Annotated in this window: 70 protein-coding genes and 2 pseudogenes; 45 read left to right on the top strand and 27 right to left on the bottom strand. The window is 61.1% G+C overall.

Annotated features, from left to right (window positions below; genetic code table 11):
- Positions 1 to 158 precede the first annotated feature (158 nt).
- Complete coding sequence (locus CRO75_RS24685) at positions 159 to 560, bottom strand: lysozyme inhibitor LprI family protein (protein WP_097138827.1); 402 nt, start codon at positions 558 to 560, stop codon at positions 159 to 161.
- Positions 561 to 638: 78 nt separating this feature from the next.
- Positions 639 to 1286, bottom strand: coding sequence for a hypothetical protein (locus CRO75_RS24680; RefSeq protein WP_097138826.1), 648 nt, complete (start codon positions 1284 to 1286; stop codon positions 639 to 641).
- Positions 1287 to 1494: 208 nt separating this feature from the next.
- Between CRO75_RS24680 and CRO75_RS24675 the strand changes: the two genes are divergently transcribed.
- Genes CRO75_RS24675 through CRO75_RS24665 form a run of 3 tightly spaced genes read left to right on the top strand, consistent with a single transcriptional unit; the run spans position 1495 to position 3121 of the window.
- The gene (locus tag CRO75_RS24675; RefSeq protein ID WP_097138824.1) at positions 1495 to 1950 is read left to right on the top strand and encodes an SRPBCC family protein; all 456 of its coding nucleotides are present in this window, start codon (positions 1495 to 1497) and stop codon (positions 1948 to 1950) included.
- Complete coding sequence (locus CRO75_RS24670) at positions 1940 to 2299, top strand: metalloregulator ArsR/SmtB family transcription factor (RefSeq protein WP_097138822.1); 360 nt, start codon at positions 1940 to 1942, stop codon at positions 2297 to 2299. The genes CRO75_RS24675 and CRO75_RS24670 overlap by 11 nt, the downstream gene beginning before the upstream one ends.
- A gap of 15 nt (positions 2300 to 2314) precedes the next feature.
- Entirely contained in the window at positions 2315 to 3121 is an 807-nt protein-coding gene (locus tag CRO75_RS24665; protein ID WP_097138821.1) for an aminoglycoside phosphotransferase family protein, read from the top strand.
- Positions 3122 to 3343: 222 nt separating this feature from the next.
- Here CRO75_RS24665 and CRO75_RS24660 read toward each other — a convergent pair whose 3' ends face one another.
- Complete coding sequence (locus tag CRO75_RS24660; protein WP_009044831.1) at positions 3344 to 3748, bottom strand: GFA family protein; 405 nt, start codon at positions 3746 to 3748, stop codon at positions 3344 to 3346.
- A 508-nt stretch (positions 3749 to 4256) separates the two neighbouring features.
- Between CRO75_RS24660 and darA the strand changes: the two genes are divergently transcribed.
- The 3 genes from darA (at position 4257) to darC (ending at position 6695) form a co-directional block, all read left to right on the top strand.
- A complete protein-coding gene (gene darA / locus CRO75_RS24655) occupies positions 4257 to 5198 on the top strand; it encodes a 2-hexyl, 5-propylresorcinol biosynthesis aromatase DarA (RefSeq protein WP_097138819.1) in 942 nt (313 codons plus the stop codon).
- Between the two features lie 7 nt (positions 5199 to 5205).
- On the top strand, positions 5206 to 6357 hold the full coding sequence (gene darB / locus CRO75_RS24650; protein WP_085533857.1) for a beta-ketoacyl synthase DarB: 1152 nt from the start codon (positions 5206 to 5208) through the stop codon (positions 6355 to 6357).
- Between the two features lie 80 nt (positions 6358 to 6437).
- Positions 6438 to 6695 carry a 2-hexyl-5-propylresorcinol biosynthesis acyl carrier protein DarC gene (gene darC / locus CRO75_RS24645; RefSeq protein ID WP_110402621.1) on the top strand — a complete coding sequence of 86 codons (258 nt, stop codon included), beginning with the start codon at positions 6438 to 6440 and terminating at the stop codon, positions 6693 to 6695.
- 89 nt (positions 6696 to 6784) lie between these two features.
- On the opposite strand, the gene inhA is transcribed toward darC, so the two are convergent.
- Positions 6785 to 7471, bottom strand: coding sequence for an isonitrile hydratase (gene inhA / locus CRO75_RS24640; protein ID WP_097138817.1), 687 nt, complete (start codon positions 7469 to 7471; stop codon positions 6785 to 6787).
- A 114-nt stretch (positions 7472 to 7585) separates the two neighbouring features.
- Between inhA and CRO75_RS24635 the strand changes: the two genes are divergently transcribed.
- On the top strand, positions 7586 to 8578 hold the full coding sequence (locus CRO75_RS24635; RefSeq protein ID WP_097138815.1) for a GlxA family transcriptional regulator: 993 nt from the start codon (positions 7586 to 7588) through the stop codon (positions 8576 to 8578).
- On the opposite strand, the gene CRO75_RS24630 is transcribed toward CRO75_RS24635, so the two are convergent.
- The 6 genes and pseudogenes from CRO75_RS24630 to CRO75_RS24605 form a co-directional block, all read right to left on the bottom strand.
- A complete protein-coding gene (locus CRO75_RS24630) occupies positions 8564 to 9466 on the bottom strand; it encodes an alpha/beta hydrolase (RefSeq protein WP_097138813.1) in 903 nt (300 codons plus the stop codon). The two genes, CRO75_RS24635 and CRO75_RS24630, sit on opposite strands and share 15 nt — an antisense overlap.
- A gap of 50 nt (positions 9467 to 9516) precedes the next feature.
- Positions 9517 to 10281 carry a hypothetical protein gene (locus tag CRO75_RS24625; RefSeq protein ID WP_085533865.1) on the bottom strand — a complete coding sequence of 255 codons (765 nt, stop codon included), beginning with the start codon at positions 10279 to 10281 and terminating at the stop codon, positions 9517 to 9519.
- 105 nt (positions 10282 to 10386) lie between these two features.
- A pseudogene (locus CRO75_RS24620) lies at positions 10387 to 10665 on the bottom strand (cysteine hydrolase family protein); the annotation flags it as partial.
- Between the two features lie 110 nt (positions 10666 to 10775).
- Entirely contained in the window at positions 10776 to 12596 is a 1821-nt protein-coding gene (locus tag CRO75_RS24615) for a glycoside hydrolase family 15 protein (RefSeq protein WP_097138812.1), read from the bottom strand.
- Positions 12589 to 13389, bottom strand: a complete 801-nt coding sequence (locus CRO75_RS24610; RefSeq protein WP_097138810.1) for a glucose 1-dehydrogenase — start codon at positions 13387 to 13389, stop codon at positions 12589 to 12591. Before CRO75_RS24610 ends, CRO75_RS24615 begins: the two co-directional genes overlap by 8 nt.
- Before the next feature lie 118 nt (positions 13390 to 13507).
- Positions 13508 to 14095, bottom strand: a complete 588-nt coding sequence (locus CRO75_RS24605; protein WP_097138809.1) for a TetR/AcrR family transcriptional regulator — start codon at positions 14093 to 14095, stop codon at positions 13508 to 13510.
- A 132-nt stretch (positions 14096 to 14227) separates the two neighbouring features.
- Here CRO75_RS24605 and CRO75_RS24600 point away from each other — a divergent pair, with 132 nt between their 5' ends.
- Positions 14228 to 15421, top strand: a complete 1194-nt coding sequence (locus tag CRO75_RS24600) for an MFS transporter (protein WP_009044819.1) — start codon at positions 14228 to 14230, stop codon at positions 15419 to 15421.
- Between the two features lie 3 nt (positions 15422 to 15424).
- Here the strand turns inward: CRO75_RS24600 and CRO75_RS24595 are convergent, their stop codons facing one another.
- The gene (locus CRO75_RS24595) at positions 15425 to 16561 is read right to left on the bottom strand and encodes a cupin-like domain-containing protein (RefSeq protein ID WP_097138807.1); all 1137 of its coding nucleotides are present in this window, start codon (positions 16559 to 16561) and stop codon (positions 15425 to 15427) included.
- Positions 16562 to 16755: 194 nt separating this feature from the next.
- On the opposite strand from CRO75_RS24595, the gene CRO75_RS24590 reads away from it, so the two are divergent.
- Positions 16756 to 17496, top strand: coding sequence for an alpha/beta fold hydrolase (locus CRO75_RS24590; protein ID WP_097138833.1), 741 nt, complete (start codon positions 16756 to 16758; stop codon positions 17494 to 17496).
- Between the two features lie 77 nt (positions 17497 to 17573).
- On the opposite strand, the gene CRO75_RS24585 is transcribed toward CRO75_RS24590, so the two are convergent.
- Positions 17574 to 18557: a siderophore-interacting protein gene (locus CRO75_RS24585; protein WP_097138805.1), complete on the bottom strand. Its 984-nt coding sequence runs from the start codon at positions 18555 to 18557 to the stop codon at positions 17574 to 17576.
- A gap of 175 nt (positions 18558 to 18732) precedes the next feature.
- Here CRO75_RS24585 and CRO75_RS24580 point away from each other — a divergent pair, with 175 nt between their 5' ends.
- The gene (locus CRO75_RS24580) at positions 18733 to 38283 is read left to right on the top strand and encodes a non-ribosomal peptide synthase/polyketide synthase (RefSeq protein ID WP_097138803.1); all 19551 of its coding nucleotides are present in this window, start codon (positions 18733 to 18735) and stop codon (positions 38281 to 38283) included.
- A 597-nt stretch (positions 38284 to 38880) separates the two neighbouring features.
- On the opposite strand, the gene CRO75_RS24575 is transcribed toward CRO75_RS24580, so the two are convergent.
- Positions 38881 to 41280, bottom strand: a complete 2400-nt coding sequence (locus CRO75_RS24575; RefSeq protein WP_097138801.1) for a TonB-dependent siderophore receptor — start codon at positions 41278 to 41280, stop codon at positions 38881 to 38883.
- A 151-nt stretch (positions 41281 to 41431) separates the two neighbouring features.
- Positions 41432 to 43084, bottom strand: a complete 1653-nt coding sequence (locus CRO75_RS24570) for a cyclic peptide export ABC transporter (protein WP_097138799.1) — start codon at positions 43082 to 43084, stop codon at positions 41432 to 41434.
- A gap of 186 nt (positions 43085 to 43270) precedes the next feature.
- Here CRO75_RS24570 and CRO75_RS24565 point away from each other — a divergent pair, with 186 nt between their 5' ends.
- The gene (locus CRO75_RS24565) at positions 43271 to 44098 is read left to right on the top strand and encodes a N(5)-hydroxyornithine transformylase PvdF (RefSeq protein ID WP_097138797.1); all 828 of its coding nucleotides are present in this window, start codon (positions 43271 to 43273) and stop codon (positions 44096 to 44098) included.
- Between the two features lie 275 nt (positions 44099 to 44373).
- Here CRO75_RS24565 and CRO75_RS24560 read toward each other — a convergent pair whose 3' ends face one another.
- Genes CRO75_RS24560 through pvdM form a run of 3 tightly spaced genes read right to left on the bottom strand, consistent with a single transcriptional unit; the run spans position 44374 to position 47989 of the window.
- Positions 44374 to 45264, bottom strand: a complete 891-nt coding sequence (locus CRO75_RS24560) for a formylglycine-generating enzyme family protein (RefSeq protein WP_097138795.1) — start codon at positions 45262 to 45264, stop codon at positions 44374 to 44376.
- 51 nt (positions 45265 to 45315) lie between these two features.
- Complete coding sequence (locus tag CRO75_RS24555; protein ID WP_097138793.1) at positions 45316 to 46608, bottom strand: aminotransferase class V-fold PLP-dependent enzyme; 1293 nt, start codon at positions 46606 to 46608, stop codon at positions 45316 to 45318.
- Positions 46609 to 46639: 31 nt separating this feature from the next.
- Positions 46640 to 47989, bottom strand: a complete 1350-nt coding sequence (gene pvdM, locus CRO75_RS24550) for a pyoverdine-tailoring dipeptidase-like protein PvdM (RefSeq protein ID WP_097138791.1) — start codon at positions 47987 to 47989, stop codon at positions 46640 to 46642.
- 218 nt (positions 47990 to 48207) lie between these two features.
- Between pvdM and CRO75_RS24545 the strand changes: the two genes are divergently transcribed.
- Entirely contained in the window at positions 48208 to 49833 is a 1626-nt protein-coding gene (locus tag CRO75_RS24545; protein WP_097138789.1) for a PvdJ/PvdD/PvdP-like protein, read from the top strand.
- Between the two features lie 404 nt (positions 49834 to 50237).
- On the opposite strand, the gene CRO75_RS24540 is transcribed toward CRO75_RS24545, so the two are convergent.
- Genes CRO75_RS24540 through CRO75_RS24530 form a run of 3 tightly spaced genes read right to left on the bottom strand, consistent with a single transcriptional unit; the run spans position 50238 to position 54786 of the window.
- On the bottom strand, positions 50238 to 51632 hold the full coding sequence (locus CRO75_RS24540; protein ID WP_097138788.1) for an efflux transporter outer membrane subunit: 1395 nt from the start codon (positions 51630 to 51632) through the stop codon (positions 50238 to 50240).
- A gap of 7 nt (positions 51633 to 51639) precedes the next feature.
- The gene (locus CRO75_RS24535) at positions 51640 to 53613 is read right to left on the bottom strand and encodes a MacB family efflux pump subunit (RefSeq protein ID WP_097138787.1); all 1974 of its coding nucleotides are present in this window, start codon (positions 53611 to 53613) and stop codon (positions 51640 to 51642) included.
- Positions 53614 to 54786 (bottom strand): efflux RND transporter periplasmic adaptor subunit, encoded by a 1173-nt coding sequence (locus CRO75_RS24530; protein WP_097138786.1) that lies wholly within the window; start codon positions 54784 to 54786, stop codon positions 53614 to 53616.
- A gap of 334 nt (positions 54787 to 55120) precedes the next feature.
- Between CRO75_RS24530 and CRO75_RS24525 the strand changes: the two genes are divergently transcribed.
- The 6 genes from CRO75_RS24525 to CRO75_RS24500 all read left to right on the top strand — a co-directional run bounded on the left by CRO75_RS24525 (position 55121) and on the right by CRO75_RS24500 (position 62847).
- Complete coding sequence (locus CRO75_RS24525) at positions 55121 to 55603, top strand: sigma-70 family RNA polymerase sigma factor (RefSeq protein ID WP_037004888.1); 483 nt, start codon at positions 55121 to 55123, stop codon at positions 55601 to 55603.
- A gap of 131 nt (positions 55604 to 55734) precedes the next feature.
- On the top strand, positions 55735 to 57069 hold the full coding sequence (locus CRO75_RS24520) for a SidA/IucD/PvdA family monooxygenase (RefSeq protein ID WP_062825188.1): 1335 nt from the start codon (positions 55735 to 55737) through the stop codon (positions 57067 to 57069).
- A 590-nt stretch (positions 57070 to 57659) separates the two neighbouring features.
- Positions 57660 to 60425, top strand: coding sequence for a magnesium-translocating P-type ATPase (mgtA, locus tag CRO75_RS24515; protein ID WP_097138784.1), 2766 nt, complete (start codon positions 57660 to 57662; stop codon positions 60423 to 60425).
- Positions 60426 to 60737: 312 nt separating this feature from the next.
- Positions 60738 to 61454 carry an MgtC/SapB family protein gene (locus tag CRO75_RS24510; RefSeq protein ID WP_007927856.1) on the top strand — a complete coding sequence of 239 codons (717 nt, stop codon included), beginning with the start codon at positions 60738 to 60740 and terminating at the stop codon, positions 61452 to 61454.
- A gap of 134 nt (positions 61455 to 61588) precedes the next feature.
- Positions 61589 to 62005 carry a hypothetical protein gene (locus CRO75_RS24505; protein ID WP_097138782.1) on the top strand — a complete coding sequence of 139 codons (417 nt, stop codon included), beginning with the start codon at positions 61589 to 61591 and terminating at the stop codon, positions 62003 to 62005.
- 362 nt (positions 62006 to 62367) lie between these two features.
- Entirely contained in the window at positions 62368 to 62847 is a 480-nt protein-coding gene (locus tag CRO75_RS24500; protein WP_097138831.1) for a hypothetical protein, read from the top strand.
- Positions 62848 to 62851: 4 nt separating this feature from the next.
- Here CRO75_RS24500 and dkgB read toward each other — a convergent pair whose 3' ends face one another.
- The 3 genes from dkgB to CRO75_RS24485 all read right to left on the bottom strand — a co-directional run bounded on the left by dkgB (position 62852) and on the right by CRO75_RS24485 (position 65453).
- The gene (dkgB, locus tag CRO75_RS24495; RefSeq protein WP_097138780.1) at positions 62852 to 63655 is read right to left on the bottom strand and encodes a 2,5-didehydrogluconate reductase DkgB; all 804 of its coding nucleotides are present in this window, start codon (positions 63653 to 63655) and stop codon (positions 62852 to 62854) included.
- Between the two features lie 225 nt (positions 63656 to 63880).
- The gene (locus tag CRO75_RS24490) at positions 63881 to 64420 is read right to left on the bottom strand and encodes a PaaI family thioesterase (protein WP_097138778.1); all 540 of its coding nucleotides are present in this window, start codon (positions 64418 to 64420) and stop codon (positions 63881 to 63883) included.
- 124 nt (positions 64421 to 64544) lie between these two features.
- Entirely contained in the window at positions 64545 to 65453 is a 909-nt protein-coding gene (locus tag CRO75_RS24485; RefSeq protein WP_009044791.1) for a LysR family transcriptional regulator, read from the bottom strand.
- 108 nt (positions 65454 to 65561) lie between these two features.
- Here CRO75_RS24485 and CRO75_RS24480 point away from each other — a divergent pair, with 108 nt between their 5' ends.
- The 5 genes from CRO75_RS24480 to CRO75_RS24460 all read left to right on the top strand — a co-directional run bounded on the left by CRO75_RS24480 (position 65562) and on the right by CRO75_RS24460 (position 70272).
- Positions 65562 to 66428 (top strand): pirin family protein, encoded by an 867-nt coding sequence (locus CRO75_RS24480; RefSeq protein ID WP_097138777.1) that lies wholly within the window; start codon positions 65562 to 65564, stop codon positions 66426 to 66428.
- A 96-nt stretch (positions 66429 to 66524) separates the two neighbouring features.
- Positions 66525 to 67208, top strand: coding sequence for an isochorismatase family protein (locus CRO75_RS24475; RefSeq protein WP_009044789.1), 684 nt, complete (start codon positions 66525 to 66527; stop codon positions 67206 to 67208).
- A 56-nt stretch (positions 67209 to 67264) separates the two neighbouring features.
- The gene (ycaC, locus tag CRO75_RS24470; RefSeq protein WP_007927871.1) at positions 67265 to 67891 is read left to right on the top strand and encodes an isochorismate family cysteine hydrolase YcaC; all 627 of its coding nucleotides are present in this window, start codon (positions 67265 to 67267) and stop codon (positions 67889 to 67891) included.
- Positions 67892 to 68186: 295 nt separating this feature from the next.
- Positions 68187 to 69626: a mechanosensitive ion channel family protein gene (locus CRO75_RS24465; protein WP_097138775.1), complete on the top strand. Its 1440-nt coding sequence runs from the start codon at positions 68187 to 68189 to the stop codon at positions 69624 to 69626.
- 205 nt (positions 69627 to 69831) lie between these two features.
- Positions 69832 to 70272 (top strand): carboxymuconolactone decarboxylase family protein, encoded by a 441-nt coding sequence (locus tag CRO75_RS24460; RefSeq protein WP_097138773.1) that lies wholly within the window; start codon positions 69832 to 69834, stop codon positions 70270 to 70272.
- Positions 70273 to 70283: 11 nt separating this feature from the next.
- Here CRO75_RS24460 and CRO75_RS24455 read toward each other — a convergent pair whose 3' ends face one another.
- Positions 70284 to 71876 (bottom strand): DHA2 family efflux MFS transporter permease subunit, encoded by a 1593-nt coding sequence (locus CRO75_RS24455; RefSeq protein WP_097138771.1) that lies wholly within the window; start codon positions 71874 to 71876, stop codon positions 70284 to 70286.
- Positions 71873 to 73003, bottom strand: coding sequence for an HlyD family secretion protein (locus CRO75_RS24450; protein ID WP_097138769.1), 1131 nt, complete (start codon positions 73001 to 73003; stop codon positions 71873 to 71875). The genes CRO75_RS24455 and CRO75_RS24450 overlap by 4 nt, the downstream gene beginning before the upstream one ends.
- A gap of 219 nt (positions 73004 to 73222) precedes the next feature.
- On the opposite strand from CRO75_RS24450, the gene CRO75_RS24445 reads away from it, so the two are divergent.
- From CRO75_RS24445 to CRO75_RS24435, 3 genes are all read left to right on the top strand, one after another.
- Entirely contained in the window at positions 73223 to 73993 is a 771-nt protein-coding gene (locus tag CRO75_RS24445; protein ID WP_097138767.1) for a DUF533 domain-containing protein, read from the top strand.
- Positions 73994 to 74215: 222 nt separating this feature from the next.
- On the top strand, positions 74216 to 74749 hold the full coding sequence (locus tag CRO75_RS24440) for a DUF3087 family protein (RefSeq protein WP_097138765.1): 534 nt from the start codon (positions 74216 to 74218) through the stop codon (positions 74747 to 74749).
- A 218-nt stretch (positions 74750 to 74967) separates the two neighbouring features.
- Entirely contained in the window at positions 74968 to 75753 is a 786-nt protein-coding gene (locus CRO75_RS24435) for a sulfite exporter TauE/SafE family protein (protein ID WP_037004885.1), read from the top strand.
- Between the two features lie 283 nt (positions 75754 to 76036).
- Here the strand turns inward: CRO75_RS24435 and CRO75_RS24430 are convergent.
- Both CRO75_RS24430 and CRO75_RS24425 read right to left on the bottom strand, forming a co-directional pair.
- Positions 76037 to 77374: pseudogene (locus CRO75_RS24430) on the bottom strand (DUF1254 domain-containing protein).
- A complete protein-coding gene (locus CRO75_RS24425) occupies positions 77346 to 78470 on the bottom strand; it encodes an IS630 family transposase (protein ID WP_239990635.1) in 1125 nt (374 codons plus the stop codon). Before CRO75_RS24425 ends, CRO75_RS24430 begins: the two are co-directional and overlap by 29 nt.
- Positions 78471 to 78801: 331 nt before the next feature.
- Between CRO75_RS24425 and CRO75_RS24420 the strand changes: the two genes are divergently transcribed.
- From CRO75_RS24420 to CRO75_RS24340, 19 genes are all read left to right on the top strand, one after another.
- Positions 78802 to 79251 (top strand): phage tail protein, encoded by a 450-nt coding sequence (locus CRO75_RS24420; protein ID WP_097138763.1) that lies wholly within the window; start codon positions 78802 to 78804, stop codon positions 79249 to 79251.
- A gap of 56 nt (positions 79252 to 79307) precedes the next feature.
- Positions 79308 to 80387: a phage tail sheath C-terminal domain-containing protein gene (locus CRO75_RS24415; protein WP_097138761.1), complete on the top strand. Its 1080-nt coding sequence runs from the start codon at positions 79308 to 79310 to the stop codon at positions 80385 to 80387.
- 67 nt (positions 80388 to 80454) lie between these two features.
- A complete protein-coding gene (locus tag CRO75_RS24410) occupies positions 80455 to 81648 on the top strand; it encodes a phage tail sheath subtilisin-like domain-containing protein (RefSeq protein WP_097138759.1) in 1194 nt (397 codons plus the stop codon).
- A gap of 26 nt (positions 81649 to 81674) precedes the next feature.
- Positions 81675 to 82136 carry a phage tail protein gene (locus tag CRO75_RS24405; RefSeq protein ID WP_097138757.1) on the top strand — a complete coding sequence of 154 codons (462 nt, stop codon included), beginning with the start codon at positions 81675 to 81677 and terminating at the stop codon, positions 82134 to 82136.
- Positions 82133 to 82312 carry a DUF5908 family protein gene (locus CRO75_RS24400; protein WP_097138755.1) on the top strand — a complete coding sequence of 60 codons (180 nt, stop codon included), beginning with the start codon at positions 82133 to 82135 and terminating at the stop codon, positions 82310 to 82312. The genes CRO75_RS24405 and CRO75_RS24400 overlap by 4 nt, the downstream gene beginning before the upstream one ends.
- Positions 82300 to 83016: a hypothetical protein gene (locus tag CRO75_RS32660; RefSeq protein WP_143504047.1), complete on the top strand. Its 717-nt coding sequence runs from the start codon at positions 82300 to 82302 to the stop codon at positions 83014 to 83016. The genes CRO75_RS24400 and CRO75_RS32660 overlap by 13 nt, the downstream gene beginning before the upstream one ends.
- Entirely contained in the window at positions 83016 to 84512 is a 1497-nt protein-coding gene (locus CRO75_RS24395; protein WP_097138754.1) for a phage baseplate assembly protein V, read from the top strand. Before CRO75_RS32660 ends, CRO75_RS24395 begins: the two co-directional genes overlap by 1 nt.
- 30 nt (positions 84513 to 84542) lie before the next feature.
- The gene (locus tag CRO75_RS24390; RefSeq protein WP_097138752.1) at positions 84543 to 84959 is read left to right on the top strand and encodes a GPW/gp25 family protein; all 417 of its coding nucleotides are present in this window, start codon (positions 84543 to 84545) and stop codon (positions 84957 to 84959) included.
- Positions 84956 to 85384, top strand: coding sequence for a hypothetical protein (locus tag CRO75_RS24385; RefSeq protein WP_097138749.1), 429 nt, complete (start codon positions 84956 to 84958; stop codon positions 85382 to 85384). Before CRO75_RS24390 ends, CRO75_RS24385 begins: the two co-directional genes overlap by 4 nt.
- Before the next feature lie 191 nt (positions 85385 to 85575).
- The gene (locus CRO75_RS24380; RefSeq protein WP_097138747.1) at positions 85576 to 87777 is read left to right on the top strand and encodes a hypothetical protein; all 2202 of its coding nucleotides are present in this window, start codon (positions 85576 to 85578) and stop codon (positions 87775 to 87777) included.
- Complete coding sequence (locus CRO75_RS24375) at positions 87770 to 90583, top strand: hypothetical protein (protein ID WP_097138745.1); 2814 nt, start codon at positions 87770 to 87772, stop codon at positions 90581 to 90583. Before CRO75_RS24380 ends, CRO75_RS24375 begins: the two co-directional genes overlap by 8 nt.
- A 105-nt stretch (positions 90584 to 90688) precedes the next feature.
- Positions 90689 to 91690 carry a tail fiber protein gene (locus tag CRO75_RS33150; RefSeq protein ID WP_204856413.1) on the top strand — a complete coding sequence of 334 codons (1002 nt, stop codon included), beginning with the start codon at positions 90689 to 90691 and terminating at the stop codon, positions 91688 to 91690.
- Positions 91691 to 91816: 126 nt separating this feature from the next.
- The gene (locus tag CRO75_RS32650) at positions 91817 to 93262 is read left to right on the top strand and encodes a contractile injection system tape measure protein (protein ID WP_143504044.1); all 1446 of its coding nucleotides are present in this window, start codon (positions 91817 to 91819) and stop codon (positions 93260 to 93262) included.
- A gap of 150 nt (positions 93263 to 93412) precedes the next feature.
- The gene (locus CRO75_RS24365; RefSeq protein ID WP_097138742.1) at positions 93413 to 95530 is read left to right on the top strand and encodes an AAA family ATPase; all 2118 of its coding nucleotides are present in this window, start codon (positions 93413 to 93415) and stop codon (positions 95528 to 95530) included.
- 15 nt (positions 95531 to 95545) lie between these two features.
- Positions 95546 to 96130 (top strand): Pvc16 family protein, encoded by a 585-nt coding sequence (locus CRO75_RS24360; RefSeq protein ID WP_204856412.1) that lies wholly within the window; start codon positions 95546 to 95548, stop codon positions 96128 to 96130.
- Positions 96131 to 96204: 74 nt separating this feature from the next.
- Positions 96205 to 96960 carry a hypothetical protein gene (locus CRO75_RS24355; RefSeq protein WP_143504041.1) on the top strand — a complete coding sequence of 252 codons (756 nt, stop codon included), beginning with the start codon at positions 96205 to 96207 and terminating at the stop codon, positions 96958 to 96960.
- A gap of 22 nt (positions 96961 to 96982) precedes the next feature.
- The gene (locus tag CRO75_RS32645) at positions 96983 to 97267 is read left to right on the top strand and encodes a hypothetical protein (RefSeq protein ID WP_143504037.1); all 285 of its coding nucleotides are present in this window, start codon (positions 96983 to 96985) and stop codon (positions 97265 to 97267) included.
- 49 nt (positions 97268 to 97316) lie between these two features.
- Complete coding sequence (locus CRO75_RS24350; protein ID WP_097138737.1) at positions 97317 to 105092, top strand: phosphotransferase; 7776 nt, start codon at positions 97317 to 97319, stop codon at positions 105090 to 105092.
- Between the two features lie 369 nt (positions 105093 to 105461).
- On the top strand, positions 105462 to 105698 hold a 237-nt coding region (locus CRO75_RS24340; RefSeq protein ID WP_143504032.1), incomplete at its 3' end, for a transposase.

The following is a 105698-nucleotide window of genomic DNA, read 5'->3' as shown; positions in this document are numbered from 1 at the left end:
CGATGGATTCCTTATCGGCGCTTGTGATGAACGCGAGAGTGGGGGAATTCTCCTACCGTCTGGCTTGCAGAAGCGAGTTAAGTCCCTCCACCCCGACAGGCCCACCTTAAGACATGCAAGCGAGCTTGCTCGCGAAAAATCTAAAGATCGCCGCCGATTCAATTCCCCGGCACTGGGCAGCCGAGGTCGCCTTCCTGGCACTTGAGGTAGGTCTTGAATGCCTCGACCCGGGCCTTGGTCAGGTCGGTGGTGCAGTTGCTGTAGATCAACGGATAGACGCTGCCACCGGCCACCCCGGAGGCGGCGAACCCGCATTCCGCATCCCGAAAAGCCACCCAGGCGCGCTGGGCGCCGACCAGCAGCTTCTTGCCGTCCGGGTTGTCCTTCAGGCGCTGGGTGATGCGCTGGTAGAGCGTATTCAGTTCCTTGTCCGCGGCCTTGTGCTGCTCGGCGGCGCACTGGTTCATGGCGGCCTGGGTGCTGGCATTGGCACAGTCGGCGGCCTGGGCCAGCGGGGTCAGTAGCAGCGGCGCCAGGGCCAGAAAAATGCGTGGGTTCATGGGGATTCTCACAGTGAAGGGTGACACGCCGACAAGGGACATCGCCCGATGTTGGCGTCGCGCGGCAAGGGCCGCCGGTCAATCGTCGTCATAATCGCCGCCGGACAATTCGAAGGCCTCGGCCTCGACCGCGCGGACCGGTGTCAGGCTATAGGGCGCGATCTTCAGCCTGTCGAGGCGCCGGCTGTACGCCTGGTCGAAGTCCTCATGAAATGCGGCGAAACCGGGAGCCGCGATCAGGGTTCTGATGTCCTCGATGTAGGAACGGTAGTTTTCAACCTTGCTCATGTTGGTCGTGGCATCGGTGGTTGCCCAGACTCGCGCGACCTTCGAATCCCAGATCGGATAGAGCTGCGGGCGCAGAAAGTGCAGGAGCTTGGAGGTGCCCACTACCGAGTGCAGGCTGTTGGCCAGATCCTGCATCTGCGCCGTGTCGATCAGAACGTTCGATTGCAGTGCGCAGGCGAGGGCGGCCGAGGCTTTATCGACATGTCTGGCATTCACCCGGGCCACCCTGGGCATCCAGCCGTAGCACATTGCCGATAACTGCAGCAGCAGGTCGCCACTGTCGTGGGAGCTGGCCAGGGTTCTGGAGGCGGCCAAGAGGGCGGGGTAGGAGCGCAGGTAGGTCAGCGACTGAGGCGTCAGTTCGATCAGCGGCTCGTCGATCAGCCTGATCGCCCGGCGCAGTTTTTCAAGGGTGATTCCGGGGGGCGTCTGGGTCATCGGAGGCATTCCATTTTGTTGTCCGGTGTCTTCTCCACCGCGCTGCGCAGTGGCGGGGCAGCCATTGGAGAGTGGCGAGCTTAGCCCTGTTTTTCGGCGGCAGGGTGAAGGATTTCAACCCGTGCTTGGTCGGGCGACAAAAAAATACGCAACTATCAGGTTGCGTTTTTCGCGAGAGCGTCTAGGGTTTGATCACTGGAGGTGACCCATGAACTCATCAGATCGCATCGAAAGAAAGATCCTGCTCAAGGCAACCCGTTCTCGTGTCTGGGCCGCGCTGGCGAATGCCGAGGCGTTCGGCAGCTGGTTCGGCGTGGCGCTCGCGGGCCAGCGTTTTGTCGTCGGGCAACGGACCCGGGGGCAGATTACCTATCCCGGGTATGAACACCTGGTCTGGGATGTGCTGGTGGAGCGGCTGGAGCCCGAACATCTGTTCGCCTTCAGCTGGCACCCTTATGCGGTGGAGCCGGGCGTGGATTATTCCGTCGAGCCCAGCACCCTGGTGCAATTCGAGCTCGAAGACCTGGACGGCGGCACCTTGCTGCGGGTGGTCGAGTCGGGATTCGATGGCATTCCACCCGAGCGGCGGCTCAAGGCGTTTCGCATGAACAGCCGCGGCTGGGACGAGCAGATGAACAATATCGAGACCTACCTTGGCCCCTGATACCTCTTCCACATCTCTGCTGCCGGTGGCGGCATCCCTGGACGGCTCGGCCATGATCTTCGCGGCACTGGGCGACGAGACCCGCCTGCGGCTCGTTGCCATTCTGTGTGGCGGCGGCGCTATGTCGATCACCCAGCTGACCCTCGGCACCGACATCAGCCGCCAGGCGGTGACCAAGCATTTGCAGGTGCTGGCGCAGGCCGGGCTGGTGCGCGACGCCAAGCTGGGGCGCGAGCGCCTGTGGGCATTCGAACCGGGCCGGCTGGCCGAGGCCCGGCGCTCGCTGGAGGTGATCAGCCAGCAATGGGATCATGCCCTGGGTCAATTGCAGGCCTTTGTCGAGTCATAACGGAAAGAGTCACGGATGTTCGAGTTTTACCTGAAACGCTGGAACCTGCAGGTCGATGGCGCGCCCATCGTCACCCCTGGCAGCCACCTGCTGCCGGTGCGCCTGGACGATGCGCCGGCGATGCTGAAGATCGCCCTCGACGACGAGGAGAAATACGGCAACCGCCTGATGGTCTGGTGGGCCGGGGAGGGCGCCGCCCGGGTCTACGCACACCACGGCGATGGCTTGTTGATGGAGCGGGCCATGGGTCGGCGCTCGCTGATGCGGATGGCCCTGGCCGGCGAAGACGACGAGGTCAGCCGGATCGTCTGCGCCAGCCTGGCACGCCTGCATGCGCCACGCGCGACGCCCTTGCCGCCGCTGTTGGGCCTGCAGGAATGGTTCAAGGCCCTGCGCCCGGCCGCCCGGCGCGAGGGTGGGGTTTTCCTGCGCTGCCTGGCCACGGCCGATGAACTGCTGGCTACCCCTCGGGAACAGGTGGTGCTGCACGGCGATATCCATCACGACAATGTGCTGGACTTCGAGGAACGCGGCTGGCTGGTGATCGATCCCAAGCGGGTCATGGGCGAGCGCGGTTTCGATTTCGCCAACCTGATCTGCAACCCGGACCTGGCGACCAGCAGCGATCCGCGGCGCTTCACCCGCCAGGTCGAGGTCATCGCCCAGGCCGCCGGGCTGGAGCGCAAGCGCCTGCTGCAATGGGTGCTGGCCTATACCGGGCTGTCCGCCGCCTGGTTCCTGGAGGACGGCGACGTACCCAGCGCGGAACACCAACTGCAAGTGGCGGAATTGGCCATCCACGCTCTGGAAGGCGCGGCCTAGGGGTTTTGGCAGGTCGATCTATGGCGAAAGGCTTACATGCGCTGGCTGCTATCTCGCCTGTTGCCGATTGGGCGACAGGCTTAATCTTCACCCACCAACTGCAGCGCAGGACGCGCTCAGGGTCATGGATGACCGACCATGTGCAAGGATGCAGCGACAGGATGTCGTAATGGTCTTGAAGAAACCCCGCTTCGGCGGGGTTTTTTTTCGCCCGTGGAAAAGCTAGAGGTGGCGGGTTTCCTCCGGCACGTTGCCCCAGTTGTCATGGCGCCCGTCGGCATAGTGCACCGGGGCCGCAAGCAGTTCCTGCAGGTCGATGTCATCCAGGGTCATCACTTGCACCGCGACATAGTCGCCGCCGATCTCCTGCACATGACCGCGCCCGAAGGGGCGCACGCCGCAATGCTTGCAGAACAGATGATGGGTATTGCCGCTGTTGAACCGATAGTCGCTCAGCGCCTGTTCGCCACTGAGCAGGCGAAAGGCCTTGGGGGCGATGATCGCGTTCCAGTTGCGGGTCTTGCTGCAGATCGAGCAATTGCACTTGTTGGTGCCCTGGCTCAAGTCGATCTCGGCTTCATAGCGCACGGCACCGCAATGACAACTGCCGGTGTAAGTCTTGTGCATGGCAAGGTTCCTGAGGGAAGGCTGGGCCAGAGTGTAGAAGCTGCCCGGACATTAGCGGGAAAACTTTTTGATTAAGGCCAGTAGCCAGTATTGAATGTGCCCTGCTTAAATAAAAAAAGTTCCGATAAGAGCATGTAAGTTCGTCCGTTGGGTAGCGCGAAGGGCCTACCAGAGTTGGTAGGTTTACAAGCGTCCGATTGCAGATACAGTTTCAACCAGAAGACGGGTTCTGTCCCACTACAGGTTCTTTCTGTCAAAAACAGGCAGAAAGTATTTGTCATGCGGGGTGGGCGATTTCCGGTTTCAGTTCGTCACCAGGCCACTGCTCCGGGTGCTGCTGTTTTTATCGTGCATCATGTTTTGTTTTTTAAGTTCGACCAGCCACGAATACAGTGCGCGTCTTTCTCGTCGTGCCCAACTTATAAAAACTGCCTTTTATGCTGAAGTTCACATTCAAGTGAATCTCTGGCGTGTCTGTGTGGTTGAAAAGCCAAAGGTCCCCGCACTTATGAAACATGTTCTTGTGGTTCGTTATTCGCAAAGCGGTCAGTTGAACGACGTGGTCGAAAGCCTGATCTCGCCCCTGCGTTCGACGCGGGAGGTCAAGGTGCATGAGATGGTGCTCAAGCCCCGGGTCGCCTATCCGTTTCCCTGGCCGGTGGGCCGGTTTTTCGACGTGTTTCCCGAGACCGTGCAGCTCAGCCCGCCGGCCATCGAACCGCTGCATACCGATCATCCCGGGTCCTTCGACCTGGTGATCCTGGCGTACCAGGTCTGGTATCTGTCGCCGTCGCCGCTGATCACCGCGTTTCTCAAGAGCGCGCAAGGCAAGCGCCTGCTGGCCGGGCGCCCGGTGGTCACGGTGATCGCCTGCCGCAACATGTGGCTGATGGCCCAGGAGGCGGTCAAGCGCCTGCTGCACGAGGCCGGCGCGCGGTTGCGCGACAACGTGGTGCTGACCGACCGGGCCAATACCTTCGCCACCCTGATTACCACGCCGCGCTGGATGTTCACCGGCAGCCGCGAGTCATTCCTCGGCCTGCCCAAGGCCGGGATCAGCGCCGAGGATATTCAGGGCGCCGCACGTTTCGGGCGGGCATTGAAGGCCGCCCTGCAGGCCAATAAAGAGCAAGCCGACGGGCCGATGCTGGCAGGGCTGGGGGCGGCGACCGTCAACCCCGGGCTGATACTCAGCGAGCGGGCGGCCTATAGAGGCTTCAAGTTCTGGTCGGGAATAATTTGCCGTTTCGGCAAGTATGGGCAATGGCTACGGCGACTCTTGCTGTGCCTGTTCATCGTTTATCTATTGTTGGTCATCTTGACTGTCCTGCCTGTTTCACTGGTGTTACGCCGTTTGCTTCATCCCTTTATCCGGGCGCGTCTCGATAAGTTACAGCGTTATTACGAACAGCCGTCCGGTTCGCAACTAAATCTTGAATCCGAAGGGTGAAATCATCATGAGTGAATTGTTTGTCTATATCACGAAAACATCCACTTATATGCCGGGAGAGGCAGTGGATAACGATACGATGGAGAGCATTCTCGGGTATGTGGGCGGGCGACCTTCACGGTCTCGGCAAGTCGTGCTGCGTAATAACGGAATCAAGCAGCGCTATTATGTGCTGGACCCGCAGACCGGTATTCCCCGTTTCACTAACGCGCAAATAACCGCCGAGGCAATCAAGGGCCTGGTGGGCGACGGCTTTACCCTGGACACCATGGAATGCCTGTCCACCGGCACCACCATGCCGGACCAGTTGATGCCCAACCATGGCGTGATGGTGCATGGCGAACTGGGCAACAAGCCTTGTGAGGTGGTGTCCACCGCCGGCATCTGCCTGGCGGGCCTCACCGCGCTGAAATACGCCTACCTGTCGGTGCTTGCGGGGGCCAGCCGCAATGCCGTGGCCACCGCCTCGGAAGTGCCTTCGCCGGTGCTGCATGCGCGCAATTTCGATGCGGAAAACGAGGCGCTGGTGGCGCAGATGGCAGCCCGCCCGGAAATCGCCTTCGATAAGGATTTCCTGCGCTGGATGCTGTCCGACGGGGCCGGGGCCTTCCTGCTCGAGAACCAGCCACGGGCCGGCGGCCTGTCGCTGCGCATCGACTGGATCGACATCTTCTCCTACGCCAACGAATTGCCGACCTGCATGTACGCCGGCGCGGAAAAGGCCGAGGACGACAGCCTGGTCGGCTGGAAGCTGCTGACCCCGGAGGAGTGGGCCTCGCGCTCGATCTTCGCGATCAAGCAGGACGTGCGGCTGCTGAACGAGAACGTGGTGAAATACACCCTCGGCAAGCCGCTCAAGGAGGTGATGATCAAGCGCAACCTGTCGCCCGAGGCCATCGACTGGTTCCTGCCGCACATGTCATCGGAATACTTCCGCAAGCCGATTGCCGAGTGCCTGGAAAACACCGAGCTGGCGATTCCCCAGGAGCGCTGGTTCACCAACCTGTCCGAGCGCGGCAACACCGGCTCGGCGTCGATCTACATCATGATCCATGAGCTGCTGGAGTCCGGACGCCTGCACAAGGGGCAGCGCGTGCTGTGTTTCGTCCCGGAAAGCGGGCGCTTCTCCGGCGGCTTCATGCACCTGACGGTGGTCTGACGCGCCTCGCCAAGGCGCAAGAACCCGGTGGCCGGCGTGGGTCGGCCACTGTTTCGTGGTACGCATCCAACTGCAAGGGAATGAACATGGAAAACCTCGAACAACGCGTGAAAAGAGTGGTGGCGAGCGAACTGGCCGTCGACCTGGCGCAGATCGGCAACCAGGACTCGTTCGTCGAGAACCTGGGAGCAGACTCGCTGGCCCGGGTGGAACTGGTGTCGGCCCTGGAGGCCGAGTTCGACCTCACGATCCCGGACGACGCAGCCGATGACCTGCAGACCGTGCAGCAGGTGATCGACTACCTCCGACAGGCCAGTGAGCAAGCAGTCCCGGCCTGACGTCGGTTCATCGAAGATGCGGCCAGGGCTCAGCTGGCCGATAAGGTTGCTCTGGTCCGCATCTTTCTTCAGCTTCTGTAAGCGCCGTCTCAGGCCTGCCGCCACTGCGCCACGACCCTGTCGACGATCTCGCCGCGCTGCTGGATGGCGTTCGCCGCGAGCCGCTGGGCTTGCTCCACCACCGCTTTGGGGGCTGTCCGTGGGCTACCGGCCGCGAACGGCGGAGCCGGGGCGTATTCCAGTTGCAGCTGGACCCGCTGCGCCGTTGCCTCGCCGAACAGTTCGCCGGCCAGGGTCAGGGCAAAATCGATCCCGGCGGTAATCCCGCCACCGCTCAACAGGTTGCCATCGCGCACCACGCGTTCCTGTACCGCGATCGCCCCCAGCGCCTCCAGCAAATGGTGGTAGGCCCAATGGGTAGTGGCGCGCCTGCCCCGCAGCAGCCCGGCGGCGCCGAGCACCAGGGAGCCGGTGCACACCGAGGTGACATAACGTGCCTGCGCCGCCTGCTGGCGGATGAAGTCGAGGGTCTGCGGGTCTTCCATCAACGGCCCGACACCGGCGCCACCGGGGATGCAGATCACGTCCAGCGGCGGGCAGTCGGCGAAGCTGGTAGTCGCCTGCAGCACCAGGCCGGTGCTGGCGGTGACCGGCCCGCGCGCCTTCCAGACCAGATGCACCTGCACGTCCGGCAGCGACGCGAGCACATCGTAGGGGCCGGTCAGGTCGAGTTGCTGGACGTTGGGGAACAACAGGAAACCGATCTGCAGCGTCATGGGGTATCTCCCTGGAGAAGTTCGAAGGTGTCCGCGTTTATCTGGCTGGACGGTTCGACTCTAGCGCCCTAGGCTTTGGCGAATACGCCAACCTACCCACGATTTACGCCAATCATGCCCCAGACCGCCAGAACCGTTCATGTACTGACTTTCGCCAACGCCCAGGTACTCGATGTCACGGGCCCGCTGCAGGTGTTTGCTTCGGCCAACGACCTGGCGCGGCATAAAGGCCTGCCGCTGCCCTACGCGGTGAATGTGATCGCCGCGGGCGACGGGCCGGTGACCACCTCGGCCGGGCTGACGCTGCTGGCCGAGCCCTTGCCGGCGCCGGGCACGCCTTGCGACACCCTGGTCATCGCCGGCGGCTGGGGCGTGTACGCTGCGGCGGAAGATCCGGCGCTGGTGGCCTGGGTCCGCCAGCAGGCGGCGCTGGCGCGGCGGGTGGCGTCGGTGTGCACCGGGGCGTTCCTGCTGGCCGCCAGTGGCTGGCTCGATGGGCGCCGGGTGGTCACCCACTGGACCCGCTGCGAGCAACTGGCGCGGCAATATCCGCAGCTGCGGGTGGAAGCCAACCCGATCTTCATCAACGAGGGGCCGGTCTGGACCTCGGCCGGCGTCACCGCCGGTATCGACCTGGCCCTGGCGCTGGTGGAGGCGGACCTGGGGCATGCCATGGCGCTGGACGTGGCCCGGCAACTGGTGGTGTTCCTCAAGCGCCCGGGCGGCCAGTCGCAGTTCAGCGCGACCCTGGCCCTGCAAAAACAGGGCAGCCGCTTCGACGACCTGCACGCCTGGATCGCCGAAAACCTCGGTCGCGAGCTGAACATCCCGGCCCTGGCCGAGCGGGCCGGCATGAGCGAACGCAGCTTTGTCCGCCACTACCGCGCCGACACCGGCCAGACCCCGGCCCGGGCCATCGAACAGATCCGCGTGGAAAGCGCCCGGCGTCTGCTCGGCGACAGCGGCGTGGCGATCAAGCGCATCGCCGTGCAGTGCGGCTTCGGCAGCGAAGAAACCCTGCGCCGCAGCTTCCTGAGGGTCGTCGGCGTGACGCCGCAGGCGTATCGGGAGCGCTTTTCGCCAGAGGGGGAGTCAGGCTTCCAGTAGTTCCAGCAGTGCCTGCAAGGTGGCCTGCGGCGCTTCCTGCGGTACGTTGTGGCCGACCCCGGGCAAGATCCGGCGCTGGTAAGGGCCGGTGAACAGGCCGATGTCTTCGTCCTCTTCGCTCGCCGGGCCGACCCCGTCATCGGCGCCGCACAACGAGAGGGTCGGCACGCGGATCGGCGGCTGCTGCGCCAGGGCCTGCTCGATATGTTCCAGGCTCGGGTCGCCCGGTGCGTACATGAAGCGATGCCGGTAGGAATGGATCACCACCTCGACGAAGTCCGGGTTGTCGAACGACGGCGCGCTCAGATCATAGAGTTCGCGGCCGCGATCCCAGGTCGGCGACCACAGTCGCCACAGCAGTGCGCACAGTTTGCGACGGTTGGCGGTCAGGCCGTCGACCCCGCGTTGGGTGTGGAAATAATACTGATACCAGAGCCGGTGCTCGGTCTCGGGCGGTCGCGGCTGGGTCGAGCGGGCAATGTCCTGGATGTTGTAGCCGTCGGCGCTTACCAGGCAGCGCACCCGTTCCGGCCACAGGGCCGCGACGATGCAGGCGGCGCGACCGCCCCAGTCGAAACCGGCGAGGGCGGCCCGGGGGATCTCCAGGGCGTCCATCAGGTCCAGCAGGTCCTGGGCCAGCGCCGCCTGTTGCCCGGAACGCGGGATGTCCGGGCCGGCGAAACGGGTCGGGCCGTAGCCGCGCAGGTACGGCACTATCACCCGATAGCCGCGCGCCGCCAGCTCGGGGGCAATCTCGTCGTAGCTGCGTGGGTCGTAGGGAAAACCATGCAACAGAATCACCGGCTCGCCGTCGGCGGGGCCGTGGTGTTCGTAGGCGATACGCAGGCGGGGCGTCAGGACGTGTTCGAGCGCAGGCGAGTTGTTCATTCCAGGCACCATCGTTGACCAAGATTGTTGACCAAGATTCGAACTTTAGCTCATCGGTAGCGGCCTTCGACCCTGCAAACGGCCAACCGGTGTTTTTCAGAGCGCCAGAGGAAGTTCGTAGTGTCGTCGTACTGGCTGACGAGCGCGTCATACTCCTCCAGCATCGCGCGTCCCGGCCACCAGTTGAACGCATCGGCATAGTCACCAGAGGCCCGCATGAGCATGGTCAGCGCGATGTCGAAGGCTTTCAGCGTGATGTAGCCCCCGTGCTTGGCAATCAGTTCGGCGATGGTGACGTCTTCGACTATCCGCACATGCGTGCCTTCATCCGACTGGACAATGAAGTAGTCGCCCAGGGGTGAGTAGGGCGCATCCTGCCGATAGTCCCTTTGCACCTTGTTGAAGTCGGACAGGGTGAAGCTGCCGTGGACAAAGTCCGAAAGGGGCGCGTAGGACTTCTGGTATTCGTCGCCCCAGCCGAGGTTCGCGGCGGACATCATTTTTTGCACGCCAGGGCACTGGCCCTGGGAAAACCTTTCGAGGCGATCATCGAAGTTTTCGGCAAGCCAGGAGAACCGGGCAGCCAGGTCAAGCGAGGTGCGAAGGGTGGCCAGGGCGGGCCTGATCAAACCCAGTTTCAGCACATGCTCGATGGTCTGGATCAACTCGATCTGAAATTCCGCGGTTCTTTTGAACACCAGATTGGCGTGCTCGTGATACCCCAGCCGCTCCGCGGTTCCTTCCGTATGTGCCGCCAGGAACAGCATCTTGCGGGTCGCTGAGAAATAATGGGTGATGTCGATTTTCGGGACCACGTTTAACGTTCCTGTCGTGTGTTCATGGGGGGACGGACGTTAACCGTCCGCGCCGGAAAAGGAGATGAATGATTCCCGGGCAAGGCCTGTCTTACGCTGGGTCTTTCAGCGCCCGGTCGCGCCCTGCACAAGCTCGCTGCTCGTCACCCGGTGCTTGAAATGGTGCTGCCACAACCGCATGCCCAACTGCCCGCTGCGGTCCAGTGACGAGCCCAGGGTCAGGTCGGTGATCAGCGTTGGTTGCAGGCCGGCGTCGAACAGGGCGCAGCCGGCGGCGAGCACGCAGGTGTCGGTCTGGATGCCGCAGACCAGCACGCGCTCCGGGGCCAGGCTGCGCAGCTAGGCGATGGTGTCCGGCGTGGGGGCGTAGCCGTGCTTGATGAAGAACGCATGGGAATCCTTGGGCGGGCCGGGCGGCCTATTCTGCCCGCAAACCGCCGTTGCCGCGAACGGCTTGTCTTCTGTAGGCGCCAGGCGATGGGGCGTATTGCGGGTCAAGGCTGCCAGAGGATCTTCTCGCCACTGAGGCGGCGATCGAGAAAACTCGCCGCGCTGATCAAGGCCAGGTGGGTCAGTGCCTGGGGGGTGTTGCCCAGGTGCCGGGCATGGCTGTCGAACTCTTCGGCGTACAGCCCCAGCGGGTTGGCGTAGCGCAGCAGTTGCTCGAACTCCAGGTGGGCCTGGTCCAGCCGGCCGGCGCGGGCCAGGCATTCGACGTACCAGAACGAGCAGGCGGCGAATGCGCCTTCGGTGCCGGCCAGGCCGTCGATCTGGCTGTCTTCGTTGCGGTAGCGGTAGACCATGCCGTCGCGCACCAGGGTCCTCTCGATGGCTTCCAGGGTCGCCAGCCAGCGCGGGTCGCGGGCGCCGACGAAGCGCACCAGCGGCATCAGCAGCATCGAGCCGTCCAGCGCGGTGCCGCCCCGGCACTGGACGAAATGCCCGCCTTCGGCGTTCCAGAAGTTGCTCCAGATATCGTCGTAGATCGCCTGGCGTGTCTGGTCCCAACGGGCGAACGGCGCCGGCAGCGAGCGCTTCGAGGCGAGGCGGATGGCCCGGTCCAGGGCGACCCAGCACATCAACCGCGAATGCAGGAAGTGATGCTGCTCGCCGCGCATTTCCCAGATGCCCACATCCTCGCCGTCCCAGCTGCTGCAGACCTGATCCACCACATCCACCACGTGTTTCCAGCCTTCGTGGGAAATCGCCTCGCCGTATTTGTTGACCAGGTACACCGCGTCCAGCAGCTCGCCGAAGATGTCCAGCTGGACCTGTTCATAGGCCTGGTTGCCGATACGCACCGGCGTCGCGCCGCCATGCCCGGACAGGTGCGACAGTTGGGTTTCCGGCAGTTGCTGGCGGCCGTCGATGGCGTACAGGATATTCAGCTTGGCCGGCTGGCCACGGCAGTCGCTGACCCGCCCGCGCAGCCAGCGCATGTAGGCGTTGGCCTCCTCGACGAAGCCCAGGCGCATGAAGGCGTAGACGGTGAACGAGGCGTCGCGGATCCAGGTGTAGCGGTAATCCCAGTTGCGTTCGCCGCCCGGGGTTTCCGGCAGGCCGAAAGTGGCGGCGGCGAGGATCGCCCCGTGCTTGCGCGAGGTCAGCAGCTTCAGCGCCAGGGCCGAACGATTGACCATTTCGCGCCAGCGGCCGCGGTAGTTGGACTGGCCGATCCAGTCGCGCCAGAACTTCAATGTGCGTTCCAGGCACAGGTCGCTGCCGCCTGTGACCAGTCGCGGATCGTCGAGCCCGCCCAGCATGAATTCGGCGCTCTGCCCCTGTTCCAGCTCGAACTCGGCCACCGCCGCCTCCCGGTCGATGCGCAGGGGCTGGCTGGCCACCAGGCGCAGCCCCGGCTGCCGCTCGGCCTCGAAGCACACCGCGTCGCCGTCCAACCGCGCGCGGGTGGTGGCGCGGGCATAGTCATGGCGCACCGCGCAGCGCAGGCGCAGGGTGGTGCGGCCGCTGACTACCCGCACCCGGCGGATCAACAGCGGCAGGTCGTCCTCGCTGTCGCCGATGGCCAGCAGGTCGGTGGCTTCGACCACCGCCCGCTCGCTCAGCCAGCGGGTCTGCAGCACGTTGCTGTCGGGCAGGTAGATTTGTTCGCGGCGGGCGTCGGGCAGGTCCGGCGCCAACTGGAAGATGCCGGCGTCCGGGGTATCGAGCAGCGAGCAGAAGATCGACGGGCTGTCGAACTCCGGCCAGCAGAAAAAATCCACGCTGCCCTTGTCGTTGACCAGCGCGGCGCTGCGCAGGTCGCCGATGATGCCGTGGGCGTCGATCGGTGCCTGTCGTTCAGTGTCAGCCATGGTCGCGAAACTCCGGGTACAGGCTCATGCCGCCATCGATCACCAGGGTGCTGCCGAGCACGTAGTCGGACGCATCGCTGGCCAGCCAGACCACGGCGTTGGCCACGTCCTTGACGTCGCCGATGCGCCCGTAGGGAATCAGCTCGAGCAGCTTGCGCTCGGCCGCGCCCTCGGTGGCTTTGCGATTGAGCGGCGTGGCGATCGCGCCCGGGGCAATGGCATTGACGCGGATGCGCTGGTGGCTGACCTCCTGGGCCAGGCTGCGCATCAGCATGTCCACACCGCCCTTGGACGCCGCGTAGTTGACGTGCCCGGCCCAGGGAATCCGTTGGTGCACCGAGCTCATGTGAATGATCTTGCCGGCGGCGCGCGACACGCCGCTGCGGATGCCTTGGCGGTTGAAAATGCGCAGGGCGGCGCGGGCGCAGAGGAACTGGCCGGTGAGGTTGACGCTGATCACCTGGTTCCAATCCTCCAGGGTCATGTCCACCGTGGCGGCGTCTTTTTGCAGGCCCGAGTTGGCCACCAGGATGTCGAGGAAACCGAAGGCTTCCAGGGCCTTGTCGAACAGGTGCTGGACCTGGTCTTCCTGGGAGATGTCGGCGCCCACGGCAATGGCCCGGCCGCCGCAGGCGTTGATATCGGCGGCGAGTTTTTCCGCGGGCGCCGCCTGCCGATGGTAATTGAGCACCACCGAGGCCCCGGCCGCGGCCAGGGCGGTGGCCGCCGCGGCGCCGATGCCGGAACTGGCGCCGGTGACCAGGGCGACTTGTTGGTTCAGGGAGATATTCATGAGCACGCACCTTAACCGGAGAGCCTGTTCAGCTGACTGGCAAGAGCGGGCAGGAGTTCACCGGGGACACGAAATCCCGGAGGAGGGCGGGGCCGATCCAAGCATCCGGCGCCGGGGTTCAGCGCACCCGCAAGCCCTGCAGCAACGCCTCCAGCCCGGCCAGTGCCTGCTGCAATCGTTGCCCCGGATGCTCGTCCCGGGCAATCCACAGCGAGGCGTCGAGCAGGCTGCCGTTGATCAGGCGCGCCAGGGCTTCGCTGGGGGCGTTGACCACCAGGCCGGCCTGCATCAGCTCATCCAGCAGCGCGCTCAAGGACGCCACGCACTGCTCCTCGCTGGCCTCGGTCAGGTCGCCGAGTACCGCGCGCGCGTCCTGCAGGACGATGCGCTGGATCTCCGCTTCCTGGGCCATTTCCAGGTAGGTGCGGCAGCGCTGGACGAAGGCGGCCCACAGGTCGTCGGTGCTGCGCGAGATTGCCTCCAGGCGCTGGTCCATCTCGGCGTCGAGCTGTTCCACCACCGCCGCCAGCAGGCCTTTCTTGTCGCCGAAATGGTGGTACAAGGCACCTCGGGTCAGGCCCGCCTCGGCCGTCAGCTCGTCCATCGAGGTGTTGGCATAGCCCAGGCTGCCAAAGGCCTGGCGGGCACTGGCGATGAGTTTGCTGCGGGTTTCTTCGATCATCTCGGCGCGTTGACGCGGGCTCATGGCGGGCACTCACACAACTGATACATGGATTGACATACGCCGCGTATGTTCTCATGCTTTCTCACATACGCGCCGTATGTATTTTTGCCTTGCGGTGCATTTCTGGCAAGCCTCAAACAAGGTGTGATGACAATGGCAAACCCTTACCGCGAACTGTTCAACGCCCCCGGCAGCCGCGCTTTCGTGGTGGCGGGGATGATTGCGCGGATGCCGATGTCGATGACCGGCATCGGCCTGATCACCATGCTGGCCCAGCTCAAGGGCGGTTATGCGCTGGCCGGTGCGGTGGCGGCGACTTTCGCCCTGGCCACGGCCTTCTGCGCGCCCCAGGTGTCGCGCTTGGTCGACCGTTTCGGCCAGGGCCGGGTGCTGCCGATCGCCGCCGGTGTGGGCGGTGGGGCACTGCTGGCGTTGCTGCTGTGCACCCGCTTGCAGACGCCGCACTGGACGCTGTTCCTGTTCGCCGCCCTGGCCGGCTGCATGCCGAGCATGCCGGCCATGGTCCGCGCCCGCTGGACCGAACTGTACCGCGGCCAGCCACAGTTGCAGACCGCCTATGCCCTGGAATCGGTGCTCGATGAGGTGTGCTTTATCGTCGGCCCGCCGTTGTCGGTGGGGCTGTGCGTGGCGGCCTTCCCCGAGGCCGGGCCGCTGGCGGCGCTGCTGATGCTGGCGATCGGCGTCACCGCGCTGGTGGCGCAACGGGCGACCGAGCCGCCGGTGCATCCCCATGAGGCCCGGCACGACGTGTCGATCATCCGTTCGCTGGAGTTGCAGTTGCTGGTGCTGCTGATGATCGCCATGGGCATGATCGTCGGCGTGGTGGATGTGGTCAGCGTGGCGTTCGCCCAGCAGCAGGGGCAACCCGCGGCGGCGAGCATCGTGCTGTCGGTGTACGCCATCGGTTCCTGCCTGGCGGGCATCGCCTTCGGCGCGCTGAAACTGAATATCCCGCTGCCGCGACTGTTCATGTACGGCGGCATCGCCACCGCCGTGACCACCCTGCCATTGCTGCTGGCGAGCAATATCTTCGGCCTGTCCCTGGCGGTGTTCGTCTCCGGCCTGTTCTTCGCCCCGACCCTGATCGTCGCCATGGCCCTGGTGGAAAACATCGTGCCGCCGGCCAAGCTCACCGAAGGCCTGACCTGGCTGGTCACCGGGGTCAGCATCGGCGTGGCCATCGGTGCGGCCAGCTCCGGCTGGCTGGTGGATGCCTTTGGCGCGCGCAGCGGCTTCTGGGTAGCGCAGGCGGCGGGGGTGGTGGTACTGGGGGCGGCGGTGCAGAGCTGGCGCCGGCTGACCCGGGGCCAGCCGGCGGTCGCCTGAGCCTTACCAGCCGCGCCCGGAGTTGACCCAGAAATTCACCGACAGCGAGGTGGATACCGACTGCACCTGATGGAACCAGCCCTCGGGCAGAAACAGCAGGTCGCCGGCTTCCAGGATGACCCGCAGGAAGGTCACGTCCCGCGAGGCCGGAAAACGCTCGTAGTCCGGCGCGTCCGGGTTGACCTCGCAACCGTCGAGCCCGCCCTCGGGCGCGGTCGACCAGGTGCCCAGCGCCTCACGGTGATGGGGCGCGGCGAGGATGAAGGACTTCTGGCCCCAGACCTGGGCGAACAGGTTGTCGGTGTCGTCGCGGTGCAGCGGGGTCAGGGTGCCCTTGGGGCCGATCCAGATCCGTGGCGGGATGAACAGCGAGCGGTCGAAGTAGGGCGGGTACTGGATCTGCTCCAGCAACTGCGCCGGCAGGATGTTGTTGCCCATGTAGGCGGGCGGTTCGCCGTCGGCGTTTTTCGGCGCCGGGTTGTCCAGCGAGGCGATGAACTCGGCCATGGAGGTGGAGCGAAAGTCGCGCTCGGTGGAAAAGGTCTTCTTCACGTAGTCGCCGTGGCGGGTGATGCCTTGCAGTTCGGCGAAGTGCACCAGCGATTCTTCGCGGCTGAGCTGGAACAGCGGCCAGTCCTGCAGGGCATCGCTGATCACCACGGGAATGCCCTGGGGCAGGTAACGCGTCCTGAACTCCTCCACCGACAGCCCGCTGCGCGGACGCCGTTCCACCGTGTGCTGGGTCGGCAGGCCGGCCGAGACTTGTTCGCTGTAGCGCGGCGGGGTGGGGTAGCGGGTGTTCATCTCGACTTTCTTTTCCAGCGCGCCACCGCCATGCCGGGCATGGTCGATGATCTGCGGCAGCAGCGTGGCCAGGCCCATGTTGCCGCCGATTTTCAGGCGGCCGCTGGCGAACAGTTCCTCGACGTTGGCGCTGCCGCCCATGATCCCGAGAAAGTCGGCCTGGCCGACCTCGATGGTGACATCAGGCGTCGGATGCCGGCCGGCTTCGGTGCGGCTGTGCGCCTGGACCTCTGACCAGAATGCCAGTTGTGGACCGAACACGAATTGAAAGGTGCCTTCGATTCCCACGGCACCGGCATTGGCGAACAGCTTTGACAGAATGGTCTGCAAGTCCACGGCGATCTCTCTTATTTGCGGTTTGATCTGCAGCAGAGAACGAAGGCTGTATCGGGAAATTTATGGGGACGACTGACTCAATGACGACCGGTCAAGCGAAGGGGAGCTACTGTAGGAGCAGCCGGCTGGTGCACTAATTTGCCGGCCAGGTGGCACGTCCAGTCTTTACCATCATTTTTCTCAAGGGGAACACCGTGACCCAGCTGACGTTGCTGTGCCTGCCGTATTCCGGAGCCAGCGCCATGGTCTACAGCCGCTGGCGGCGCAAGCTGCCCGAATGGCTGAAATTGCAGCCGGTGGAACTGCCCGGGCGGGGCGCCCGTTACGCCGAGCCGCTGGCCACCGACATGCGCGAGCTGGCGCGGCAACTGGCGCTGGAAGTTCGCGCGGGCCTGCGTACGCCCTATGCCTTGTTCGGCCATAGCCTGGGGGCGCTGCTGGCCTGCGAGCTGGCCCACGCCCTGCGGGCCCTGGGTGGTCCGGAACCGGTGGCGCTGTTCGCTTCGGGAACCGCGGCGCCGACCCTGCGCACCGACTACGACCGGGGTTTTGCCGACCCCAAGACGGACGAACAGTTGATCGAACAGCTGCGCACCCTCAATGGCACCAGTGAAGAGGTGTTGGCCAACCAGGAGTTGATGAGCCTGACCCTGCCGATCCTGCGCGCCGACTTTCTCCTGTGTGGCCGTTTTCGCCCGCTGCAGCGACCGTTGCTGAACTGCCCGGTGCATGTCCTGGGAGGCAAGGCCGACCGGGCCACCACCGAACAGTTGATTGGCTGGAGAAAGGAAACCCAGGGCAGCTTCTCCGTGGACATGCTGGCGGGCGGGCACTTCTTCATCCACGAACACGAAGCCAGGGTCCTGAGCCTGATCAAGGGTCACCTTGAGGTGCATCGTCGGCGTCACCTGCAAGCCGAAACCGCGGTTTCCTGAGCCAGGCAATGTAGCCGCTGCCGCAGGCTGCGAACGGCCGGTACGGCCGCGGCGTTCTCAAGGCCCAGGCAGATCTGTCAGCCCAACGACATGCCCAGGCGCCAGTAGCCCATCAGCGCCAGATTGCGGCGTTCCAGGCCACGCTCGTTGATCAGGTGCCGGCGGATCTTCATGACCGTGCCCGACTCGCCGGCGATCCAGGCATAAAAGCTGTTGTCCGCAGGTTTTGCCGAATCCCAGGGGCGCAGGTCGTTGGCGTTCTCCTGGGGCTTCAGGGGGCGCGGGTGCTTGCTCGGCGCGGGCAGCTCGGCCAGTTCCCGGGCGGCGTGCATCAGCGCCTCGCCATGGCTGGCGCCCAGCACATCGCGGGGCAGCCAGCTCAGGCGGGTCTGGTGGTTGTGGCGCAGCGCCAGGCAATCGCTTTCGTGGGGCACTTCGATGAACGCCTGGACATCGGGCGGCGTCGGGTACTCCATCAGGTCTTCGAGAATCCCGGCGATGGCCGGCAGCGCGGTTTCGTCGCCGATCAGCAGGACCTTGCGGATCCCTGCCGGCGGTTGCCATTCGTAGCCGCCGGGGTCGCCGCTGAAGGCTTTGTCGGGCACGGCCATCTGCAGGCGGTCGCCGACCTTGGCGTGAGTCGCCCAGCGCGACGCCGGGCCGGTGACTCCGTGCAGCACGAAGTCCACGTCCAGCTCCGCGGGCTCGGCGCGCAGGGCGCGGATGGTGTAGGTGCGCATCGGCGGTTGTTGCGCCGCGGGCAGCTTGCGCCGGGCCGCGTGCCAGTCACCGATGCGCGGCAATTCGGGCGGCAGGCCGTCGGCAGCGGGGAACAGCAGCTTGATGCGCTGGTCCGGCGCCAGGGTGCGGGTGTGGGCGACGTCCTCGCCGGTGAACACGAAGCGCGCCATGCAGGGGCTGAGGCTGATCCGTTGCTTGAGTTGGACATTGATCAGGCGGTAGGCGCGCGGCTGCTGGCTGCCTGCGCCGACCAGCTTGCGCAAGCCGTTTGCCAGCGAACTGTTTGACAGGAAGTTGGCCAGTGAGGTTGCAGAGGACATGATCGCGACCTTGTGGAAAGTAATGGTCCTCTTTTGACGAGTCGCCATCCGTGGAATTTAACGGCGGGCCGCGGTCTGGCGCGCTGGGGCGGGGGTTAATTTTTCCCCCTGCCCATCCGTTCCGTAGGGATAGCCGAGCCAATGCTCGATACCCAACATGTACGGATGAAGCCAGATGAATGCTGAAAAGTCCCTGAAACTCGCCAGTCGATTTATCGAGCTGCCGCTGGAAAAGCGGCGGTTGTTCCTCGATGGTCTGCGGGCGGAAAACATCGACTTTTCGTTGTTTCCGATTCCGGCCGGGATCGCCGCCGAGGATCGCCAGGCGCTGTCCTATGCCCAGCGCCGCATGTGGTTCCTCTGGCAGATGGACCCCCACAGCGGCGCCTATAACCTGCCGGGCGCGGTGCGCCTGCGTGGCGCCCTGAACCTGCCGGCCCTGGAGCAGGCGTTCGCCAGCCTGGTGGCGCGCCACGAAACCCTGCGCACGGTGTTCAAGCGCCATGCCGACGAGCGCCTGGAGCAAGTGGCGGTCGAGACCCTGGTGCCCGTGGAGTCGATGGACCTCAGTGCCCTGGCGCCCGACGCGCGCGAGCAGGCGGTCGCGGACCTGGCGCAGCGCCAGTCGCTGCAACCGTTCGACCTGGGCAGCGGGCCGCTGCTGCGGGTCAAGCTGCTGAAGCTGGCGGCCGAGGAACATGTGCTGCTGCTGACCTTGCATCACATCGTTTCCGACGGCTGGTCGATGAATGTGCTGATCGACGAATTCATCCGTTTCTACGACGCCCATGAGCGGCAGCAAGCGCCGCAATTGCCGGCCTTACCGATCCAGTACAGCGACTACGCCCTGTGGCAGCGCCGCTGGCTGGAAGCCGGGGAACAGGCGCGGCAGCTGGAGTACTGGCAGGCGCAATTGGGCGACGAGCACCCGGTGCTGGAACTGCCCACCGACCATCCGCGCCCGGCGCTGCCCAGCTATCGCGGCACCCGCTATGACTTCGCCATCGAGCCGGCCCTGGCCGAGCAACTGCGCGCCACCGCCAGGCAGCACAACGTGACCCTATTCATGCTGTTGCTCGGGGCCTTCAACGTGCTGCTGCACCGCTATACCGGGCAGGGCGACATCCGCGTCGGCGTGCCGATCGCCAACCGCAACCGCGCGGAAGTCGAAGGGCTGATCGGTTTCTTCGTCAACACCCAGGTGCTGCGTACCCGGCTGGACGGGCAGATGCCGGTCGGCGAGTTGCTGCAGCAGGTCAAGGAAGCGGCCCTCGGCGCCCAGGCCCATCAGGACCTGCCGTTCGAGCAACTGGTGGAGGCGCTCAAGCTGGAGCGCAGCCTGAGCCACACCCCGCTGTTCCAGGTGATGTACAACCACCAGCCGCAGGTCGCCGACATCAGCGCGGTCAGCACCGCCTCGGGCCTGGAGCTGGGCCTGGTGGAGTGGCAAAGCCGCACCACCCAGTTCGACCTCACCCTGGACACCTTCGAGAAGTCCGGCAAGCTGCAGGCCGCGCTGACCTACGCCAACGACCTGTTCGACGCCGCCACCATCGAGCGCATGGCGCGGCACTGGACCCGCCTGTTGCAGGCGATGGTCGCCGATACCGCGCAGCGGGTCGGCGAGCTGCCGATGCTGGCCGCCGCCGAACGGCAGCAACTGCTGCTGGAATGGAACCGGACCGAAGTCCGCTACCCGGTCGAGCGCTGCCTGCATCAGTTGATCGAAGAGCAGGTGCAACGCACGCCGCACGCACCGGCCCTGGTGTTCGCCGAGCGCGAACTGAGCTACGCCCGGCTCGACGCCCGCGCCAACCAGCTGGCGCACCTGCTGCGCGAGCAGGGTGTGGGCCCGGACGTGCTGGTGGGCATCTGTGTCGAGCGTTCGATCGAAATGGTGGTCGGCCTGCTGGCGATCCTCAAGGCCGGCGGCGCCTATGTGCCGCTGGACCCGGAATACCCGCAGGACCGCCTGGCCTACATGATCGAAGACAGCGGCATCGCCCTGTTGCTCACGCAGAGCGCGTTGCTGCCGCTGCTGCCGACCGGGGCGCTCAGGGTGATGATCCTCGATCAGGGCCAGGACCAGGAGCGGGACTGGCTGGACGGCTACAGCGAGGCGCCGCTGGCCCCGGCCGCCGGACCGCTGAACCTGGCCTACGTGATCTACACCTCCGGTTCCACCGGCAAGCCCAAGGGCGCCGGCAACAGCCACGCCGCGCTGGTCAACCGTCTGTGCTGGATGCAGGACGCCTATGGGCTGGATGGCAGCGACGCGGTGCTGCAAAAGACTCCGTTCAGCTTCGACGTATCGGTCTGGGAATTCTTCTGGCCGCTGCTGACCGGCGCGCGCCTGGTGGTGGCCGCGCCGGGCGCCCATCGCGAGCCGGCGCTGCTGATCGAGACCATCACCAGGCACGGCATCAGCACCCTGCACTTTGTGCCGTCGATGCTCCAGGCGTTCATCCACGAGCCGGGCGTGCAGGCCTGCGCCAGCCTCAAGCGTATTGTCTGCAGCGGTGAAGCCTTGCCCCTGGACGCCCAGCAGCAGGTGTTCGCCAAGCTGCCGGACGCCGCGCTGTACAACCTCTATGGCCCGACGGAAGCGGCCATCGACGTGACCCACTGGACCTGTGTCGACGAGGGCGCTTCCAGCGTGCCGATCGGCCGCCCGATCGCCAACCTGCGCACCTATGTGCTGGACGCCGAGCTGTCGCCGGTGCCGGCCGGTGTCGCCGGCGAGCTGTACCTCGGTGGCGCCGGCCTGGCCCGCAGTTACCACCGCCGTCCGGGGCTGACGGCCGAGCGTTTCGTCACCAGCCCGTTCGAGGCCGGCACGCGCCTGTATCGCACCGGCGACCGGGTGCGCCAGCGCGCCGACGGGGTGATCGAATACCTTGGCCGCCTCGATCATCAGGTCAAGTTGCGCGGGCTGCGCATCGAGCTGGGCGAAATCGAGACCCGCCTGATGCAGCACCCGCTGGTGCGCGAAGCCGTGGTGCTGGTGCAGGGCGGCAAGCAACTGGTGGGTTATCTGGTGCTGGAAGACGCCGCGCCGGCCGCCACCTGGCAGCAGGCACTCAAGGCTTGGCTGCTGGACAGCCTGCCGGAATACATGGTGCCGGCTTACCTGATGCCCCTGGCGAAACTGCCGGTCACCGCCAACGGCAAGCTCGATCGCAAGGCGCTGCCGCTGCCCGAAGCCGCCTCGCAACAAGCCTTCATTGCCCCCGAGGACGCCACGCAGAAAGCCCTGGCGGCGATCTGGTGCGACGTCCTGGGCCTGGAGCAGGTCGGCCTGGAAGACAACTTCTTTGAACTGGGCGGCGATTCGATCATCTCGATCCAGGTGGTCAGCCGCGCCCGCCAGGCCGGCATCCGCCTCAGCCCGCGGGACCTGTTCCAGTACCAGACAGTGCGCAGCCTGGCGCTGGCGGCGGTGTTCGAGAGCCAGGGCGTGATCGACCAGGGCCCGGTCAGCGGCGAAGCGATCCTGACCCCGGCCCAGGCGTATTTCTTCGAGCAGGCGATTGCCGAACGTGGCCACTGGAACCAGTCGCTGCTCCTGACCCCGCGCCGGAAGCTGCACGCGCAGTGGCTGGAAGGCGCGCTGACGGCAGTGCTCAATCATCACGATGCCCTGCGCCTGCGTTTTGTGCCGGGCGCCGACGGCTGGCAGCAAAGCCACGCCGCACCGCTCGCCGAGAGTGGCCTGTGGCAGTGCCAGGCTGAAAACGCCGAGGCCCTGGCTGCGCTCTGCGACGAGGCCCAGCGCAGCCTGGACCTGCAGCAGGGGCCGTTGTTGCGGGCCGCGCTGGTGGATCTGGCCGATGGCAGCCAGCGCCTGTTGCTGGTCATCCACCACCTGGTGGTGGACGGCGTGTCCTGGCGCATCGTGCTCGAGGACCTGCAGCGCGCCTACGGCCAGCTGGCGGCGGGTAACGCAGTGGCCTTGCCGGCCAAGACCAGCGCCTACCAGGCCTGGGCCGAACAGCTGCAAAGCCATGCCCGGCAACTGGAGGCGCAACTGCCTTACTGGCAGGCGCAGCAACAGGGCGGGCTCGACCTGCCGTGCGATAACCCGCAAGGCGGCCTGCACAATCGCCTGGAGCGCAAGATCGAATCGCGGCTGGACAGCGAGCTGACCCGGCAACTGCTGCAAAGCGCGCCGGCGGCCTATCGCACCCAGGTCAACGACCTGCTGCTGACCGCGCTGGCCCGAGTGATCTGCCGCTGGAGCGGGCAGGACGCGGCGCTGATCCAGCTCGAAGGCCATGGCCGTGAAAACCTTGCTCGCGAAGAGCTGTCCGCTGATCTCGACCTGAGCCGCACCGTCGGCTGGTTCACCAGCCTGTTCCCGGTCCGCCTGCAACCCCAGGACGAACTGGCGAGCACGATCAAGGCGATCAAGGAGCAACTGCGCGCCGTGCCGGGCAAAGGCCTGGGCTATGGCCTGCTGCGCTACCTGGGCGAGCCGGGCAGCCGCGAGCTGCTGCGGGCCCTGCCGGCGCCGCGCATCACCTTCAACTACCTGGGGCAGTTCGACCGTCAGTTCGACGACACGGCGCTACTGGTCCCCGCCGTGGAAAGCAGCGGCCGCGCCCAGGACCCGCAAGCGCCGCTGGCCAACTGGCTGACCCTGGAAGGACAGGTCTATGGTGGCGAGCTGGCGCTGCAATGGGGCTTCAGCCACGAGATGTTCGAGGACGCCACCGTGCAGCGCCTGGCCGACGCCTATGTCCTGGAGCTCAAGGCGCTGATCGCCCATTGCTGCGCGGTCCCGGCCGGCCAGGCCACGCCGTCGGACTTCCCGCTGGCGACCATCGGCCAGGCTCAGCTGGATGAGCTGGCTCCGGACAGCAGCGCCATCGAAGACCTCTATCCGCTGTCGCCGATGCAGCAGGGCATGCTGTTCCACACCCTGTACGAGCCCCAGGCCGAGGCCTATATCAATCAGCTGCGCCTGGATATCCGCGGCCTGGATCTCCAGGCCTTCGCTCGTGCCTGGCAAGCCGCGCTGAACCGCCACGCGATCCTGCGCAGCAGCTTCCACTGGCTGGGGCTTTCGGTCGCGCACCAGGTGGTACACCGTCACGTCGACCTGCCATGGCAGGTCATCGAGGAGGCCGCCGTGGACCTCGAAGCCCTGGCGAGCGCCGAGCGCAAGCGTGGTTTCGAACTGAGCGGCGCACCGCTGCTGCGCCTGCAACTGGTCCGCCGCGGCGACGATGCCTGGCACCTGATCTACACCAGCCACCACATCCTGATGGACGGCTGGAGCAACGCGCAGTTGCTCGCCGAAGTGATCCAGGACTATGCCGGACAGGCCCCGGGCCAGCCGCTGGGCCAGCCCTTGAGTCAATACCGAGATTACCTGGGCTGGTTGCAGCAGCAGTCGAGCGCTGCCGGCGAACGGTTCTGGAAGGCCGCGCTGGCCCCGCTGCAAACCCCGACATTGCTGGCCGAGGCCTTGCGTCCGCCAGTCGACGGCAGCGGCAGCGCCGAGTACCGAGTGGCGCTGGGCGCAGCCGCGACCCAGCGGCTGGCGGACTTCGCCCGGCAGCACAAGGTCACCCTCAACACTCTGGTGCAAGCGGCCTGGGGCCTGCTGCTGCAACGCTATACCGGGCAGGATTGCGTGGTCTTCGGCGCCACGGTGGCCGGGCGTTCGGCGGCCTTGCCGGGTATCGAGCAGCAACTGGGGCTGTTCATCAATACCCTGCCGCTGGTTTGCGCGGCGCCGCCGGACCAGCCGCTGAACCAATGGCTGGCCGCGTTGCAGAACCTCAACCTGAGCATGCGCGAGTATGAACATATACCGCTCTACGACATCCAGGGCTGGGCAGGGCAGCAGGGCACGGCGCTGTTCGACAGCCTGCTGGTGTTCGAGAACTTCCCGGTGGCCGAGGCCCTCAAGGGCGGCGCGCCGGCCGGACTGGCGTTCGGTGAACTGCACAACCACGAGCGCACCCACTATCCGCTGACCCTGGGCATCGAGCTCGGCGCCGGGCTGAGCCTGGAGTTCAGCTATGACCTGGCGCGTTTCAACGCCGCCCAGGTCGCGCAATTGAGCGCCGACCTGCAGCACCTGCTGGCGCAGATGGTCGCCTTGCCGCAGGCGCCGCTGGGCGAACTGCGCCTGCTGGATGGCGCCGGGCAGGCCGCGGTCCTCGCCCTGAGCCAGCCCCAGGCGCTGCACCTGCACAGCGAACAGCTGGTGCACCAGCGTTTTGCCGCGCAGGCCGCCGCCACCCCGGACGCGCTGGCACTGCAAGCTGGCGACCAGCGCCTGAGCTATGGCCAGTTGAATGCCCTGGCCAACCGCCTGGCGCACCGCCTGCTGGAGCAGGGCGTGGCGCCCGGCCAGCGGGTCGGCCTGGCCATGGGCCGAGGCCCGCAGTTGATCGTCAGCCTGCTGGCGGTGCTCAAGAGCGGCGCGGCCTATGTGCCGCTCGACCCGAAATACCCGGCCGAACGCCTGGCCTACATGATCGAGGACAGCCGCCTGGACCTGCTGCTGTGCGCAGCCGGGCTGCTGGAAAATCTGCTATTGCCGGCATCGTTGCCGCGACTGGGCTTGGCAGCGGTGCGCCTGGACGATCTGCACACTGAGCTGGCGGCGTATGCCGACAGCGATCCGCAGAACCGCGCCGCCGCCAGCGACCTGGCGTATGTGATCTACACCTCCGGTTCCACCGGCCTGCCCAAGGGCGTGGCCATCGATCACGGCGCGTTGCGCGAGTTCTGCCAGACCGCCGCCGAGTATTCGCGGCTGACGGCCGAGGACCGGGTGCTGCAGTTCGCCACCGTGAGCTTCGACGGTTTTGTCGAGCAGTGCTATCCACCGCTCTGCGTCGGCGCGGCCCTGGTCATGCGTGGTGACGAGCCCTGGGATGTCGGGCAACTGGCGGACGAGATGGTCCGCCATGGTGTGACCCTGGCCGACTTGCCGGCGGCCTACTGGTACCTGCTGGCCCGCGAGTGCGCGATCGACGCCAAGCGTTCCCTGGGCCGCCTGCGCCAGGTGCATGTGGGCGGCGAAGCCATGTCCGTCGAGGGCCTGCGCCTGTGGCACGAGGCTGGCCTGGGGCATGTGCGCCTGCTCAATACCTACGGCCCGACCGAGGCCACGGTGGTCTCCAGCGTGCATGAGTGCCGCCTGGAAGACGCCAGCGATGCCTTTGGCGTGCCGATCGGCCGGGCCATTGGCGGACGCGCGCTCTATGTCCTCGACAGCGCCGGCCAGCTGTTGCCGGCCGGTGCTGTCGGTGAGCTGTGCATTGGCGCGTCGTTCGGCCTGGCGCAGCGTTATTTCGATCGCCCCGGCTTGACCGCCGAGCGTTTCCTGCCCGACCCCTTCGCCGCCGAACCGGGGGCGCGGCTGTACCGCAGCGGCGACCTGGCCCGTTACCACGGCGCGGACCTGGAGTACGTCGGCCGTATCGACCATCAGGTGAAGATTCGCGGTTTCCGCATCGAAATGGGCGAGATCGAAGCCCGCCTGCAAGCCCTGGAACAGGTGCGCGAGGCGGCGGTGATCGCCCAGGACAGCCCGGCGGGCGCGCAACTGGTGGCGTATGTGGTGGCCAGCGATCCGGCCCTGGCGACCCCGCCAGCGCAGGACGCTTACCGCGCGCAACTGGTGCAGGCGCTGGCCCGTTCGTTGCCGGACTACATGCTGCCGAGCCACCTGCTGTTGCTCGACCGCCTGCCGCTGAACAACAACGGCAAGCTGGACCGCAAGGCCCTGCCCAAGCCCGACCTGACTCAGGGCGGCGAGGCTTATCAAGCGCCGCAAACCAGCCTGCAGCGCCAGCTCGCGGCGATCTGGGAAGACGTCTTGCAAAGCGCGCCTGTCGGCCTGGGCGAGCACTTCTTCGAGCGCGGCGGACACTCGCTGATGGCCACCCAGGTCATCTCCCGGGTCCGTCATGAGCTGCACCTGGAAGTGCCGCTACGGACCTTGTTCGAGCAGCCGACCCTGGGCGCTTTCGCCGCCACCTGCGCCGAGGTGCAAGGGGCCGTCACGCCGCCGATGCAGGTCCTGGAACGTGGCCAGCCGCTGGCGTTGTCCTATGCCCAGGAACGCCAGTGGTTCCTCTGGCAGCTGGAGCCACAAAGCGCCGCCTACCATGTGCCCAGCGCCTTGCGCCTGAAGGGCCGGCTCGATGTGGCCGCCTTGCAGCGCAGCTTCGATACCCTGGTGGCCCGCCATGAAAGCCTGCGCACCCGCCTGTTGCAGGACGGCGAACGCACGGTGCAGGTGATCGACGCCGAAGGGGCCATCGCGGTCCGCTTGATCGAGGCCGACGAAGCCCGGCTGGAAAGCCTGGTGGACGAGGAAATCGCCCGGCCGTTCGACCTGGAACAGGGCCCGCTGTTGCGGGTCAGCCTGCTGCGCTTGAGCGAGGAGGAGCATGTGCTGGTGCTGGTCCAGCACCATATCGTCTCCGATGGCTGGTCGATGCAGATCATGGTCGATGAGCTGGTGCAGCTGTACGCCGCTTATCGTGAGGGTCGGGATCTGCAACTGCCGGCGCTGCCGATCCAGTACGCCGACTACGCGCTGTGGCAGCGCAACTGGATGGAAGCGGGGGAGAAGGCGCGCCAGTTGGATTACTGGCAAACCTTGCTGGGGGGCGAGCAGCCGGTGCTGGAGTTGCCCCTGGACCGTCCACGCCCGGCGCTGCAAAGCCATCGCGGCGCGCGCCTGGATCTGGCGCTGGAGCCGGAACTGGTACAGCAGCTCAAGGCCCTGGCCCAGCGCGAAGGCGTGACGCTGTTCATGCTGTTGCTGGCTGCGTTCCAGACCCTGCTGTACCGCTACAGCGGCCAGGCGGATATTCGTATCGGCGTGCCGATCGCCAACCGCAACCGGGTGGAAACCGAACATCTGCTCGGCTTCTTCGTCAACACCCAGGTGCTCAAGGCCGATATCGACGCTCAGATGACCTTTGCCGGGCTGTTGCAGCAGGTCAAGCAGCGTGCGCTGCAAGCGCAGAGCCATCAGGACCTGCCGTTCGAGCAACTGGTCGAGGCCTTGCAACCCGAGCGCAGCCTGAGCCACAACCCGCTGTTCCAGGTGATGTTCAACCATCAGAGCGGCGCGCGTAACACCCGGCAACTGCCCGGCCTGTTGATGGAAGGCTTGCAGTGGAACAGCCACACCGCGCAGTTCGACCTCAACCTGGACACCCAGGAGACCGCCGAAGGGCTCTGGGCCTCGCTGACCTATGCCAGCGACCTGTTCGAGGCGGCCACCGCGAAACGCCTGATGCAGCACTGGCAGAACCTGCTGCAGGCCGTGACCACCCAGGCCTCGGCGCGCCTGGATGATTTGCCGCTGCTCAGCGAACCACAGTGGCAGCAGATCGTGTATCACTGGAACGCCACGGCGACCGCTTATCCACAGGATCAGGGCGTGCATCAGCTGTTCGAAGCCCAGGCGCTGGCGCAGCCGCAGGCCATTGCCCTGCACTGCAACGGCGAGGCGTTGACCTACGCCGAACTGAACCGCCGCGCCAACCGTCTGGCCCATCGCCTGATGGACGCCGGGGTCGGTCCGGATGTGTTGGTGGCGGTGGCGCTGGAACGCTCGGTGGAAATGGTGGTCGGCCTGCTGGCCACCCTCAAGGTCGGCGGTGCCTATGTGCCGCTCGACCCGCAATACCCGGCCGAGCGCCTGGCCTTCATGCTCGAAGACAGCCGCGCCCAGGTGCTGCTGACCCAGGAGCGTTTGCGCGAGCGCCTGCAACTGCCAAGCGGCCCGCGGGTGCTGCTGGTGGACGGACAGGGCGCCGACGCCGGGTTCAGCACCGAGAACCCGAATGCAGTGCAGTCGCCTGAGCATCTGGCGTATGTGATCTACACCTCGGGCTCCACCGGCAAGCCCAAGGGCGTGATGATCCGTCATCAGGCACTGAGCAGCTTCACCAGCGGCATGGCCACGACCCTGGGGATTGGCCGTGACGAGCGGATGCTGTCGCTGACCACCTTCTCCTTCGACATCTTCGCCCTGGAGCTTTATGTACCGCTGAGCGTGGGCGCGACCGTGGTGCTGGGCGACCAGGCGCTGGCGCTGGACCCGGAAGCGATTCTCGATCTGCTGCAGGCCCGGGCGGCCAGCGTGGTGCAGGCCACGCCATCGACCTGGCGCATGCTGCTCGACAGCGAGCGGCATTCCCTGTTGCGCGGCGTCAAGTGCCTGTGCGGCGGCGAGGCGCTGCCGAACGACCTGGCCCAGCGCATGCTCGACCTGCAAGGCACGGTGTGGAACCTCTACGGCCCGACCGAAACCACCATCTGGTCGGCGGCCTATCGTCTGTGCGACGCGCAGCCCTTTGTCGGTCGGCCGATTGCCAATACCTCGCTGTTTATCCTCAATGCCGACCTGGCGCCGTGCCCGGTAGGTGCCGCCGGCGAGCTGCTGATCGGCGGCGTCGGCCTGGCCCGTGGTTACCACGGCCGGGCGGCGCTGACCGCCGAGCGCTTCGTGCCCGATCCGTTCGGCGCGGCGGGTGAGCGTGTGTACCGCACCGGCGACCTGGCGCGTTATCGCGCCGACGGCGTGGTCGAGTACATCGGCCGGGTCGACCACCAGGTGAAGGTGCGCGGTTTCCGTATCGAGCTGGGGGAAATCGAAAGCTGCCTGCGTGACCAGGCCGAGGTCCGCGAAGCGGCGGTGCTGGCCGAGAACGATCGACTGGTCGCCTATCTGGTCACCCACGCCGCGGTCGTCGAGGCCGACCAGGCGCCGCTGCGCGAGCGCTTCAAGGTGGCCCTGCGCGAATCGCTGCCGGACTACATGGTGCCGGCCTACCTGCTGTTCCTCGAGCGCATGCCGCTGACCCCTAACGGCAAGCTGGACCGCAAGGCCCTGCCGAAACCGGACGCCAGCCTGTTGCAGAAACGCCATGTGCCGGCGGCCAGCGAGAAAGAGCGACAGGTGGCGGCGATCTGGGCCGATGTGCTGGGTGTGCAACAGGTCGGCCTGGAAGACCATTTCTTCGAGCTGGGCGGCCACTCCCTGCTGGCCACGCGGGTGGTCTCGCGGGTGCGCCAGGCGCTGGGCATCGAGGTCGCGCTGAAGACCCTGTTCGAGCAACCGCTGCTGGGGGATTTCGTCAACGCGCTGGGCAACGTGGCCAGCGAGGTCCCGGCGATCCACAGGGTCGGCCGCGACCTGCCGTTGCCGCTGTCCTATGCCCAGGAACGCCAGTGGTTCCTCTGGCAGCTGGAGCCGCAGAGCGCGGCCTACCATATCCCCAGCGCCCTGCGCCTGAAGGGGCGGCTGGACCCGGCCGCGCTGCAGCGCAGCTTCGACACCCTGGTGGCGCGTCATGAAAGCCTGCGCACCCATCTGCAGCAGGATGGCCAGCGCACGGTGCAGGTGATTCGTGTCGAGGCAACCCTCAACATCGCTCAGGCGACCACCGACGAGGCCAGCCTCAAGGCCCGGGTGGTGGAAGAGATTGCCCGGCCGTTCGATTTGCAGCAGGGGCCGCTGTTGCGGGTCAAGCTGCTGCGCCTGGCCGAGGATGAGCATGTGCTGGTGCTGGTGCAGCACCACATCGTTTCCGATGGCTGGTCGATGCAGGTCATGGTCGATGAGCTGGTGCAGTTGTACGGCGCCTACAGCCAGGGCCAGGACCTGCACTTGCCGGCGCTGCCGATCCAGTACGCGGACTACGCCGTATGGCAACGCCAGTGGATGGAAGCCGGCGAGAAACAGCGCCAGCTGGACTACTGGATGAAGCAGCTGGGCGGCGAACAGCCGGTACTGGAATTGCCGTTTGATCATCAGCGCCCGGCGGTGCAAAGCCACCGTGGCGCGCGCCTGGACCTGCGGCTGGATGCGCAGTTGCTGGCGGACCTCCAGACCCTGGCCCAGGGTGAGGGCGTGACCCTGTTCATGCTGTTGCTGGCTTCGTTCCAGGCTCTGTTGCATCGCTACAGCGGCCAGGAAGACATCCGCGTCGGCGTGCCGATCGCCAACCGCAACCGGGTCGAGACCGAGCAGCTGATCGGCTTCTTCGTCAACACCCAGGTGCTCAAGGCCGATATCGACGGGCAGATGACGGTTGCCCAGCTGTTGCAACAGGTCAAACAGCGCGCGCTGCAAGCCCAGGCCCATCAGGACCTGCCGTTCGAGCAACTGGTGGAGGCGCTGCAACCCGAGCGCAGCCTGAGCCTCAGCCCGCTGTTCCAGGTGATGTTCAACCACCGGGTGACCTCGGCCGACAGCCAATTGCAGTCCATGGCGCAACTGGATATCGAGGTGGTGACCTGGGACGAAGGCGTGGCCCAGTTCGACCTGGCCCTGGATATCGAGGAGGCGCCGGCCGAGCTGCGCGCGTCCCTGAGTTATGCCACTGACCTGTTCGAGGCCGCGACCATCGAGCGCATGGCCCGGCATTGGCAGAACCTGTTGCAAGGCATGGTCGCCGACCGGCAGCAGAGCGTGGCTCAAGTGATGCTGCTCGACGATAGCGAACAGCAGCAGATCCTGAGCCTGTGGGATCGCACGGATTCCGGCTTCTCGGCCAAGCGTCTGGTGCATGAATTGGTGGCCGACCGCGCCGGGGAAAATCCCGATGCGGTGGCGGTGATCTTTGGCGATCGGCACCTGACTTACGGCGAGCTGGAGCGCAGCGCCAACCGTCTGGCCCGGGCCCTGATCGCCCGTGGCGTCGGCCCGGAAGTGCGGGTGGCGATCGCCATGCCGCGCAGTGCCGAGATCATGGTGGCCTTCCTCGCGGTGTTGAAAGCTGGCGGTGTGTACGTGCCGCTGGACGTGGAATACCCGCGTGACCGCCTGCTGTACATGATGCAGGACAGCCGCGCCAAGTTGCTGCTGACCCACACCGCGGTGCAGCAACAGCTGCCGATTCCGGACGGGTTGGACAGCCTGGCAGTGGACCGCAGCGAGGAGTGGGCCGATTACAGCGACACCGCGCCGAACGTGGCGCTGGACGGCGACAACCTGGCCTATGTGATCTACACCTCCGGCTCCACCGGCATGCCGAAAGGCGTGGCCGTATCCCACGGTCCGCTGGTGGCGCACATCATCGCCACCGGCGAACGCTATGAAATGACCCCGGCGGATTGCGAGCTGCACTTTATGTCCTTCGCCTTCGACGGCTCCCACGAAGGCTGGATGCACCCGCTGATCAACGGCGCCCGGGTGGTGATCCGCGACGACAGCCTGTGGTTGCCGGAACACACCTACGCGCAGATGCATCGTCACGGCGTGACTGTGGGGGTATTCCCACCGGTGTACCTGCAACAGCTGGCCGAGCACGCCGAGCGTGACGGCAACCCACCGGCGGTACGGGTTTACTGCTTCGGTGGTGACGCGGTGGCGCAGTCCAGCTACGACCTGGCCTGGCGCGCACTGCGCCCGACCTACCTGTTCAACGGTTATGGCCCGACCGAAACCGTGGTCACCCCGCTGCTGTGGAAGGCGCGTAAGGGCGATCCATGCGGCGCGGCCTATGCGCCCATCGGCGAGCTGCTGGGCAACCGCAGCGGCTATGTGCTGGACGCGCAACTGAACCTGCAACCCATCGGCGTCGCCGGTGAGTTGTACCTCGGTGGCGAAGGCGTGGCCCGCGGTTATCTGGAGCGTCCGGCATTGACCGCCGAACGTTTTGTCCCGGACCCGTTCGGCGCACCGGGCAGCCGTGTGTACCGCAGCGGCGACCTGACCCGTGGCCGGCCGGACGGTGTGGTGGATTACCTCGGTCGAGTCGACCATCAGGTGAAGATCCGCGGTTTCCGTATCGAGCTGGGCGAGATCGAAGCGCGCCTGCGCGAGCAGGACTCGGTGCGCGAAGCCGTGGTGGTGGCCCAGGATGGGCCGAGCGGCAAGCAGCTGGTGGCCTATATCGTTGCATTCGACCCGGTGGTGGCCAACGACACGGCCGCGCAAGCGCAGTGCCGCGAAAGCTTGCGCCAGGCGTTGAAACGCCGGTTGCCGGACTACATGGTGCCGGCGCACCTGATGTTCCTCGAACAGATGCCGCTGACCCCCAACGGCAAGCTGGACCGCAAGGGCCTGCCCCAGCCGGACGCCAGCCTGCTGCAACAGGAGTACGTGGCGCCGCAGAGCGAACTGGAACAGCAGATCGCGGCGATCTGGGCCGAGGTCCTGCGCCTGCCGCGGGTCGGTTTGAACGACAACTTTTTCGAACTGGGCGGCGACTCGATCATCTCGATCCAGGTGGTCAGCCGCGCGCGTCAGGCGGGCATTCGCTTCACGCCCAAGGACCTGTTCCAGCACCAGACCGTGCAGAGCCTGGCCGCGGTCGCGCGCCAGGGGGCCGAGGGGCTGTCGATCGATCAGGCCGCGCTGAGCGGCGAGCTGTTGCTGCTGCCGATCCAGCAGGCCTTCTTCGAGGACGAGATCGCCGAGCGTCATCACTGGAACCAGTCGGTGGTGCTGCAACCCCATGAGCGCCTGGACCCGGCGGTCCTCACCCAGGCCCTGCAAGCGCTGATCGTGCAGCACGACGCGCTGCGTTCGCGGTTCGTGGCCGATGCCTCCGGCTGGCACGCGACCTATCGTCCGGCCGAGCAGCATCAGGCCGACCAGGTGCTGTGGCAGAGCGCGCTGCAAGGCGTCGAGGAACTCGCCGCCCTTGGCGAAGAAGCCCAGCGCAGCCTGGACCTCGGCGCGGGCCCGCTGTTGCGCGCGGTCCTCGCCGAGCTGGCCGACGGTTCCCAGCGCTTGCTGCTGGTGATCCATCACCTGGTGGTGGACGGGGTATCGTGGCGCATCCTCCTGGAGGACTTGCAGAGCGCCTATCGCCAGCTGGCCCGTGGCGCCGCCGTGGTGCTGCCGGCCAAGACCAGTTCGACCCGCGACTGGGCCCGGCGCCTGCAGGGCTATGCCCAGGGCGCGGCCCTGGAGCGCGAGCTGGGCTGGTGGCAGGCGCAATTGCAGGGGGCCCGGGCCGAGCTGCCGTGCGCCAACCCGGATGCCAGCCTGAGCAACCGCCATGCCCTGAGCGTGACCACCCACCTGGACCAGGCCTTCACCCGCAAGCTGTTGCAGGATGCGCCGGCGGCCTATCGCACCCAGATCAACGATCTGCTGTTGACTGCCCTGGCGCGGGTCATCGGGCGCTGGAGCGGCCACGAGTCGACCCTGATCCGCCTGGAAGGCCACGGTCGCGAAGACCTGTTCGACGACATCGACCTGACGCGCACCGTGGGTTGGTTCACCAGTCTCTATCCGGTGAAGCTGGTGCCGGCGCCGACCCTGGCCGACTCGCTCAAGGCGATCAAGGAGCAGCTGCGGGCGATTCCCGACAAGGGCATCGGTTTCGGCGCCCTGCGTTACCTGGGCAGCCCGCAGATCCGCGAAGCGCTGGGCCGGCTGCCGCGACCACGGATCACCTTCAACTACCTCGGCCAGTTCGATGCCAGCTTCGAGGGCGGCGAGGCCGAAGGGCTGTTCGCGCCGTCCGGCGACTCCGCCGGCGCCGAGCAGAGCCCGGACGCGGCGCTGGGCAACTGGCTGGAAATCAACGGCCAGGTGTATGGCGGCGAGCTGAACCTGAACTGGAGCTTCAGCCAGGCAATGTTCGATCCGGCGACTATCCAGCAACTGGCCGACGACTACGCCGAAGAACTCAAGGCGCTGATCGAGCATTGCTGCCAGCCCGAAAACCGTGGCGCCACGCCGTCGGACTTCCCGCTGGCCAGGCTGGGCCAGGCACAGCTTGATGGCTTGTTATTGCCGATCCAGCAAGTGGAGGACATTTATCCGTTGTCGCCGATGCAACAGGGCATGCTGTTCCAGTCCCTGTACGGGCAAGGTTCGGGCGACTACATCAACCAGATGCGGGTCGATGTGCAGGGCCTGGACGTCGGGCGCTTCCAGGCGGCCTGGCAGGTGGCGCTGGAGCACCACGCTATCCTGCGCAGCGGTTTCCTCTGGCAGGCGGAGCTGGAGCAGCCGCTGCAAGTGGTCTACAAACAGCGGCAAGTGCCCCTGGTCGAACATGACTGGCAGCACCGCCCGGACCAGGCGCAAGCCCTCGACAACCTGGCCGAAGCGGCCAGGACCCAGGGCTTCGTCCTGGAGCAGGCACCCTTGCTGAGCCTGGTGGTGGTACGCACCGGCGCTGACAGCCATCACTTGATCTACACCAATCACCACATCCTGATGGACGGCTGGAGCGGTTCGCAGCTGTTCGGCGAGGTGTTGCAACACTATGCCGGCGAGACCCTGCGCGCGCCTGTCGGGCGTTATCGCGACTACATCGCCTGGCTGCAGGCGCAGGACCGTTCGATCAGCGAAACCTTCTGGAAAGGCCAGTTGGCTGGCCTCAAGGAGCCGACGCGGCTGGCCCGTGGCGCTCATGATGACAAGATCCGGGACGCGAGTGTCGCGCTGGTCAACGGCGCCCACCGCCTGAGCCTCGACCGCGACCAGACCGAGCGCCTCAAGGCCTTTGCCCAGGGCAGCAAGGTCACCCTCAACACCCTGGTGCAAAGTGCCTGGCTGTTGCTGCTGCAACGCCATACCGGCCAGCGCACCGTGGCCTTCGGCGCGACGGTGGCGGGGCGTCCGGCGGAGTTGCAGGGGATCGAGCAACAGGTCGGCCTGTTCATCAACACCCTGCCGGTGGTGGCCACGCCAAGCCCGCAGATGTGGGTGGGCGAATGGCTGCAACAGCTGCAGGAACAGAACCTGCGCCTGCGCGAGCAGGAACATACGCCGCTGTTCGAGATCCAGCGCTGGGCCGGGCTGGGTGGCGAAGCGCTGTTCGACAGCATCCTGGTGTTCGAGAACTACCCGGTGTCCGAGGCACTGGAGCAGGGCTCGCCAGCAGGCCTGCGTTTTGGCGCCATCGAGAGCCTGGAGCAGACCCACTATCCATTGACCGTGTTGTTGGCCATCGGCGAAACCCTGGGGCTGGAATTCAACTACGACCGCCAGGCCTTCAGCGGGCAGGACATCGAGCAACTGGCCGAGCACTTCCAGCAACTGCTGCTGGCCCTGGCCACGCCTGAGCCGCAGCGCCTCGCGCAGCTGCCGTCGTTGCCGGCCGCGCAGCGCCAACGGATGGTCCATGACTGGAACGCCACGGCTCGCGATTACCCGCTGCAGCGCGGCGTGCACCAGCTGATTGAGGATCAGGTGCTGCGCACCCCGGATGCGCCGGCCCTGATCTTCGGCGAGCAGCAGCTGAGTTATGCCCAGTTGAACCGCCGCGCCAACCGTCTGGCCCATCGCCTGATGGCCGCCGGCGTCGGTCCCGATGTGCTGGTGGGGCTGGCAGTGGAGCGTTCCATCGAGATGGTGGTCGGCTTGCTGGCGGTGCTCAAGGCCGGTGGCGCCTATGTGCCGCTGGACCTGGAGTACCCGCGCGAACGCCTGGCCTACATGCTCGAAGACAGCGCGGTGAAGCTGCTGCTGACCCAGGATCACCTGCTGCAACGCCTGCCGATCCCGCACGGCCTGGAGTGCCTGGTGCTGGATCAGGGGCAGATGCAAGACAGCCTCGAAGGCTACCGCGAGGACAATCCACAGGTGGCGCTGGACGGGGAGAACCTCGCCTACGTGATCTACACCTCCGGTTCCACCGGGCAACCCAAGGGCGCCGGCAACCGTCATTCGGCACTGACCAACCGCCTGTGCTGGATGCAGGAGGCCTATGGACTGGACGCGCGCGACACGGTCTTGCAGAAGACCCCGTTCAGCTTCGACGTGTCGGTGTGGGAGTTCTTCTGGCCACTGATGACCGGTTCCCGCCTGGTAGTGGCGGCGCCGGGGGATCACCGTGATCCGGAAAAGCTGGTGCGCCTGATCAACCGGCAGCAGGTCACGACCCTGCACTTCGTGCCTTCGATGTTGCAGGCCTTTCTACAGGATCCGGCCGTGGCTTCCTGCCACAGCCTGCGACGGATTATCTGCAGCGGCGAAGCCTTGCCGGTGGATGCCCAGCAGCAAGTCTTCGCCAAGTTGCCGGCTGCCGGCCTGTACAACCTCTATGGCCCGACCGAGGCGGCGATCGACGTCACCCACTGGACCTGCGTCGACGAGGGGCGGGACGCGGTGCCAATAGGGGTACCGATCGCTAACCTGGGCTGCTACGTGCTGGACAGCAACCTCGAACCGGTGCCGGTGGGCGTGCTGGGCGAGTTGTACCTGGGCGGGGTCGGCCTGGCCCGTGGTTACCACCGGCGCCCGAGCCTGAGCGCCGAGCGTTTCGTGGCCCATCCGTTCGTCAGTGGCGAGCGCCTGTACCGTACCGGCGACCTGGCCCGCCACCGCGCCGATGGGGTGATCGAGTACGCCGGGCGTATCGACCATCAGGTCAAGCTGCGTGGCTTGCGCATCGAGCTGGGCGAGATCGAGGCCCGTCTGCTGGAACACGCCCTGGTGCGTGAGGCCGCGGTGCTGGCGGTGGAAGGCAAGCATCTGGTGGGCTACCTGGTGCTGCAAGAACATCGTGACGATTGGCGCGACACCCTGGCCGCGCACCTGGCGGCCCAGCTGCCGGACTACATGGTGCCGGCGCAGTGGGTGCTGCTGGAGCAGATGCCGCTGAGCCCCAACGGCAAGCTGGACCGCAAGGCGCTGCCGAAACCCGACGCGCAGCAGGGCGCGCAGGACTACGCAGCGCCGCAAGGCGAGCTGGAGCAACAGCTCGCGGCGATCTGGAGCGAGGTGCTGGGGGTGGAGCGTGTCGGCCGGAGCGACAACTTCTTCGAACTGGGCGGCCATTCGCTGCTGGTGTTGATGCTCAAGGAACGGATCCGCAAGGCCAGTGGCATCAGCCTGTCGGTCAGCCAGCTGATGCTCAACCCGACCGTGCGCGGCCAGGTCAATTGCCTGCAAGGCAACGCGCGCAGCTCGTTGATCGTCAAGCTCAACAGCCAGACCCAGGGCACTCCGTTGTACCTGTTCCACCCCAGCTACGGCTCGGTGCATTGCTACAAGGCCATCGCCCTGGCGTTGCGCGAGCAGCGGCCGGTGATGGGCGTGATCTGCCGGGCCCTGGCCGAACAGGGGGCCGCAGTGCCGAGCTGGGAAGACATGGTCGAGGACTACAGCAGGCAACTGCTGGACGCCCAGCCACAGGGCGCCTTCCGCCTGGCCGGATGGTCCCTGGGTGGCAACCTGGCGCTGGCAGTCGCCTACGCCCTGGAGCAGGCGGGCCGGCAGGTGGAGATTGTCGGCTGGATCGACTCCGCGCCGCCGTTCTGGCTCAAGCAGTACTGGGACGCGGCGGTGATCGGCGATGAGCGCGAGGTGTCGGCCAACGAACGGCGGGTGGCCTTGCTCGGGGTGATGTTCGGCGCATTCGCCGAGCCGATCCGCCAGTCCTGGCTGGACTGCCAGGCGGGGTCGGCGGACGAGGCCGAGCAATGGAGCCGTTTCTGCGCCTGGGCCGAACAGACCCTGGGCGACGCCTTCCGCGAGATCAAGGAAGAGTTGCTGCGAGGCAACGAGGCCGAGATTTCCTGGGAAGTCGACCGGACCCTGACCGAACGCCTGGCACAGGCCGACTTCAAGCCGATCAAGGCGCCGATCAGTTGCTGGTGGGCGGGCCTGAGCCGGGCCGGCCAGCACAAGGAACTGATCGAGTCGAGCATGCGCCAGGTCATTGGCCAGTCCTGTGTGGTGCGTTCGGTGGTGATCGATACCGACCATGACCGGATCATCGACAATGCGGAGTTCGTGCAGAGCTTCGTCGCCGCGATGGAGTAAGCCCCAGCAGGAACAAAAGCGCCCCCGGCCACACCCGTGACCGGGGGCGTTTTTGTTTATACGGCGGGGCAGGGACGCGATGTAGCCGCTGCCGAGCCCTGGCGAGGCTGCGATCGACTGCGCAGCAGTCGCCAAACCCGACGCCGGTGCAAGTCAGGCCCACCGCATCGCCAGCTTTACGGGGCTGCGCCCCGATCGCAGCCTGCGGCAGCGGCTACAGGTTCATCGTGTAGCCGCTGCCGAGCCTTGGCGAGGCTGCGATCGACTGCGTAGCAGTCGCCAAACCCGGTGCCAGCGCAGTTCAGGCCTATCGCGTCGTCAGCTTTACGGGGCTGCGCGCCGATCGCAGCCTGCGGCAGCGGCTACAGGTTCATCGTGTAGCCGCTGCCGAGCCCTGGCGAGGCTGCGATCGACTGCGCAGCAGTCGCCAAACCCGACGCCGGTGCAAGTCAGGCCTACCGCAGTGCCAGCTTTACGGGGCTGCGCTCCGATCGCAGCCTGCGGCAGCGGCTATAGGGGGGGAGGGGATCCGGGGCAAACAAAAACGCCCTGGGAAGGCAGAACCTTTCCAGGGCGTGGGGGATGCGGGGGCGGGTATCAGAAGTCCCAGCGGGTAGTGACCATCACGTTGCGTGGCTCGCCGTAGATGGCCGAGTTATAGAAGCCGACGTTGGTGTAGTAGTACTTGTCGAAGATGTTGTTGACGTTGAGCGTCGCCGACAGGTTCTTGGTGATCTGGTAGCGGGTCATCAGGTCCACCACCCAGTAGGATTCCTGGGTGATGTCTTCATTCACGCCCTTGGGGCTGTTCCAGATTTGCTGCCAGGCCTTGTTCTGCCAGCGGGCACCGCCGCCGATGGTCATCTTGTCCAGGTCGCCAGTGAGCTTGTAGGTGGTGTAGAGGCTGAGCTGATCTTCGGGCTCGAAGGTCGAAAGCTTCACATCGTTGTCGTCGCGCACCACCTTGTGGGTGTAGCCGCCCTGCACCTGCCAGCCCGGGGCGAGCTCGCCGGACACTTCCAGTTCGTAGCCCTTGGTGGTCGCCTTGCTGCCCTTGAACGCGTAGTTGGGCGGCGTCGGCTTCTGGTTGTTGTAGGCGTCGTCCGGTACCGAACGGTTGGTTTCCTTGACCTCGAAGTAGGCCAGGCTGGCGTTCAGGCGACCGTCGAAGAATTCGCTCTTGATGCCGATTTCGTAGTTCTCGCCTTCATCCGGCTCGATCAACTTGTTGTCGCGGTCGCGGTTGAAGTTCTCCTGGGGCATGAACACGTCGGTGTAGCTGGCGTAGACCGAGAAGTTCTCGTTCAGGTCGTAGATGGCCCCGGCGTAGGGAATGAAGCGCCCGGATTCGGTGTAGGTCGGGGTCAGGCCGGTCAGGCTGTAGTTGACCACGCGGCCGCCCAGCAGGACTTTCAGGTCGTCGGTCACATTCAGGCGGGTGGTCATGTAGACGCCGGTCTGGCGGATTACGTCATCGGTGCGCTGCGACACCGGGCCCCAGTCGGGCTTGGGCAGGTTGCCGTGCCAGTTGTTGTAATCCACGCGGTTGGGTACCGAGAAGGTTTCGTCCCAGTAGCCCTTGCCTTTCCAGTGGGCCTTGCTGATCGAACCGCCGAGCACCAGGTCGTGGTCGCGGCCCAGCAGGCTGAACGGGCCGCTGACATAGAGGTCGGCCGAGTCGCTGGTGGTATCGCCCTTGTAGCGCTGCGCGTTGATTTCGGCGCTGCCGTCGGGCTGCGGCTGGTCGAACTGGATGGAGCCCATCTGGGCGTCGTAGCCGTTGTACTTGTGGTCCAGTTGCAACTTGGTCACCCAGCCGTCGCCCAGGTCGTGTTCCAGGGTGGCGAAGACCGTGCGTGTGTACTGCTGCCAGCTGCTCCAGTCGGTGGCGTTGCTGAACGAGCGCTTGGCATCGTTGCGCTCGCCCTTGGAATTGAGTAGCGGAAAGCTGCCGGACCAAGTGGAACCCTTGGGGTCGTTGTCCTGATAGTCGGCGCCCACGGTCAGCAGGGTGTCGGGCGACAGGTCGAACTCGACGATGCCGTAGAACACCGAGTTCTTGGTCGAGTAGCGGTCGATGAACGAGTTCTTGTCCTGGTAGGCGGCCACGGCCCGGCCGCGGACGTTGCCGGTTTCGGTCAGCGGGCCGCTGACATCCAGTTCGCTACGGTAGTTGTCCCAGGAGCCCGCGCCCAGGGTGGCGTGGCCCTGGAAGTCGGCGGTGGGCTTCTTGCGCACCAGGTTGATGGTGCCGCCCAGGGAACCGGCACCGCTGAGCAGGCCGGATGCGCCCTTGAGCACTTCGATGCGGTCGTAGATCGCCATGTCGCTCAGGGTGTTGCCCGCCGAATAGGCGACGTTGCGCACGGCGGAGGGAATGCCGTCGTACTGGAAGTTGTTGATCGAGAAACCGCGGGAGTAGTAGTTGGTCCGGTCGGTGTCGAACGCCGACACGGTGATGCCCGGGGTATGGCGCATGACGGCGTCGACGCTGTTAAGGGCGAAGTCATCCATGTGCTGGCGGGTGACCACGCTGATCGACTGCGGGGTTTCGCGCAGGGTCAGTGGCAGGCGGGTGGCGGTGGCGATGGTGCCCGGGGTGTAGGAGCCGGTGCCTTCGGTCACGTTGCCCAACTGGTTGGCGGTCACTTGCGTCGGGCTCAGCTCGAGGCCCTCGGCGCCGGCACTGGTGGCGCTGAGGGTCAGCGAGTTGCCCTGCAGGCTGTAGCGGATGCCGCTGCCGGTCAGCAGGATGCCGATGGCCCGTTGCGTGTCCATCTTGCCCTTCACCGCGGTGCTCTGCTTGCCTTGCACGTCCTGCGGGCTATAGAGCACCTGCAGGTTGGTCTGCCGCCCGAACTCCTGCAAGGCAGTGCCTAGAGATTGCACAGGAATATCCAACTCGATCTCCTGAGCCTGTACATAGCCGGCTACCGGCAGCGACACCGCGAGGGCCAATGCGCTGGGGAGAAGGTTGATGTTCAGGGCCTTTCGCATGGATAGCGCTTTACTCAGGGGACTGAGACCGAGTAGTGCTGACATGGATGCGTTCTCTTCTGTGTTTTGGATTGGCAGTTATTGATATTTATTGCGGTTAATTCTCATTAACGATAGTGAGACGTTCATCCATGAACAAACCGGAAAAATTTCACGCCGGTTGCATTTCCTGCACCACCTGGCCCGCGCGCAGACGCACCAATTGGTCGGCGATATCGAAATAGCGATCGTCGTGGCTGATGACGATGATGGTCTTTCCCAGGCGCTTGAGGTCCGGCAGCAGCTCGGTGTAGAAAATCCGCCGGAAGGCCGGGTCCTGGTCCGCCGCCCATTCGTCGAACACCAGCACCGGGCGCCCTTCGAGCCAGGCGTTGACCAGGGCCAGGCGCTTGCGCTGGCCGGTGGAGAGGTCGGTGGTGGTGAAGGCGCCGTCCTTGATGCTGACCTTGTGCGCGATCTCCAGGCGGTCCAGGTACTGGCTGGCGCTGTCCAGCGACTGCTGGCCGCCGCCCTGGACCAGGTCGTCGAACAGGTAGTAGTCGGCGAACACGGTGGTGAACAGCTGGCGGTAGTCGTCCCGGGCCAGGTCGGTCACGGCCTCGCCGTTCAGGCGTATTTCCCCGGCCTGGGGCTGGTACAGCCCCAGCAGCAGCTTGATCAGGGTGGTCTTGCCGCAGCCGTTCTCGCCGACGATGAACACGATGTCGCCCTGCTTGATGTCCAGGTCGATCGGCCCCAGGTGGAACGGCTCGCTGCCTTCCACCGGTGGCGGGCTGTAGCTCACGCCACGCAGTTCGAGGCTGTGCACCACGGGTTTCGGCGCTTCGGTAGCGTCCAGCAGCAGGTGGGGCTCGGGGGAGGAGAAGCGCGCGGACAGCTCGCTGATGCGGCCAAAGGCGATCTTCGCCTTGCCCACCACCGGCAGGTAGGCCACCAGGTTTTCCAGCGGGCCTTTCATGTACAGCAGCACCAGCACGAAGCCGGTGATCACGGTCGGGTCCGGGTTCGGGTTGTAGGCCTGCATGGCCAGGGCCAGGCCGATGACCACGAAGAACAGCATCGAGCCGAAGGTCTTGGCCAGGATATAGATGTTCACCGAACGCACCTGGATCGAGGCGATGCGATCCGCGGTCTCCTGGATGCGGTGGGTATTCATCCGGTAGCGGCGCGGGCGGTGCATGCGCAGTTCCTTGGCGCCCGAAGCAATGGCGTTGTAGTAGCGCTGCAGCTCGTCTTCCTGGTCGCGGGCCAGGTCGAAGCCGCGGATCCCTTTGCCGCCGGCCACGTACTGCACGCTGGTGCCGATGAGGATGGCGACCACCATCATCAGGAACATCGGCACCGACAGGTACGCCAGGTAGCCCAGGCAGCCCAGGGTGACAGTGGCGGCGATGGCCAGCGGGGTGAAGGCGAAGGAGAAGTCGCTGATGGTGTCGACGTCGTGGGTCAGCACCGGGATCAGGCGGTGGGAGCGGTAGCGCTCGATCTGGGTGATGGGCGCCGAGAGCACCTTTTCCCCCAGGTCCTTGCGCAGGGCGGCGATGATCCGCTGGCCCACATAGTTGGTGCCGATATCCGAGACAATCGAGCTGGTCAGGGCCAGCAGGCACAGGGCGGCGAAGGTCAGCACCACGCCCTGGGTCATGCCGGTCGCCGAGTGCAGGGCGTTGTTGATAGTGGCCAGCAGCAGGGTGATGGCCAGGCCGCCTACCATGCCCAGGGCAACGGAAATCACCACAGTGGTACGAAAGGGTCTGAGCAGGGCGAGCAGTCCGTGAAAGGCTCCGCGCTTGGGGTCGGTCATAAGGGGTTCCCGGCAGTGAATGAGGGGTCGAGGCAGAAAGACCCGTACTCATGACAGACGAACCGTTGGCGGGAGTATTTAGCGCGGCCGCGGGCGTGGATAAATTGCCTGGCGCCTGATTCGTTCTTGTTTTGCAGGTGCACGCGTAACGACGTCGTGCCGGGCCCATTCAGCGAGAGCGAGCAAATGACGAAAAAGAATCTGGTGTATGTCTGGTCCCTGAGGAACGCGGCGGCCGACAAGGCCGGGCAGCCGGTGGCCTACAAGGATCACGAGCGCTACATGAAGTCGGTGCTGGAGTTCCTGGTGGAGACGCTGAACCAGACGCCCCTGGGCGACGCTTATAACCTGGTCGGGGTGGTGTATGACGACGACGAGCAATCGCCACGGGACCGGCAACTGGTGAGCGACTACGGCTTCGCCTATCAGCCCGGCCGGCAATGGCTGTACCCGGCGGACCTGCGCGTGCAGGGGCGCCTGGTCAATGACCTGCTGCTCAGCGTGCCATCCACCTATCGCCGCCATCCGCGCGGTTCGGCCGAGCACATCGCCGGCAAGCAGGATTTCGAGCATCGCCTGCACGACACCTTGGTGGAACTGAAAGCCGACATCGTGGTGCTCGACGGCCTGCTGGTGATCCTCGACGAGCTGGTGCGTCCGGGCGCGCCTTTCGCGCGGCGGATCATGAACATCCATCCGGGCATCACCCGCCTCGAATCGCCTTACGAGCGCCGCGGTGCCTATGCCACCTGGAATGCGCTGTACGGTGCCCGGGGGCAGAAGGTGGTGGACTGGACCACCCGGGAAACCGAGCCGGTCGAGCCGCTGTACATGACCGGTGCTTCGTTCCACTACGTGGACAACGGCATCGATTCCGGCGAGGTGTTCCACGACGTGCTCAACACCGAGATCGCGCCCGAGGACACCATCCTCGAACTGCGCTGGAACAACTTCAACAACAGCCTGTTCCCGGCCTTGCAGGAAGGCCTGGCGCTGCTGGCCAAACAGGGCTGAACCCATTGGCGGGCGCCGCACCTGGCGCCCGCTGTCTCGCAAGCCCCCCAGGTCGATCGCAATCTGTAGCCGCTGCCGCAGGCTGCGATCGGGGCGTAGCCCCGTGAAACCTGGTGATGCGGTATGCCTGATGGGTGGAGTTGTCTGGTCTGGCGCCCGCTTTGCGGGCGATCGCAGCCTCGCTGGCTCGGCAGCGGCTACAGGGATATCTGTAGCCGCTGCCGCAGGCTGCGATCGGGGCGCAGCCCCGTAAACCTGGCGACGCGGGCGCGGGGTTACAGCTCGCGCACCACGCGAAAGCCGATCCAGTCGCCGCGGGTGCTCGGGTAGATATTGTTGCGATTGCCCGAACGGGAGAACACCGGAGCCTCGCCCCAATCGTTGCCACGGATCTGCAGCGATTCGCAGCCCGGCTCTACCCAGGCACTGCCATCGGTAGGCGCGCCCACATAGTTGGCGTGTTCGCAGTCGGCGATCCATTCATAGACGTTGCCATGCATGTCGTACATGCCGAACGCATTGGGCGGGTAGCTGCCCACCGGCGAGCTGAAGCTGTAGCCATCGGCCGGGCCATAGGTGTTGGCATGCTTGGCGATGCTGTAGCCCTTGCCTTCATCGAACGGAAACGGGAAGGGACCTTTGGAGCCGGCGCGGGCGGCGTATTCGCGCTGGGCCTCGCTGACCATCGAATAATTGTGCCCGGTCTTTTTCGACAGCCAGGCGACATAGGCCTTCACGTCGGCGAAGTCCATGCACACCGCCGGCTGACGCGGGCCTTGCGGGTAGCGCGGCTTGCTGGCGACGCATTCGCGGCCGGGGCGGGTGTCGCCATTGGCGATGACCACGCCGGTCTGCTTGACGTAGCTGTCCCATTCGCCGGCGGTGATCTGGAAGCGGCTCATGGCAAAGGGTTTGGCGAAGGTCACGTCATGCATCGGGCCTTCGTCCGGTTCGCGGCCGACCTCGTCGTCCGGGGTGCCCATGGTGAAGGTGCCGGCGGGCAGCACGACCATTTCCGGGCAGTCCTTGCAGTCCTTGAACACCTGGCCCGGTTGCGGCGTGGCGGCCGATGCGCCCTGGCACAGCAGGCCGCCGAGCAGGGAGGCGGCGCAGAGTTTTTTCAGGGCCAGTGGTGGGGTGGCGGGGTGAGTCGGTTCAATGGTCATGAGTCATCTCAAGGGTTGGCAGGGGGGATCTGCGGTGCCAGTGGCGCGCGCTCAGAGGGTGCGGGCCAGCAGGTCCATGAAGCGGTCGATCTGCGCTTCGTCGTTGAGCAGCCCGGGCGCGGTGCGGATCACCGGGCCGACGTCGCGGTCCACGGCATCGGCCACCACGCGGTTTTTCATCAGGTAGGCGGCGACCGCATCGCTGTCCTTGCCCTTGACCCGGAAGAAGGTGAAACCGGCGGACAGCTCGGTGCTCAGCGGCGTCACCAGTTCGATCTGCGGATGTTGCTGCAGGCTTCGTTTCAGGTAGCTGTTGAGGCTATGAATGCGCGCCTGGACCTCGGCCTTGCCCAGCTCCAGGTGCAGCTTGAAGGCTTCGTCCAGCGCCCAGCGGTGCTCGAAGGCGTGGTAGCCGCCGGGCGACATGGAGGTGGCGAAATTGTTGTCTTCGGAGAAGGTCGGCGTCATCGGGGTGACGTCCTTGAGCTCCTCGGAGCGGGCGCAGACGACCCCGGTGCCGCGCGGGCCGAACATCCACTTGTGGGTGCCGGCGATAAAGAAGTCGCAATGCATCTCCGGAAAGCTCAGGTCTTCCACGCCGAAGCCGTGCACGCCGTCGACCACGTAGAGGATGCGCTCCTGCTCGGCGCGCTCGCGGTTGAGTTCCTCCACCAGTTGGCCGATCTGGCCGATGGGCAGTTTCACGCCGCTGCCGGACTGCACCCAGGTCATGCCCAGCACCCGGGTGTTGGGGCGGATGCTGCGCTTGATCGAGCCCAGCACTTCGTCCGCCGACACGCTGTGGGCGTTCTCGAACAGCTTGATCTTGCGCACCTGGGTGCCTTGTTTTTTCACCCGAAAGTCCAGGCTGTACTCGGTGGAGTAGTGCTCGTGGACCGTGGTCAGGATCTCCTGGTCGGGGCGTACATGGATGCCGCCGTAGATCATCGCCAGGCCTTCGCTGGTGCTGCCGGTCAGGGCGATCTGCCCGGGCTTGGCGTCCAGGTAGCGTCCGGCCCACTTGCGCACCTCGGCCTCGCGCTTCCAGGTTTCCTCCAGGTCCCAGTCCATGGCCAGGCCGGGATTGCGGTCGATGCTCGCGCGATGGCGCTCGATGGCGTCGCGCACCGGCTTGGGGTGGGAGGTCACCAGGAAGTTGGAGAAGTGCAGGTAGTCCGGGTCCTGGTTGAACAGTTGGCGCAGTTGCGTCCATTTGTCCCCGGACGCCAGCGCGCTGTCGCGGGCTTCGTCGGTCTGGGCCAGGGCGGCGAGGGCGGCATTGCCCAGCGGCAGGCTGGCGGCGAGGACGCCGGCCTGCTTGAGAAAGGTACGGCGGTCAGTCATGGCTTGGGTTCACTTGTTCGGCCAAGGAAATTCAACGGTTGGCTACCGGGCGCGCGGCTTTCTGCACCTGGTCCCAGACCCGCAGGAAGTTGCCGCCCCAGAGCTTGGCGATGTCCGCCTCCGAGTAACCGCGCGACAGCAGCTCGGCGGTGACGTTGCGGATCTCGCCGACGTTCTCCCAGCCCTTGACCCCGCCGCCCTCGTTGAAGTCCGAGCTGATGCCGACATGGTCGATGCCGATCTTGCGCACGGTGTAGTCGATGGCGTCGCCCAGGTCCTTGAGGGTCGCCTTGGGTTCCTCCTCGAGGATGGCGTACAGCTCGCCGGCGTACTGGCCGAACTTCTGCTCCGGCCAGGCCGAGATGATCGGGTCGCCCGGCATCAGGGCCATGGCCAGGTTCGGCAGCGGCGGCAGGTCGAAGCGTGCGCGCAGGGCATTGAGCTTGTCCTGGGTGGCCTGGGTCAGCGGGCGCAGGTACTGCGAGAAGCCGACCACCTGGACCACGCCGCCGCTGTTCTTGATCAGCTGCATTTCCTTGTCGCTGAGGTTGCGCGGGATATCCACCGAGGCCCGGGGCGCCGAGTGCGAGGCCACCATCGGCGTGCGGCTTAGCTGCGCCACCTGCTCCAGGGCCTTGGTCGACATCTGCGAGACATCGATGATCACCCCCAGGTCGTTGAGGCGGTGCACTGCTTGCTTGCCGATCTCCGACAGGCCATCGAGGGCGTCCGGGGAGTCGTTGAAGAACGGCAGCGGCCGCGAGGAGTCGGCCCAGGCATTGTTGCCGATGTAGCTGAAGCCGAACATGCGCATGCCACGGGCGGTCCACAGGTCCAGCAGGTTCAGGTCGTTGCCCAGGGGGTAGGCGTTGAGCATGCTGATGAAGATCGCGAACTTGCCTTCGCCGTGCAGGCGGCGGAAGTCGTCCGGGGTGTAGGCGATGCCGACCTGGTTGGGGAAGTCGCGGACCATGCCGGAGATGATCTTGTAGCGCACCTCCTGCTGGTTGCGCGCTTCCTCGACAAAACCCTCGGTGGGGCGATGCGGCGCGTTGGGGCCATTCCACATTTCCGGCCAGCCGAAGAGGGTCAGGGCCGCGCCGGACAGGCGCCCGCGATTGGCCTTGACCAGGTCGAACTGGCCACCGCCGTCCTTGTCGAACTCGTTGCCGGCGGCGCCGAAGTCCAGCGGCAGGCTGATGTGGCTGTCGAACGACAGGATGCGCTCCTGCAATTCATCGGCCTGCTTGAGCACCTTGACCGGGTAGCCGGGGTTGCCACGGAACCAGTAGTCCCAGGCCAGGAAGCCTGCTCCGGCGCCGATGGCCAGGGCCAGCGGCAGACCGATGTAAAGAGCCTTTTTCGAACGTGGTTTTGTCATTGCCATCTCAGTCGGGTTCGCCGTCAAAGTGCAGGCGTGCCGGTACAGGTGCAGCGCCTTTGCTATCTGGGAAGAACGAGTGAGGTCGGGGGAAAATTAGGCCCCGTGGCCGGTCTGCCTGGCGGGCGCTGGCCTTTGTTGGCGCCGCTTAAATTTCCCCCCACTGCAAACGTCCTAGCTGGGATAAGGCCTGCTTCAGGGCTGACACAGGTAGGGCAATGACGATTTCTCGACGAGGGTTTATCGCAGGCTTGGCGCTCACTGGAGCTGCGGTGCCCGCGGCCATTTATGCGCACCGTGAACTGACGCGTGAGGAGGAGCCGGAAACTCCCGGCGAAGCGACGGTCGATCTGGCGGACAGCGCCGGCCAGCAATTGGCGGACAAGCTGCGCGGGGTCTGGACTCTGCGTTTCGAGGGCGCGGACGGCGGCCTGGCGGGCCTGCCGCGCGAGGGGTTGGAACTGTTTCTCGACATTGCCCAGCGCGGGCGCGGCCTGCGTGGTTACCTGGACCGTGCCGAGGCCTTGCGTGGCGAGGCCGAGCCGCGTTACCGGGTGGTCGGCGATTTGCTGGCGCCCGACCCAAAGCAACTTTACTGGCGCCTGGTTAGCGCCGATGCCGGCGACGGCGCGCCCTGTTATGAATTCAGCGTGGTGCTCGACGAGGTCTGGGCCGATTTCGGCAACGCCGGCAGCGGCACCCTCAGCGGGCGCATCCTGCGCCTGGATCGGCCGCTGGCGCTGCCCGAGCAGGACAATCGCTTTGTCGCCACCAAGCAGCTGTTTCCCGAAGCCCGCCAGCGCATCGGTCTGAACCCGACGCTGCTGGCCTGGCTGGTTTCCCCTGAGCACCGGCTGTTTCACCAGCTGTGGCACGCCTCGCGGGACAAGTGGCACACCCTGTCCGAAGAAAAACGCGACGCCCTGCGCGGCATTGGCTGGCAGCCCGGCCCGCGTGGCCAGGAGCGTGACGCCCGAGGCAAGCGCAAGGATCGCAATGGCTCGGGTATCGACTTCTTTTTCATGCACCGGCACATGCTCGGCACCGCGCGGTCCATGCAGGACCTGCCGTCCTGGCTGAACTTCCCGACCCCGCAGCCGGAGCTGGAACGCGATCGCCAGGGGTTTGCCCGCTATTTCGACAACCATGACGGCTTCGCCCTGCCGCCGACCTGGCTGGCCAGCGACGATGCCGAGTACACCCAGTGGGTCAGCGACATCAAGACCGCCGAGACCTACCACAGCAACTTCCAGGTCTGGGAATCGCGTTACCGCGACCCGCGCTACCTGTCGACCCTGACCCTGGGGCAGTTCGGTTCCGAGGTGGAACTGGGCTTGCACGACTGGCTGCACATGCGCTGGGCCTCGGTGCCACGCGATCCTTCCAATGGCGCGCCGGTGCCGTTCGCCCGCGATCCGGCGGATTTTTCGGCGCGCTGGTACGCTGCGGAAAACGACTTCCTCGGCGATCCGTTTTCTTCCCATGTGAGCCCGGTGTTCTGGCATTTCCATGGCTGGATCGACGACCGCGTGGAAGATTGGTTTCGCGCCCACGAGCGCTTCCATCCGGGGGAAGTCAGCCGCCTTGAAGTCAACGGCGTACCCTGGTTCGCCCCCGGGCGCTGGGTCGAGGTCGACGACCCCTGGCTGGGGCCGGACACTCACGGTTGCAGCACCACCCCGGGCCTGCAGGTGGGGCGCTCGGTGGAGATGGATCCGGAAACCATGAAGCTGGCGCTGCGCATCACCTTTGCCGAGGAAGACAAGCTGGCCGAGCTGTTCCGCAAAGTGCCCAAGCGGCCCTGGTATGCCCGCCACCTGAAGGTGCGTGAGCGGTTGCTGTAACAAGGCTCACCGCCCGTACAGACACCCAGGCCCGGTAGCCGCTGCCGAGCGCAGCGAGGTGGGCGGCATTCCGACACGGTCCTCGCAAAGCCTGTGCACGGGATTTGTCTGAAACACCGTGTTGCCTGATTCACGGCCGCTTCGCGCCCGGTCGCAGCCTCGCTGCGCTCGGCAGCGGCTACAACAACCCGTCCGATCCAGAGTCGTGTATTGCCTGTAGCCGCTGCCGAGGCACGAGGCTGTGAACGAGGTGGGCGGCATTGCGACGTAGTCCTCGCAAGGCCTGTGTGCAAGGTTTGCCTGAAACACCGCGTCGCCTGATTGGCGGCCGCTTCGCTGCCGATCGCAGCCTCGCTGCGCTCGGCAGCGGCTACAGACGAAGCAGTGGTGCGCAATCTACGTTTTCAGAGGGCTTTCCAACCGCCGCCCAGGGCTTTGTACAGGGCGATGCTGGCCTGCAGGCGGGACAGCCGCAGCTGCACGTTCTGGTCCTGGGCAGCGTACAGGGTGCGCTGGGTTTCCAGGACCGTCAGCAGATCGGCGGCGCCGGCCTGGTAGCGGCTCTGGGCGATGTCGAAGGCGGTTTGCGCCTGGCGCAGTACTTCGCTCTGCCATTGCCGCTGCTGGTCGAGGCCACGGATGCTGGCGAGGGCCTTTTCCACATCGGCGAAGCCGTTGACGATCGCCCCGCGGTAGCTTTCCAGCAGCTCTTGCTGGCGCGCCCGCGCCTTGTCGCGTTCGGCGCTCAGGCGGCCGGCGTTGAAGATCGGCGCCGTCAAGGCGCTGGTGAGGTTGTAGAAGGGGCTGCGCAGGATATCCGAGGCGGTATCGGCCCCCGAACCGAGGCTGGCGCTCAGGGTGACAGAGGGCAGCATCGCCGCCCGTGCCACCGTGACGTCGGCCTGGGCGGCGGCGAGCCTGGCTTCGGCGCTGGCGATGTCCGGGCGGCGGCTCAACAGGTCGCTGGGCACGCCGGCGTCGATGCTGGGCCAGGTCAGTTGGGCGAAGGGTTGCTGGCCGAGGTCGAGGCTCTGCACCGGCTGGCCGAGCAGGGCGGCGAGGGTGATCCGCGCATCCTCGGCCTGTTGCTGCACCAATGGCAGTTGGCGCTGTTGGGAGGCCACCAGGCTCTTCTGCTGGGCCAGTTCCAGGGCGGTGGCCGAGCCTGCGTCGTAGCGGGTCTGCACCAGCCTGAGCACGCTCTGTGCATTGGCCAGGTTGAGTTCGGCGATGCGACTCTGCTCGCGCAGCGACAGCACCTGGGTGTAGCTGTTGGCGACGCCGCTGAGCAGGGTCAGCTCGACGGTGGCCTGGTCGAATTCACTGGCCCGCAGGCTTTCCACGGCGCTGTCGCGGGCCGCGCGCCGGCCGCCCCAGAAGTCGATCTCATAGCTGGCGCTGAGGCTGGCGTCGAAATAGTCCACGGCCTTGTTGCTGCTGTCGGCGTCCAGTTGGCTGTAGCCGTTGCCGCGCAGCAGCTTCTGCCGGTTGGCGTTGAGCGCGCCCTTGAGCTCCGGCAGCAACGGCGCACCGGCGACCACCGCCGAGGCCTGCGCCTGGCGCACCCGGGCCATGGCGGCGGCCAGGTCGTGGCTGCCTAGGCGGGCCTGTTCGATCAGGCGCTCCAGTTGCGGGCTGCCGAAGCGGGTCCACCATTGGCGATTGTCCTGCTGCGCGGCCGCGGTATTGGGCGAGTGCCAGGCGGGCGGGGCCTGCAGGCCGCTGTCCGGGCGCGGCGCGGGGCCGCTGCAGGCCGCCAGCAACAGGCCGGCGGCGATAAGGCTGAGGGGCACTTTCATAGGTCGATCATTCACTGGTGAGGGCCGTGACCGGGTCGAGTCGGGCGGCTTTGCGGGCCGGCATGAAGCCGAAGATGACGCCGGTGACCAGGGCGCAGGCGAAGGCGCCAAGGACCGCCACCAGGGAGAAGGCCACGGCCACCTCGCTGAGGATCAGGATGCCGCCGATGATCAGCGCCACGCCAATCCCGGCCAGGCCGCCGACCACCGAGAGCATCACCGCCTCGGTGAGGAACTGGCGCAGGATGTCGCGCTGGCGGGCGCCGGTGGCCATGCGGATGCCGATTTCGCGGGTGCGTTCGCGCACGGTCATGAGCATGATGTTCATCACCCCGATGCCGCCCACCAGCAGCGAGATCGCGGCGATGGCCCCGAGCATCAGCGACAGGGTGTTCTGGGTGCGGGCCTCGGCCTGGATCATCGCCGCGTTGTTGGTCAGTTCGAAGTCGCGTTTGCCACCGTGCATGCGCAGCATCAGCTGGTCGATGGCCTGCTCGGCCTCCTTGACCTTGCGCGCGTCGCTGGTGGCGATCGCCACGTACTCCGGGTTGTGGCTGCCGAACAGGCGGATGCTCGCGGCGGAGTAGGGGATGGCGATGCGGTCGTCGCTGTCCTGGTCGCCGGAGCTGGCGCCTTTTTCCGCCAGCACGCCGACCACCTGGAACGGCACGTTCTCGATCAGGATGTACTGGCCGATGGGGTTGGCCACGTCCTTGAGCAATTTGTCGCGGACCTTCTTGCCGATTACCGCCACGGCCGCCGCGGCGCGTTCGTCGGCCTCGGTGAAATAGCTGCCCTCGACCACCGGCCAGTTGAAGATGGCCGGGAAGTTGGTGTCGTTGCCGCCGACGTAGCTGGTGTGGTCGACATTGCCGAAGCGTACGCCGGCCTCGGAACCATTGACCGGCATGATGCGCTTGACCTGCGGCAGGGCCGCCAGGGCGGCGACGTCGTCGAGGGTGATGATGCCGGGCGGGGTGCGCGGGTTGGGCATGTAGCCGCTCAAGTAGATGATGTTCGAGCCGAAGGCGCCCATCTGCGCCATGACCTGGCGCTTGCTGCCTTCGCCCACCGCCAGCATCACCACCACCGAGGCCACGCCGATGACGATCCCCAAGAGGGTCAGGGCGGTGCGGAAGCGGTTGATCCACATCACCCGCCAGGCTGCTTGCACGGCGTCCACCAGCTCGCCTTTCCAGGCGCCGTTGTGTTCGCTGCCGTCGGCCAGGCGTTGGCGCAGGTCCACTGCCTGCAGGGCGCCGCTGTTGGCGCTGGCCTGGACCTCGGGGTGCTCGTCGGCGGTGTCGCTGACGATTTCGCCGTCGCGGATTTCGATGATGCGCTTGGCCCGGGCCGCGACTTCGCGGTCGTGGGTGATGAGGATCACCACATGCCCCTGGCTGGCCAGTTCGTCGAGCAGGCTCATGACCTCGGCGCCGCTGTGGCTGTCGAGGGCGCCGGTGGGTTCGTCGGCGAGGATGATGTGGCCGCCGTTCATCAGCGCGCGGGCGATCGACACCCGCTGCTGTTGACCGCCGGACAACTGGTGCGGGCGGTTGCCGGTGCGGCTGGCCAGGCCCAGGCGCTCGAGCAGGGCGGCGGCGCGGGCGTGGCGCTCGGCCGCCGGGGTGCCGGCATAGATCGCCGGCATCTCGACGTTTTCCTGGGCCGAGCCAGAGGGAATCAGGTGGTAGCCCTGGAACACGAAGCCGAAGGCCTGGCGACGCAGCCAGGCCAGTTCGTCGCTGTCCAGCCGGGCGACGTTTTCCCCGGCGAACAGGTACTCGCCCGAGGTCGGGCGGTCGAGGCAGCCGAGGATGTTCATCAGCGTCGATTTGCCGGAGCCGGAGGCGCCGACGATGGCGACGAACTCGCCGGCGTGGATCGACAGGTCGATGCCACGCAGCACGTCCACTTGCGGCGTGTCGCCGCCGCCATAGGATTTGCGGATGCCCTTGAGGTCGATCAGCGGGGTTTGCATTCAGCCTCCGCTGCTTTGCGCGGGACCGATCAGCAAGTGATCGCCTTCGGCGAGGCCGTCCAGGACCTGAATGTGCAAGCGGTCGCTGATGCCGACCCGTACCTTGCGCTCCTCGATCGAGCCGTTTTTCGCCACCACCCGGGCCAGCTGGACGCCGCTCTCGGTGCTGCCCTGCAGGGCGGCGATCGGCGCGGTGAGAACGTCCTGCGCGCGCTCGGCGACAAAAAACACCTGGGTGGTCATCTCGGCCATCAGCGCGTTGTCGGCGTTATCCACATCCAGCAGCACGGTGTAGAGCACCACGCGGCCGCTGCCGCTCTTGCTCGAACTGTTGGGGCTGCCGCTGCCCTGGCTGCTTTCATTCAGCGGCTTGGGCGGGATCGGCAGGATCTGCCGCACGGTGCTGGTCCAGCGCCGGGCGCCGCCGCTCAAGGTGGTGAAGTAGGCAGTCATGCCCGGCTTGACGTGGCCGATATCGGCTTCGGAGACCTCGGCCCAGACGGTCATCGGCGACAGCCGGGCGATGCGCAGGATCAACGGCGTCTGTTGCTGGGCGTTGAGGGTCTGGCCTTCGCGGGCGTCCACCGCGACCACGGTGCCGGACATCGGCGCGTAGATCCGCGTATAGCCCAGCTCGGCCTGGTCGCTGCGCAGGCTGGCCTGGGCCTGGCGGATCTGCGCCTGGATCATGTCGATCCGCGCCTGGGTGGCCTTGAGTTCGGCGCAGGCGGTCTGCACGTCTTCGTCGCGGGTCGCGCCGCCGGCGGCGAGGTTCTGCTGGCGCTGGTATTTCTGTCGGGCCAGCTCGTTCTGCGCTCGCTGCTCTTGCAGCTGGGCCTGCAGGTTCTCGATGGAGAAACGGCTGGCGTCGAGCTTGGCCTGCTGGGTGGCGGGGTCGATCTCTACCAGCAGCTGGCCTTCCTTGACCGGGTCGCCGGCCTCGACGTGGATCTTGCGGATCTGCCCGGACGCCTGGGCGCCGACATCCACGTAACGCCGCGGTTGCAGGGTGCCCAGGGCGGTCACGCTGCTTTCGATGGTGCCGCGGCTGACTTGGATGGTGGCGAGCTGGTCGCGCCCCGGCGGCAGGAACTGCCAGGCGGCGAAGGCAACGACAGGAATCAGACACAAGGTGACAAGCAGGGCGCGTCGGGTATGACGGGGACGTTTCATGCAGGGTTCCGGCCAATGGAAGTCGGCCCGTCGTCCGGCCTGGCCCAGGGGGTGGGCAGGGCTGGAGGCTGTCGCCAGAGCGACAGATACGGGGAGCTGTCAGGTAGACGAGAGGCGCCGGAGGGAATTTAAGTCATGACACATGGCGTTACAGGTGCGGGGGTTACAGGTTAGGCGACGAAAATAAAACCGGCGAATCGACACAGCACTTTAAATCTATATGAGAATTACTATAAATTACGCCACTTCTAAACTGCCATCATCGAATCGCCTGCCCAGGGGCGGAGTGCCAGTCGTGCTCAAGGACAAAAGCCGCGTATCGCGGTCGGGAGTCATGTTGGAAAACTACTATCGCGAGCTGGTGTGTTTCCTCAACGCCAAGCTGGGCAACCTGCAGGTGGCCGAAGATGTGGTGCATGACGCTTACGTGCGGGTGCTGGAGCGTTCCAGCGACACGCCGATCGAGCAACCGCGGGCCTTCCTCTACCGCACGGCGCTGAACCTGGTGATCGACGGCCACCGGCGCAACGCCTTGCGCCAGGTCGAATCCCTGGATGTGCTCGACAACGAAGAGCGCTTCTTCAGCCCCTCGCCCCACACCAGCATCGACCACGGCCAGCGCCTGGACATGCTGCAACGGGCGCTGGCGGAGCTGCCGGCGCTGTGCCGGGAAAGTTTCCTGCTGCGCAAGCTCGAAGGCCTGTCCCACCCCGAGATCGCCGAGCGCCTGGGGATTTCCCGCAGCCTGGTGGAGAAGCACATCGTCAATGCGATGAAACATTGCCGGGTGCGGGTCCGGCAGTGGGACGCCCACTGATCCTTCTTTGTTAAATTTTTTTTCACTGTCCTCGTTCCTACTCAACAGACGACCTGCTGCCTCGCCATGGGCCGATCAGGTCACCGTCGATTTCTCCCCGCGTTGAGGGATTTATCCAGAGGACACTGGAAATGACACAGGCAATTGCATCGACCATCGTTCACGACCTGATCGGTATCGGTTTCGGCCCCTCGAACCTGGCGCTGGCTATCGCGCTGGAAGAACGTGGCCAGATTCAGGGTCCGCTGGACGCGCTGTTTCTCGACAAGCAGGCCGACTACCGCTGGCACGGCAACACGCTGGTGGCCCAGAGCGACCTGCAGATTTCCTTTCTCAAGGACCTGGTGACCCTGCGCAACCCGACCAGCCCGTACTCCTTCGTCAACTACCTCAAGCACCACGGCCGCCTGGTGGACTTCATCAACCTCGGCACCTTCTATCCGTGCCGCATGGAGTTCAACGATTACCTGCGCTGGGTCGCCGGGCACTTCCAGGAACAGAGCCGCTACGGTGAAGAAGTGCTGGCCATCGAGCCGGTGCTGCACAACCAGCAGGTCGAGGCGCTGCGGGTGATTTCCCGCGACAGCCAGGGCCAGGAGTTCGTCCGCACCAGCCGTTCGGTGGTGGTCAGCCCTGGCGGCACGCCACTGATCCCGGACACCTTCAAGGCGCTCAAGGACGACGGCCGGGTGTTCCACCACGCGCACTACCTGGAACGCATGGCCAGCCAGCCGTGCGCCAGCGGCCAGCCGATGAACGTGGCGATCATCGGTGGCGGGCAGAGCGCCGCCGAGGCCTTTATCGACCTCAACGACAGCTTTCCTTCGGTGCAGGTGGACATGCTGGTCCGCGGTTCGGCGCTGAAGCCGGCGGACGACAGCCCGTTCGTCAACGAAGTGTTCTCGCCGGCCTTCACCGACCTGGTGTTCCAGCAGCCGAGCGGCGAGCGCGAACGCCTGGTCCACGAGTACCAGAACACCAACTACTCGGTGGTGGATGTCGACCTGATCGAACGCATCTACGGGATTCTCTACCGGCAGAAAGTCTCCGGCATCGCCCGCCATGCCTTCCGCACCCTGACCACCGTGGAGAAAGCCACCGCCACCGCCCAGGGCGTCGAACTGGTGCTGCGCAACACCTCCACCGGCGAGCTGAGCACCCGCCACTACGACGCCGTGATCCTGGCCACCGGCTACGAGCGCCAGACTCACCGTGCGTTGCTGGCGCCGCTGGAAGCCTACCTGGGCGACTTCGAAGTGGACCGCAACTACCGGGTCATCACCGACGAGCGCTGCAAGGCCGGCATCTACACCCAGGGCTTCAGCCAGGCCAGCCACGGCCTGAGCGACACCTTGCTGTCGGTGCTGCCGATCCGCGCCGAGGAAATCGCCGCCTCGCTGTACGAGCACGACAAAGGCCGCCACAGCCGTTCGGTGCGCGACCTGCTGCTGGCCACCGCCAGCTGATTGCCCGGGTAACGTTGTAGGAGCGAGCTTGCTCGCGAAACAATGGCATGGCCGGTATCCGTCGTGGGTTGACCGGACGCCTTGCGAGCAAGCTCGCTCCTACAGGATCGCCTTATCGTTGTAGGCGCGAGCTTGCCCACGACAGGGGCAGACGTTCCCGCATTTCCTGCCTTTGGGGCCTGTCCGTAGCCCCTTCCTGAACCTTCGCTGAAGAACTTTTCGATTCCCCCGCCCGGGCCTTTGCCATCGATTTACTCCGCAAAAACCCCGGCGTAAGCTGCGCGCGTTTTCCATCAAGCGGAGACCCACAGTGGGTACTTGTTCGAGTGACAGTAGTCGGCCGGTTTCGCTAACCGGCGCCTTCCCGGCCAGATAACGCGCCCGCTTTTTTGTGCCGTTGTCTCGCCATGACCGCGAGCGGCGGCTTCCCGATCGTGGCCTTCAGGGCCCGTTCCCGATGTCCTTCTCATCGACACTGCAACAGTGGGTGATGCCTGGCGCATCGCCGCGCTACGGCTGCGCCTGTTTGCGCGGCCGGCGAACCAGACCTGGCTGTGAGTCTCCCGGCGCCGACCGTTAGGGGACACACCATGAACCTCACCCTGCTCAAAGAGTTTTTTGCCGGCTTCCTGCGGACCCGGCACTTCGCCCGGCACTTTCGCCGCCTGGCCTTGCTGGAGAGCTTCAGCGACGCCAGCGTCAGCCGCGACTTGCCGCCGAGCCTGGCGCAGACCCTGGTGGCCGCGGCCAACGACGATGCCGCGAGCCTGCTGCAACGCCTCGGCAGCCACACCGATGGCCTGAGCGAGGCCGAGGCCCAGGCCCTGCGCGAGCGGCATGGCCTCAACGAGGTCGAGCACGAGCAGCCGCTGCCCTGGTGGACGCACCTGTGGCATTGCTACAAGAACCCCTTCAACCTGCTGCTGACCCTGCTGGCGGTGATCTCCTGGCTGACCGAAGACATGAAGGCGGCCACGGTGATTTTTTCCATGGTGGTGCTCTCCACGCTGCTGCGTTTCTGGCAGGAGGCCAAGTCGAACAAGGCCGCCGATGCCCTCAAGGCAATGGTCAGCAACACTGCCACGGTGCTGCGGCGCGATGTGCTCGATAGCGCGCCGTCGGTGTTCGCCAGGCTGCATGGCGCGGCGGTGGCGCACCAGGGCCTGCAACGCCTGGAACTGCCGATCCGGCAACTGGTGCCGGGCGACCTGATCCAGCTTTCGGCCGGCGACATGATCCCCGCCGACTGCCGGGTGCTCAGCGCCAAGGACCTGTTCGTCAGCCAGGCGGCGATGACCGGCGAATCGCTGCCGGTGGAGAAATTCCCGCGCCAGCAGGACGCCGCCACCCTCAATCCGCTGGAGCTGGACAACATCCTGTTCATGGGCACCAACGTGGTGTCCGGCGCGGCCACCGCGCTGGTCCTGGGCACTGGCAACGCCACCTATTTCGGCGCCCTGGCGCAGCGGGTTGGGGCTACCGACCGGGCGCCGACTTCGTTCCAGAACGGGGTGAACAAGGTCAGCTGGCTGCTGATCCGCTTCATGTTCGTCATGGCGCCGCTGGTGCTGTTCATCAACGGCTTTACCAAGGGCGACTGGATGGAAGCGCTGCTGTTCGCGCTGTCGATCGCCGTGGGCCTGACCCCGGAAATGCTGCCGATGATCGTCACCTCGACCCTGGCCAAGGGCGCGGTGTTCCTGTCGCGCAAGAAAGTCATCGTCAAGCGCCTGGACGCGATCCAGAACTTCGGCGCCATGGACGTGCTGTGCACCGACAAGACCGGCACCCTGACCCAGGACAAGATCTTCCTCGCCCGGCATGTGGATGTCTGGGGTGAGGAGTCCGACGACGTGCTGGAAATGGCCTACCTGAACAGCTACTACCAGACCGGCCTGAAGAACCTGCTGGACGTGGCGGTGCTGGAGCACGTCGAAGTGCACCGCGAGCTGAGGGTCGGCACGGCGTTCCAGAAGGTCGACGAGATTCCCTTCGACTTCAACCGGCGGCGCATGTCGGTGGTGGTGGCCGAGAAGGAGCGGGCGCACCTGCTGATCTGCAAGGGCGCGGTGGAGGAGGTGCTGGCGGTGTGCACCCGGGTGCGCCATGGCGCCGCCGAGGAAATGCTCAGCGACGAGCTGCTGGCGCGGATTCGCCAGGTCACCGCCCAATTCAATGGCGAAGGCCTGCGGGTGGTGGCCGTGGCCGCCCGCCCGATGCCGCGGGGCCGCGACAGCTACAGCCTGGCGGACGAGCAGGGGCTGACCCTGATCGGTTATGTGGCCTTCCTCGACCCGCCCAAGGAAAGCACCGCGCCGGCCCTTGAGGCCCTGGCCGCCCATGGCGTGGCGGTGAAGGTGTTGACCGGCGACAACGAGCTGGTGACGGCGAAGATCTGCCGCGAAGTCGGCCTGGAACAACAGGGCCTGCTGCTGGGCAACGACATCGAGCGCATGAGCGACACCCAGCTGGCCAAGGCCGTGGAAACCACCAATGTCTTCGCCCGGCTCACGCCCTCGCACAAGGAACGCATCGTCCGCCTGCTCAAGGGCAACGGCCATGTGGTCGGCTTCATGGGCGACGGCATCAACGACGCGCCGGCGCTGCGCACCGCGGACATCGGCATTTCGGTGGACAGCGCCGTGGACATCGCCAAGGAGGCGGCGGACATCATCCTCCTGGAGAAAAGCCTGATGGTGCTGGAGGAGGGCGTGCTGGAAGGCCGGCGGACCTTCGCCAACATGCTCAAGTACATCAAGATGACCGCCAGCTCGAACTTCGGCAACGTGTTCTCGGTGCTGGTGGCCAGTGCCTTCATTCCGTTCCTGCCGATGCTGCCGATGCACCTGCTGGTGCAGAACCTGCTGTACGACATTTCCCAGATCGCCATTCCGTTCGATAACGTCGACGAGGAAATGCTGGCCCGTCCGCAGCGCTGGCAGCCGGCGGACGTCGGGCGCTTCATGCTGTTTTTCGGGCCGATCAGTTCGATCTTCGACATCAGTACCTTTGCTCTGATGTGGTACGTGTTCGATGCCAATACCCCGGACCACCAGACGCTGTTCCAGTCCGGCTGGTTCGTGGTCGGGCTGCTGACCCAGACCCTGATCGTGCACATGATCCGCACGCCGAAGATCCCCTTCCTGCAAAGCCGCGCGGCCATGCCGCTGCTGGTGATGACCGGGTTGATCATGGCCATCGGCATCTTCCTGCCCATGGGCCCGCTGGCGCACTACTTCAAGCTGCAGGCGCTGCCGTCGCTGTACTTCGTGTTCCTGCCGGTGATCCTGCTGGCGTACATGGCGCTGACCCAGGCGGTGAAGGGCTTTTATATCCGCCGGTTCGGCTGGCAATAAGCTGCGGCTCGCGGCCAACGCTGCACAACATCCTGTAGCCGCTGCCGCAGGCTGCGATGGTCCGGGCCACGCTGGTCGCAGGGCCTCCGGCGTTGTCGGGATCGCCGCGGCCCTCCGGGCCGATCGCAGCCTTCGGCAGCGGCTACCGGGCCAGCCGGCAATCGCCATCTGCTCGTAATGCCAGCCGGTGCAAGATACCCAGCACCCTGGCCGGCCTCATCGCGGCCCCGTCGGATCGCCGCCCGTTCGCTCCTGCAAAGTGCACCTATCCTTTAACGGCAGCCGCCTGCCGCGTACTCAAGGACTCCCTTCATGCAAGCACTCCAGAACATCAACCTGACCTCCCTGGTGGACACCCTGGTCAGCCTCAGCGCGGCCTTTATCCTCGGTGGCCTGATCGGCTTCGAGCGCCAGTACCGGCAACGCACCGCCGGCCTGCGCACCAACGTGCTGGTGGCGGTGGGCGCGGCGATTTTCGTCGACATGGCCAACCGCCTCGGCGGCGCCGAGGGCGCGGTGCGGGTGGTGGCCTATGTGGTGTCCGGCATCGGTTTTCTCGGCGCCGGGGTGATCATGCGCGAGGAGGGAAACGTGCGTGGCCTGAACACCGCGGCCACCCTCTGGGCCTCGGCGGCGGTGGGCGCCTGCGCCGGCGCCGACCTGATTCTCGAGGCCTTTCTCGGCACGCTGTTCGTGCTGGCGGCCAACACCCTGCTGCGGCCGATCGTCAACAACATCAACCGCCAGCCGCTGGACGTGATCTCCGCCGAGGTCACCAACATCGTCTATGTCATCGCCCATCGCTCCAAGCAGAAGGCCGTGTTCGCCCTGCTCGAAGCGGAACTGGAACGCAGCAACTACCCGGCCAGCGATATCGATGTCCATGCCTTCGGCAACGACGACGTGGAGATCGAAGCCACCCTGGCCACCACCTCGGTGGACGGCGACGAACTCGACGCCCTGGTGGCACGGCTGTCCACCTCGGCCCTGGTGGAGCAGGCGTTCTGGAGCCCCAGCACCACCGAATAAAGCGCCCGTGCGGGGGGCTTTCCTGGGAGAAACTTCTCGTGCGCGGCAATTTTTGGGAATTGTCTTAAAGAGTTGGCCTGGGGCCATCGGATAGTCTGTCGGGCCTCTGTGTTCAACCGATAGTTGCCACGCCGATGCCCAACAAACGCTTGAGAATACTGATTGCCGATGCGTCCCGGGAGCAGTGTGGGCGCATCCAGCGTTTGTTGAATGGCCTGGGGTATTTCCGCATCGCGGCGGTGGAGTCTTTCCGCGAACTGGTGACCCTGACTCACTATTCCTGCGAGCCCTTCGAGAACTTCGACCTGTTGCTGCTCAGCGGCGAGCTGGCGTTCGCCGCCGGGGTGGACGCCGGCGCGTTCTGCCAGGGCAACCCGCAGATCCGCCATGCCATGATCTATGGCGGTCGTACCGAACAGGCATTGCCGGTGGTCCTCGGCGCCTCTGCGCTACAGGAGATTCTCTGGGTGCAGGGCGCCACGCAGGAGATCCTCCAGCGTTTCATTGCCCATATCAATCCTCCCTCCTCGGGCAAAGACCGAACCTTCTGAACACTGGAATAGCCCCCCGCAGTTGCTGGGAACAGGGCTTGTGTCGTGCTGCTGGAGGTGGAAACCGCCACCTGGCCAGCGGTTTGCTGTTGCCGGGGCCGGACGGGTCTTTTGGCGCCATCCGGAGCGGACAAAAAGCAGGGGCCAAGGCCGCCCATCGATACCCGATGTGTGCCGCCGATGCGGGCGGATATCCCAGGGAAACGAGCATTTCGGGCTAAAAAATAGGGGAAAGCCGCATTTTAGTAATGTGGAGTAGGGCTTTTCAGAAATCCCTTACAGAAAAGACTCGGCCGTTCCCCTAGCCTTTGTTCATGGGCTTGGAGCCTGTCATCTCAGACTTTTTTCATGGTCGCGAACAAATGCCGAATAAAACGTTACGAATCCTGATCGCCGATGAACAGCATTTTCATCGAATGAAGATCGAGCGGGTGCTGAACCAGCTGGGCTATTACCGGATTGCACCGATGTATCGACTCGTCGAGGTGTTGAACGTCGTGGAATATGGCAGTGAGCCAATGGACCTGCTGATCATCAACGCTTCGCTGGGGTTGCAGGCCCGGCTCGATATCGTGGCGTTCTGCATGGATAACCCGCAGATCCGTCATGTGCTGGTCTATGACTCCGAGCTTCTCGGCGTGCCTTCGATTCCACTCGGTCCGCAGCGCAAGCTGTATATCAGCAGCCTGCCGCTGCCGGACCATGAGACCATCAACCGTTTGATGGCGGCCATCGACACCGGCCACCGGAGCAAGATCCCGGCGGCCGGAAAGTTTCCCAGCAGTTCCAATGAGGAAGAGATCGCCCCCGATGGCATTCGGTTGAATGCCGTGGTGCGTTAAGGCCTCAGTCCCACGCCGGTGCAATGCCGGCGGGGCTGGTCAGACGATGACCGCGCTCCAGACTGGCGATGCGTTGCATGTCTGCCTCGCCCAGGCTCAGGGCACAGGCCTTGAGGTTGCTTTCCAGGTTCGCGCGCCGGGTCGAGGAGGGAATCACCGCATGACCCGATTGCATGGCCCAGGCCAGGGTCACTTGGGCCGGTGTCGCCCGATGCTGCTGGGCGATCTGCTGGACGACCGGGTCCTTGAGCACTTCACCGTAGGCCAGCGTCATGTACGAGGTGATGTGAATCCCCTGGCTTTGCGCGAACGCCACGACCTTGCGGTTCTGCAGGTAGGGATGCAGTTCGATCTGGTTAGTGGCGATGTGCTCGGCACCGACCGCGGCGATGGCCTGCCGCATCAGGTCGATGGTGAAGTTGGAAACACCGATCTGCCGGGTCAAACCCAGTTGCCTGGCCTCCAGCAGCGCCGCCATGAACTCTTCGACCGGCACCTGGTTGTCCGGTGACGGCCAGTGGATCAGGGTCAGGTCCAGGTAGTCGGTCCGCAGCTTGCGCAGGCTGTCCTTGAGACTGGGGATCAGCTTGCCGCGGGCGAAATTGGCGACCCAGATCTTGCTGGTGACAAACAGCTCGTCGCGGGGGATGCCGCTGTCGGCGATGGCCTGGCCGACCTCGGCTTCGTTCTCGTAGATCTGTGCGGTGTCGATCGCCCGGTAGCCCAGCTCGAGCGCGGTGCTGACCGAGTCGATGACCACCTGGCCTTGCAGGCGAAAGGTGCCGAGGCCGAAAGCAGGTACAGACATGGATGACTCCAGATGGCAGTGGAAAGGCCACGAGTATCCTGGTCCGCATCCTTGAGAAAAACCGCCGGACAGGCAAAGCAATCTTTACCGCGAATCACGAATGCGCGGGCAGGCACGATCCCTGGTAGGAGCGAGCTTGCTCGCGAGACGTCCTCCCGGCCACCGGTGAGCGCAAGCCGTAGTTTTTTCGCGAAGGAGCCCGCTTCTATAGACGCAGAGGCGAGTTCAGCCACGCGCTTCAAGAATCATGCAGGTGGTGGAGCCGGTGGCGTACAGGCGGCCATCGACGTCGTAGATCCGCCCTTCCGCCAGGGCGGTGGAGCGGCCCAGGTGGACGATCTTGCCTTCGGCGCGGATCGGCCCGCTGCTACCGGTCAGGGCCCGTACATAGCTGATGCGCAGGTCCAGGGTGGTGTAGCCCTGGCCCTTGTTCAGGCGGGTGTGGATCGCACAACCCATGCAGGAGTCCAGCAGGGTCGCGGCATAACCGCCGTGCACGCTGCCCAGTGGGTTGTAATGGCGGGCATCCGGGGTGCCCTGGAATACGAAGTGTCCGGCGGACCATTCGATGGGGATGAAGTCCAGCAGCGTGCCGATGGGCGGCGAGGGCAATTCGCCGTTGCCGATACCGTCGAAGAACTCGGTGGGGGAGAGGGCGCTGACCTCGGCCAGGGACAGGCTGCCCGGAGCGGCCAGGCGCGCGCGCATGGCCTGTTCCTGGGCGATCCACTGGGCCAGGGTGGCCTCGCGGGATGGGCTTTGCATGGGCGTTTCCTCATTGGGCGGAACAAGATGACGAGGAAAATATTATGTTCGAAATATTATTTCGGCCAGTGTCAAAAACGCCACAGGTCGGAAGATTCGGCCAGGCTTCACCTTGCGCGCATTCTCAGGTCATATCGCTGCGGCTGAACTCCTCGCCGAGAAAGTCGATCAGCGTGCGCACCGACGGCAGCAGGCCACGGCGCGACGGGAAGATCGCATGGACGATCCCGCACTTGGGCGCCCAGTCCGGTACCAGTTGCACCAGGCGCCCGGCGGCCACATCGTCGCGCACCACCACGCTGGGCAGGTGGACGATGCCGATTCCCGCCAGTGCCGCCTGGCGCAGGGCAATCAGGTCGTCGGTGACCATCCGCGGCTTGTGGCGAATCTGCGCGAGCGTCTCGTCGGGGCCGAACAGCTCCCACTGGTATTCGCGTTGCGCCGCGCCCCAATGCAGGCTCGGCAGGCCGCTGAGGTCGGCGGGCGAGGCGGGGCTCGACAGGCGCGCGAGAAAGTCCGGGTGGCCGACCAGGCACTGGGTGCTGTTGCCCAGCACCTTCATCACCAGGTCGCTGCTTTCCAATGGCGGGAAGCGCACCCGCAGGGCGATGTCGAAACCTTCGTGGATCAGGTCGACCCGGCGGTTGGTGCTCTCGATGAACAGCTCCACCAGCGGGTACTTGAGCATGTAGCGGGTCAGCATCGGCCCGACCCAGGAGTTGAGCAGCGCGGTCGGGCAACTGATGCGCACCAGGCCCTGGGGCTCGGAACGGTTGCGCTCAATGACTTCCGCGGCGCTTTCCGCTTCCACGCGCATGGCCAGGCAACGCTGGTAGTACTCATGGCCGATCTCGGTGAGCGAACAGTGGCGGCTGGTGCGGTGAATCAGGCGCACACCGAGGCGTTCCTCGAGCTGGGCAATGCGTCGGCTGAGCTTGGACTTGGGCATGTCCAGGGCGCGTCCGGCGGCGGCGAAACCACGGTGTTCGACGACCTGGGTGAAGTAGTAGAGGGTATTGAGGTCTTCCACCATCGTTCTCCAAATAGAACGCTAAGAGCGATTTTTGCAGTCTAGTGCATCAAAGGTATGGGTTTTAAGGTGTATCCAACGAAATAACTCACCCATTTCGGAGGCACCCGCATGAAAAACATCATCGGTATCTACACCAGCCCACGGGCCCATTGGGTGGGCGACGGCTTCCCGGTGCGCACGCTGTTTTCCTACGACAACCTGGGCAAGCACATCAGCCCGTTCCTGCTGCTCGACCACGCCGGCCCGGCTGAATTCACCCCGACCCAGGGACGACGCGGCGTGGGCCAGCATCCCCATCGCGGCTTCGAAACCGTGACCATCGTCTACAAGGGCGAGGTGGAGCACCGCGACTCCACCGGCAGCGGCGGCAAGATCGGCCCTGGCGACGTGCAATGGATGACCGCGGCCTCGGGGATTCTCCATGAGGAATTCCACTCCGCAGCGTTCGCCCGGTCCGGCGGCACCCTGGACATGGTCCAGCTGTGGGTCAACCTGCCGGCGCGGGACAAGATGGCCGCACCTGGTTATCAGACGATTCTCGATGGTGACATTCCGGCCATCGCCCTGAAGGACAAGGCCGGCACCCTGCGCTTGATCGCCGGCGAGTACGACGGCGTCAAGGGCCCGGCCCGGACCTTCACCCCGATCGACGTCTGGGACATCCGCCTGAATGCCGGCAAGCCCCTGACCCTCGACCTGCACGAGGGGCGCAACACCGCCCTGGTGCTGCTGCGCGGCACGCTCCAGGTCAATGGCCAGGAACGGGTGCGCGAAGGCCAGCTGGTGCTGTTCGAGCGCGACGGCGACCAGCTCAGCCTGGAAGCCAACAACGACGCGGTGGTGCTGCTGCTCAGCGGCGAACCGATCGACGAGCCCATCGTCGGCCATGGTCCGTTCGTGATGAACAGCGAGGCCGAGATCCACCAGGCCTTCGTCGACTTCCAGTCCGGTCGTTTCGGCCAGATGCCTGGCTGACCCCGCCTACGACTTGCACAGGACGTGTCGGCCGGTTTCAGGGCCAGGGATGGCTGTTGCCTTCAATAAATGCCCTAGACGAAAGAGGAACTGCACATGAACAACTTCAATGCTGCCAACTTCAATGGCGCCAAGCCGACCATCGACCCCAACGACGCGGCGATGCTGCTGATCGACCACCAGAGCGGGCTGTTCCAGATCGTCAAGGATATGGACGTGCCGCAACTGCGGGCCAATGCCATCGCCCTGGCGAAAGCCGCGACTTTGCTGAAGATGCCGGTGATCACCACCGCCTCGGTGCCCCAGGGCCCCAACGGCCCGCTGATCCCGGAAATCCACCAGGAGGCGCCTCATGCCCGGTACGTGGCGCGCAAAGGCGAGATCAACGCCTGGGACAATCCCGAGTTCCGGGCGGCGGTAGAAGCCACCGGCAAGAAAACCCTGGTGATCGCCGGCACCCTGACCAGCGTCTGCCTGGCGTTTCCGTCGATCGCCGCGGTGCATGAAGGCTACAAGGTGTTCGCGGTGGTCGATGCCTCGGGCAACCATTCGCGGCTGGCCACTGACCTGACCATCGCCCGCCTGGCCCAGGCCGGGGTGGTGCCGATCGACATCATGGCCACGCTTTCCGAGCTGCAGGGTTCGTGGAACCGCCCGGACGCCGAGCAGTGGGCCGCGGTCTACGCCCAGGCCATGCCGCATTACCAGTTGCTGATCGAGAGCTACCTCAAGGCCCAGCAAGTGGCGAACGAGCACGAAGTGCTGGACTCCCAGCGCTGAACCTGCACCCCCACGCCGACGTCCAGTCGGTATCGACAAGAAGCGAGGACTACCCCATGACTACTGCCTACAAGCGTCTCGACAAAGACAACGCCGCCGTGCTGCTGGTGGATCACCAGGCCGGCCTGCTGTCCCTGGTGCGCGACATCGACCCGGACAAGTTCAAGAACAACGTGCTGGCCCTGGCCGACCTGGCCAAGTACTTCAAGCTGCCGACCATCCTCACCACCAGCTTCGAAACCGGTCCCAACGGCCCGCTGGTACCCGAGCTCAAGGCGCTGTTCCCGGACGCGCCGTACATTGCCCGGCCCGGTCAGATCAACGCTTGGGACAACGAAGACTTCGTCAAGGCGATCAAGGCCACCGGAAAGAAGCAGTTGATCATCGCCGGCGTGGTGACCGAGGTTTGCGTGGCCTTCCCGGCGCTGTCGGCCCTGGAAGAAGGCTTCGAGGTGTTCGTGGTCACCGACGCCTCCGGCACCTTCAACGCCCTGACTCGCGATTCGGCGTGGAACCGCATGTCCACCGCCGGCGCCCAGTTGATGACCTGGTTCGGCCTGGCCTGCGAGCTGCATCGCGACTGGCGCAACGACATCGAGGGCCTGGGCACCTTGTTCTCCAACCACATCCCGGACTACCGCAACCTGATCACCAGCTACACCACCCTGACCCAGGGCAAGTGACCTGCCAGCGGCGGCTACACAAGGCAGTGAGCACGACCGGGCTATCGGAGGTGTCGCCATTCCCTGTAGCCGCTGCCGCAGGCTGCGATAGGACCGAAGGTCCTTAAGCGATCTCAAGATCCCGCGCCCCTTGCGGGGTCGATCGCAGCCTCGCGGGCTCGGCAGCGGCTACAGAGTGAGCGACATCGTTGCAGGCAGGGGCCTCCCATGAGGCCCCTGTTTTTGTTTCTCCGGCTATACCTGCAAGGTCGCTTGTGTGAGATTGTCGCGCCTCTGACTGTGCTGGAGTTGCTTGATGCCGAACCTGTTCGCCGACCACCCGCTGTTCGCCGCGCTGGTCCTGATCCTGCTGGACATGCTGCTGTGGCGCCTGATCGGCGCGCGGGGCGGTTACTGGAAGCTGCTGGTGCGGGTGCTGATCTTCACCCTGTACAGCGTGCTGCTGTTCAACCAGGGCCTGAACCCGATGCAGGCGGCGCCCTGGCCGGAGGACGTGCCGCTGCACCTGGCCGCCACCGGGTTGCAGATCGGTTGGTGGCTGTTCGGCGCGCGGACCCTGACGGTGTTGCTCGGCACTCTGATGATGCAGCGGGTCGGGCATACCGGGCGGCTGTTGCAGGACTTGATGGGGGCGGTGATTTTCCTGATCGCCATCATCGCCGCCATGGCCTATGTGCTGGAGCTGCCGGTCAAGGGCGTGCTGGCCACCTCCGGCGCGGTGGCGATCATTGTCGGCCTGGCGCTGCAAAGCACCCTCAGCGACGTGTTCTCCGGCATCGTGCTGAACACCACCAAGCCGTATCAGCTCGATGACTGGATCTCCATCGACGGCACCGAAGGCCGGGTCACCGACATCGACTGGCGCGCCACCCGGCTGCAGACCTCCCAGGGCAGCATGGCGGTGATCCCCAATTCCCTGGCGGCCAAGGCCAAGATCATCAACTTCAGCCGTCCCGCCGATATGCACGGGCTTTCCATCAGCCTCCAGGTCAGCCCCCATGCGCGGCCGCAAACGGTGATCGAGGCGCTGGAGCGGGCCATGCTCGGTTGCCGTTTCCTGCTCCCCAAGCCGGCCCCCAGCGTGGCCCTGAAAAGCTCGGGCAATGCCGGGGTGGAGTACGAGATCAGCGGTTTCGTGGCCTCCATGGGGCAGAAGCGCGAAGTGCGCAACCAGCTGTTCGACCTGGCCTTCCGGCACTTGCAGGCGTCCGGCGTCAGCCTGCTGTCCAGCGGTGAAAGCAGCATGGCGGCCCAGCTGTCGCGCCCGCGGGCGCTGCTGGACAGCTCGAGCATCTTCTCCACCCTGCGCCAGGAAGAGAAGGAAACCTTCAGCCAGAACATGACCCTGCAGACCTTCCGCGCCGGCGAGACCATCCTGCCGGCGGGCGAGGTCAGCGATCACCTGCTGATCATCGAGTCGGGGGTGGTCTCGGTCAGCCTGATCCGCGATGGCAAGCCTTTCGAGGCCGGGCGCATGGGGCCGGGCGAAGTGATAGGCGAGGCGGGGGTTGCCGATCAGGCGACCGCGGCGGACTTCTCGGCCAAGACCTTCTGCACCCTGTACCGCATCGAAAACGAATACCTCAAGCCGTGCCTGGATGCGCGGCGCGACATCAGCGACGCGATGAAAAACCTCCTGGATTTCCGCCAGCACATCGCCCAGACCCTGACCCAGGAAACCCCGCGGCCGGCGGTGAAAAAAGGCTTTATGCAGTGGCTGCGCTGGCGCGCCTGAGCGTCCATGCACGGCCCCTGCGGGCGCGCAGTTTGTGCGCGATCCGCGTAGCGGCCACCGGACGCCAGAGCAATCGAGCGTCGAGCGGCCGCTCCCACAGAAGACCGGAGGCATTGGTCACCTGGTCTTAGGCGCAATTGGTTATTGGTAGGGACCGGGCCGGGGCTTAACGTAGCGCCACATTCACTGGACCTGGAGCCACACCATGCAACCGCGTATCGACTTCTACACCGCTTCGCCGGACGCCCTCAAAGCCATGATCGCGCTGGAAACCGCTGTCTCGAAACTGCCCCTGGAAAAGTCGCTGGTCGAGCTGGTGAAGCTGCGCGCCTCGCAGATCAACGGCTGCGCCTTCTGCGTCGACATGCACACCGCCGACGCGCGCAAGAGCGGGGAAACCGAGCGCCGCCTGTACGCGGTCTCGGTCTGGCGCGAAGCGCCGTTCTTCACCGACCGCGAACGGGCCGCCCTGGCCTGGACCGAGTCGCTGACCCGGGTCAGCGAAACCCACGCCCCGGATGCCGACTACGAGCTGCTGAGCAGCCAGTTCAGCCCCAGCGAGCAGGTCGACCTGAGCCTGGCCATCGCCACCATCAACAGCTGGAACCGCCTGGCGGTGGGTTTCCGCAAAATGCCCCAGGCGTGATTCTCCCAGGCTCAATGGCCGTCGGCTGACGGCGCCGACGGCGGGGTGACCTTGCGCATCAGGGGCACCATGGCCGTGGCGATGATGAAACACACCATGATCATCAGGAACGCGTCGCCGTAGGTTTGCGTCTGCGCTTCGCGGTAGGTCAGTTGCCAGAGCTGGCGCAGGCTGGCGCTGACGCCTTCGTCACCGCTCTGGCCCAGCGCCGCGAAGTTGCCGCCGACCCGGGCCAACCATTGGTTGAGCGCTTCGTTGCTGCTGTTGAGGTGTTCGGCCAGGCGGGTGAAGTGCAGGTTGGTGCGGTCGTTGAGAATGGTCGCGCAGGCAGCGATGCCGATGGCGCCGCCGAGGTTGCGCATCAGGTTGAACAGCCCCGAGGCATGCTTGAGCCGCGCCGGCGCCAGCCCGCCCAGGGTCAGGGTCACCGCCGGTGGCACCGCCAGCTGCTGGGCGATGCCGCGCAAGGCTTGCGGCAGCAGCAGTTCCCTGGCCCCCCAGTCATGGGTGATGGGGCTGAAATCCCACATCGACAAGGCGAACAACCCCAGGCCCACCATCATGATCCAGCGCAGGTCGATGCGGTTGGCGAGAAACGCATACAGCGGGATCGCCAGCACCTGGAACACCCCGGTGGAAAACACCGCCATGCCGATATCCAGCGCGCTGTAGCCACGCACCCGGCCGAGAAACAGCGGCGTCAGGTAGATGGTGGCGAACAGGCCGATGCCGGTGACGAAGGAGAAGAAACAGCCGAGGGCGAAATTGCGCTCCTTCAGGGCGCGCAGGTCGACGATCGGGTTGGCCACGCGCAGGGTGCGGCCGATAAAGGCCAGCCCGGCCAATCCGCAAATCCAGGCGGTGGTGAGGATGGTGCTGTCGCTGAACCAGTTCCAGCGCGGGCCTTCTTCCAGGGTGTACTCCAGGCAGCCGAGAAACAGCGCGAGCAGCAGCATGCTCAGGTAGTCGGCGCCCTTGAGCAGCGCCAGTTCCGGCTGGTCGATCCGCACCAGCATGGGCACCGCCACGGCGACGAAAATCCCCGGCAGCAGGTTGATGTAGAACAACCAGTGCCAGCTCGACACTTCGGTGATCCAGCCGCCGATCACCGGGCCCAGGGTCGGCGCCAGGGACGCCACCGCACCGATGGTCGCCGCGGCGATCACCCGCTGCTTGCCGGTGAAGAAAAAGAACGCGGTGGTGAACACCAGGGGGATCATCGAGCCGCCGAGAAACCCTTGCAGGGCGCGGAACACGATCATGCTCTGGATGTTCCAGGCCACGCCGCACAGCAGGCTGGCCAGGGTGAAGCCGACCGCCGAGGCGCAGAACAGCCAGCGTGTGGAGAACACCCGCGACAGCCAGCCCGACAGCGGGATGACGATGATTTCGGCGATCAGGTAGCTGGTCTGCACCCAGGCGGTTTCATCGGTGCCGGCCGACAGCCCGCCGCCGATATCGCGCAACGAGGCCGAGACGATCTGGATATCCAGCAGGGCGATGAACATGCCCATGCACATAGTGGCGAAGGCGAAGACCTTGGTCGCCGTGGCCATGTTGGCCGGATTCAGGGGCTGGGCCGAGGCGGCGAGGGCGCGGCTCATGGCGCGCTGGCCACGGCGGGTTCAGGCGCCGCCGGTTCGCTGCGGGTGTTGACCGCGGCCGTCACCGACAGGCCGGGGCGCAACTGGCCGAGCACCGCGTCCTGCGGATCGAGGATCACCCGCACCGGCACCCGCTGGACGATCTTGGTGAAGTTGCCGGTGGCGTTCTCCGGTGGCAGCACGCTGAACTGCGCGCCGGTGGCCGGGGCCAGGCTGTCGAGGTGGCCGTGGAATTCCCGGCCGGGCAGCACGTCGGCGCGGATCACTACGCGCTGGCCCGGGCTCATGTGTTGCAGCTGGTCTTCCTTGAAGTTGGCGTCCACCCACAGGCCGCTGGCCGGCACCAGCGACAGCAGTTGCGCGCCGGCCTGGGTGTAGGCGCCATTGCGCGCCCGACGGTTGCCGATCACCCCGTCCATGGGCGCGCGGATTTCCGTGTAGCCCAGGTTCAGTTGCGCCAGGTCGCGCTCGGCGCGGGCCTGGAGCAAGGCTGCCTTGGCTTGCAGTTTCTGGGTGGCGATCACTTGCAGCTGGCGCTGGGTCGCCAGCAGTTCAGCCTGGGCCCGGGTGTTGAGGGCCTGGGCGGTCTTGAAGCCGGCCTCGGCCCGTTGCGCGCTTTCCACCGACACCGCCGAGCTGCCCACCAGGCGTTTGTAGCGGGCATTGTCGTCGCGCGAGCGGGTCATTTCCGCGGCGGTGGCGTCGATCCCGGCGCGAGCCTGGCTGATTACCGCGTGCTGCAACTGTTCGGTGGCGTTCAGGTTGGCCAGCAGCGCTTCCTCGGCGGCCACCGCGCCTTTGGCCTTGGCCAGGCTGGCGCGGTAATCCCGCGAGTCGAGGCGGATCAGCAGGTCGCCGGCCTTGACCCGCTGGTTGTCGCTGACCAGCACCTGCTCGATGTAGCCGGACACCTTGGGTCCGATCACTGTCACGTCGCCGCCTATATAAGCGTCGTCGGTCTGTTCGATAAAACGCCCGCTGGTCCACCAATGCAGGCTGTAGAACACCAGCGCCGCCAGGGCCACCAGCGCCAGAGTGGCAAGTAGCAGGCGCTTGAGCAAAGGAGGCCTGACCGGGGCCGGGTGGGTGGCGACAGTGACAGGGTCGATGGCGGGCAGGCTGGTCATGACAAGTTCCTGGAGGGGGAATATTACGGTTGAAATATGATATTTGTAATATTTTATTGCAACTCAATCTTTGTACCGATCGTCAGGTGCGACCTGGGGGGTGGCGGATGACGTGGGCGTTTGGCGAGGCGGGGTAGGGCCCAAGCGGAAGCAGTTGGCGCAAGCCGTGGCGAAGACTATTGTTGGCAATCTGAATAACTGCCTGAAGAGAGCGATGCGATGAACACCAGTGATTTGCTTGAACAGTTGCTGCGCGCCGGCCAGGCCTCGATGACGCAGCAGGGTGGCGGGGCCTCGGCACCGCAGGGCGGGCTGGGAGGCCTGGGTGGCTTGCTCGGCGGCCTGTTGGGCGGTAACAGCGGTGGCGGTGCCGCGGGAGGCCTGGGCGCTGGCGGCCTGGGTGGTCTGCTGGGCGGCCTGTTGGGTGGTTCCGGCCTGGGCGGCGCGATCTCTGGCGGCGCGACTTCCGGCGGACCCCCTCAGGGCCGCTCCGGCGGTGGCATGAACTACGCGGCGCTGGCCTCCCTGGGGATGATGGCGTTCCAGGCTTACCAGGCCTGGCAACAACAGCAACAATCGGCGGCGCCGCAACAGGCGTTGCGTACCGTCGACCAGCTGGCCGGCCCGGAAGCCGAAGAACACAGCCATGCCATCCTCCGCGCCCTGATCGCCGCGGCCAAGGCCGATGGCCGTATCGACGAACAGGAAAAACAACTGATCAGCGCCGAGATCGGCCGTCATACCGATGACCCGCAATTGCAGCAATGGCTCGACGACGAAGTCGCGCGTCCCCTGGACGCCGCCGACGTGGCCCAGTCGGCCGCGGGCGAGCCGGGCATGGCGGCGGAAATGTACCTGGCCAGCGTGATGCTGGTGGACGATCAGCAGGACGCCGAGCGCGCTTACCTGGACGAGCTGGCGGCGGCGCTGCGGATCGACCCCGAGCTGCAACTGCACCTGGAGCAACAGGCCAAGGGCCAGGTGGCCTGAGCCACGAGGACCGGCTCCGCCAGGGGCCGGTCCATTTGTCCGCGTCGGACGTGCCATTCGACGCCCGGCAGGCTCGATCCGCATCCCTCCCAATTTCTGCTTGGCTCCGACGGCGCGCCCCGGTGGCCGAGGTGGATTGTCGCAGCGTGGATTTATTCGCCATCTCCCAGTGCGGGCAGGGTGATAATGCCGGCCTGTCCATCATGCGAGCGCACCGTCGCCATGTTCGAGATCCAGCCGCAGAACCCCGAGCTTTTTCGCCAGCAGACCCGCCGCAGTACCTTGTTCATTGCCCTGATTTTCCTGTCCCTGGCCATGCTGCTGTCCAGCGCCGCGGTGCTGCTGTTCGGCACGCCGGGCGGCGATCACTTCAAGCTCAATGTCGCTGGCGTGCTGGCCGGGCTGGTGCTGAGCATGGTGCTGATGCGCGTGCGTTTCTGGTCGCAGCTGTGGATGGCCGCGGCGGTCTACGGCTGGCAGCTCAAGCGCAGCCTGATGAGCGTGACCAACGTCATGCACCACGTCACCGCGGGCGTCGAGGCCCAGGACCCGACAGCGATGAAACTGCTGCGCTTCTACCACCTGGGCCTGACCCAGATGCACCAGCTGGACGCCAACTCCAGCGCGCTGAGCCAGGCGGTGCATGAGATCGACCGGCACAAGGAGCGGATGGAAGTGCTGGGCATGGACACCGAGCAGAACCGCTTGAATCCGGACTGGATCGAAGCGGTGAAGCGGATTCCGGTAAAAAAATGAGCTGAACAGGGCGCGGCTTCCAAGGTTTTCCTGGCCGCTTCCGCACCCATTTCGCCATGTGACTGCCGCATGAAATCCAAGGGTTATATGCGCTGAATACATGGCAAAAAGGCAAAGAGTTATAACGTTAGATTTTATTTATATAAATGGACATAAGCATTAGCGCTATGCTGCCGCCAGTTTTTTACCTGGCCGCGGTTGATGCGTAGGGCTTATTGATGGATGTGGGTAATTTTGGTTTTGTAATCGCGGGCCTGTTGGTAGGTTTCATCGTAGGGATGACGGGGGTGGGAGGCGGTTCGCTGATGACCCCGATCCTGTTGTGGTTTGGTATCAACCCGGCGACCGCTGTCGGCACCGACCTGCTATACGCCGCCATCACCAAGTCCGGTGGTGTGCTGGTCCATCAGAAAAACCGCAACATCGACTGGAAGATCACCGGCTGGCTGACCCTGGGCAGCGTGCCCGCGGTGCTGGCCACCCTGTGGTTCCTCAAGAGCCTGCACACCGACCCGCAAGCGCTGAACAGCGTGATCAAGCAGGCCTTGGGTTTTGTGCTGCTGCTCACCGCCCTGGCGATCCTGTTCAAGAAAAAGCTCCTGGCTTTTGCCCAGAAGCACGCCGGCGATCACTACCACCTGAAGGATTCCAGCCTCAACGGCCTGACGGTGGTCACCGGCGTGGTCCTCGGCACCATGGTCGCCCTGACCTCCATCGGCGCCGGCGCCCTGGGCACCGTGGCGCTGTTCATCCTTTACCCCTTCCTGGCCACCAAGCGCCTGGTCGGCACTGAAATCGCCCACGCCGTGCCGCTGACCCTGGTCGCCGGCCTGGGGCACGCGAGCATGGGCAACATGGACTGGCAACTGCTGGGCTTTCTGCTGATGGGCTCGCTGCCGGGGATCTGGCTCGGCAGCCACATGACCGGCCGCGTCTCGGACGAACTGCTGCGGCCGTTCCTGGCGCTCATGCTGTTTTCCATCGGCTACAAGCTGGCGTTCTGACCCCGCGCTGGCGGGCCGAGCCAAGAGCCTCCTGCGGGAGGCTTTTGTGTTTTTGCGGTGCGCCTTTCCTGTTAGACCAGCACTGGCGTCCCGCATAACTGAAGCGAGTACTGTGGATGGGATTGCTCCCTGGATGGCATCCGCGCTTGGACTTCTTCAGTAGGAGCGAGGCTCCCGCCGCGATCACAAGAGGGGGAGGGGGCGAGTAATGAAGTGGCTGAGCCCCTGTTGTACGCCCGCTATGTGCGCTTGTACGCAATTGATCGGAGCGAGCCACTTTCCTCTACATCCGCTTAACCGCAGGAGGGTTCCATTTACCATTGAGCGCTTCGGACTTTGGTCCATACAGCCGCATGGTCAGGTTGAACGCTCCCTTGGGCGCTGGCAGCCAGTTGGCGTCCTTGTCTTTGCCGGGGCTCTCGTTTTGGAAGTATAGATCGAGAGAGCCATCTGCATTGGTCTTGAACGGCATCCAACTACTGACGGTAAAGCGATTGAGCGCATTCCCGACCTAGAAGCCATCGCTATCGTAGAGCGTGATCGACCAGAAAGCATTTACCGGTGGAGTGGCACCCTTGTCGAAGTGGAGCGTGTACTTGTTTGCCCCGTCGAGGGGCTTGCCGGTGTCGTCGGCGAGATTCAGCGGATAGATCGAATCCTCGGGGAGGTTGGCGCCGAGTCCTTGCTGCGAAACGATGGCACGCTTGAGGTAGTAGTTGCCATAAACACCCATGGTATCGGTGTTCATTGACCAGCCGTTGGCGACTCGGGCGAGTGTCGCCAGCTCCCAATTCATGAGTGCCTGAGCTTCGGCGGGCACGGCCTCAAGCGCTTGTTTTACAGCCGGGTCGAGCTTGTCGATATCAAAGCTCTTGCCGGGCTCGATACCAATCCACTTCATTTGCGCGATGATTGGCTGGTCGGTGCTGTGAGGCGGTTGTAGCTTGAGCAGTTCGGCGGCATAGGCAAAGTACTTGGCCGCAGACATAGAGTCGATCTGAGTCTTTGGCGGTGTCTTCATGTCGACGCTTGGGTCGATCTGCACCGTCACCGGCTCTGCATTTTTACCCCAGCGCGAGAGCGGTGTCACCTTGTAGCCGGCCTGAATCTTATGCACTGCCGGGTAGTCCGCAGCCCCATCGGTCTTGGTGCGACCGATGATCCAGACATAAGGCGTCGGTGCTGGCAAATGGGTAAAGCCCTGCGGAACGGTTCCTCTCCAGCCGGGAGGGGTCACCAGGAAGTTGTCCGCCTCGGTGCCGGTTGTCCGCCAGCCGGGCGAGGCAAAGACATCCGTCCACATGTCGAGCATCGGCAGGAGGTAATAGCGCCCGTCGGTGTCCGGTGCGGAGATCACCAGCGCTTCCTTGGTCAGGTCCAGCCAGGCAATGGAATAGAGCGTGTCGAAGTTCGAGCGCACTACGCCCTTGAAATCGGCGGGCGGATATTCCGGCACGTTCACGAACATATTCATTGGGCCTTTACCAAATTCCTTGCCAGGTTCGATGTTGGTGAACTGCTTACGTGTGATGTCCATGGACAATAGCGGGTAGAAATAGGTGTAAGCATCGATGCCGATGGCGCGTGCTTGTTCAGCAGTAGTCGCTGATTGGGCATGCACCGTCGACAATGGGAAAAGAACGAGTAATGCCAAAGTGGATGTAATGGATTTCCGAACTAATGATGGACTCTGCCGTTTTGTTCCATTTGAACGGCTTGGTTGAAAGCTCATTGTGAGCCGTAATGAATTGCCGAATCGCCACCTTCAGGTCGGCAACGCTCGTGAAGACACCTCGATAGAGCGCCCGTCTCTCCAGTTGCGAAAACCAGCCTTCTACCGCGTTCAGCCAAGATGCGCTGGTCGGTGTGAAGTGCAGCTTGAAACGTGGATGCTTTTCCAGCCAGAGCTTGATCGCGGCAGTTTTGTGGGTCGAGCTGTTATCCAGAATTACGTGCAGATCCAGCCCTGCAGGAGTGCTGCGCTCAATCTGCCTGAGAGAATCGAGGAACTCCTTGGCCCGGTGCCGCTGAGTGATCCGCCCGATGACCTCGCCAGTCATGATGTCGAATGCCGCGTATAGGCTCGCCGTACCATGGCGTTTGTAATCGTGCGTTCGTCGCTCGAGCTGACCGGGACGCAGTTGCAGCATTGGCTGGATGCGATCCAGCGCCTGGATCTGGGTTTTCTCGTCAACCGACAGTACCAGGGCATTATCTGGAGGATTAAGGTAGAGCCCGACCACATCAATGACCTTTTCGGTGAAATGCGGGTCGTTACTGATCTTGAACGTCTTCAGACGGTGGGATTTGAGATCGGACGCGGCCCAGATCTGTCGAACTTGCCAGGTGGTGACGCGTGCGTACTTGGCCATCAGCCGGACGCTCCAGTGAGTGGCCTCCTTGGGAACTCGCTGCGTTGTCAGGGTCAGAGTTTCGTTGATTTTTTCAGCCCCCCACTTCAGAGGCTGACCGCTACGCGGCAGGTCGCTCAGGCCCTCGATACCTAATTCCAAGTAGCGTTTTCGCCACTTGAATATCGTAGGGCGGGTGATCTGTAGCTGCTCACAGATGGCCGTGGGCGTTGGCCCATCTGCGAGCAGGAGCAATATCCGCGCCCACTGGCCAAGATTCTGCTCCAAGGTACTCATGCGCAACCAACCTTGAAGCATGATGAGGTCGGAGGGTTGTAGTGCGAAAGGAGCAGTCGGCCGAGGCATGCACATAACCAATTGCAGGCGAGCAAGATGATTACCCAATAGCGCCGGTAGACCGTGGTCAATACGGAAGCTTCCTTTGGACGGATTTGTGGAGTGTTGCTTTTTTGATCAAAACTCAACGTTGTCTATATAACCAATCGCTGTATTGATTGTGCCAAAAAGATATTTCACCCAATACCGGTGCAGGAGTAATTATTGGATCCAGCTTAAGACACCAAAAAAATAACAAACGACACGCAATAAAATAAAAAAGTATTACAAAGCGTTGTGAACCGAACGCCACAGCAATGTGGAAGTCTTGTGCTTATCAATAGTATTGAGGAAGCCGGTCATGTCTCTTACCCCTGAGCAAATTGACTTTGAATATCCCATACCCTCCTACCGTTTTGTGGTTGCCATTGATGATGAGAAAATCCCCTTTAGCAATGTGACTGGGCTGGACATAAAATATGGGGAGATGGAATACCGCGATGGTATCGGCAACTATTTTAAAATGCCGGGGCTCAGAGAGAAAGTGACCATAACCTTGCGTAAAGGCTTATTTCGCGGGTCGAATGGATTGTACGACTGGATCAGTACAATCTCTTTAAACAAGGTTGTAAAAAAAGACATCATGATTAGCCTGACCAACGAACAAGGAGACGAGTATCTGTGCTCCTTTAACGTGGCCAATGCATTTCCAACCGCGTTGTCATCGCCGGCACTGGATGCTAATAGTAATGAAGTTTCTATTCAGGAGCTTACTCTGACGGCCGACCGAGTGACGTATCAGGTGTATTGATATGCATAAACTTCATTTCTGAATTTTGAAATTTACCTTTTTGGTGAGGAAGTATCATGCCAGTCGCCGTATCTTATCCCGGAGTGTACATCGAAGAGCTAAACGGTGTGTCGATGTCAGTGTCGTCAAGCGCGACATCTGTCCCAGTATTTGCTGTCGTCGATACTAACCCGTTCTTCAAAAAAACCACTCGCATATCGTCCTGGATGGACTACCTGAATAAAAAAGTCCCCTCCAGTAGCGAGGTGCCTGTGCCGTTTGATCCGGAAGACATTCTGGACATTTCGATGAGAACCTACTTTGAAAATGGCGGTGGTTACTGTTTTCTGGTGCCGAAAGCTCAGTTGATTGCGGAAGTACCGAAGTTGATTGACGTTACGACGCTAGTATCAGCCGGTCAAAATATTGAGGGCGCTGTGAGTCAGTTGTGTGGCACGGGAAAATGCCTGTTTGCTATTGTGGATGGCCCAGATGAGGATCTCAGCCTCATAGAGGGGGATGATCCCGTATCCACATTATCAACAGAATACGCGGCAATCTACTATCCATGGTTGCTCGCTAGCTGGGCCCGGAAGCCAATTCCACCCAGCGCGGCTATGGCAGGTGTTTATTGCCGGGTTGACCTGACGAGGGGAGTCTGGAAGGCGCCGGCAAATGTCACCTTGAACGGAGGTGTTTTGCCCCAATTTCCGGTGACCGATGATTTACAAGGTCAATATACCAAAGGCGACGCAATCAACATGATTCGGGTATTCAACAAGGGGGGCACTACTGTCTGGGGCGCCAGGACACGCAAGGACGACGAGCTTTGGTGTTATATCCCGGTGCGTCGACTGTTCGATAGTGCGGAGCGCGATATAAGAATGGCAATGAAATCAGCCATGTTCGAACCCAATAGCCAGCCGACATGGGCGGAAGCCCGTGGCTCAATTGAAAACTACCTTTACGCTCTTTGGCAACAAGGAGCATTGGCAGGCAATCGGGCCGAAGAAGCTTACTTCGTGCAGGTAGGCAAAGATATTACGATGACTCAGACAGACATTGATCTAGGAAAGATGATTATCAAGGTAGGTATGGCTGCTGTGCGCCCTGCGGAATTTATCATCCTGCAATTCACTCAAGACATGGTTCAATAAAGGCGGTGCTGATTAGATGGCGCCGTACCTAGGCGCCACTTAATTTAACGCGGTATAGGATTGCATCATGGCAAACAATCAGCCGGGTGTTGTAGTCACCGTAAAAAATCTCTCTGCCCCACGTACTGAAACACGCAGCGCCGTTCCTATATTTATCGGTTATACGGAAAAAGGTGCAGCCTATACCTTGCAGCCAATCGATGATTTTACCGAATACCAGGAGTTTTTTGGCGGGGCACCTCACGTCGTCAATGAAGCTTCCAACGTGGGTGTTCTTTATTACGCCATAAAGCATTACTTTGATAATGACGGTAGTGGCGGATTTGTGTTGTCCTTGGGCACCTACGACACAGCCCTGAATATGAATGGAGCGCAGCTCCTGGTCGCACTGGGCGATCCGCGTATCGGCACGGCAATTGCGGGTCAACCAGCAATTACTTTAATTACGTTTCCCGATATGGTTTTACTGCCTGACGGTGCGCTGTCTTTGTGGCAAGAGGCTTGGCAGCTATTGTTGAATTTGTGCCAATGCCGAAGCGGTTTGTTCGCCCTGCTGGAGACCCCCGATGCCCCAGATAGCGCAGTCAACTGCGTAAGCACATTCACTGGAATGCACCGTGAATGGGGGGCCGCCTATTGGCCCCGGCTGGTGAGTGAGTATTACGAAGATGGTCGACCTGTCGTCGTACCGCCGTCGGCTGCTGTGGCCGCAGCGATTGAGCGGGTGGACAATTCCGCGGGTGTATGGACAGCACCTGCGAATGTAGTACTTTCCAAAGTTATAGACACGACGCAGTCCTACCTATGGGTCAATGACAAACTGGTCAATGGCAATGCGTCATTCAATCTTATCCGTAGTTTTCCTGGAAGAGGGGTACGTGTATGGGGTTGTCGAACGCTCTCAGCGGAAGCCAATTCACCTTCACGCTACGTCCAGGTTCGGCGTTTACTCTCATACATTGAGAGTAACGCAAGCCGTTTAGCCAGGATGTTTGTATTCGAAAACAATAGCGAAATAACCTGGTACAAAGTGAAAGGGCAGGTATCCAACTGGCTAAATATGCTATGGGTAGAAGGAGGCCTGTTCGGCGCTGAAGAAGAACAGGCGTTTAGTGTTAAATTGGGACTTGATGAAACGATGACCGAGGAGGATGTTCGTGCCGGCATCATGATAATGCACATACGGCTTGCCCCTCTATATCCCGCGGAGTTTATCGAGCTCAGCTTGCAGTTTGATATGTCCACCGATAGAAGCATGTAGGAATATCTAGTGTAAGAGAGGGTGCTATGGACCTACTATTTGAGCCGATGCCAACTTCGCGTTTTATAACGACTTTCATTTTTGATGGGCTCTTTCCCAGCCCATTGGATATAGCCTTTCAGAGTATCTCGGGGCTGACGCGTGAACTGAGTGTGACGCAACATAGCGAGGGTGGGGAGAACATACGGAACACTTACTTTGCGAACAAGATCAACCATGGCTCCTTAATACTGGAACGGGGCGTAATGACGGTTACTCCGTTGACGGTAGTGTTCGATCAGGTCATGCAGGGCCAGCTTCTGGTGTACGTCGATGTCGTCATCTTACTATTGAATCATCTGGGAATGCCGGTGTGTAGCTGGACCATAAGCAACGCGTTACCGGTGCGTTGGCAAACTGCAAATCTGGACGCCAGTGCCAACAGTATCATGGTCAATACGTTGGAGTTGAAATATCAGAATATGCGTTGGAGAGGGATTAAAGCATGACCATAGAAATCAGAGAGCTGGTGATCCAGGCCAAAGTAGTAACCTCCAATATGGAGAAGTCAATTATACCGGTTCGCAGCATCGCTAAAGAGAAAGTCGATGAGGCCCGCATGATTGAAATGGTTACGAAACGGGTAATCGATAAACTGCGCGAAGAAGAGGGGTGGATGCGGTGACTCCAACTCTATATAACCAGGCACTGACTAAGCTGACGATTACTGCCTATTCTGACCGGGATTTGACGAAAGAAGTCGGAATGATACGGGCGAGGTTCAATCCGGATTCCCTGCAGTTAAGCTACGCGACGACATACAGTTCAGAAGATTTTATAAACGATACCGTGCTGAGTAATAACTATACTAAAACCGAGCCCGGCGACTTGGCGCTGGATCTTGTTTACGATGATCGCATGGGCAAAGGTGGTGCATCGATTGAAAATCAACTCACTGCACTACGCCAACTTTGCTATACCGTCGATCCAAGTCGTGGAGAACCTCGGTTCTTGAAGGTTCAATGGGGTAATATGCGTTGGGCGCGCAATGGCTACTTTGCAGGGCGTATGACAGCATTGTCTTTTCACTATAGTTTGTTTGACCGCGACGGAACCCCGTTACACGCTACCGCAAGTTTGACGATAAAGGCCGATGAAAGTATTGGAAAACAAGAGGCAGAACAAAATCTGTTGTCTCCCCCGGGGCTAGTAATCTCCGTCCCTGCCGGCCCAACAAATTTAGCACTGATGGCAGCTACTGCCAGCACTTTTCTAGTCGGCGGGATTAACTACCTTGACTTGGCGTGGAGTAACGATCTCGATAATTTAGATGATACCAAACCTGGGGAGACTTTGGTGGCGCCCGCTCAAAGTGGAGAGCAAAGCTGATGCCTACTCTTAAGATAGTAGCTGGGGCTGATGCCAGGGAATTAACGACATTACAGCCTATATGGCTCTCGACGGCTCAGCGGGTAAATACCATTCCTGCGGCGACGCTTCTGCTTTCGGTAGAAGGGAACGCATTGAAAACATTGAGTCACTGTGATGAAGAGGTTGCCCTGTGCAAGCCGGGTAATGATATTACTATTGACATTGAGAGGGGAGGTCAATCGGAACGGTTGTTTGATGGGGTTGTCGTTGAGCAAAGTCTAAAGCTGCTTGAAACCAGTGCCCGGTTAGAGCTGGTTATTAAACACCGTTTGGCACTATTGGATAGTACGTGTGCTTCCAGGGTATTCAGTGATGAAAGCGCCAAAAATATTATCAACACCCTTTTGGATGAGCAGGGCTTGAAGTGCGTCAACCAGGCAGAAATGAACACTAAACAAGAACAGCTTGTACAATATTGTTGCTCTAATTGGTTGTATGTGCGCCGGTTAGTTGATGAGAGCGCGGCGTGGCTTTTACCCGACTTTGAAGAAGTCCGAATCGTGATGCCTACATTAGGTGGAGCGCCAGATCACACGTTAGATAACGAAGCAAACCGTCAGTTCGATTCTGATACCGGTAAAGCATCGATTTTTGAGGCGAATTGGAGCTTTGACGACCGTTACCAGCCGGAGGAGTTATGGCTGTCAGCGTGGGATATTGCAAATCAAGATATCATTGTTGCTATGGCAACACCGGAAAATCTGGGTAAAGACGCATTGAATCCAGCGTCGCAGAAACCGCTAAGCAAGGCAACCTGGGTGATCGGCAGCAGCACTTCAGTGACACAGGAAAAACTGAATGGCCTGGCTCAGAGCACCTTACAACATTTGCAAGACGCGGGAGTTCTAGGGGAGTTTCAGGTGCGTGGTTCGACGGGCTATAAGCTCGGGCAAACATTGGCGCTGTCGAATTTTGGCAAGGGGTTTGACGGTTCCGGAATTATTACGGCGGTGTCCCACACTGTTGATAAAGAATCATGGAAGACAGTCATCTCTCTTGGAATGAAAGGGGGGAGCAGTGCAATGACACCTCTTCCTACCGTAAGAGGCTTGCAAGTAGGTGTAGTTGCTGAGTTTCAGGATGACCCGTATGGCCTGAACCGGGTGCGTGTTTCGTTACCGGCGTTGGGGGATGACAATAATATCGTATGGGCTCGATTGGCTATGCCATATGCCAGCGGCGATGGTGGGTTTAATTTTTATCCCAATGAAGGAGATGAAGTGGTGGTAGGCTTTTTTAATGATGACCCCTGTTTTCCTGCCATCATCGGCTCCGTGTACAACCCGATAAACGAACCGCTAGTCAAAGCTAACAAAGAGAACAATCTAAAAGGTATCGCCTTTAACAATAGAAGAATGCAAATTCAGTTTGATACAGAGTCGGAGTCCGCGCTGCTCAATGCGAAGGCAGGCGTGGAAGTAGCAGCCGACGAAATTAAATTGACCACCAAGTAGTACTTGAAGTTGAGTGCCGTGGAGGATGTCATGAACGATACCCTGGAGAAAGTATATGGACGTGGTTGGGCATTTCCTCCTGTATTTTCTCCGGGCAAGGGGGTCGCGATGGTCTCCGGCTCGGAGGATGTCCAGCAGAGCTTGATTATTCTATTCAGTACGCTGCCGGGTGAGCGCATTATGCGGCAGGACTACGGATGTGACTTGAATAAACTTATGTTCGCTAATATTAATGCGGGACTGACAGCAGAAATAGAGTCACAGATTTATGATAGTGTTCTCACCTGTGAACCCCGAGCCGAGGTGACGTCAATTACTATTGATCACTCTCCCAATGCCCTCAGCACATTGCTCGTGCAGGTGGTTTATCGCTTGCGAGGCAGCGATGTCTCGCAAAAGCTCACCACTCAGTTGGATATCGGTAATGGCAGGAGTTTATTTATATGATGTCACCAATTGTGGTCAATGGCGATGAGCTAACGTTTGAATCTATGTTTGGCGATCGCCAGGTCACGATCATAGAACCGGCTGTTATCTCAGGAAGTGGAGACGTGACTGTCGCCAATAAGAAGGTGTGCATCGTGGGTGATGAGGAAAAGGTTGAGCTTAAGGCTACGTATACTACCTCGATTTATACAACTATGGGGACGGGTACAGTGACCATCAGCAGGTTAAATAGCGACCAGCAAGCTTCGAACTGTACAAATGGTGCCGCATTGATAACGAAGGGCTCAAAATTCGATGCTCTTTTTACACCCGACTCTCCTGCTTCGTTACCTGGTCCACCATTAACAGTTGATTCAAAAGCTCCGAGCCAAGGAAAAGGAGAGTTTGGTACAGCACAGGATTTTGCCACAGCAGGTAGTCCTTGATATGTCGAACGAACGACTGTTGAGTAGCCAGTCCAGACAGATTGAGTTTTAACCTGGTGAATCAGACGTTTGTGATGAGTTTTGCAGGTGTTGATTTAAAAGACTTTTTTGTCACGTTAAGTGCAGGCGCTCTATGTAATGAGACAAGGAACGAGTCAGTCGGCGACCTATTAGATATAGGATGAATTACAATGACCAATACATCCGCATTAGAAGAACTCTTGTCGGGTCTGGTGGCTACCAAAGGTTTTGAGTTGGACAACCGGACGATCCAGACAAATTTGGAATTTATCGAGCAGTATACTCAATACATTCCTTATCTGTCCGAGGTTGCTCAAGTTTCTAGTGACGCGTCGTTGACATGGAGGAGTATCTTTTTCACTGGGGAGGATAACCCTGCGAAGCTGGCTGAAATCTATCGGAACAGAGCATTGGCTGGCGGTACGCTGTGGCCGCAGGAAGCGCTACTCCTAGCATTTCTGGAAGTATTGGAAACGCCTCGTGCATTGTTAAATTACTTGCCTTTTGCTCACCGCGAACTTTATTACCGGCAACTATTGGGGTTAAGTGAACGGCCTGCCGAGCCCGCGAGAGTCGCTCTGTCATTTCTGCTATCAACCAAACTGACTGAGCTTTTGATACCCGCAGGAACGCTTTTTCCCGCCGGGCAGGATAGACAGGGTGCAAAAATACAATATGCGCTCGATAGCGATCTACTGGCCAATCAGGCTCAGTGGACTGACTTGCGCTGGTGCTGGAGGCCCAAAGCAGATGGGGTTGCCAAGTCATTCATTGCTTACGAAAAGCCGCAACAACCTTGGCCGGAAACGGGGCTTCGCCTTTTTAGCGAGAACGACCAGGATCAAGATATTCTGATTGGGCGCATTGTAATCTCATCACTGCTTGAAGAGCCGGGCGCTGAAAAATTTTATGTAACGTTCTCGCAGGCGATTACTACCCAGGTCGTGGCCCAAGTGAGCAGCGGCGACCACTGGTTGTCATTGCTGTTTGACAAGAAAGATTCCTCCAATACCGAGTTTACATTTTTGTTGGCTCCGGCTGATGTCGGGGCCATCAGCGCACCTATGGATTTAGATGGGTTAACCTTTGAGTTACCAGTGCTCAGGTTGGCTTGTAATGATGAGGAGGATCAAAGCGGTTTACCGGTTATCAAGCAGTTGGGAGTTAATTCAACAGCGGTGAACAATCCGCAACAATATATATTAACACCCTTCGGTTACAGTACCGCTTCGCAGCCCGTCGCAGAAGCACAGTTGTATTTGGGGTTTTCTGCGATACAACCACAACAGACGCTATCGCTTTTCTGGCAATTGACGGGGGCCAAAGAGTTGAGCATCGTCTGGCAGTATCTGAATTCGAGTAATCAATGGGCATTACTGGATGCCACTGTCATAGATGAGACGACGGGGTTGTTTCGCAGTGGTTTATGGTCAACCATTCTTCCGAGTGACGCCAGCGTAAGCTCCCCCAGTATGCCGTCTGGACGTTATTGGTTGCGTGCGCTCATGGAAGATTCGGGAGTGTCGCTATCCGGTGTATCGGACTATCCATTTGTTGTGGGGTTGGTGACCAATGGCATGACCGCCACCATGCAAAACCCGGCACTCCTCGATCCAACCATCTTGGCTCAACCGTTATCGGCCGATAGCATCAGCCAGCCTTTAACCAGTATTGCCGGACTGTCCAAAACGCTACAACCCTGGGATTCGTGGGGTGGGCGGCCACAAGAAACCACCGAAGCGTTTTTCGAGCGATCAGCGCAACGGCTCGATCATCGAAACAGAGTGCTCACTTGGCAAGATATGGTGGCGATACTCAAGGCTGGATTCAAAGCGGTATTCGATGTGGCGATCCCTGCCAGCATCAACCAAACAATGGTTCCCGCGCAGCGAGTGCAACGCTTGATCGTGATTCCGTTGAACGCCGAGAAAGACAATGCCGATGTGTTACGTCCACAGTTGAATCAGGCGCGACTGAATGAGATGGCCAATTACCTGGAGCGACTTGCGTCACCGTGGCAAAGCATTGCCGTCGAAAATCCGAACTATAGAGATGTTCGAATCGTCTATGAGGTGCGTTTTCATGGTTGGATGAATCCAGATTACGGTTATCGAGAGTTACGCCTGGCACTGGAGCAATACTATATGCCGTGGGCTGGATCCCAGGTAGGCGGTGTAAAACTGGCGAACAGTCTGGACTATTACGATGTGGTCGCTCAGATACAACAGCAAACCTACGTTGATTATGTGGCTAGCCTGACGCTGGATGGCGCTCGGAAACCGATTCAGGGCAACGATGATGAAGTGTTGATTCTTGTTTGGCCGATTGAGGGTGGTGGGAATCATTTGCAGGGCAGCGCAGATCATGAGTAAAAATGATGCTCTATTTCCAATCGTCAAAAACTACATTGAGTTTGAGTCATTGCTGGTGCAGGCAATGCGTGCAATCGAGGCGTATTCCAGCACGAGTTGGAGCAATACCGACGAGCATGATCCAGGCATTACATTGTTGCAGGCTCTTTGCTACAACACCTCTGATGTGGCTTATCGCACGTCGCTACCATTGACAGATTTGCTGACCCCGGCACCTCAAGATCAGAAGGACGATGGTGGTATCTTTCCGACGGAATTTGGTCCGCAGAGGGCATTGACCTGCGGGCCAGTTTCGGTGGATGACTATCGTCGCGCCTTGCTGGACCTGACCTGGGCTGACGGAGCAGGCGCTTATTTCTGTTTTGATAATGTCTATTTAGTTCGCGAGCCTGAAGAAGCTCGTTACCACTATTGGTATAATGTTGACCAGCGTGTGTACAGTTTCGTAGAGCCAGAGGAAGACGACTCAATAGAAATGTCCCTGCTTGGTAATTGTTTTCTTTACTTGCAAGCAACGCGCGAATCCGAGATGAATAAGCAGCCGGCGCAGGCAGTATTGGATGCCTATTTACGTGATCATCGTAATCTGGGGGAGGCAATCAGTCGTATTATCTGGCTGGTACCTAAAGATGTGATGGTGAAGATGGAAATCGAATTGCAGGACAATGTGGACGCCAGCACCTCCTTTGCCGCGATTCTTGCGGATATATATACCGTGACAAACCGGTATATTACGCCGCCGGTCAATCGTTATTCCACTCAAGAGTTACAGGATCAGGGTTTTAATAATGAGCAAATCTATCAGGGTCCTTACTTACTGAATGGATGGATTCCGCAACTGCCCCCCGCACTCGACTATGAACAACCTGCCACTGTCAATTTGGCGCGGCTGGTCAATGGGCTGTTAGCCATTGACGGAGTCAAAAACATTCGAACTTTAGGCACGGAGCAAAGTACGACTGATAATCCGTGGGAGTGGACCGCCGACGCAGCCGGTGGTTACCCTCGTCTGTGGGGGGCCGATCCTATTGCGGAATTGGCCAGCGACACCGTGGTGCGATTGATTGCCCATGGTATCGACTGCACTGCCACGATCAAGGAAATTGAAGATCACTTGACTATTGTTCCCAAAGTACTCAATCCGCCGGTTACATTGCCTTATGGCCGCTGGCGCAACCCCGCTGTCTATCACCCCGTAACTGATAAATTACCTCCGTGCTATGGTCTGTTGCAGCTGCCGGCAACACCCAGTCAAATACAATTTCATCAATTTATCTTGCCGTTTGAGCAGTTGCTCGCCAATGGCTGTAAACAGCTGGAGCTATTACCCAATCTGTTAGCCTTTGATCGCGCAAAAAACGATATTGTATGGGGTGAACAATGGCCCTTCACAGAACCCAGCATCAGTGATTTTATTTTTAGAGATTATTCACCTGCGATCAAAAACTACTTGCAGGAGTGCAGTGCGGATATGGACAAGGAACTGTCCTATATTGACTACTTACTCGGCTACTTTAATGGCAAGGTAGCCCCGAGAGTCTTCACTATCGCACCATCGCTCTTTATGGAGTCGCAACAAGGTTACCTTTCTGAGAATACGAAGCTCACGTATCAGCGCGCTAATATCAGAATTGATAAAGTGTCGGCACTGCAACAACGTATTGCTGCGCGTCTTGGCATCGGCGGCGCAGAAATTTTTAATGAAAATGCCCCCTTGGATAAACTGCCATTTTACATAGTCGAACATCGAGCTCTTCTGCCAGTGTATCCGGACCCTAGCTACAATGACTTGCAAATCCCCGAAGAGTTGGAGAGCGATGGAGATTACTTAACGGTGGTGATGCCAGAAACCAGTGTGGCACCGTTGAAAGTTGGTCAGCTGATAAACTTTATACTGGCTAAAGATGGCATCGAGCAAACAATCCGCGCTTTGATGATTGCGCGTGTCAACAGTGATGAGCATAGCTTCTCGGTGGGCATTACAACAAACGCAGAACTGCAGCGCAACCTGGCGGAAATTCTGGATCCGGCCAATACCGTTCAATGGCAGAATTGCCCGGTATGGTTGGAGGACATGAATTACCCTTTAGTTTACGACGCCGATCAAAGTGGTCTTCTATCCTCCGATCAGAGACGCCTGACTTCGTCGCCCCAGAGTCCATATCCTGCAATGGTACAGGAGGAGGATGAACTGACGATTAAATACCGTATTTCCGCCGATCTTCCAACGGATGCACCCAATACAACAACCGAACTCAAGGTGAAAGTCGTGAAGGCGGACAACATTGCCAGCACGTTGGTGGTGGAAAAATTAAGCGGAGGAGAATTCCCGGCAGCAGATCGGACTCGGGGTTACTTCTGGTATTTCGATAGTGAAAGTCACGCCACCCGCGACCGATTCTCTTTTATCGTGAGTGTGGTATTCGAGCGTGATCAGTTGAATCAGTTGACCAGCGATATTAACGCAACCAATGCCTGGATGAGGAACACTATTCTTGAGGAGTTCCCCTCCTATATCTCCATGATGATGCATTGGCTGCCGGATGATCAGTTTAAAAACTTTGCTTACACGTATAACACTTGGCAAAACAGTGGCGCCCCTTTGGGGGATGCTTCCTATAGCTTAATGCGCATGCTGACCTTGGGTTGTATACCCTCGTCGTTGACCGGCATTGGCGCAATGCATATTGCCACCGATGAACAACGGAGTCAGGTAGTGGGGGAAAATGATGATGAATGGAACAGTTCGGTCATTGTGGAGGATGAGTTGTTTTATGTTCCTCCGAATGCTTTGGATTCAGAGTGAAGTGTGATTATAGAGCGATTCGCCGCAACGCAGGTAAGGACATGTCTGTCCGTTTTAAACTTGCCGTCGGCGTAGAGGTTTAAATCTGCTAGCGAGGAATCGATCATGACCAAGAAAAAAACAGCGGAAACTGTCGGTAAAAAAGTCACCAAAAAGACACTGCCCGATGCTGGCGCGGAGGCCGCAACGCTTGCAAAAAATACGCCAAATGCACTAATTGCCAGCACGCCAACCAGTAGTGCAGGTACTACTCGGCTAAAAAAAACCGGTAAAACAATCGATACCGTCCTCATGGCCGAGGGCGGCACCATCCCCAATGCCGCCAACTTTGTCGGCCCGCCTACTGCAGACCTAAAAGAGAAATTTAGTGCGCAGAAGATCCCACTGCAAACCAATTTCTCTGACCTGATCGATGTGGCTGATTGTGGTCGTAAAGCAGTGGGCTTGAGTCCAGGCCAACTGGGAGGGACTGGACTAGGCATGCAGTTGGATGCCGAGAGTAGATTGGCCGTAATAGCGGGACCAGGAATTAACGTCGACAGCGCTGGAGTCAGTGTGGATATTCCCACCATACTACCCTCCGGTATGATCATGATGTTCCACGGAGCCAATATTCCACAGGGCTGGGTTCTTTGCGATGGCGCAAATGGTACTCCGGATTTACGGGACCGTTTTATTCTCGGTGGCACTATCGCGGATAGTGGCTCCAGTAATTCGAAAGTGACCGGAGCAGTGACCGCTAAGTCCTTTCTTGCAAACACTAGCTCAGTTACTCCAGCCGTTATCGTAAATATTCATGACAGGGTGTTGAATGAGGAGCAATTGCCAAGCCATAAACATCTAGGTGGTATACAGCTGAAAGAAGATGGCAGTCCACCAGACGTTACGCATTATTCGTATAAAGTGGAAAACAACGATAGAGTTAAAGGTACTATAGATACAGATAATGTTGACTGGAACAGAGACCGATCAAGACTAGCATGGACATCGAATGTGGGTGGTAATAAAGGGCATAACCATACCAATGATGCTTCCCAAACTCCACATAATCATTCTATAAATGTTGTACCTCCGTATTGTATTTTGGCATTTATTATGAAGGTGTAATGGTTGGCACATTATGCGGTTTATAATTGTAAATAACCAGCTGCAGTAACGGAAGCCTTTTATCATATACAGCTCACCGTGACTCGGTAGTGGTGAGTATTTGGTCTGCGATTAAAGGAGGTTAGAGTGATTGCCGTTTATTCAACCTCAGCGCATCGTTTGGATCGCCTACGTATTTGTTTAGGTATGCCCCAATGCCATGCTGATCGTTTATCCGACAAGTGCAGTAGCTTATTTGACCGACGATTGCGCACACTAATCTCCGATGTGTTGGATAGAGTGCACCAGAAGTATCCCGCCTTGCAGGTAACGGAAACGTTGATTTTAGACTTGGGTGAGCTTCCGCTGGTCGACTTTGAAAAAACCTTCTGCCAGCGTTTGGAGGAGCTGTTGTTGCTGCGGTTACTAAGTTATGGCGGGCGCGCAGGTCCGCCTACTGTGGAGACTGTAGTTTCAAAGACTCGATCCGATAATATGGAACAGTTTAGTCACTATTTGAACCATGGTTACTGGCCAACAGCTGAACATCGACCCAACACGAACGCGCTGGACATCTGGCTGCTCGAAGAGTTGGTGAAGCAACCGCAACGCGGTTTGCCAATCCTGGCCAGCCATTGCCTGCATTTCCATAATCTGTGGCGTTTGTACCGATCTCTGCAACCGGCAACCCTGACTCGTTTATGCCTCTATCTGGTAGATTTACAAAGCATCACTGAACCAGTGACGCCGGGAGCGCTGCGGCTCTGTGCATTGCGCTATTTTCAACTACACCCGCAATGCACTGTGCCGATGCTGCGACAGGATGAACCGGCTTTTACACCAGATGGTGATGAACAAATGCTGGTGATATTGTTCAGCGACTATGATGCAACACCTCCGGCGTTAACGACCCGATTGCAGACGTTGTGGCAGAAATCATCAGTGCGAGGCGTCCTCAAACGTCACTTGACTGCTAACACGTACAAGCGGTTACAGTCTAGGCTCAATCCTGTGGGGAATAGCAAGCGTGATAACAGCAGCAATAGCAACACGGTCAATTGTCATCGCGCCGTTGACTTGACACCCATCAGCGTCAGCAACGGCGGTATCACATTGCTGTGGCCGCTGTTGTCAGGATTATTCGAACAACTGGGTTTAATGGAAAAATCCAAATTTATTCACCATCAAGCTCAAGTCGATGCAGTCTGCTGGCTGGATGAATTGATTTGGGCTGACGGCAAATATGACGAATGGCGCATGCCCCTGAATAAACTGCTCTGTGGTTTGCCACTGGATGCGCCGCTGGAGTGGACTCAACCCGATACTCATGCCGTTGAGGTGATGCAGCGGTGGTTATCGGCGTTACCTCAACGCTTGCCGGCCTGGAAACATTTCGGGGGGGCGGATATTCGCCAATTGTATTTACAGCGTTCGGCATGGTTGGTGCCTGGTCATGAAGATTTTACCTTGTACATTGAGCCGCAGGTATATGACGTACTGCTAGCCGATTGGCCATGGCCGACAGGAATGTTGATGCTACCCTGGTTGATAAAACCGCTGATCATTCATTGGAGTGCGCCGCCTGTCGAGTAATGAAATGATGTGCCATGAGTAGTAACTAAATACTCACTAAGCTGAAGATGGCCTTCGCTCGAAGCATGTTGGTTCATATGGGTGTGGGGTTTTGTGGTGAGTTGGGTCGGCTTATATTAATCACTTATCGCTATAAGGATAATATTTCTGATGTATCAGTTAACTGAGCCACTCGAGGAGCCCACACAGTTCTGGGCTGATACCAATATCGATCAGCTTCTTCGGCAGCTGGAGCGCATTGATTTATTGTTGCAGTCGTGGGCAGGGCAGGTGTTGCAACAGCAGAACAATCCTGCCCTGGACACGTTTATTCTTACAGCCGAAGAGCTCGAAGCGAGAATAATCGCTCCGCAGGGAGTTCCGCATTGGTGCACACCGTGCAAACCCTGGGAGAGCAGTGCATCAACGACTAGTACTAAAAGTTACCAATGTTATTTGCTGGATAAGCTAGCGGCGCGATTTGATTTAACCGAATTCGAAAAAGATGTGCTGTTGTTGGGGTTGTTGCCGTACTTTGATAGTCGCTATTTTATTTTGTTCGCAGCTCTGCATGGAACACCACAGAAAAAGTGGCTAAGCTTTGAGCTGGCGCTAACCTTATTCTGCTCCTCTCCTCAGGAGAAGATTGTCCAAGAGGTAAGCTTTCTACCCCAGTCACCGTTGTTGGGTTTCCAGTTGCTCAATCTCGGAAAAAAAGGTGAGCAGCAAGGAGAGGGCTGGAATCAAACTTTGTTTCAAACCGATATTGGCGTGTATCACTACTTGACCGGGCAGCGGCATCTGCCGGCGTTATTAATGAACTGTACCGAATGGTTGTCTCCGGAAACCTCCCACATCCGGACTGTCCCGCCAGCTATTATGGCTGCTCTGCAAGCGCAGACGCTTTCCGGCAGTGATGAGATTCAGCCCGTGTTGATGGTGCGCGGCGCCACGGATACTGGACGCGCGATGGCCATTACCGCCGCAGCCCTGGCTGTGGGCCGTGAAACATTACAACTTGATATGGCGCGCTTGCCGGAAAATGACAAGGATGCGCAATACCTCCTCACGCAAGTCTTGCGTGAGACCCGTATGCACGCTGCCTGCCTGGTGGTTCGCTCTCTCGATAACTTGACCGAGGAACGTAAAAGTTTGCTAACGGGGTTTGCTCAACTGCTGAATCAACCAGGCTTGCTGGTCGTCTGTTTGTGCGACGTGCATGGGCCCATGATCTGGCTGTCCCTTGTACAGCAAGTCGTGGTGGACATGCCGGTGCTTGAGCTGGCGGAAAAAGAAGCCTTGTTACGCGGTTATCTGGATCCGCTCACGGCTACCGGTCTTAATGTGAAAGCATTCTGTGAGCGGCAACATTTCACACCGCACACCCTGCCACAGGTGCTCAAGGAAGCAGCGCATTACCGAATGCTGCGCGATCCGGATTCGCCACTCAGTGACGCTGACCTACGAAAAGCCTTTCGTCTGCGCTCACAACAAAACTTCGGCAAATTGGCACGGCGCAGTGAGCCCAAACGTACTTTTGATGATCTTATCGTCGGTGAAGAGTTACACCAGCAGTTGACCGAAATTCTGGTCGCCACCAAACACCGCAGTTTCGTGCTGGAACAGGGTTTCGGCGCCAAGGTTGGTTATGGTACCGGGATCAGCGCGCTATTTTATGGTGATTCTGGCACCGGTAAAACCATGGCCGCCGAGGTGATTGCTGGACAACTGGGGGTTGACTTGATCCAGATCGACCTCGCCACGGTGGTGAGTAAGTACATCGGGGAAACCGAAAAGAACCTCTCGCTCATTTTCGATCGGGCTGAAGCGGATGCTGGGGTACTGTTTTTTGATGAGGCCGACGCCTTGTTTGGTAAACGCAGTGCTGTCAAGGATGCCAAGGACCGTCACGCCAATATTGAAGTGTCTTATCTCCTGCAGCGATTGGAAAGTTACCCGGGCCTGGTAATCCTCGCGACGAACAACCGCAGTCATCTGGACGACGCCTTTAGCCGCCGTTTTACCTTCATCACCCGCTTCGCTTTCCCCGATGTTTCACAGCGTGAGCGGATGTGGCGAAGCATCTGGCCAGGAAAAATCAGCATCGCCGAGGAGGTCGATTTCAAGCAACTGGCGATGCGCACTGAGTTGACTGGAGCCAATATCCGGAACATTGCGTTACTGGCGACCTGGCTGGCAACCGATGAGTGCACTCCGTGCGTTTGCAATCAGCACATCGAGCGGGCGATGAAACGAGAACTGGCCAAAATCGGCCGACTGGCACCATAGACGGGAGATCTAGTCATGCCTGCACAGACTGATTCAAACATGATTGTAATAGAGGTCAATAAGGCCTTGCAGACGGCATTAACCGGCTATCTGTATTCCGACGTTACGGTTCGTTTTGACTTGCCAGATCCGGAAAATCTGCCTCCTGAACCCGTAGTCAGTGTGTTTCTTTATGACATCTATGAAGATCTGGAACTGAAAATGGGCGAATCAAGGGCTTACATCGGCGGTGTGTTGCAGCCGGCCAAGGTGAACGTATGCTGCAATTATCTGATTACCTATTGGGACAGCAGTCAGGCGGTCAGCAATGACAGTCCCAGTGGCGCGCCGGATAACCAGGCCATGCTGGTGATGAATCAGGTGTTGAACGCATTAATCAATAACCGACAACTACCCAGCATTCCCGGTGCCTATACCCGGGTCATCCCCCCCAAGGATGAGGGTTTGTTCAGTTTGGGGAGCTTTTGGCAGTCCTTGGGCAACAGACCGCGGTTATTGCTTAATTATGCAGTGACTGTTCCTGTGTCCTTGACCAACAAAAATGATGTCATCGCAGCAGTTGAAAGTACCGAGATTGATCTTGAGCAAAAGCCTCGTTAACGATTGCGAATGGCGAGGCAGGAGGCAGGCGACGATCGCCGGGTTGAGTGTCCAGAATCGATAAGGTGGATGTGATGCCAAGTTATATGCCTATCAAAAAAGGTGCCAGTGCCGAGCGGCAGGGACGCTCACTTTCTCAGCGCCCCGATGTTCATACTGAAAGCAACGAAGATGCTCCCGCGGATGACAGTGAAGCGGCCACTGCCAAGTTGTCCAGTGCGTTGAAGTCACTGTTGTCGTATCGGAAAAAGAATACCTCGGCATTAAAGGCAGCGCCTAAGTATCAAGGGGCGGGTGATAAGTTTGAGGAGGCGTTCAATGAAAGTATTTATCAGGGCGGGGTTCAGAGTGATGTGCTTGCTAGAGGTTTTGACGAGTTTCATGGTGACGACAGACAAGAGTTTTTAGAGGCCTTGAATTATGCAATAGATATTTTGAATATTGCGATTGCTCAGCTTCGGACAGCTGAACCAGGTGGGCGCGTGGAGCAAGACACTAGTAAAGTTTTTGGTGTCGAAGAGAAAGGCCTCAACGATATTTTGGATTTTTGTGATTTTGCCCGCCAACTGGAAAAAGACGATTTAACCTTAAGGGGCGCGCTGATCGACTTTGCAGGCAAGCGCCGAAACCAGATACTTCACTCAAGTAATGTGGAAGCTCGTGCCTCGGTACAAGTTGACGATCCACATAGACGACTGCATGTCGGCTTGGGTTTTTTTGAGGATCAGGTTACTTGCCAGCGTGCGCTGACATTTATCCATGAAGTGTACATCAAGAGTTGGATGCGAAGGACTACTGGTATAATGCCGGACTTCAATATGAAGAAGTAAATTCGCGCTACTACAGAAAAAAATGGATCTTGATCGTGTGATTGAGGCTCAGCGCCAAATTGTCAGCGGACTAACGGTTGAGCAATTAGCGGACGTCGAGGGCTTTGCAAATGACTTGACTTCGGATACCCTTGGTGTCGAGCTAGGCGGTGATAATGCTATTCGTCTATTTCATAGTGATCTCTCCGAAAAAATGTTTGCTTATATCAATAATGCCGACAGCATTGCATGTTTGGCGCCAATTATTGCTGGCCCGGATCTTGTCACTCACTCCAATAGAGGGATATATAAAAAAGGAAATTGTTAGCGCTTTCGAGAGGTTACCACATCAGGTTTACCTTCAGGAGTAATGAGAGATGCACGGTGAATACAAGTCTGAGCCTAGGTCTAAGGGGGGGGGGCACAAGGTCATAATCGAGGACCTTTATGAGGACCTTGAAGATAATAATAACTTGGGGATCGATTCCTCTGAGTTATTAATTGATGCTGGGACTCCTGAGTCTCCAGAGGGCTCGGGCTCGGGCACTGGACCGCGAGAACCCCCTCGGCAAGCATGGGAAGAATTATCTCGTAGTGATGAGGGCGGCGGCGGGGCGTCCTATGGGGTGTTGGGCGGTCGTTCAGTAATGCTGCCGAGCACAAACAGGGCGGCGGCAGCCAAGCCTGCCTCTGTAGAGGACTTGACCGACTTGTCTGCCGGCATGGCAAGTGATGACTTTATCCTGGAGGAAGATACCTGGTATGACGCGCTTGAAGAGCAGGACACCTCGCCCCCCGATGTCGCCAAACAGCTGCTGACTCACCTGTTGACGCGCGCCACGCTCCTTACGTCGAAACACTTACTGGAAAGGGCGACAGCGGTTACTGATATTTGGCAACAAGTGAGCGGGATTTACACCGATAAGCAACTCACGGCCTTTGCCAAGGTAGAACGGCTGGCCCAGCTATTACGCCAACAGCAGCACATAGTCCCAAGTGACTGGCGTGAAGTAATCAGGCAGGTACTTGAGGGGTTCGAACTGATTCACGAGCTGCAACGGATATCGCTCGGCGATGAGGCGAAGACGGTTGAGCGGGTTAAACGGGGTATCGTTCAGTTACAGCGTCTACTGGATCAACCCTTGGTTAAACGTACGCTCCCCCAGTCCGTGCAGCAAACCCTCAGCGCTTCCCTGCCCCCCATCCTCCAGACCATCGCTTCATTGCAGGCCTTTGCGGCCCTGCCTGAGAGCGCGCCTTTCGAAGATTATCTGGACGTGGTCAAGCGAGTTCTGACGGACCGTCAAATGGGCGGTGACCTGGCGCCACGGGTACTCATCGAGAGCATTACGCGAGTGGAACAACTCTTCTTGCAGGTAAAGGACGTACTGACAAGCGTCAGCACCGGCGTTCACGAGGTGGGTGAGCTGCAAGCGAGTTTTCTGGGGCTGGATGCTTCCTTTGATCTAAAAATGGCCTGGTTATCTCAAGTCATGGATACGCCTTCGCTCCTGGCGGTGCTCAGGCGGCAGCTTTCCCCGGAAACCCTGACCTTGCTGCAGCAGATCCTGCCCTGGTTGCGGCAGTTGAACAGTTACCCGGCCGACAGCGCGCTTGGCCAGCAGGCGGCCTGGTTGCTGCAGCAACTCAACGATCCTGCTGCTCAAGCTTTGATCCAGCAGTCCCCCCTGCAACCGGTCATTGAACAAATCAAGCAACAGTTCGCTGGTGACAGCACCTCGCTGGCCTTGTTCCAGGCCTTGCTTCAGCTGACAGACCCCAATCAATCGGTCAGGCAAAAGCTGCAGCGACTGATTGCCCCCCTGGTCAGTCGGCAATCACTAGGGCAAGCGATCAGAGGCGCAATCAGCTACGGCACCGGCTATGGCCCTGTGCTGGATGTGTGGGACTGGTATTGGCGGCAGCCGAGCGGGTTGAGTTGGGAAGAGACCCTTAACCGTTTTATTGAAGAACTTCAGGCGCATCCGGAGCACCTTACCCAGTTGTTACCGCCATCGCTGCAGAGTGCCGCCAAGACCGTGGGCTGGCTCCGTCAATTCCCCCGGGGAGGCAGCTGGCAAAAAACGTTGCAGTGGGCCGCCAAGAGTGCCCAGGAAGTTCCGCAATTACAGTGGCTGTACAACCGCTTTATCGAACTGAGCCTGGCGAAGGCGGTGTATGGCGCCTTGCAGCATACGGAGCGATCGGTCCAGGAAGAGGCCTTGGGGCAAGTGGCTCAGGATTTGGGGCAATACTGGCCCGGCCTGGCCGAGACTGGTGGAGGGCTGCTCACCGCGATGATCCCGTTGCTTCCAGGTCTACTAGGGATCAGTCGGGACATCTACTGTCTCCCACCGGCAGATTCCTGGCTGGAGTGGATAAACCACGTGATGAGAATTATCCAGAAGACGGACAGCCCGGCGTTGCAACAGCTGGGGCAACAACTGGAAAGCATGATTGCGAACCGGTTTGTCGAGGGGCTCAGCGCTGGGCTGGACAGTGCCAGCGAAGCTGCCAGCAATGCCTGGAGCTCCATTGGAACCGCGGTTCAGAGTTCGACCGAAGCCATGAGCGCTGCTGGAAGCAGCATCACCGCAATCACGAGTAAAGTCAGTGAGGCTATAGCTAACATCAAAGATCCACTGGTGTTTCCGGGAGCTGAGGCCACGCCGATTTCAATTACATCGGGCCACATTATGCAAGCGCTAAACAGTGGCGATGCTGAAAAAGCATGGGAACTGTACGCGAGTGCATCCGAAGCTAATCAGAAATCCTTGCATGAAGATCCTGGAATAGCTGATTTCATAGAGGGCAGGAAGATATCGGCTGAGCCCGATGTCGAATTGTCAACAGCGATGCAAGAAACACCTGAGAGGCGTGAACATCCAGTAGTTGTCTCGAAACTATTAGAAGGACCTCAGATCGAAGCCGCTGGAGGTGCTAATACTAGTGTTGAAGAGAGTGAGAAATTTGAGCTGTTGGATATTGAAGCTCTTTTGAGCGAAAAGGGCTCCTTTATAGGCACGGGATTGAAAGTGGCCAGCGGTCTGGGACTTGCCCTGCTGGTTGGGGCAGCCTATCTGACATGGAAAGTCCGTCGGGCCGCTATTGCAAAATCTGCTGTTGATTCTGCCAGCGAAAGGAAAGGGGAAGGGGAGGGGTTAGTCCGTGATCTTAAACCTGATGTTGAGCAAGCCCTCGAGACTGAGACAACGCCTGCCTTGTCGGATAAAGACAGCAGTGGGGGAAGCAACCTCAATGAGGTAAGGGTTCAGAACTCGAAAATCAATACTTTGAATCGCTATAAAGTTCCATTGCTTATGGGAATGGGGGGAGGGGGATTGCTTGCAGCGGCAGCCATTTATTTCTACTCCGCGTCTAAAGCCATCTCTGAAGACCCCGCACTTACTGCAGACCTCGGGTTCACTCCGGAAGAAATGGATATCATTCTTAATGTTGATAGTCTTGTCCATAATGAAAGCTCTCTTTCTGAACTTCATAGACAAAAAAGGGCGGTGGAAGTGGAGGAGGAGGAGGAGGAGGAGGAGGAATGGAAAACAAGAAACCCTGACGGCAGCAAGATTCATGAGTACTATACGAATCTTAATAATCCAAACGGATACGTGATGTTTGATATGGCGGTTTTGGCGAGAGGGATTCTCCGGCATTCTAGGCTTAGTGGTAATCATATTAGTTATGGCAAGTTTTTAATACTAATGGATAGATACCTGGATGCGCAGTTGGCAAAGCATTATAAGGACTTTTCATTCGAAAGTCGTGTTCCGGGAATACTGATTGAAAAAGCTAAAGTCGGGGAGCTATTAGCATCCAGTAACGATCCTGATGTAGTGAATTTTCTTAAAAACAATACGAGTCAAGTATGGGAGGAATTGAAGATTGATGCGGACGTGGTACTGGCGAGTTTGTATTCTGAAACGTTAAATTCGACATCTTCTGATACCGAGCTTTTCTATAAAGTACTTAACCGCATGCATCCGATGGCGAATATCGGGCAAGTCGTTACCCCTGCTGAGGGTGATAATGTTATTATTAAGGAGTGTGTGGAATATATCTCTAGAATGAATGATCGATTCCAGAGGCGATTATACAGACTTGTGGACTTTTCCAAAAATACAGACCTGAAGCCGCAGTTTACTGCGGACATGCAAGCAAGAACAGAGCATATAGAAATGTCGTGGCGTCAAATGCTCATAAAGCACGAAGCCCGTGATGCGTACACGCCTGAACAAGAAAAAGAATTAAGGGTTTTGGAGGTGGCCAAGCTTTATAATTCGGAGCTGATGGCTGGGCGAAGAAGGTTGATTGAAGTTTCAAGTCTGCTTAATTTAAGGGGCCTTAAGAGCGTAGAAACGAAGAATGACTATCGAGACATTTTGTTTGCGCAAAGTAGGGCGCGTGCGTTACTCCATAAAAAAAATGGTACGCAGGCGCCCCGAAACAAGTCGGTCTTTGACAAACCTCCAACCGCCCAAGACCAGGCGTTTATCGCTCTGGCGGAGGCTGTCATATACGCAATCATTGCAAACAAAGACAAGCAACGTCGAGATCCAAGCTATCCCTATCGACTGTTAAATTATCTAGAGCTAGACTATCTCGAAACGCTCAATCCGCTGCAGCTAATGAACGACTATACAGAGGCGAAAACGCGGTTATCTGCCGAACTTTTTGTAGACGAAGGCGATAGGCCTGAGGGCTTTAAAACACTTACTGATGTTAAACGTCGAAATGATATTGCTGAGAGTGATAGGGGTTGCAGGAGTAGATGGGTATATAACCCTATGATAAGGGGATACCGAGAGTTTACCCAGTGTGATAACACAATAGATCAAGCATATAATAAACAGTTTTCAGACTATCGATCTAAGTTCAGTGACTATCAATCAAAAGTATTTGCCAATGCTGCACTGCTAATAACCGGATTGCCTGCAAAGTATTTGGCGCATCCGGTTAAAAAAGTTCGCAACTATCATGTTGTAGGAGACCTTCGGCGCGGGAGGTATCAGCTTCCTGGTACATTGACATTTATCCAGCTTTTTGATAATTCGGTTGTTGTTGTTTCGACATTGTGTGGCGAGTTGTCCATTAGGTGTGTTAATTACCTCATTTCTGGGCCATTGTACAACGAGATACTGGAAAAACCGCTTGATTATGGACGAAGTAATAATTATCAGATTGACCACTATCTTGAGAGTTTTGAGTTTTTCTTTGAGTATGGCCTTGGTGCACCATCAGTGGTTAAGAGTGCTATTGATAAATCCCCGGTTCTTATGCGCAATTATTATCTTTCGACTAATAAGGAGAGCGATCTTTCTGGCTTCTCTGATGGCAATAAGCTATCAGTTGTTGTGGCAGCTGCAGCCAAGTTTGGCTTGGACAATATTTCGAAGGTACTTCGTGATTCTTATGAGGATTTAACTGAGGCGGAGCAGTTATTGTTCATGCTTCCGGCGGTGCGTCAACTGCATCGCAAAATTAACGACGAAAGTTACAGTATGGACTGGCCGAGGTTGGTTCTAGAATTTGTAGATTTGATCATGATGGTGGTTTCTGTTGGGGTAGGCTCAGCCGCAAGTATTAAAAAGTTGGGTACCAGGATTCAGGCCTCCATTGCAAAGTATCAAGCTCAGGGACTTCGCTCCATTGGCTTGTGGCGGGCGGTTATGAAGGAGGTGCCTGAATTGTTTGGCAGAGCTGCCGGCAGCATAGCGAAAACCCTGGCGGAGGAGATGATTGAGCTTGTTCAACCTTTTCCCATTACGGGACTCTTGCGCTCCATTAATTCAGGTATCCAGCAGGGCGCTCTGGGACCGCATGCGGTAGCGGCGATGTCATACAAGTTCACAGGTGACTTCATTTCAAACACTGAGAACCTAACATCTGGGCGACTAAATTCCAATTGGGCTGTAAGCGATATCAATACGTCCACAGCGAAGAGTGGAGCTATTGATACGCGATTTAATAATACTTATTGCATCGACGGTAAGTATTATATTGAACAAAATGGAAAGACCTATTCAATTATCTGGGACAGCACCAATGATACGTGGCGGTTGGTCAATCCTGAGCACCCCGGACGTTTTGCCTATGCAGCACCGGTTAAACTCATTGGTGGGGAATGGCGTACTCATCTGAATTTGGCGGCCAAAGGGGGGGGGCGAGACAGGCTGACTGTTCTCTTGTCGGGCACAACAAAATATATAAAAAATCAGCTCGAATCCGCCGCTAGCCAATTATCTAAGGGCGATCACTCCAAGGCCCTCGCTTATGTTAAAAAAGCGTGGGGAGAAGCCAAGCAAAGTAATGATATTGAGACGCGCGATAGCATTATGAAGAAGGCAGAGGAGATACTGTCTAACTACTTTGGTATCGGGATAGAGGTTCCAAGTATTAAGGACCTACAAAGCCGCTTTGACAAAAAGGCTAACGAAGTCCCGCTCACCGAAATTGATAATGTCGCCAATTTTATTGAATCAACACATTTATTGTTAGAGGATTTCGACCCAACAAGAATTTCACGCAATGATTTTGGGCTTTTGGTGAGAATGCATGAGGCGGTGACTACCCTGCCTACGCAGGAGATAGATACCAACTATAGAAATCGTGAACCCATTGCTAGCGGCAGTATATGCAAGGTTTATGAATATAATCAAGACTATGTCGTTAAAGATTACACTTCCGTAGTGACCGCCGAACGTCAAGGGCGAATGCTAAAGGCTCGTAATAATGAGGCAGCGTTCAGGCGTTTATATGGAGAAGACACGGCCACTGTATGGGTTTTTCCGACAAAGAACCCTCTCGAAACCCAAGTATCAATCAAGTTGAAACGTATTCCTGGCGAAGCACTGGATGCGCTGATAGCCAAGGATGATCCATCCGTTATCGCGGAACTGACTCGGGAGGCAGACTTTGACAAAGTTATTAATGAGTTGGTTGATACGCTAGTAAATAATGGCATAGTGCATAACGATCTCAATCTTGGCAATATCATGTATGACTCTAAAACAAAAACATTTAAATTGATTGATTTTGATGATGCTGATATTAAGCCTGTTGGAGAGAAATTAACTGATACACAGGCAACAACGATGCGAAATAAGTTGAAATATGTGTTTGGTGATTTTGATAGGCAAATCCGCGACCGCCTGAGATCCGAGCAGACTCGTCTGGGCGCACCCTCGACGCTGTTGAACCACGCTCAATTGGAAGAGCTTGCGACGGAACGGAAGAGATATCTCACTCAAGTTGAGGCGCTTAAGAGGAGAAAACCTAATGACTTTAATAGAGGTAAGCTTGGGTATGAGACCATTGAAATAGATGGGGTCGATAAGGATCTTTCAGAGTTGGAGCTGACAAAGTTTTTTAACAATCCTCCGCGCTCGCTAAATGCCGAACAGCGAGGGGTGATGAGTGGTCTCATTGAAAGCGCCCGCGGGAAAAGAATTATTCAGACCTCGATTTCGGTAGCGGCCAAGTATCGTGAAGCATTGAAGTTAGGTAGTACGCAGATGATAATGGCCCCCCAAGGATTTTTATTAACAGCAGCGGACGCTACTGAAGTGGGGCGGTGTATGCCCTTGGTATTAAGTCTTGCAGTAGCACTTAAGAACGAAAACGCCAAAACGTTTTTCGACAACCTTTATCGCGCTGCTGCGCAGACAGGGGCGTCGCAAATGATTCCGGCGTTGGATGTACTGCATGGAACAAGCATACAGGCACACCTCAAGCCCATAAAGTTTGCCGCTGACAGCGAAGGTACTGTCAATGCGATTGTCGATACTGTGGATGGAGCCACTGGGACCAAGCTGTTTAGCATGGACTCGCAGAACCATGCCATGATGGTGGGTGTGACTGTGGACACCCAGGCAGTAAAGACCTTTCACTTTTACGACCCCAATATCGGCCTTTCCAGCTACTCATCAGCGAACGATCTGAAAAAAGCGATGCGGCAGACTGTCGGCACGAAAGAGATGGGCGATCAGTATGTCGCCTATGGCTCGGGTGAGCCAAAATATAGACTGTCTGAAATTAATACTGGGGCGTTAGAGAATGTAGATTTACAGCTTCAAGGCAGTGCAGCCGGGGTAAAGCTAACGGTACGTGAGTTGTCCGACCGGCATTTGGCCCGGCGGTAAGAGGGTGTAGGCGAAATTCCAGTGCTGGCCGTTGTCGGTTACCACTGTGACGTTCTTACGGTTGAACTTCATGACGGTACCGGACAGGCGTTCACCATTGGTGAATCGAAGCTTACCCGTGCTCCCGGATGGAACTGCATCATCTATTTATGAGCCTCGTCCCGGTACTCACCCTCAAGGGCGGCAACATTAAACTGGGTATGCCGGCAATTTCACGGTCAAGGCTGCCAAGCACAGCATGTTGGGCGGCGCGAGTCTCGATACAGAGCTACCGAAGTTCAAGGTGGGGGAGACGAGTTGATTGCTACAGGGTGTTCTCATTTTGAGGTGATTTGAGTCGTTCGATACCCTTAACCATTTGGGGGCGGGATGAGGCTCTACTGGCTGCGCGATGATCAATGGGAGCGCATTAAGGATCTACTACCGGGAAAAGCCAGCGACCGAGGTGTCACTGCCCGCAATAACCGCCTATTTGTTGAAGCCGTATTGTGGGTGGCCCGAACCGGCTCCCCTTGGCGTGATCTGCCCGATAGCTATGGTCACTGGCACCGAGTCTACGTCCGCTATGACCGATGGTCACGCAAAGGTGTCTGGCTGGCACTGATG

The sequence above is a fragment of the Pseudomonas sp. LAMO17WK12:I10 genome, assembly GCF_900215185.1.
In the GTDB taxonomy this organism is placed as follows: domain Bacteria; phylum Pseudomonadota; class Gammaproteobacteria; order Pseudomonadales; family Pseudomonadaceae; genus Aquipseudomonas; species Aquipseudomonas chlororaphis.
The sequence above is the reverse complement of the archived record's forward strand: the minus strand, read 5'-3'. Positions and strand labels throughout refer to the sequence as shown.

Bases quoted from the DNA above. Each gene is read 5' to 3' on its own strand.
- CRO75_RS24685 (WP_097138827.1), bottom strand. From the start codon at position 560: ATGAACCCACGCATTTTTCTGGCCCTGGCGCCGCTGCTACTGACCCCG.
- CRO75_RS24680 (WP_097138826.1), bottom strand. From the start codon at position 1,286: ATGACCCAGACGCCCCCCGGAATCACCCTTGAAAAACTGCGCCGGGCG.
- CRO75_RS24675 (WP_097138824.1), top strand. From the start codon at position 1,495: ATGAACTCATCAGATCGCATCGAAAGAAAGATCCTGCTCAAGGCAACC.
- CRO75_RS24665 (WP_097138821.1), top strand. From the start codon at position 2,315: ATGTTCGAGTTTTACCTGAAACGCTGGAACCTGCAGGTCGATGGCGCG.
- CRO75_RS24660 (WP_009044831.1), bottom strand. From the start codon at position 3,748: ATGCACAAGACTTACACCGGCAGTTGTCATTGCGGTGCCGTGCGCTAT.
- darA (WP_097138819.1), top strand. From the start codon at position 4,257: ATGAAACATGTTCTTGTGGTTCGTTATTCGCAAAGCGGTCAGTTGAAC.
- darB (WP_085533857.1), top strand. From the start codon at position 5,206: ATGAGTGAATTGTTTGTCTATATCACGAAAACATCCACTTATATGCCG.
- darC (WP_110402621.1), top strand. From the start codon at position 6,438: ATGAACATGGAAAACCTCGAACAACGCGTGAAAAGAGTGGTGGCGAGC.
- inhA (WP_097138817.1), bottom strand. From the start codon at position 7,471: ATGACGCTGCAGATCGGTTTCCTGTTGTTCCCCAACGTCCAGCAACTC.
- CRO75_RS24635 (WP_097138815.1), top strand. From the start codon at position 7,586: ATGCCCCAGACCGCCAGAACCGTTCATGTACTGACTTTCGCCAACGCC.
- CRO75_RS24630 (WP_097138813.1), bottom strand. From the start codon at position 9,466: ATGAACAACTCGCCTGCGCTCGAACACGTCCTGACGCCCCGCCTGCGT.
- CRO75_RS24615 (WP_097138812.1), bottom strand. From the start codon at position 12,596: ATGGCTGACACTGAACGACAGGCACCGATCGACGCCCACGGCATCATC.
- CRO75_RS24610 (WP_097138810.1), bottom strand. From the start codon at position 13,389: ATGAATATCTCCCTGAACCAACAAGTCGCCCTGGTCACCGGCGCCAGT.
- CRO75_RS24605 (WP_097138809.1), bottom strand. From the start codon at position 14,095: ATGAGCCCGCGTCAACGCGCCGAGATGATCGAAGAAACCCGCAGCAAA.
- CRO75_RS24600 (WP_009044819.1), top strand. From the start codon at position 14,228: ATGGCAAACCCTTACCGCGAACTGTTCAACGCCCCCGGCAGCCGCGCT.
- CRO75_RS24585 (WP_097138805.1), bottom strand. From the start codon at position 18,557: ATGTCCTCTGCAACCTCACTGGCCAACTTCCTGTCAAACAGTTCGCTG.
- CRO75_RS24580 (WP_097138803.1), top strand. From the start codon at position 18,733: ATGAATGCTGAAAAGTCCCTGAAACTCGCCAGTCGATTTATCGAGCTG.
- CRO75_RS24575 (WP_097138801.1), bottom strand. From the start codon at position 41,280: ATGCGAAAGGCCCTGAACATCAACCTTCTCCCCAGCGCATTGGCCCTC.
- CRO75_RS24570 (WP_097138799.1), bottom strand. From the start codon at position 43,084: ATGACCGACCCCAAGCGCGGAGCCTTTCACGGACTGCTCGCCCTGCTC.
- CRO75_RS24565 (WP_097138797.1), top strand. From the start codon at position 43,271: ATGACGAAAAAGAATCTGGTGTATGTCTGGTCCCTGAGGAACGCGGCG.
- CRO75_RS24560 (WP_097138795.1), bottom strand. From the start codon at position 45,264: ATGACCATTGAACCGACTCACCCCGCCACCCCACCACTGGCCCTGAAA.
- CRO75_RS24555 (WP_097138793.1), bottom strand. From the start codon at position 46,608: ATGACTGACCGCCGTACCTTTCTCAAGCAGGCCGGCGTCCTCGCCGCC.
- pvdM (WP_097138791.1), bottom strand. From the start codon at position 47,989: ATGACAAAACCACGTTCGAAAAAGGCTCTTTACATCGGTCTGCCGCTG.
- CRO75_RS24545 (WP_097138789.1), top strand. From the start codon at position 48,208: ATGACGATTTCTCGACGAGGGTTTATCGCAGGCTTGGCGCTCACTGGA.
- CRO75_RS24540 (WP_097138788.1), bottom strand. From the start codon at position 51,632: ATGAAAGTGCCCCTCAGCCTTATCGCCGCCGGCCTGTTGCTGGCGGCC.
- CRO75_RS24535 (WP_097138787.1), bottom strand. From the start codon at position 53,613: ATGCAAACCCCGCTGATCGACCTCAAGGGCATCCGCAAATCCTATGGC.
- CRO75_RS24530 (WP_097138786.1), bottom strand. From the start codon at position 54,786: ATGAAACGTCCCCGTCATACCCGACGCGCCCTGCTTGTCACCTTGTGT.
- CRO75_RS24525 (WP_037004888.1), top strand. From the start codon at position 55,121: ATGTTGGAAAACTACTATCGCGAGCTGGTGTGTTTCCTCAACGCCAAG.
- CRO75_RS24520 (WP_062825188.1), top strand. From the start codon at position 55,735: ATGACACAGGCAATTGCATCGACCATCGTTCACGACCTGATCGGTATC.
- mgtA (WP_097138784.1), top strand. From the start codon at position 57,660: ATGAACCTCACCCTGCTCAAAGAGTTTTTTGCCGGCTTCCTGCGGACC.
- CRO75_RS24510 (WP_007927856.1), top strand. From the start codon at position 60,738: ATGCAAGCACTCCAGAACATCAACCTGACCTCCCTGGTGGACACCCTG.
- CRO75_RS24505 (WP_097138782.1), top strand. From the start codon at position 61,589: ATGCCCAACAAACGCTTGAGAATACTGATTGCCGATGCGTCCCGGGAG.
- CRO75_RS24500 (WP_097138831.1), top strand. From the start codon at position 62,368: ATGCCGAATAAAACGTTACGAATCCTGATCGCCGATGAACAGCATTTT.
- dkgB (WP_097138780.1), bottom strand. From the start codon at position 63,655: ATGTCTGTACCTGCTTTCGGCCTCGGCACCTTTCGCCTGCAAGGCCAG.
- CRO75_RS24490 (WP_097138778.1), bottom strand. From the start codon at position 64,420: ATGCAAAGCCCATCCCGCGAGGCCACCCTGGCCCAGTGGATCGCCCAG.
- CRO75_RS24485 (WP_009044791.1), bottom strand. From the start codon at position 65,453: ATGGTGGAAGACCTCAATACCCTCTACTACTTCACCCAGGTCGTCGAA.
- CRO75_RS24480 (WP_097138777.1), top strand. From the start codon at position 65,562: ATGAAAAACATCATCGGTATCTACACCAGCCCACGGGCCCATTGGGTG.
- CRO75_RS24475 (WP_009044789.1), top strand. From the start codon at position 66,525: ATGAACAACTTCAATGCTGCCAACTTCAATGGCGCCAAGCCGACCATC.
- ycaC (WP_007927871.1), top strand. From the start codon at position 67,265: ATGACTACTGCCTACAAGCGTCTCGACAAAGACAACGCCGCCGTGCTG.
- CRO75_RS24465 (WP_097138775.1), top strand. From the start codon at position 68,187: ATGCCGAACCTGTTCGCCGACCACCCGCTGTTCGCCGCGCTGGTCCTG.
- CRO75_RS24460 (WP_097138773.1), top strand. From the start codon at position 69,832: ATGCAACCGCGTATCGACTTCTACACCGCTTCGCCGGACGCCCTCAAA.
- CRO75_RS24455 (WP_097138771.1), bottom strand. From the start codon at position 71,876: ATGAGCCGCGCCCTCGCCGCCTCGGCCCAGCCCCTGAATCCGGCCAAC.
- CRO75_RS24450 (WP_097138769.1), bottom strand. From the start codon at position 73,003: ATGACCAGCCTGCCCGCCATCGACCCTGTCACTGTCGCCACCCACCCG.
- CRO75_RS24445 (WP_097138767.1), top strand. From the start codon at position 73,223: ATGAACACCAGTGATTTGCTTGAACAGTTGCTGCGCGCCGGCCAGGCC.
- CRO75_RS24440 (WP_097138765.1), top strand. From the start codon at position 74,216: ATGTTCGAGATCCAGCCGCAGAACCCCGAGCTTTTTCGCCAGCAGACC.
- CRO75_RS24435 (WP_037004885.1), top strand. From the start codon at position 74,968: ATGGATGTGGGTAATTTTGGTTTTGTAATCGCGGGCCTGTTGGTAGGT.
- CRO75_RS24425 (WP_239990635.1), bottom strand. From the start codon at position 78,470: ATGCCTCGGCCGACTGCTCCTTTCGCACTACAACCCTCCGACCTCATC.
- CRO75_RS24420 (WP_097138763.1), top strand. From the start codon at position 78,802: ATGTCTCTTACCCCTGAGCAAATTGACTTTGAATATCCCATACCCTCC.
- CRO75_RS24415 (WP_097138761.1), top strand. From the start codon at position 79,308: ATGCCAGTCGCCGTATCTTATCCCGGAGTGTACATCGAAGAGCTAAAC.
- CRO75_RS24410 (WP_097138759.1), top strand. From the start codon at position 80,455: ATGGCAAACAATCAGCCGGGTGTTGTAGTCACCGTAAAAAATCTCTCT.
- CRO75_RS24405 (WP_097138757.1), top strand. From the start codon at position 81,675: ATGGACCTACTATTTGAGCCGATGCCAACTTCGCGTTTTATAACGACT.
- CRO75_RS24400 (WP_097138755.1), top strand. From the start codon at position 82,133: ATGACCATAGAAATCAGAGAGCTGGTGATCCAGGCCAAAGTAGTAACC.
- CRO75_RS24395 (WP_097138754.1), top strand. From the start codon at position 83,016: ATGCCTACTCTTAAGATAGTAGCTGGGGCTGATGCCAGGGAATTAACG.
- CRO75_RS24390 (WP_097138752.1), top strand. From the start codon at position 84,543: ATGAACGATACCCTGGAGAAAGTATATGGACGTGGTTGGGCATTTCCT.
- CRO75_RS24385 (WP_097138749.1), top strand. From the start codon at position 84,956: ATGATGTCACCAATTGTGGTCAATGGCGATGAGCTAACGTTTGAATCT.
- CRO75_RS24380 (WP_097138747.1), top strand. From the start codon at position 85,576: ATGACCAATACATCCGCATTAGAAGAACTCTTGTCGGGTCTGGTGGCT.
- CRO75_RS24375 (WP_097138745.1), top strand. From the start codon at position 87,770: ATGAGTAAAAATGATGCTCTATTTCCAATCGTCAAAAACTACATTGAG.
- CRO75_RS33150 (WP_204856413.1), top strand. From the start codon at position 90,689: ATGACCAAGAAAAAAACAGCGGAAACTGTCGGTAAAAAAGTCACCAAA.
- CRO75_RS24365 (WP_097138742.1), top strand. From the start codon at position 93,413: ATGTATCAGTTAACTGAGCCACTCGAGGAGCCCACACAGTTCTGGGCT.
- CRO75_RS24360 (WP_204856412.1), top strand. From the start codon at position 95,546: ATGCCTGCACAGACTGATTCAAACATGATTGTAATAGAGGTCAATAAG.
- CRO75_RS24355 (WP_143504041.1), top strand. From the start codon at position 96,205: ATGCCAAGTTATATGCCTATCAAAAAAGGTGCCAGTGCCGAGCGGCAG.
- CRO75_RS32645 (WP_143504037.1), top strand. From the start codon at position 96,983: ATGGATCTTGATCGTGTGATTGAGGCTCAGCGCCAAATTGTCAGCGGA.
- CRO75_RS24350 (WP_097138737.1), top strand. From the start codon at position 97,317: ATGCACGGTGAATACAAGTCTGAGCCTAGGTCTAAGGGGGGGGGGCAC.